Source organism: Weissella minor (assembly GCF_001437425.1).
GTDB classification, from domain to species: domain Bacteria; phylum Bacillota; class Bacilli; order Lactobacillales; family Lactobacillaceae; genus Weissella; species Weissella minor.
The window spans coordinates 59,265-155,342 of record NZ_JQCD01000030.1; the positions used below are offsets into that span (position 1 = coordinate 59,265).

96 protein-coding genes, 6 tRNA genes and 1 riboswitch (1 of these 103 cut by a window edge) are annotated in these 96,078 nt (G+C 40.5%); of the genes, 92 read left to right on the plus strand and 10 right to left on the minus strand.

Annotated features, from left to right (window positions below):
• From recD2 to IV67_RS07205, 36 genes are all read left to right on the plus strand, one after another.
• Positions 1-482 carry the final stretch of an SF1B family DNA helicase RecD2 gene (gene recD2, locus IV67_RS07025; RefSeq protein WP_057788468.1) on the plus strand. Its footprint begins 1,993 nt before the window's first position, so only the last 482 of its 2,475 coding nucleotides appear in the window; its start codon lies off the left edge, out of view; the stop codon is at positions 480-482.
• Positions 483-558: 76 nt separating this feature from the next.
• Positions 559-1,281, plus strand: coding sequence for a YebC/PmpR family DNA-binding transcriptional regulator (locus IV67_RS07030; protein ID WP_057788470.1), 723 nt, complete (start codon positions 559-561; stop codon positions 1,279-1,281).
• Positions 1,282-1,520: 239 nt separating this feature from the next.
• Complete coding sequence (locus IV67_RS07035) at positions 1,521-2,975, plus strand: NCS2 family permease (RefSeq protein ID WP_057788471.1); 1,455 nt, start codon at positions 1,521-1,523, stop codon at positions 2,973-2,975.
• 111 nt (positions 2,976-3,086) lie between these two features.
• Positions 3,087-3,929, plus strand: a complete 843-nt coding sequence (locus IV67_RS07040) for an ATPase, T2SS/T4P/T4SS family (RefSeq protein WP_057788473.1) — start codon at positions 3,087-3,089, stop codon at positions 3,927-3,929.
• A 4-nt stretch (positions 3,930-3,933) separates the two neighbouring features.
• The gene (locus IV67_RS07045; RefSeq protein WP_057788475.1) at positions 3,934-4,899 is read left to right on the plus strand and encodes a type II secretion system F family protein; all 966 of its coding nucleotides are present in this window, start codon (positions 3,934-3,936) and stop codon (positions 4,897-4,899) included.
• Positions 4,896-5,216: a competence type IV pilus major pilin ComGC gene (locus IV67_RS07050; RefSeq protein WP_057788477.1), complete on the plus strand. Its 321-nt coding sequence runs from the start codon at positions 4,896-4,898 to the stop codon at positions 5,214-5,216. Before IV67_RS07045 ends, IV67_RS07050 begins: the two co-directional genes overlap by 4 nt.
• Positions 5,216-5,599 (plus strand): hypothetical protein, encoded by a 384-nt coding sequence (locus IV67_RS07055; RefSeq protein ID WP_057788479.1) that lies wholly within the window; start codon positions 5,216-5,218, stop codon positions 5,597-5,599. The genes IV67_RS07050 and IV67_RS07055 overlap by 1 nt, the downstream gene beginning before the upstream one ends.
• 122 nt (positions 5,600-5,721) lie before the next feature.
• Positions 5,722-6,189: a hypothetical protein gene (locus tag IV67_RS07065; RefSeq protein WP_162261083.1), complete on the plus strand. Its 468-nt coding sequence runs from the start codon at positions 5,722-5,724 to the stop codon at positions 6,187-6,189.
• Positions 6,190-6,232: 43 nt separating this feature from the next.
• Positions 6,233-6,472: a hypothetical protein gene (locus IV67_RS07070; protein ID WP_157050312.1), complete on the plus strand. Its 240-nt coding sequence runs from the start codon at positions 6,233-6,235 to the stop codon at positions 6,470-6,472.
• An 80-nt stretch (positions 6,473-6,552) separates the two neighbouring features.
• Positions 6,553-7,563: a class I SAM-dependent methyltransferase gene (locus tag IV67_RS07075; protein WP_057788486.1), complete on the plus strand. Its 1,011-nt coding sequence runs from the start codon at positions 6,553-6,555 to the stop codon at positions 7,561-7,563.
• Positions 7,564-7,686: 123 nt separating this feature from the next.
• Entirely contained in the window at positions 7,687-10,107 is a 2,421-nt protein-coding gene (priA, locus tag IV67_RS07080; protein WP_057788488.1) for a primosomal protein N', read from the plus strand.
• 56 nt (positions 10,108-10,163) lie between these two features.
• Positions 10,164-11,117: a methionyl-tRNA formyltransferase gene (gene fmt / locus IV67_RS07085; protein ID WP_057788490.1), complete on the plus strand. Its 954-nt coding sequence runs from the start codon at positions 10,164-10,166 to the stop codon at positions 11,115-11,117.
• Positions 11,110-12,483, plus strand: a complete 1,374-nt coding sequence (rsmB, locus tag IV67_RS07090; RefSeq protein WP_057788492.1) for a 16S rRNA (cytosine(967)-C(5))-methyltransferase RsmB — start codon at positions 11,110-11,112, stop codon at positions 12,481-12,483. The genes fmt and rsmB overlap by 8 nt, the downstream gene beginning before the upstream one ends.
• Before the next feature lie 22 nt (positions 12,484-12,505).
• Positions 12,506-13,246 carry a Stp1/IreP family PP2C-type Ser/Thr phosphatase gene (locus tag IV67_RS07095; RefSeq protein WP_057788493.1) on the plus strand — a complete coding sequence of 247 codons (741 nt, stop codon included), beginning with the start codon at positions 12,506-12,508 and terminating at the stop codon, positions 13,244-13,246.
• Positions 13,247-13,248: 2 nt separating this feature from the next.
• A complete protein-coding gene (gene pknB, locus IV67_RS07100; RefSeq protein ID WP_057788495.1) occupies positions 13,249-15,000 on the plus strand; it encodes a Stk1 family PASTA domain-containing Ser/Thr kinase in 1,752 nt (583 codons plus the stop codon).
• Between the two features lie 38 nt (positions 15,001-15,038).
• Entirely contained in the window at positions 15,039-15,953 is a 915-nt protein-coding gene (rsgA, locus tag IV67_RS07105; protein ID WP_057788497.1) for a ribosome small subunit-dependent GTPase A, read from the plus strand.
• 23 nt (positions 15,954-15,976) lie between these two features.
• Positions 15,977-16,636, plus strand: a complete 660-nt coding sequence (rpe, locus tag IV67_RS07110) for a ribulose-phosphate 3-epimerase (protein ID WP_057788499.1) — start codon at positions 15,977-15,979, stop codon at positions 16,634-16,636.
• Complete coding sequence (locus IV67_RS07115; protein ID WP_057788501.1) at positions 16,636-17,298, plus strand: thiamine diphosphokinase; 663 nt, start codon at positions 16,636-16,638, stop codon at positions 17,296-17,298. The genes rpe and IV67_RS07115 overlap by 1 nt, the downstream gene beginning before the upstream one ends.
• A 119-nt stretch (positions 17,299-17,417) precedes the next feature.
• Positions 17,418-17,618, plus strand: a complete 201-nt coding sequence (gene rpmB, locus IV67_RS07120; protein ID WP_057788503.1) for a 50S ribosomal protein L28 — start codon at positions 17,418-17,420, stop codon at positions 17,616-17,618.
• A gap of 138 nt (positions 17,619-17,756) precedes the next feature.
• Positions 17,757-18,119 carry an Asp23/Gls24 family envelope stress response protein gene (locus tag IV67_RS07125; RefSeq protein ID WP_057788505.1) on the plus strand — a complete coding sequence of 121 codons (363 nt, stop codon included), beginning with the start codon at positions 17,757-17,759 and terminating at the stop codon, positions 18,117-18,119.
• Between the two features lie 12 nt (positions 18,120-18,131).
• Positions 18,132-19,802: a DAK2 domain-containing protein gene (locus tag IV67_RS07130; RefSeq protein WP_057788507.1), complete on the plus strand. Its 1,671-nt coding sequence runs from the start codon at positions 18,132-18,134 to the stop codon at positions 19,800-19,802.
• A 73-nt stretch (positions 19,803-19,875) separates the two neighbouring features.
• Positions 19,876-21,915, plus strand: coding sequence for an ATP-dependent DNA helicase RecG (recG, locus tag IV67_RS07135; protein ID WP_057788509.1), 2,040 nt, complete (start codon positions 19,876-19,878; stop codon positions 21,913-21,915).
• 69 nt (positions 21,916-21,984) lie between these two features.
• Positions 21,985-23,025, plus strand: coding sequence for a phosphate acyltransferase PlsX (plsX, locus tag IV67_RS07140; protein ID WP_057788511.1), 1,041 nt, complete (start codon positions 21,985-21,987; stop codon positions 23,023-23,025).
• A gap of 18 nt (positions 23,026-23,043) precedes the next feature.
• Positions 23,044-23,286, plus strand: a complete 243-nt coding sequence (locus IV67_RS07145) for an acyl carrier protein (protein ID WP_057788513.1) — start codon at positions 23,044-23,046, stop codon at positions 23,284-23,286.
• Positions 23,287-23,392: 106 nt separating this feature from the next.
• On the plus strand, positions 23,393-24,094 hold the full coding sequence (gene rnc, locus IV67_RS07150; RefSeq protein WP_057788515.1) for a ribonuclease III: 702 nt from the start codon (positions 23,393-23,395) through the stop codon (positions 24,092-24,094).
• Positions 24,095-24,120: 26 nt separating this feature from the next.
• Positions 24,121-27,666 carry a chromosome segregation protein SMC gene (gene smc / locus IV67_RS07155; RefSeq protein ID WP_057788516.1) on the plus strand — a complete coding sequence of 1,182 codons (3,546 nt, stop codon included), beginning with the start codon at positions 24,121-24,123 and terminating at the stop codon, positions 27,664-27,666.
• Positions 27,666-29,180, plus strand: coding sequence for a signal recognition particle-docking protein FtsY (gene ftsY / locus IV67_RS07160; RefSeq protein WP_057788519.1), 1,515 nt, complete (start codon positions 27,666-27,668; stop codon positions 29,178-29,180). The genes smc and ftsY overlap by 1 nt, the downstream gene beginning before the upstream one ends.
• 3 nt (positions 29,181-29,183) lie before the next feature.
• Positions 29,184-29,525 carry a putative DNA-binding protein gene (locus IV67_RS07165; protein WP_057788521.1) on the plus strand — a complete coding sequence of 114 codons (342 nt, stop codon included), beginning with the start codon at positions 29,184-29,186 and terminating at the stop codon, positions 29,523-29,525.
• 3 nt (positions 29,526-29,528) lie between these two features.
• Positions 29,529-30,980, plus strand: coding sequence for a signal recognition particle protein (ffh, locus tag IV67_RS07170; RefSeq protein WP_057788523.1), 1,452 nt, complete (start codon positions 29,529-29,531; stop codon positions 30,978-30,980).
• A 95-nt stretch (positions 30,981-31,075) separates the two neighbouring features.
• Positions 31,076-31,348, plus strand: coding sequence for a 30S ribosomal protein S16 (rpsP, locus tag IV67_RS07175; protein ID WP_057788524.1), 273 nt, complete (start codon positions 31,076-31,078; stop codon positions 31,346-31,348).
• Between the two features lie 111 nt (positions 31,349-31,459).
• On the plus strand, positions 31,460-31,966 hold the full coding sequence (gene rimM, locus IV67_RS07180; RefSeq protein WP_057788526.1) for a ribosome maturation factor RimM: 507 nt from the start codon (positions 31,460-31,462) through the stop codon (positions 31,964-31,966).
• 1 nt (position 31,967) lies between these two features.
• A complete protein-coding gene (gene trmD / locus IV67_RS07185; RefSeq protein WP_057788529.1) occupies positions 31,968-32,702 on the plus strand; it encodes a tRNA (guanosine(37)-N1)-methyltransferase TrmD in 735 nt (244 codons plus the stop codon).
• A gap of 130 nt (positions 32,703-32,832) precedes the next feature.
• Positions 32,833-33,186: a 50S ribosomal protein L19 gene (rplS, locus tag IV67_RS07190; RefSeq protein ID WP_057788531.1), complete on the plus strand. Its 354-nt coding sequence runs from the start codon at positions 32,833-32,835 to the stop codon at positions 33,184-33,186.
• 149 nt (positions 33,187-33,335) lie between these two features.
• A complete protein-coding gene (locus IV67_RS07195) occupies positions 33,336-33,521 on the plus strand; it encodes a 2-hydroxymuconate tautomerase (RefSeq protein ID WP_057788533.1) in 186 nt (61 codons plus the stop codon).
• 63 nt (positions 33,522-33,584) lie between these two features.
• The gene (glpK, locus tag IV67_RS07200) at positions 33,585-35,102 is read left to right on the plus strand and encodes a glycerol kinase GlpK (RefSeq protein WP_057788536.1); all 1,518 of its coding nucleotides are present in this window, start codon (positions 33,585-33,587) and stop codon (positions 35,100-35,102) included.
• Positions 35,103-35,379: 277 nt separating this feature from the next.
• A complete protein-coding gene (locus IV67_RS07205) occupies positions 35,380-36,483 on the plus strand; it encodes an NlpC/P60 family protein (protein WP_057788538.1) in 1,104 nt (367 codons plus the stop codon).
• A gap of 46 nt (positions 36,484-36,529) precedes the next feature.
• Here IV67_RS07205 and IV67_RS07210 read toward each other — a convergent pair whose 3' ends face one another.
• Both IV67_RS07210 and mscL read right to left on the minus strand, forming a co-directional pair.
• Positions 36,530-37,174, minus strand: a complete 645-nt coding sequence (locus IV67_RS07210) for a deoxynucleoside kinase (protein WP_057788540.1) — start codon at positions 37,172-37,174, stop codon at positions 36,530-36,532.
• Between the two features lie 149 nt (positions 37,175-37,323).
• Positions 37,324-37,761, minus strand: coding sequence for a large conductance mechanosensitive channel protein MscL (gene mscL / locus IV67_RS07215; protein WP_057788542.1), 438 nt, complete (start codon positions 37,759-37,761; stop codon positions 37,324-37,326).
• Positions 37,762-38,024: 263 nt separating this feature from the next.
• Here mscL and IV67_RS09305 point away from each other — a divergent pair, with 263 nt between their 5' ends.
• From IV67_RS09305 to accA, 21 genes are all read left to right on the plus strand, one after another.
• Complete coding sequence (locus IV67_RS09305; protein WP_157050313.1) at positions 38,025-38,192, plus strand: hypothetical protein; 168 nt, start codon at positions 38,025-38,027, stop codon at positions 38,190-38,192.
• On the plus strand, positions 38,176-38,907 hold the full coding sequence (locus tag IV67_RS07220; protein WP_057788544.1) for a CPBP family intramembrane glutamic endopeptidase: 732 nt from the start codon (positions 38,176-38,178) through the stop codon (positions 38,905-38,907). The genes IV67_RS09305 and IV67_RS07220 overlap by 17 nt, the downstream gene beginning before the upstream one ends.
• A 66-nt stretch (positions 38,908-38,973) precedes the next feature.
• Positions 38,974-39,495 (plus strand): antibiotic biosynthesis monooxygenase family protein, encoded by a 522-nt coding sequence (locus IV67_RS07225; protein WP_057788546.1) that lies wholly within the window; start codon positions 38,974-38,976, stop codon positions 39,493-39,495.
• Positions 39,496-39,579: 84 nt separating this feature from the next.
• Positions 39,580-40,311 carry an adaptor protein MecA gene (locus IV67_RS07230; protein ID WP_057788548.1) on the plus strand — a complete coding sequence of 244 codons (732 nt, stop codon included), beginning with the start codon at positions 39,580-39,582 and terminating at the stop codon, positions 40,309-40,311.
• Positions 40,312-40,405: 94 nt separating this feature from the next.
• On the plus strand, positions 40,406-41,308 hold the full coding sequence (locus IV67_RS07235; protein ID WP_057788549.1) for a competence protein CoiA family protein: 903 nt from the start codon (positions 40,406-40,408) through the stop codon (positions 41,306-41,308).
• Between the two features lie 84 nt (positions 41,309-41,392).
• Positions 41,393-43,210 (plus strand): oligoendopeptidase F, encoded by a 1,818-nt coding sequence (gene pepF / locus IV67_RS07240; protein WP_057788551.1) that lies wholly within the window; start codon positions 41,393-41,395, stop codon positions 43,208-43,210.
• A gap of 131 nt (positions 43,211-43,341) precedes the next feature.
• A complete protein-coding gene (locus IV67_RS07245) occupies positions 43,342-43,755 on the plus strand; it encodes a DUF948 domain-containing protein (protein ID WP_057788553.1) in 414 nt (137 codons plus the stop codon).
• A gap of 14 nt (positions 43,756-43,769) precedes the next feature.
• Positions 43,770-44,504 carry a hypothetical protein gene (locus tag IV67_RS07250; RefSeq protein WP_057788555.1) on the plus strand — a complete coding sequence of 245 codons (735 nt, stop codon included), beginning with the start codon at positions 43,770-43,772 and terminating at the stop codon, positions 44,502-44,504.
• A 155-nt stretch (positions 44,505-44,659) separates the two neighbouring features.
• Positions 44,660-45,106, plus strand: coding sequence for a 3-hydroxyacyl-ACP dehydratase FabZ (gene fabZ / locus IV67_RS07255; protein ID WP_057788557.1), 447 nt, complete (start codon positions 44,660-44,662; stop codon positions 45,104-45,106).
• Positions 45,107-45,123: 17 nt separating this feature from the next.
• Complete coding sequence (locus IV67_RS07260; protein WP_057788559.1) at positions 45,124-45,585, plus strand: MarR family winged helix-turn-helix transcriptional regulator; 462 nt, start codon at positions 45,124-45,126, stop codon at positions 45,583-45,585.
• Positions 45,586-45,595: 10 nt separating this feature from the next.
• The gene (locus tag IV67_RS07265) at positions 45,596-46,567 is read left to right on the plus strand and encodes a beta-ketoacyl-ACP synthase III (protein WP_057788561.1); all 972 of its coding nucleotides are present in this window, start codon (positions 45,596-45,598) and stop codon (positions 46,565-46,567) included.
• Between the two features lie 115 nt (positions 46,568-46,682).
• Entirely contained in the window at positions 46,683-46,925 is a 243-nt protein-coding gene (locus tag IV67_RS07270) for an acyl carrier protein (RefSeq protein WP_057788563.1), read from the plus strand.
• A gap of 19 nt (positions 46,926-46,944) precedes the next feature.
• A complete protein-coding gene (locus IV67_RS07275) occupies positions 46,945-47,910 on the plus strand; it encodes a DUF561 domain-containing protein (protein ID WP_057788565.1) in 966 nt (321 codons plus the stop codon).
• Entirely contained in the window at positions 47,910-48,848 is a 939-nt protein-coding gene (locus IV67_RS07280; RefSeq protein ID WP_057788567.1) for an ACP S-malonyltransferase, read from the plus strand. Before IV67_RS07275 ends, IV67_RS07280 begins: the two co-directional genes overlap by 1 nt.
• Entirely contained in the window at positions 48,848-49,570 is a 723-nt protein-coding gene (locus IV67_RS07285; RefSeq protein ID WP_057788569.1) for a 3-oxoacyl-ACP reductase family protein, read from the plus strand. The genes IV67_RS07280 and IV67_RS07285 overlap by 1 nt, the downstream gene beginning before the upstream one ends.
• A gap of 25 nt (positions 49,571-49,595) precedes the next feature.
• On the plus strand, positions 49,596-50,828 hold the full coding sequence (gene fabF / locus IV67_RS07290) for a beta-ketoacyl-ACP synthase II (RefSeq protein WP_057788571.1): 1,233 nt from the start codon (positions 49,596-49,598) through the stop codon (positions 50,826-50,828).
• 1 nt (position 50,829) lies between these two features.
• Positions 50,830-51,291, plus strand: coding sequence for an acetyl-CoA carboxylase biotin carboxyl carrier protein (gene accB, locus IV67_RS07295; protein WP_057788574.1), 462 nt, complete (start codon positions 50,830-50,832; stop codon positions 51,289-51,291).
• A 26-nt stretch (positions 51,292-51,317) separates the two neighbouring features.
• Positions 51,318-51,746 (plus strand): 3-hydroxyacyl-ACP dehydratase FabZ, encoded by a 429-nt coding sequence (fabZ, locus tag IV67_RS07300; protein WP_057788576.1) that lies wholly within the window; start codon positions 51,318-51,320, stop codon positions 51,744-51,746.
• A 2-nt stretch (positions 51,747-51,748) separates the two neighbouring features.
• Positions 51,749-53,146 carry an acetyl-CoA carboxylase biotin carboxylase subunit gene (locus IV67_RS07305; RefSeq protein WP_057788577.1) on the plus strand — a complete coding sequence of 466 codons (1,398 nt, stop codon included), beginning with the start codon at positions 51,749-51,751 and terminating at the stop codon, positions 53,144-53,146.
• Positions 53,124-53,954: an acetyl-CoA carboxylase, carboxyltransferase subunit beta gene (gene accD, locus IV67_RS07310; protein ID WP_057788579.1), complete on the plus strand. Its 831-nt coding sequence runs from the start codon at positions 53,124-53,126 to the stop codon at positions 53,952-53,954. The genes IV67_RS07305 and accD overlap by 23 nt, the downstream gene beginning before the upstream one ends.
• 1 nt (position 53,955) lies before the next feature.
• Positions 53,956-54,738, plus strand: coding sequence for a carboxyltransferase subunit alpha (gene accA / locus IV67_RS07315; RefSeq protein ID WP_057788581.1), 783 nt, complete (start codon positions 53,956-53,958; stop codon positions 54,736-54,738).
• Positions 54,739-54,784: 46 nt separating this feature from the next.
• On the opposite strand, the gene IV67_RS07320 is transcribed toward accA, so the two are convergent.
• Positions 54,785-55,885 carry a M24 family metallopeptidase gene (locus IV67_RS07320; protein WP_057788583.1) on the minus strand — a complete coding sequence of 367 codons (1,101 nt, stop codon included), beginning with the start codon at positions 55,883-55,885 and terminating at the stop codon, positions 54,785-54,787.
• Positions 55,886-56,054: 169 nt separating this feature from the next.
• On the opposite strand from IV67_RS07320, the gene ccpA reads away from it, so the two are divergent.
• Positions 56,055-57,059, plus strand: a complete 1,005-nt coding sequence (gene ccpA / locus IV67_RS07325) for a catabolite control protein A (protein ID WP_057788585.1) — start codon at positions 56,055-56,057, stop codon at positions 57,057-57,059.
• 46 nt (positions 57,060-57,105) lie between these two features.
• Here ccpA and IV67_RS07330 read toward each other — a convergent pair.
• The 5 genes from IV67_RS07330 to IV67_RS07350 form a co-directional block, all read right to left on the minus strand.
• A tRNA-Ser gene (locus IV67_RS07330) sits at positions 57,106-57,194 on the minus strand.
• Between the two features lie 81 nt (positions 57,195-57,275).
• Positions 57,276-57,347: transfer RNA gene (locus IV67_RS07335), tRNA-Glu, on the minus strand.
• A gap of 23 nt (positions 57,348-57,370) precedes the next feature.
• Positions 57,371-57,442: transfer RNA gene (locus tag IV67_RS07340), tRNA-Glu, on the minus strand.
• Positions 57,443-57,465: 23 nt separating this feature from the next.
• A tRNA-Glu gene (locus IV67_RS07345) sits at positions 57,466-57,537 on the minus strand.
• Between the two features lie 23 nt (positions 57,538-57,560).
• Positions 57,561-57,632 (minus strand) — tRNA-Glu (locus IV67_RS07350).
• 155 nt (positions 57,633-57,787) lie between these two features.
• Between IV67_RS07350 and IV67_RS07355 the strand changes: the two genes are divergently transcribed.
• The 25 genes from IV67_RS07355 to IV67_RS07470 all read left to right on the plus strand — a co-directional run bounded on the left by IV67_RS07355 (position 57,788) and on the right by IV67_RS07470 (position 85,332).
• Positions 57,788-59,290 carry a helix-turn-helix domain-containing protein gene (locus tag IV67_RS07355; protein WP_057788586.1) on the plus strand — a complete coding sequence of 501 codons (1,503 nt, stop codon included), beginning with the start codon at positions 57,788-57,790 and terminating at the stop codon, positions 59,288-59,290.
• A gap of 301 nt (positions 59,291-59,591) precedes the next feature.
• Complete coding sequence (gene coaBC / locus IV67_RS07360) at positions 59,592-60,806, plus strand: bifunctional phosphopantothenoylcysteine decarboxylase/phosphopantothenate--cysteine ligase CoaBC (protein ID WP_420031183.1); 1,215 nt, start codon at positions 59,592-59,594, stop codon at positions 60,804-60,806.
• A gap of 4 nt (positions 60,807-60,810) precedes the next feature.
• Positions 60,811-61,974, plus strand: coding sequence for a hydroxymethylglutaryl-CoA synthase (locus IV67_RS07365; RefSeq protein ID WP_057788588.1), 1,164 nt, complete (start codon positions 60,811-60,813; stop codon positions 61,972-61,974).
• 113 nt (positions 61,975-62,087) lie between these two features.
• On the plus strand, positions 62,088-62,531 hold the full coding sequence (locus tag IV67_RS07370; RefSeq protein ID WP_057788590.1) for a nucleoside 2-deoxyribosyltransferase: 444 nt from the start codon (positions 62,088-62,090) through the stop codon (positions 62,529-62,531).
• Positions 62,532-62,625: 94 nt separating this feature from the next.
• The gene (locus IV67_RS07375) at positions 62,626-63,522 is read left to right on the plus strand and encodes an N-acetylmuramoyl-L-alanine amidase family protein (protein WP_236698271.1); all 897 of its coding nucleotides are present in this window, start codon (positions 62,626-62,628) and stop codon (positions 63,520-63,522) included.
• A 304-nt stretch (positions 63,523-63,826) separates the two neighbouring features.
• Positions 63,827-65,128 (plus strand): histidine--tRNA ligase, encoded by a 1,302-nt coding sequence (hisS, locus tag IV67_RS07380; protein WP_057788592.1) that lies wholly within the window; start codon positions 63,827-63,829, stop codon positions 65,126-65,128.
• Between the two features lie 4 nt (positions 65,129-65,132).
• Positions 65,133-66,938 (plus strand): aspartate--tRNA ligase, encoded by a 1,806-nt coding sequence (gene aspS / locus IV67_RS07385; protein WP_057788593.1) that lies wholly within the window; start codon positions 65,133-65,135, stop codon positions 66,936-66,938.
• A 30-nt stretch (positions 66,939-66,968) separates the two neighbouring features.
• Positions 66,969-67,850, plus strand: coding sequence for a YitT family protein (locus IV67_RS07390; RefSeq protein ID WP_057788595.1), 882 nt, complete (start codon positions 66,969-66,971; stop codon positions 67,848-67,850).
• Positions 67,851-67,954: 104 nt separating this feature from the next.
• A complete protein-coding gene (gene rpsU, locus IV67_RS07395) occupies positions 67,955-68,140 on the plus strand; it encodes a 30S ribosomal protein S21 (protein ID WP_042493485.1) in 186 nt (61 codons plus the stop codon).
• 70 nt (positions 68,141-68,210) lie between these two features.
• Positions 68,211-68,654, plus strand: a complete 444-nt coding sequence (locus tag IV67_RS07400) for a GatB/YqeY domain-containing protein (protein WP_057788597.1) — start codon at positions 68,211-68,213, stop codon at positions 68,652-68,654.
• A gap of 88 nt (positions 68,655-68,742) precedes the next feature.
• On the plus strand, positions 68,743-69,717 hold the full coding sequence (locus tag IV67_RS07405; protein ID WP_057788599.1) for a PhoH family protein: 975 nt from the start codon (positions 68,743-68,745) through the stop codon (positions 69,715-69,717).
• A gap of 13 nt (positions 69,718-69,730) precedes the next feature.
• Positions 69,731-70,213: an rRNA maturation RNase YbeY gene (gene ybeY / locus IV67_RS07410; protein ID WP_057788600.1), complete on the plus strand. Its 483-nt coding sequence runs from the start codon at positions 69,731-69,733 to the stop codon at positions 70,211-70,213.
• Positions 70,191-70,595, plus strand: a complete 405-nt coding sequence (locus IV67_RS07415; RefSeq protein ID WP_057788602.1) for a diacylglycerol kinase family protein — start codon at positions 70,191-70,193, stop codon at positions 70,593-70,595. Before ybeY ends, IV67_RS07415 begins: the two co-directional genes overlap by 23 nt.
• A gap of 27 nt (positions 70,596-70,622) precedes the next feature.
• Positions 70,623-71,528, plus strand: coding sequence for a GTPase Era (gene era / locus IV67_RS07420; protein ID WP_057788605.1), 906 nt, complete (start codon positions 70,623-70,625; stop codon positions 71,526-71,528).
• Between the two features lie 81 nt (positions 71,529-71,609).
• On the plus strand, positions 71,610-72,398 hold the full coding sequence (gene recO, locus IV67_RS07425; protein WP_057788607.1) for a DNA repair protein RecO: 789 nt from the start codon (positions 71,610-71,612) through the stop codon (positions 72,396-72,398).
• 261 nt (positions 72,399-72,659) lie between these two features.
• The gene (gene glyQ / locus IV67_RS07430; RefSeq protein ID WP_057788609.1) at positions 72,660-73,586 is read left to right on the plus strand and encodes a glycine--tRNA ligase subunit alpha; all 927 of its coding nucleotides are present in this window, start codon (positions 72,660-72,662) and stop codon (positions 73,584-73,586) included.
• A gap of 1 nt (position 73,587) precedes the next feature.
• Positions 73,588-75,669: a glycine--tRNA ligase subunit beta gene (gene glyS, locus IV67_RS07435; RefSeq protein WP_057788611.1), complete on the plus strand. Its 2,082-nt coding sequence runs from the start codon at positions 73,588-73,590 to the stop codon at positions 75,667-75,669.
• A 222-nt stretch (positions 75,670-75,891) separates the two neighbouring features.
• On the plus strand, positions 75,892-76,041 hold the full coding sequence (locus IV67_RS09310) for a hypothetical protein (protein WP_157050314.1): 150 nt from the start codon (positions 75,892-75,894) through the stop codon (positions 76,039-76,041).
• A gap of 207 nt (positions 76,042-76,248) precedes the next feature.
• Positions 76,249-77,196 carry a TerC family protein gene (locus tag IV67_RS07440; RefSeq protein ID WP_057788654.1) on the plus strand — a complete coding sequence of 316 codons (948 nt, stop codon included), beginning with the start codon at positions 76,249-76,251 and terminating at the stop codon, positions 77,194-77,196.
• A 126-nt stretch (positions 77,197-77,322) separates the two neighbouring features.
• Entirely contained in the window at positions 77,323-78,351 is a 1,029-nt protein-coding gene (locus IV67_RS07445; RefSeq protein ID WP_057788613.1) for a lactonase family protein, read from the plus strand.
• A gap of 20 nt (positions 78,352-78,371) precedes the next feature.
• Positions 78,372-79,565, plus strand: coding sequence for an AI-2E family transporter (locus tag IV67_RS07450; protein WP_057788615.1), 1,194 nt, complete (start codon positions 78,372-78,374; stop codon positions 79,563-79,565).
• A gap of 96 nt (positions 79,566-79,661) precedes the next feature.
• Positions 79,662-80,177 (plus strand): tRNA (cytidine(34)-2'-O)-methyltransferase, encoded by a 516-nt coding sequence (locus IV67_RS07455; RefSeq protein ID WP_057788617.1) that lies wholly within the window; start codon positions 79,662-79,664, stop codon positions 80,175-80,177.
• A 31-nt stretch (positions 80,178-80,208) separates the two neighbouring features.
• Positions 80,209-83,118 (plus strand): FtsK/SpoIIIE family DNA translocase, encoded by a 2,910-nt coding sequence (locus IV67_RS07460; protein ID WP_083486707.1) that lies wholly within the window; start codon positions 80,209-80,211, stop codon positions 83,116-83,118.
• Between the two features lie 80 nt (positions 83,119-83,198).
• Positions 83,199-84,104 (plus strand): ABC transporter ATP-binding protein, encoded by a 906-nt coding sequence (locus tag IV67_RS07465; RefSeq protein WP_057788619.1) that lies wholly within the window; start codon positions 83,199-83,201, stop codon positions 84,102-84,104.
• Positions 84,097-85,332: an ABC transporter permease gene (locus IV67_RS07470; RefSeq protein ID WP_057788621.1), complete on the plus strand. Its 1,236-nt coding sequence runs from the start codon at positions 84,097-84,099 to the stop codon at positions 85,330-85,332. Before IV67_RS07465 ends, IV67_RS07470 begins: the two co-directional genes overlap by 8 nt.
• A 45-nt stretch (positions 85,333-85,377) precedes the next feature.
• Here IV67_RS07470 and IV67_RS09570 read toward each other — a convergent pair whose 3' ends face one another.
• Positions 85,378-85,512 carry a hypothetical protein gene (locus tag IV67_RS09570; protein ID WP_269082769.1) on the minus strand — a complete coding sequence of 45 codons (135 nt, stop codon included), beginning with the start codon at positions 85,510-85,512 and terminating at the stop codon, positions 85,378-85,380.
• A gap of 161 nt (positions 85,513-85,673) precedes the next feature.
• On the opposite strand from IV67_RS09570, the gene uvrC reads away from it, so the two are divergent.
• The 4 genes from uvrC (at position 85,674) to IV67_RS07490 (ending at position 90,314) form a co-directional block, all read left to right on the plus strand.
• Complete coding sequence (uvrC, locus tag IV67_RS07475; RefSeq protein ID WP_057788623.1) at positions 85,674-87,458, plus strand: excinuclease ABC subunit UvrC; 1,785 nt, start codon at positions 85,674-85,676, stop codon at positions 87,456-87,458.
• Between the two features lie 100 nt (positions 87,459-87,558).
• Complete coding sequence (gene obgE / locus IV67_RS07480; protein WP_057788626.1) at positions 87,559-88,869, plus strand: GTPase ObgE; 1,311 nt, start codon at positions 87,559-87,561, stop codon at positions 88,867-88,869.
• Between the two features lie 109 nt (positions 88,870-88,978).
• A complete protein-coding gene (locus IV67_RS07485; RefSeq protein ID WP_057788628.1) occupies positions 88,979-89,653 on the plus strand; it encodes a YigZ family protein in 675 nt (224 codons plus the stop codon).
• 13 nt (positions 89,654-89,666) lie between these two features.
• A complete protein-coding gene (locus IV67_RS07490) occupies positions 89,667-90,314 on the plus strand; it encodes a DUF1361 domain-containing protein (protein ID WP_057788630.1) in 648 nt (215 codons plus the stop codon).
• A gap of 38 nt (positions 90,315-90,352) precedes the next feature.
• On the opposite strand, the gene IV67_RS07495 is transcribed toward IV67_RS07490, so the two are convergent.
• Complete coding sequence (locus IV67_RS07495) at positions 90,353-91,573, minus strand: MFS transporter (protein ID WP_057788632.1); 1,221 nt, start codon at positions 91,571-91,573, stop codon at positions 90,353-90,355.
• Between the two features lie 170 nt (positions 91,574-91,743).
• Positions 91,744-91,842, plus strand: a riboswitch (purine riboswitch).
• A 71-nt stretch (positions 91,843-91,913) separates the two neighbouring features.
• Between IV67_RS07495 and guaB the strand changes: the two genes are divergently transcribed.
• The 5 genes from guaB (at position 91,914) to IV67_RS07520 (ending at position 96,001) form a co-directional block, all read left to right on the plus strand.
• On the plus strand, positions 91,914-93,068 hold the full coding sequence (gene guaB, locus IV67_RS07500) for an IMP dehydrogenase (RefSeq protein WP_057788634.1): 1,155 nt from the start codon (positions 91,914-91,916) through the stop codon (positions 93,066-93,068).
• 109 nt (positions 93,069-93,177) lie between these two features.
• Positions 93,178-93,774 (plus strand): Holliday junction branch migration protein RuvA, encoded by a 597-nt coding sequence (gene ruvA, locus IV67_RS07505; protein WP_057788636.1) that lies wholly within the window; start codon positions 93,178-93,180, stop codon positions 93,772-93,774.
• A gap of 13 nt (positions 93,775-93,787) precedes the next feature.
• Positions 93,788-94,801, plus strand: coding sequence for a Holliday junction branch migration DNA helicase RuvB (gene ruvB / locus IV67_RS07510; protein ID WP_057788638.1), 1,014 nt, complete (start codon positions 93,788-93,790; stop codon positions 94,799-94,801).
• Complete coding sequence (queA, locus tag IV67_RS07515) at positions 94,801-95,853, plus strand: tRNA preQ1(34) S-adenosylmethionine ribosyltransferase-isomerase QueA (RefSeq protein ID WP_057788640.1); 1,053 nt, start codon at positions 94,801-94,803, stop codon at positions 95,851-95,853. The genes ruvB and queA overlap by 1 nt, the downstream gene beginning before the upstream one ends.
• Positions 95,854-95,929: 76 nt before the next feature.
• Positions 95,930-96,001 (plus strand) — tRNA-Gly (locus IV67_RS07520).
• Positions 96,002-96,078 lie beyond the last annotated feature (77 nt).

The window sequence follows — 96,078 nt, forward strand, 5'->3', positions numbered from 1 at the left end:
ATGTTGATTACACCCGCCAAGACCTAAATCAATTAACACTAGCCTATGCAACTACTATTCATAAGGCACAAGGATCAGAATATAAACTGGTGATTATGCCCATGGTCCGGCCATTTTCACGGATGTTACAACGTAATTTATTGTATACCGGATTAACGCGTGCAAGTGAGTCGTTGGTGTTACTTGGCGAAACCAGTGCATTCAACCAAGCGGCACAAACCGAAGGTATTATGCGCCATACGACCTTGCAAGCACGTTTAGCACAGCGTCAGCAGAAACAAGGGCGAAAGCAAGCAACGAAAACGGCCCAAACAAGTGAAACTGTCGCACCAACAACAAACGTCAAGCAGGAACAGATTATTCAAAAAAAGGCGGAATCAACGCCCCAAACGACCATTCTAACGGTTGATTTGATTGATAATCATGTAATCGACCCAAACATTGGGATGGAAGGCTTGACACCAATGGATTTTCAGCGTTAAAATTAATGCACAAATGTGTAATTTGGTATGATTGCCAAAAATTAAATGCATAGATTAATGAAAAGGGGTTTTTGACATGTCAGGACACAGTAAATGGCATAATATTCAAGGGCGTAAGAATGCCCAAGATGCCAAGCGTGGTAAGATTTTCCAAAAGTTGTCACGTGACTTATATACGGTTGCTAAAGAAGGTGGTGCTGATCCAGATTCAAACGCCTCTTTACGTTTAGTAATGGATAAGGCAAAAGCTGCCAACATGCCTAAAGAAAATATCCAACGTGCGCTTGATAAGGCTTCTGGTGCTGATGGTGCCAACTATCAAGAATTAACTTATGAAGGATATGGACCAGCTGGTGTTGCGGTATTGGTTGAAACATTGACTGATAACACAAACCGTACTGCTTCATCTGTTCGTGCAAGCTTTAAGCACTTTGGTGGAGAGCTTGGTACATCAGGTTCAGTGTCATTCCAATTTGACCGTAAGGGTTACTTGGAAATTACACGTGATGAAGATACAGAAATTGATGAAGACCAATTGTTTGAAGACATCATCGAAGCTGGTGCTGATGACATGAAGACTTTTGATGATCAATTTGAAATCTACACGGATCCAAAGATCTTTAAGGATGTCCGTGCTGCATTGGAAGAAAAGGGTTATGACTTTGAAACTGCTGAAGTGACAATGATTGCTCAAAATCCAGTTGCCGTACCAGAAGATAAGCAAGAAACATTGGCTAATTTGGTTGACGAATTAGAAGATAACGATGATGTTTCTGCAGTTTACACAACTGCTGAATAATGAGAAAAATGCGATTTGAATAAATCGCATTTTTTTATTGACCTTTTTGTCTAAAACGTTTAGGCTTGATGAATACATTATATATTTGATGAGTCGTTAACGTGTTTTGCCACAGACTTTATCCGTGCCAAGAAATTCAGTAACGACATAGTTTTTTTCTATGTCGTTTTTTTCTTGCCCATGGGACCGTTTGATGTGAAATACGTAGCTTGCTGGTCACATGGGAGAAGGAAATTTTTATGTTAGAACGTTTTTTTAAGTTGTCGGAAAACAATACGACAGTCAAAACGGAAGTGGTTGCTGGGTTAACAACTTTTGTGGCGATGGCCTATATTATCTTTTTAAATCCGGCTGTGTTGTCATTGACGGGAATGCCAAGCCAAGGTGTGTTCTTAGCCACTATTTTGACGGCTGTAACCGGGACGTTAATTATTGGGCTATTCGCTAATTTACCCTATGCGTTGGCACCCTCAATTGGGATGCAAGCCATGTTTACTTATACAATTGTTTTTGGTCTTGGTTATACGTGGAAACAAGCCTTGGGGATGGTTTTCTTAGTTGGATTAGTTGATGTTGTTATCACCTTGACCAAAGTCCGTTCATTAATTGTTAAGGCGATTCCAGAACAATTGAAGCATGCGATTGCGGCTGGAATTGGTTTGTTCATCGCCTATATTGGGCTTAAAAATGCTGGATTTTTGGATTTTATTATTGATCCTTCAAATATTATTTCAATTAATAATCAACCCTACACACCAGGTGCAGGTGTTAAGTCAATTGAATCAATGATGGCAAATGGCGGTGTGACACCTGCTGTAAGTACTTTTCAATCAGCACCAGTATTGTTGGCGTTGATTGGCTTTATTGTCTTAGTGTTATTGGTTGTTTCTAATGTTCCGGGTGCGTTCTTAATTTCAGTGATTGTGACCACCCTGATTGGAATTCCAATGGGCGTAACAAACACACATATTGACGCATTAGGATCATTTAGTGCAACATTCCATGATTTTGGTGACATCTTTGGTCAAGCACTTGGAAAAGATGGTTTGTGGTCAATGTTTACGACCCCAAAGAGTATTTTAGTTGTGATTCTAACCGTTTTCTCAATGGGCTTGTCTGGTTTGTTTGATGCGATTGGAACCTTTATCGGAACTGGGATGACAACAGGCATCTTCTCAAAAGCTGATCAAAAAGAATTTTATGAAGGTAAGGGATTTAAATCAAAGATGGACCGTGGCTTAGTGGCCGATACATTTGCAACCATGTTTGCTGGTATTTTTGGAACATCAAATACAACGACATTTATCGAATCAACTGCCGGTATTAAAGCTGGTGGACGCACTGGTTTGACTTCCGTCGTGATTGCGGCTGGATTCTTACTATCGATTGTGGCAGCTCCGTTGGTTGGTGTGATTCCATCTGCGGCAACGGCTCCAATTTTGATTATTGTTGGAATTTCAATGATGAATGAATTCAAGGCGATTGATTGGGATGATTTGGAAGTTGCGATACCAGCATTCTTCACTTCTGCTTTCATGGCCTTCTCATATTCAATTTCATATGGAATCGCGGCTGGATTTATTTTCTATGTGCTAATCAAATCAGTTAAGGGCAAGTTTAGTCAAATTAGCCCGATTTTATGGGTAATTACGATTTTGTTCTTGTTGAACTTTATTTCAATTGCCTTGCATTAAACCCTGCTAAATAAACAAAGAACGCTGGATTATCACCAGTCGTTCTTTTTTTTTGTAATTTTTTGAATATCAGTCGTCTTTACTTACGAGCTAAATGAAGGAGGGCATGGTATGCAACATTATTTTGACGGAATTTTGCGAAAGGCGGTGAGAAAACAAGCAACTGATATCTACTTTAAAATATCAGAAACCCATATGACATTGGCAATTATGAGTCCGCTTGGTTATGAGTTAATGGACGCGTTAGATCTTGAATCTGGTGCAGCGCTCATTCGTTATGTTAAATATCAAAGCCATTTAGATTTGGCTGAATCACGGCGACCACAAGCTGGACATTGGTGTGTGACATGCAATAAGCAAATATTACACTTAAGAACATCGACAGTTGGTGATTTTAAAGGCGCTGAATCATTAGTGATCCGAATTATTTATCCTTTAAATGGACTAGAGCGGCACATGCAACAAAATTCGGCGCTTGAGAATTTTGGCCTCGGATTGGTTAATCGGGCGGGCTTGATGATTATTGGTGGTGCCATGGGGGCTGGGAAATCAACAACCATGGCATATCTTATTGATCGCTTTTTAGTCAAACGGTCAATTTTATCTATTGAAGATCCAGTTGAAATTGAACAACCAGCGGTACTACAGCTGCAAGTAAATGTTGCAGCTAATATGACGTATCCAAATCTCTTAAAATTAGCATTGCGGCATCATCCGCAAGTCATTGTTATTGGTGAAATTCGCGACACACAAACTGCAAAGGTGGTGGTGGAAGCGGCATTAAGTGGTCATCTGATTTTGACGACTGTGCATGCATTAGGTTTGGCTGAAATTAAACAGAGACTAGTGAATTTGGGAGTGCGTCCGGATGATTTTGAATTAGGCGTTACAGGCATTGCCTTTCAAGAACGGACAGCGAGTCAGCTATCATTTAGCTATCAATTTTTAAGGTGAATCCATGTGGAAAAAAAGTAGATGGCCGCGCAGACGGCAAGCTGAGTTTTTTAGTCGGCTAGGACGTTTATTGGAGAACGGTTTCGACCTAAAACATGCATTGGATTTGATTGGTCGGAGCATGCCACAATGGCGAACTGATTTAAGTCATGTTTTAACTGCTTTGGAAGCCGGCCAGTCATTGCGGCAAAGCATTGCCCCTTTTGTCCATCCGTCAATTATCGAAGAACTCCTGTTAGTAGAATTACATGGGCAACAAGTCGCATTTTTAAATTTGCTCGGTCAAAGAGAACGACGGCGAATACAGTATTGGAAAAAATTTTGGCAATTAACGAGTTATCCGATTTTTCTCGGATGCCTATTGTTAGTGATGACCCTATACTTCATGCAACAGATTCCGCAGGTCAATCTTCAAGCATGGTATATTGCAGGAATGGGTGGTCTAGCCTTAGGGTTAGGTATTGGGGGCATTTATGTCTGTGCCTACTTGCATAAAATGCATTGGTTGATTCGTTTACCCTATGTCGGCGCGTTATGGCGTTTGAGCATACAGGCGCAATTATGCTTTCAAATGGGCTGCTTATTGCAGGCAGGTTTAAAGATAACGGATATTATTCAATTTTTTAACGTCAATGAATCTAATTTTAAACAACAGTCATATCAATACATTAATCATGCTGTAATCATGGCACTTCGCTTAGGTTTGCCATTACCAGAAGCCTTAAAATTTATGGGAATTCTCCCCAAGGAAGTCCAGACACTTTTTCAAAATGGACAAACTTCAGAAAAGATTGGTTATGAATTAATTATCTTATCAGAAGACCTTGCACAAACGTTAAAGCAAAAACTGCTCGTTTGCTTGCAGTTACTACAGCCAATTTTGTTTATTTTTTTGGCAATCGGAATTGTCATGATTTATTGTGATTTTTTGTTACCGACATATCAAGATTTTGGAGAGGTGACCCCATGAAACAGTTACAAAAACTAAAAAAGAGAGCTGGCTTTACATTGATTGAAGTTATTACAACTATTTTTATTATGAGTCTATTAATGATTTTAATTTTACCTAATATTCATCGGATTCGTGAATTTGCTGAACAAAAACAGAGTCAGGCCTTTTTTCAAAATGTACAAAATCAAGTCGATCTGTTTCGAGGACAATATCCTGAATATGAAGTGACGCTCCCTAATTTATTAGAACATGGGTATATTTCAAAAGCGCAAGCCGAACAAATTAATCGCGAAAAAATTCTGATTCAAGGGAATCAAATTAAGCGAGGCAGCTAATGTTAAAGCGTAGTGGTGGCGTTTTAGTCGAAGTTATGGTGGTTTGTCTGTTATTAGGGGCCTATTTAGCAATAACGCCAGTGGTTTTCAAGCAACGAACTTGGCAAGATGTTTATCAAGAATTTGATCACTATTTATTAGCAGTCCGCCAGTCAAGAATGTTAAACAATAAAAAAATGAATGTGTTGGGTGGGCAAACAAGTATTCTTATTGGTCACGTGCGGATTAAATTGCCGGTGAATTGGCATGTCAAAAAAACAAAAGTGATTCAAATGAGGCCAGGGGCAACGAATGGGGGAACAATTTATTTTGAAAACATTAAAACTAAAGCACGCAAAAAATTGGTCATTCAATTAGGAGGTGGCACGTATGCTTGGCGGTAGAAGGCATGGCTTTTTATTGAGTGAAAGTTTACTTGGTTTGATGTTGTTAACAACATTGCTGTGCCCGCTCGTGCAACAAATTCATTATGAGTGGTGTCAGTTACAGACTGCAACGGCGACATGTGAAAGTGCAAAAAAAAGATGGGTTAGGGCGTATGATGAATGGGCAACCAACTAAGCGTCGAGCCAGTTTATTGGCAGAATTTTTATGTGCAATGGTAATTTTAGAACTTGTTGTAACTTGTGGACATAGTCAAATAAAAAATTTAAACCTGTTACAAGTGTATCAACAGCAAATTCGTCGACGTAGCCAAGGTTTCTGTATGGAACAGACGCTTATGCATGTTTTACAAGGTGGTCAAGTGCATGGTAGAACAGAGTTTGGTTGGATGTTAACAGATTATCTTGGCAAACGGTATTTTATCCAACAACGACAACAAGCGTTGGTTTTAACCAGTTCAATGGGTGGGCATTTTGTCTTGATGCTTAATGTTTATGATGTCGACTTTAAAAAAATAAATGCCTATGCGTTTCAATTAAGGATAAAATTTAATGATAAAAATAAAATCCAGCAGTATATCCAATTATAGATGGCAGCGTAAAGGCTTTTGTATGCCACTGGCTGTGTGTTTTGTGATCATTGGATCACATGCTGGAGTGCGTCTGCAAACGCAATTAGTTGACCAACGACGCTTAGTACAAGAAGAATGCGCGTATTGGCAAAATAAATCCAAGACTTTGGGGTTGATTCAAAAGATGCTGCAAGCCCAACAAACGCATTGGCAAGAGGCTGGTTTTGATATTCATCAAGAAAAGAATGGCTATCGTATTAAAGCTAAAGATGGACAACAATTTTGGATTCATGGACGTTAAGCGTGTGTTATGGACTATTAATTAAGATTGAAAGCAGGTATAATTAAGAATTACCTTATTTATTGGAGGAAAAGTTTAGGATGTATGAAGCAATTGAATTAGCTATAAAAAAAGTCCAATCTGCTCAAGAATTAATTGCGACAGACTTGGACATCCCAGCAATTGAAGCTTTGATTCTGGTTATGGAAGGCTTAAATCATCAAAGTGATGCAAGTTTTGATGAGTTGTCTGCAGATCATCGACGTTTTGTGCGTCAAGCGCTAAAAGAAAGTGCATTTGCGTCATTATCGCTTGAACAAAAGCGTCAAGTTTTGCAATTATTACTTGTTGCAACGATGCAAGAAGATAAATTGCAAGGTAATTATCAAGTGACACCAGATGCAATTGGCATGTGGGTGACTTTTTTTGTTGAAAAGTTTTTAGCATCAAAAGAACAGCATCAACTATTAGATTTAACCCTTGGTTCAGGAAATCTATTGGCAACTGTTAATTTGGCTTTGAATCAACGTGGCGATACAGCTAAATATGTTGGTGTTGAAAATGACGACACCATGATTACTGTTGCCAGCGGAATGGCAGCTCTATTAGACTTGGATTGGCAGTTAATCCATCAAGATGCGGTTTTACCCTTAACAGAGACAACTAATAAAATGGATGTTGTGATTGCTGACTTACCGGTTGGTTATTATCCACAAACAGATATGCCTACCTATGAAACAAAGGCAACAGAAGGGTTAACCTTTGTCCACCATCTATTGATTGAGCAAGCCGTTAAGCAATTACGACCAAATGGGATTGGATTGTTACTTGTGCCAGCTAATTTATTTGATTCAGAACAAGCTACGAGTTTGTTGAAATATTTTCAATCTGAATCAATTCTGTTCCAAGGCTTTATTCAATTTTCAGACAAATTATTTTTGGAAAAACAAGCAAGTAAAGCTTTGCTAATTGTACAGCGACCAGGTGATGAGGCTCAACAAGCTGAACCAGTTATGTTAGCCAAAGCGCCAGATTTGTCACAAAAAGAGAGTAACTTAGATTTTGTACGTCAGATGACAGCATGGATGCAAAGTAATCACATGGTACATTAGTCAGGAAAAGATATGTTTGCAGAGACGTGGCCTGCACATATCTTTTTTTAATGAATTTGAGATTAATGTTAAAAATTTGTTACAATAAAGTGTTACTGCTAAAACAAAAGGAGGTCTTTTAAGATGTATGCGCAAGTGATTGTCGATGTACCAACTATGCAAACTAACCAGCCATATACTTATTTGATTCCTGAGCATTTGGCAGATGTGATTGAACCAGGGATGCGCGTGATTGTACCGTTTGGAAATGGTAAGCGCCGCGTGCAAGGTTTCGTGATTGAAACGATAAGCGCATATACAGGATCAAATGAACTCAAAGCAATTGATGATGTGGTAGATTTAGCGCCGGTCTTAAATACGGAGATGTTAGCATTAGCTGATTGGCTTGCGCGTAAAAATTTTGCATTTAAAATCAGTGTTTTGCAAGCGATGTTACCGAATGTGATGCGAGCTAAATATGTTAAGACGGTTCAATTATTGGATGAAACAGCAATCCTGGATTCGCAATTGTTAACAAATTTCTTTGCGGACCGACATGAAGTGCCTTTAGATGCAGAGCATGTTGATGTAGACGTTTTACAAGATTTAAATCGAATGCAGCGAAAAAACCAAGTTGCCATCAATTATTACGTAGGGAATCGCGCTAAAATCAAAATGGTTTCAGCATTTAAACCACAATTAACTGCGACTGAGTATGATAAATTACGACACGATTTGCGTAAATCGGCCAAGCAGCAAGCGCGCTTTTTAACCTATTTGATGCACGCACCACAGCAATGGACGGCCCAAAAAGAGGTCATTGATGAAATTGGTGTTGATTATGCGACACTGAAAAAGGCTGAGGCGCAGGGGTGGATTGAACGTTCAGAAATTGAACAATATCGTTTACCGCAATTAACCTCTCCAGTCGAAGCAACACAACCGCTCACATTAACAGCTGAGCAAAATCAAGTTTATCAAACATTAATTGAAAACTTACAAGCCCACCAAGCCCAGACCTTCTTATTAGAAGGCGTGACGGGTTCTGGGAAAACTGAAGTCTATCTGCAAGCAATGGCGCAAGCATTGGCACAAAATCAAACAGCGCTAATGTTAGTGCCTGAAATTACATTGACGCCACAAATGGTACGACGTGTTAAGAGTCGTTTTGGTGAAACTGTAGCTGTCTTACACAGTGCGCTTTCAGATGGTGAACGTTATGATGAATGGCGCCGAATTGAACGAGGAGAAGCTAAAATTGTGGTTGGTGCTCGTTCAGCTATTTTTGCACCACTAAACAATGTGGGCTTAATCATCTTAGATGAAGAACATGATGCGTCATATAAGCAAGAAGATAATCCACGCTACCATGCCCGTGAAGTGGCCCAGTGGCGTTCGGACTATCATCAAGCGACCTTACTATTGGGTTCAGCAACACCTGCATTAGAAAGTCGTGCCCATGCCCAACAAGGCCAATATACATTGTTGCGTTTACCGCATCGTGTGCAAGAACAACAATTGCCAGCTGTGAATATTATCGACATGCGTGAAACGATTAAAGCGGGTGGCGATGAGCTGTTTTCAGAAGATATTTTAACAGCGATTAAACAACGTCTGGACCGCGGTGAACAAAGCGTCTTAATGCTAAACCGTCGTGGTTTTGCGAATTATGTCAATTGTCGTGATTGTGGCTATACGCCAACATGTGTTAACTGTGATTTAGCACTAACCATGCATAAAGTGACAAATAGTTTAGTTTGTCATTATTGTGGGTATCACGAACCACTGCCTGTACAATGTCCACAGTGTGGGTCAAAACGTATTCGACCTTTCGGTGCCGGGACGCAAAAAGTTGAGACCGAATTGCAAAAGTATTTTCCACAAGCACGTGTCTTAAGAATGGATTTAGATACAACCCGAAAAAAAGGGGCAACGGATAAAATGTTGGAAGCTTTTGGTCAGCATGAAGCAGACATTCTGCTAGGGACACAGATGATTGCTAAAGGGTTAGACTTTCCTGATGTGACGCTAGTTGGTGTATTAAATGCCGATACAACATTGGCCTTGCCAGACTATCGTGCAGCTGAGCGAACTTTTCAACTGTTAACGCAGGTATCTGGTCGTGCTGGTCGCGCAGACAAGGCGGGCGAGGTTTTTGTGCAAACCTATAATCCAGAACATTATGCTGTCCGCTTTGCGCAAAAGCATGATTATGAAGGATTTTATAAATATGAAATGCAATTGAGAAGAGACTGGCAATATTCACCTTATTTTTATACAATTCAGTTAAAAATATTGCACGAGGCTCAGAATGAAGCCGCCAAGGTTGCCTTTGAGATTGCCGATTGGCTGAAGCCGTTTTTAGATGAAAAAACGGTGATGTTAGGGCCTTCAATGGGGTCGGTTGCACGATTAAACAATAAATATGTTTACCGTATCGTGATTAAATATCGGCAAGGTGAGCGTTTGTTTGCAGCTTTAGATGAATTAATGCAGGCAGGGCAACGTTTACAACGCCAAAAAGTCACTTTAGTGATTGATCGCGACCCGGTTAATTTCGTTTAAGCCATTACTCGGTGTAATGGTGCACCATACATAATGATAAAAAAGAGGAAAAGCGCATGACAGAGAAAATTATTTTTATGGGAACACCTGATTTTTCAGTTCCTATTTTACAAGCAATAGCAGCAAACGACGCTTATGAAATTATTGGTGTTGTGACGCAACCTGACCGACCGGTTGGGCGTAAGCATATTATGACACCTACGCCGGTAAAAGCTGCAGCGGTAGAACTTGGTTTGACCGTTTATCAACCAGCAAAATTGGGCGGTTCAGATGAATTAGCAGCATTGATTGCGATGGAACCAGATTTAATTATTACGGCTGCCTATGGACAATTCCTACCAACAAAGTTTTTAAATGCAGCTAAAATCGCTGCCATCAATGTCCATGCGTCATTACTGCCTAAATACCGGGGTGGGGCGCCCATTCATTACGCTGTGATGAATGGTGATGCACAGACTGGTGTGACCATTATGTATATGGTTAAGGCAATGGATGCAGGTGATATTATTGCGCAATCAACGTTGCCGATTGAACCGAATGCGACAACAGGTGATATGTTTGAAGCACTTAGTGTTTTAGGCCGAGACTTATTATTGGAGACGTTACCTAGTTTGGTAGCTGGGACAAACGAACGTTTACCTCAAGATGAAGCATTAGTGACTTTTTCACCAAATATCACGCCAGAACAAGAAATATTGGACTTTCACCAGTCTGCAACACAAGTACATAATCATGTGCGCGGGCTTAATCCATTTCCAACAGCGCATACGACTGTAAATGGTGTGCGAACAAAAATTCAAAAGACCCATGTTGTTAATGAAACAACAGCGTTACCTGCGGGTGCTGTTGTCAAAAAGACAAAAAAGGAACTTTGGATTGCAGCTGGAAATCAGACTGTCTTAGCAATTGATGAACTACAACCAGCTGGAAAGCCAAAAATGGCAGTTACCGACTATTTGAACGGACATGCAAAATTTGAAGAAGGCGAGCAAATAATTAGCTATGAGTAAAAAACAACAACCAATTGCAAATTGGGAAAAAACAAACCCACGTGCGATGGCCGTTCGAACATTAGAACGCGTTAAATCAGGTGCCTATTCAAATCTTGAATTGAATGCCATGATTAAACAAGCCGATTTAAGTGAACGTGATATTCATTTCATGACAACAATCGTTTATGGTGTGATTCAGCATCGTTTAACTTTAGAATATTGGCTAGAACCATTTGTCAAGAATCCAAATAAATTAGATCCGTGGGTGCGTGAGTTGTTTATGACGGCACTTTTCCAGTGGCAATATTTGGATAAAGTTCCAAAGCGAGCAGTTTTTGATGAAACAATTAATATTGCTAAAAAGCGTGGACATGATGGTATTCGCCGTATGGTTACGGGAACATTGCATGCAATGGACCGCAACGGGTTGCCTGAAATCGCAACGATTAGCGACGATGTTAAACGCCTCTCAATTCAAGAATCGTTACCAGAATGGATTATTAATACATTAATCCAAGATTATGGGATGACCCGAACGGTCGCAATTGCTGAGAGTTTGAACTCAGCACCAGCCCAATCTGCACGTGTAAATACAGTTGTCACAACTGTTTCTGAAGTGATGGCTGAGTTAGAAGACGATGGGTTTACAGTCGTCCCTTCACAAGTAGATCCACTTGGCTTACGTGTGTCAAATGGACATGTTGCTAGTTCTCAAGCTTTTAAAGATGGTAAAATTACTTTGCAAGACGAGTCAGCAATGTTGATGGCACCAAGCTTGTTAATTGAACCAGATATGAAAGTATTGGATGCAGCCGCCGCACCAGGTGGTAAGACGACCCAGATTGCAACGTACTTAGATCCGGCACAAAATGGTGTTGTTGAGGCTTTGGATATCCATGAACATAAAGTGCGTTTAATTGCAGATAATGCTTACCGTTTGCATGTGGCAGATCGTGTGAATGCACGCGTGTTGGATGCACGTAAAGTGGACGAAGTCTTTGCTGATGAAACTTTTGATCGTATTTTAGTTGATGCACCTTGTTCAGGATTAGGGTTACTACGTCGTAAGCCAGAAATTCGCTATGAAAAATCATTGGCTGATAGTCAACAATTACAAAAAATTCAGTTGGATATTTTAAATGCTGTTGCGCAGAAGCTTAAAGTCGGGGGCCGTTTAGTTTACGGAACATGTACGTTTTTGAAGCTTGAAAATGATGACGTCATTGCACAATTCTTGGCCACACATTCGAATTTCCGAATTACGAAGAGCATGATAGAATTTGATTTACCAGTTGTTGATGATAACCAACTCGTGCATATTATGCCTGATCAGTTTGGATCAGATGGTTTCTTCATCGCAACCCTTGAACGAATTACAGAATAACTAGGTAAAAATGGAGGAAGCTATGAAAGTAGCATACGCAACTGATACAGGTAGAGTAAGGTCGAATAATCAGGACTATGTGGGTGCCTTTAAAAATGAAATGGGTGTCCAACTCGCGATTGTGGCTGATGGTGTTGGTGGTGAACAAGCGGGTGACGTTGCGTCAAATATGGCGGTGTCACACCTTGGGAATCAATGGCAACAAACGCAAATTCAAACGCTGGACGAAGCAAAGTCTTGGATCCAAACGAACTTGGAAGCTGAAAATGAGAAAATTCTCCAAACATCACATCGCTACCGGACTTTGGAAGGGATGGCAACAACGATTGTTTTAGCTGTGATTTTTCCCGATCAAATTTGTATTGCAAATTTAGGCGATTCTCGAGCGTATATGCATCGTAATGGTCAATTCTACCAAGTAACTGAAGATCATAATTTAGCAGAAGAACTTGTCCGAGCCGGTTCGATTAAACCAGAGGAAGCGGCCACGAATTCTGGACGGCACATGTTAACACGCCAACTTGGAGTGGATGACGCAGTTGACGCAGATTTGTTTGATTTTGCGTTACAAGCGCATGATGAAGTGATGCTAACGACTGATGGTTTAGTCAAACATTTGAATGATAAGCAGATTGCAGATGTTTTAAATCAGGAACTGTCAAGTACTGAAACAATTACACAGTTAATTGACCAAGCAAATCAAGCTGGTGGAACTGATAATATTACGGTGTTATTAGGTTATCAAGAAAACGAGGAGAGATAAGCATGCAGGCTGATCAAGTAATTGGCGGTCGGTATCGTATTGTTGCACCTATCGGTGAAGGTGGTATGGCCAATGTCTATAAGGTACAAGATATTATTTTAGATCGAATTGTGGCCTTAAAGATTATGCGGCTGGACATGCGAGACGATCCAATCGTCCAAAAACGTTTTGAAAATGAAATCCGAGCATCAACTGAGCTTGTTCATCCGAATATTACCCAGGTTTACGATTATGGGGATGAAGATGGCAATCAATATTTGGTGACTGAATATATTTCCGGGCCGGATTTAAAACATTATGAAAAGGATAATTTCCCACTTCCTTTGACTAAAGTCGTGAATATTTTGACGCAGGTATTGAGTGGGATTCAAGAAGCACATAATCACGATATTATTCATCGTGATTTGAAGCCACAAAATATTCTAATGACTGATGACGGCACAGCTAAAATTACTGATTTTGGTATTGCACGTGCCCAGTCTTCATATGGGATGACCCAAACGAATACAGCGATTGGGTCCGTTCACTATATGGCACCAGAACAAGTTCGTGGTGAGGTTGCAACACCGCAAAGCGACTTGTATTCATTGGGGATTATGCTCTATGAATTGTTAACGGGTAAAGTCCCGTATGATGGGGAAACCTCAGTTGCAGTCGCTGTTAAGCATACAACTGAGCCGATGCCGCTGGTTAGAGATAGTGACCCACGTATCCCACAAGCGCTTGAAAATGTTATTTTAAAGGCGACAGCAAAGAATCCAAGTGAACGCTATCTCTCTGCTGATGAGATGCGGGAAGACTTAGCAACTGTGCTTTCACCAGATCGTATGAATGAAGCACGTTGGGAAAGTCCAAGTGCGGGTGAAAATGAAACTGCAACGAAAGTTATTAGTACAGTGGATAATGCACTACAAGAGCCTGCAAATCAAAAGACTGCCACAATGATGACGGCTACGAATAGTACAGCCCAACGTGGCGCTAAAGCTAAAGAAGAGCTTCCAGCAGAAGCACCTAAAAATAAAAGTAAGAAGAAACGTAGTAAAAAGCGTTGGTTAGTCGTGTTATCGTTGCTGGTTGTTGCGATTATTACCGGTATTGTTGTGTATGGTCAAGCGCCAACGCAGGCAACGGTTCCTGATATCAACGGATCGACACTGGATGAAGCTAAAAAAGAATTAGATGACGCACACTTAAAACTAGGTGAAGTGACCCGTAAAAATTCAGATGCCGTTAAATCTGGAAAGATTATGTCAGTCAAACCACATGTGGGTGAGCAGGTAAATCGTGATTCGAAGGTTGATTTAGTCGTGTCTTCTGGAGCTCGCAAAATTCGCTTCGGGGATTATCGTAATGAAGCATTTGATTCTGTTTCAGAACAACTTAAAGCGAAAGGATACACCATCACAACGACCCAACAAAGTAGTGATACTGTACCTGCTGGCTATATTATTGAACAGGATATTGAACCTGATAAAAAGGTTGTCCCAAGCAAAACAACGGTTAACTTTGTGATTTCAAGTGGTGTTGACCAAACACAAGTACCAACTACACCAGCGCCACAATCTTCACGTCAATCAAGTCGTCAGGAGCCATCAAAGGGTTCAGAAGAGGCGTCATCTAAACAAGAGAGTGAAGCCTCAAGTTCAGAGTCATCTATTCAGGAGAGTGAAGCTTCAAGTTCAGAGCCTAAGCAAGAATCAAAGGCGCCAGAACATTCTTCTGAAGCGAATAAGAACGATGACGATAATGATTAATCCATCCCGGCAACTTTAATTTATGAGGAGAAAGTAAAATGACAGAATATCATGGACAGATTCACCTGTCATTGGCTGGCTTTTATGACATAAAAACAGCAGATGGCGATTTATTCCGAGCTCGGGCTCGTGGAAATTTTCGAAAAAAAGATGTGAAACCTTTAGTAGGGGATTTTGTGACTTTTTCAGCGACCAAAGCTGATGATGGTTATATTTTAAGTATCGATGAACGAAAAAACGAGTTGGTTCGTCCACCGGTCGCGAACGTAGACCAAGCAATTGTTGTAACATCAGTTGAAATTCCAGAATATTCAAGTAATTTATTGGATCGTCAATTAGTGGCATTGGAAGAAAAGCAAATTGAGCCAATCATTTATTTCTCTAAGACGGATTTGGTTTCGGATGATGCGCGTGATGAATTACGAATGATTGCAAAAGGTTATGAGCAGGCAGGGTACCATGTTATTTTCCCAGATGTGTCATTTGATGACGCAAGTTTAGATCAATTACGTGCCTTGTTACCAAATCAGTTAACGGTCTTTATGGGCCAGACTGGAGCGGGTAAGAGCACGCTATTAAATCATCTTGTGCCACAGTTGGAATTAGAGACCGGCGAGGTTTCAGAGACTTTAATGCGAGGAAAGCATACAACGCGTCAAGTTGGTCTGATTGAGATGTTCGATGGACTTGTGGCTGATACACCGGGATTCTCGGCATTTGAAGTGTTTGATATGGATGCGGTTGATTTAACGCATTACTTCCGTGAATTTAACCGATACAGTCCAAATTGTAAGTATCGCGGCTGTGTGCATCTCAAAGAACCTGGATGCGCTGTAAAGCCTGCGGTAGAGTCAGGCGAGATTATGGCATCGCGCTATGAGAACTATGAATTGTTTTATGATTTGATTGAAGGCCGTCGTCCGGTTTATAATAAACATGATAAGAAACATTAAAAAGGAAACTATGAGGTTATATTATGTCAATTAAAGTTGCACCATCAGTTTTAGCTGCAGATTACATGAATTTACAACGTGATGTTGAATTAGCAGAACAAGCTGGAGCAGATTTGTTCCACGTTGATATCATGGATGGAATGTTTGTACCATCAATTGCTTATGGTCCAGGTTGGGTTAAGGGCTTGAATGAAATTACAGATGTGCCATTGGATGTTCACTTGATGGTTGAACAACCAGAGCGTTTCGTTGAAGAATTTGCTGATGCGGGTGCTGATATTATTGGTGTTCAATATGAAGCAACACAACACATTCACCGTGCCTTGCAAATGATTAAGAACAAGGGTGTTAAAGCGGAAGTTGTGATTAACCCAGGTACAGCTGTTGAATTAATTGAACCTGTTTTGGATATGGTTGACCAAGTGTTGATTATGACTGTTAACCCAGGTTTCGGTGGTCAAAAATTCTTGCCATCAACATTAAAGAAGATTGAACAATTAGCTGCAATTAAGCGTGAACAAGGCTATGACTTTGATATCGAAATTGATGGTGGTGCTAATGATGAAACAACTAAGTTAGCCTTTGATGCAGGTGCAACTGTTGCAGTAGCCGGTTCATATGTGTTCGATAAGGTTGACCCAGCAGCCAAAATTGCACGTTTGAAGGAAGTTACAGCTGATTAATGGGTGCGATATTCCAAGTTTTAGTAGGAGGGCCGACGCATAATTGGCCGCATGCGTTACGGACAGGTAAACTGGATGGACGATGGGCAGCCGCTGATCGTGGCGCCTTAAGATTATTACAACTGGGATATCATCCAGAATTAGTCGTTGGTGATTTTGATTCAATGACCCTGGCCGAGCAAGAATCAGTATTTGAGGTTATTCCTAAGATTGTCGAAAAACCAGACCAAATGCAGACGGATTTGCAACTCTTACTAACAACCCTTGATGAAAATTATGATATTGAGCGGATTGACGTTTATGGCGCAACGGGTGGTCGTCTAGATCAGTTGTTTTCTAATGTTTGGATTTTAGCTGAAGAAAAGTTTACTGCATTACGAACAAAGGTTAGATTGATTGATCGTGATAATGTTGTGACTTTTTTTAATCCGGGGACCCATACGATTACCAAAATCCCAGAGATGAAATATCTTGGATTTATGCCATTAACACCAGTAACAGAGTTGAACTTACTTGATGAAAAGTATCCATTAGCAGCCTGGTCTGGTAATCCGGTCTCTTGGTCATCAAATGAATTTAATGGATCAATTAATCATTTTAGTTTTGAAACAGGGATTGTAGCAGTGATTCAAAGCCGAGATTCAGATGAAAATGATGCCTGAATTGTGTAAAGTAAAAATACTTTACACAAAACACTTGCACAACCCTGTGTGTTTTGGTATTATTATTCAAGTAAATAAAAGCACTAAATATAGAGAGCTTAAGATTGGAGGGGTAACTTATGGCAGTTGATGCAGTCAACGGAAAGCGCACTCGCTTTGGTAACCAACGTTCACACGCCCTTAACTCAAGTCGTCGTAGCTGGAAGCCAAACTTGCAAAAAGTGACGGTTAAGATTAACGGTTCAGCACCTAAGAAGGTGTACCTATCAGCACGTACTTTGAAGGCTGGTTTGAAGAACGGTACAATTGAGCGTGTATAATTAAAAAGCTGCCAGTTTTGGTAGCTTTTTTCTTTTAGCACGAAACCTGTTAAAATAGGAATTATGAATATAGTGTGGTAGATCTATTTTATCTTGCTGTTATTAAGTTAGCAGCGGTCTAAGCGGAGGTTGAACAATATGGCAGTTAAGATTCAAATTAATCAAGGCTCTATCGAAATTGAAAATGATGTGATCGCAACCATTGTTGGTGGTGCAGCGACTGATAATTATGGTGTCGTTGGTATGGCTAGTCAAACACCGGTACGTGATGGTGTGAATCAAATCTTAAATGGTGATAATTTCTCTCGTGGCGTGATTGTGCGTCAAGCTGAAAATGGTGTCATTGTAGATGTATATATCATTGTCGGTTATGGCATGAAAATTTCTGAAATTTCAAAAAGTGTCCAAGCCCGTGTTAAAAATGATTTGAACGTTATGTTAGGCATCGTTGCACAAGAAGTTAATGTTACTGTGCAAGGTGTCCGTATGCTTGAAGACTAAGGAGTTGAGATTGTGGAAGTTGTAACTGAGATTACCAATATTGAATTTGGTAAGATGATAAATTCTGCAGCGAGCGCGTTGCAAGAAAATGCCGATAAAATTAATAAACTAAATGTCTTTCCAGTTCCTGATGGTGATACTGGGACAAATATGACTTTGTCAATGGCGAGCGGTGCTGAATATGAACGCGCAGAAGAAGATACGAGTTTGAGTAGTCTTGCTAAGGCAACATCAAAAGGACTTTTAATGGGAGCTCGTGGAAATTCAGGTGTGATTCTATCACAAATTTTCCGTGGATTCGCAAGTTCAGTTGAAGGCAAGCAAACATTAACAGCACGTGACTTTGCTGATGCCTTAATGGGTGGTGCAGAAACAGCCTATAAAGCTGTTATGAAACCAACAGAGGGAACAATCTTAACCGTTATCCGTGAAGCTGCTGCTGCTGCGAATCGTTCTGCTAAACAAACGGACGATGTTGTTGAAGTGATGCAGGCAACACTTGAAGCCGCTGAAAAGGCTTTGGCAACAACACCTGATTTACTACCTGCTTTGAAAGAAGTCGGAGTTGTCGACTCAGGTGGACAAGGACTTGTCATTGTCTTCCAAGCATTCTATGGTGCCTTGTCAGGTGAAGAAGTGACTTCTGGAAATGTTGATAATGCTGGCTTAGAAGCGATGATTCAATCGATGCATAATGCCGGTGTCCAAGGTGACTTGGATCCAAATGATATTAAGTTCAGTTACTGTACTGAAATCATGGTTGATATTGCGCAAGGAACAACATATGAACGTGAGTTTGATTATGATACATTCTATAATTATCTTGCTGATATGGGTGATTCTTTGTTGGTCATCAATGATGATGAAGTTGTTAAGGTGCACGTACACACTGAAAACCCCGGTGCAGTTATTAGTTGGGGAACTGAATTTGGTGCACTGCGCAAGGTGAAGGTTGATAACATGCGTGATCAACAAGCTGAAGCAGCAGCTAAAGCCGATGCGCAACGTAAGAGCGAGAAAATTAAAGATGTTGCCGTTGTCACAATTGCAACGGGTGCCGGTATGCATGATTTGTTTGAAGGTGCAGGTGTAACAACAGTACTAGACGGTGAACAAGCACCTTCAACGGCTGATTTAGTTGCGGCGGCAAATGGAACTGGTGCCAAAAGTGTTATTATCATTCCAAACGACAGTAATATCTTTATGGCTGCAGACCAGGCTGTTGATTTGACAGACATGCCAACACAAGTTGTTCGCACACGTACACAGCAACAAGGTTTGACAGCAATGTTATTGGGTTACAATCCTGAAGGTGAAGTCGATACTGTCGCAAGTGCCATGACTTCAGCTATTAGTGATATTAAGTCAGGGTCAGTAACGACGTCTGTCCGTGATACAAATATCAATGGTTTGGAAATTCATGATGGTGATGGTATTGGTATCTTTGATGGTGAGATTGTTGTTGCAGAACCAGCGGCAGATATTTTAGCAGCAAGTAAAGCTTTGTTAGCCAAAATGTTGGATGAAGATGCTGAATTGGTTACCATTTATTATGGTCAAGATGCTTCAAGTGATGTAGCCGATGCGATTGCTGAATATGGTGCTGAGTTGGATGATGAATTAGAATTTGAAATTCATGATGGTGGACAACCACTTTATCCAATTTTGATGTCGGTTGAATAAGTGCAATGCTTTAATTGAAAATTTTAGGAGTTAGCGCACGCTAGCTCTTTTTTTGAAGGGAGGTGTGCCAAGCATGGTACAAAGTTTAATGGATTCAATTGATGTGTTAACCGGTGTTGGTCCAAAGCGTGAACAAGCCTTAAATAATTTGGATATCTACACAATTGAAGATTTATTAATGTACTATCCGACCCGTTATGAAGACTTGGCAGTTAAAAAACCTTCTGAAACGGCTGATGGCGAAAAAGTGACCTTTAAAGGCGTTGCTGCATCTGAACCGGTTATGCGTCGTTTTGGACGTAAAAAAGTTATGGTGACCTTTCGTTTAACGGTTGAGCATGAGACAATCCAGGTTAGTTTTTTTAATCAGCCGTGGATTGCGCAAAAAATTGTGAGTAATGCCGAACTGGCTGTTTACGGAAATTATGATAAAAAAAGGCAACGTTTGACCGGTATGAAATTGATGCTGAATGATGATGAAGCAGAAATGCAAGCCATTTACCCCGCTTCAAAAGAAATTAAGCAAGCAACAATTAAAGAATTAGTTTTTCAAGCGTTACATAAATATGCAGATTTATTAGATGCACAAATCGTCCCAAAACAGATTCGCGAGCGTTATCAATTAATGGGGCATGGAGATGTTATTCGTAATATGCATCAACCGAGTGATGATTTTACAGCTCAGGCTGCACGTCGCACCGCTTCGTTTGAAGAATTTTATATTTTCCAAATGCGCCTACAATTGATTAAGCAAATGGACCGTCAAAACCAAGGACGCGCGATTAAGTTTGACAATGACGATATGAAACGGTTCATCGCAACCTTGCCTTTTGAATTAACAGATGCGCAAAAACGGGTTGTGAATGAAATTTTACGTGATATGCGGCGACCACAACACATGAATCGTTTACTGCAAGGCGATGTTGGGTCCGGAAAAACAGTTGTTTCAGCATTAGCAATGTATGGCGCAATTACAGCAAATATGCAGGCGACAATCATGGCGCCAACTGAAATCTTAGCGCAACAGCATGCACGAACGCTGGGAAACTTCTTTAATCCAGACGAAGTTCGAGTTGAACTCTTAACAGGCTCGACGAAATCGGCCGCAAGACGTCAGATTTTAGAAGATTTGGTCGCAGGTGATATCGACATCTTAGTTGGTACGCACGCGTTAATTCAGCCAGATGTGCAATTTCATAATTTAGGGTTGGCAGTGATTGATGAACAACATCGTTTTGGTGTTAAACAACGTGCTAAGTTACGTGAAATTGGGATGAACCCAGATATCTTAACGATGACAGCAACCCCAATTCCGCGAACTTTAGCCATTACGGCATACGGCGAAATGGATGTATCAATTATTGATCAATTACCAGCGGGGCGTAAGCAAATTAAGACGGAATGGGTCCGCCAAAGTGGCTATGAGAAAGTGTTAGACTTTATAAAAACAGAGTTAGCAAAAGGGGCGCAGGCCTATGTGGTGACACCGTTGATTGAAGAGTCTGAGACGTTAGATATTCAAAATGCACAGGCGGTGCATCAAGAGCTTACAGAAATATTTGGACCAACTTATCAAGTTGGTTTGCTACATGGACGTTTGGCCAATCAAGAAAAAGAACAAATTATGGCTGATTTTAAAGCTAATGCTTTTCAAGTTTTAGTCTCGACAACTGTGATCGAAGTTGGTGTGGATGTGCCAAATGCCAGTGTCATGTTAATTTTAGACGCAGATCGTTTTGGCTTATCACAATTACATCAATTAAGAGGTCGTGTGGGACGAGGTGAACGTCAATCATATACATTCTTAGTCAGCGATCCAAAGACGCAATATGGGATTGATCGAATGGAAGCCATGACCGAAACGACGGATGGCTTTGTCTTAGCGCAAAAAGATTTGGAATTACGTGGGGCGGGAGATATTTTAGGTCAGCGTCAGTCAGGCGTTCCTGAATTTAAAGTTGGCGATCCCGTTCGTGATTTGAAGATGATGACAATTGCGCAGGAAGAAGCCATCGAAACTGTTGATACGCCAGAATGGGATCAAAATCCGGAAATTGCGACATTAGTCGAGCTCTTAGATGAGACAATGTCACGCTACCGAAACTTTGACTAATGGGTGGTATTAATTTTATAATGGTCAGTGCTGGTTTCAGATAAATTAAAAGGGTAGAGGAAAGATAACATGTTTAAAATTGCAATCGACGCAATGGGTGGCGACAATGCACCTGAAGCGATTATCGCTGGTGTTGAAAAGGCCCGTAATGAAATGCCTGATGTTGAATTTCAACTTTATGGTTCAGTTGAACGGATGCAAAAGTTAGTTGAAAAAGATGAACGCATTTCATTGATTCAAGCAGATGAAATGATTGAAATGGGTGAAGAACCGGTTAAAGCGATGCGAAAAAAGAAACAGAGTTCATTGGTCTTGGCAGCACAAGCTGTTAAGGCTGGGGATGCGGATGCTTTGTTCTCTGCTGGAAACACAGGCGCGTTGTTAGCTGTTGGTATTTTCATTGTTGGGCGTATGAAGGGTGTTGATCGTCCAGCTTTGATGACGGCATTACCTGCGTTAAAGGGACCACACACATCATTTACGATGATGGATGTCGGTGCTAATGCTGAAAATAAGGCCGTACATTTATATCAATATGGTATTTTGGGTTCTTTTTATGCGAAAGAAGTGCTTGGATTTGACAATCCACGCGTTGGACTGTTGAATAACGGTGGTGAAGCTGACAAAGGTGATCCAGTCCATAAAGAAGCGCATCAATTGTTGCAAAACGGTAGCGATGCTGGTTACATGAACTTTGTGGGAAATGTTGAATCACGTGATTTGCTACAAGGACCTGCTGACGTTGTGGTTTCAGACGGTTTCACAGGGAATGCAACCCTAAAAGCCATTGAAGGAACTGCCAAGACAATTTTATCAGTCATGAAGCATGCCATTGTTGATGGTAATACACGCAGTAAGATGGGTGGTTTAATGCTTAAGCCCGCTTTGTCAGGTGTTGCTGAGAAATTGGATTACTCACAGTATGGTGGCGCAGTTGTGATTGGAACCAATGCACCAGTGGTTAAAACCCATGGTTCTGCGACTGCCGGTGAAGTTGCCAATACTTTGCAACAAATTGAAACCATTTTGAAGGCCGATTTAACTGGAAAAGTGGCTGAGTTCGTGGCAGCGCACCCTGATGAACTTTCTGGAAAGTCAGTTGACGCATAGAAATAAGGATATAAGGTTATGGAACGACAAGAATTAACAGATAAGATTATTAATTTGGTTGCCGAACGATTTGAATTAGATCCTGCAACCTTAAATGGACAAACTGATTTGACAGTTGATATTGATGCAGATTCAATTGATTTCGTTGAATTACTATTAGAAATGGAAGATGAATTTGACGCTGAAATTTCTGATGAAAATGCTGAAAAATTACATACAATTGATAATATTGTTGATTTTATTTTAGCGCATCAAAACTAAACAAAAAGATGGTAATAGCGGGTGCTATTGCCATCTTTTTGTTTCTGCTTGAATTTAGAAAAGCATGCTATAATAAAGGTTACGCAAGAATTCAAAAGGAGAAATTATGATGAATGAATTAGAGCAAGCATTAGTTGAAAAATATGACATCCATTTTGAAGATGAACATTTATTATTGGAAGCCTTAACGCAAGCCAATTATTTAAATGAACATCCTGAAGAAAAGGGCGATGATTATCAACGTTTAGAATTTTTAGGGGACGCTGTGATGCAACAATCAACAGCGGTCTACCTATTCAAGCGTTATCCAGATTGGGATGAAGGTCGATTGACAGAGTTGCGAATTTCAATGGTCCAGACACGTTCTTTTGCAGCTTTGTCACGTGAGTTACATCTCGATCGCTACATTCGTTTAGGGCGTGGGGAAGAATTGTCGGGAGCGCGTCAACGTGATTCATTGCTTGAAGATATTTGGGAAGCTTTTATTGGCGCCTTATTTTTGGATCAAGGTCAAGCCGTGGTCATGGATTTCTTAGATAAAATTTTATTTGCAAAAATTGACGAGGGCTTTTTTGATCAATTCGTTGACTATAAATCAAAATTGCAAGAATACTTGCAACAAGATGGACCAGTAGTTATTAAATATGACAAATTGGATGAAAAAACGCTTGCGAATAACGATCAAATATTTACCGTTGAAGTAGCTGTTAATGACGAAAAATTGGCGATTGGAAAAGGGAAGTCAACCAAGTCAGCTGAAAAAGATGCCGCACGTACAGCATACCAACAGTTGGTGCAAACAAAATAACAAACTGCGAAACTAGGAATTAGAATATGAAACTCAAAGCTTTATCAATGCATGGGTTCAAGTCATTTTCTGACAGCACTCAAATTGATTTTATGCCTGGTATAACAGGTATCGTGGGACCAAATGGTTCGGGAAAGTCTAATATTATTGAAGCCATCCATTGGGTAATGGGCGAACAGTCTGCCAAAGGTTTACGTGGGGATAAGATGGCTGATGTGATTTTTGGTGGGACCAAAACACGGGCACCGCTAAATCGAGCCGAAGTTGGAATCGTTTTTGATAATCGGGACCATTATCTCAAGTCAGATTTTGATGAAATTGAAATTAAACGTATTTTATACCGAAATGGGGATTCTAAATATTTATTGAATGGTAAACAGGTACGTTTACGTGATATTCAAGAATTGTTTATGGATTCAGGCTTAGGTCATGAAAGTTTTTCAATCATTTCACAAGGCCGGGTGGAATACATATTTAGTGCGAAGCCTGAGGATCGACGTTCGATTATTGAAGATGTTGCTGGCGTGTATAAATATAAGCAAAATAAGACGCAGGCTGGCAAGAAATTAACGAATGTTCAAGACAATTTAGACCGTGTGACGGATATTTTGTATGAATTAGAACAACGGTTAGAACCTTTAGCCAAGCAAAGTGCTAAGGCCAAAGATTATCAACAACAAAAAGCCGCTTATGATGAATTAGATTATCAACGGTTACAAAATGAATTAACATTGTGGCAGCAACAGCTGTCAACTATTTTGAACCAAATGCAGCAAGCACAAAATAAAGCAGACGTGCAAAATGATCAGCTAAAACAACAGCAGCAACAATTGGAAACTGCTAGACAATCATTAGCTGAACAACGTGAAACGCAACAACAACAGCAACATTTATTGCTTGAAATTTCAACATCGGTTGAAAATTTAGCGGGTGAATTGAAATTACAAGCAGAGCGCGCGCATAATCAAGCACAATTGGTGGAAACGACGCAAGCCACTTTGGATGAGCGTCGCAAAGGTTATACCAATTTAATGCAACAAATTAAACATGCCCAAAGTGAAGTCACACAGACGCAAGTTGAGTTGCGCGCATTGGCGGAACAAACGGCAACCCTTACGCGTGAAGCAGACCATCAACAGCTCAAAGCTCTTGAAGGTAATCGGGAGACATTGCGCAATGAAGTGGTTGATGCGCTCGAACAGCTTACAACGGCTAAGAATAATCAGCGTTTTGCGCAGCAAGAAGATCAACGGGCAGATGCGCAAGCAAATCGTTATCGACAGCGGCAAAGTGAGTTAGCGCAACAGTTAACGCAGGCACAGTCTGATTTAGAGCGGGCGCAACATGTGCATCAATCTGCGCAAAGTGAGTTAACACAAGCCCAAACAGATTTGACACAACAGCAACAAGTGGGACAAGAGCTTGAAAAAGCCTATCAACAACAACGACAAGCTTGGTATGATCAGCTACAAAAGCAACAGCAAGTTCAAGCGCGAGTTCAGTCCTTACAGCGGTTAAACGAGCAATATGATGGCTATTATCAAGGTGTTAAAAATTTGATGAAGCAGCACACCAAATTTCCAGGGATTAAAGGTGTCGTGGCCGAATTGATTCAAGTTGATGCTAAATATCAATTGGCAATTGAAACAGCACTGGGGGCTGCGTTGCAACAAGTTGTTGTTGATGAACCAGCAACTGCTAAACAAGCGATTCAGTATTTAAGTCAAAACCATCTTGGACGTGTCACATTCTTGCCATTAGCAACGATTAAAGCGCGTCATTTGCAGAGTGATTTATTAGCAAGCGCGCAAGCAACGCCAGGTTACTTAGGAACAGCTGCAGAATTGGTGGATTTGGCCCCAGAATTTCAGATGCTTAAACAGCACCTGCTAGCGACGACGGTCATTGCGGAGAATTTGGAACAAGCAACGCCAATGGCAGCACGGCTTAAGCAGCGGGTACGCATTGTAACTCTTGATGGCCAAGTAATTAACGCCGGTGGTTCAATGACAGGTGGTGCAAGTCGTAACCAACAGCAAGGCTTATTAACACAAAAAAATGAATTAGCAGACTTGTCAGCGCAATTGGGTACGCTAAATCAAGAAGTTGCAGCATTAGAGCAACAAGTGCAAGCAAAGCAAGCAGCATTACAACCGTTAACTGAAAATTTTAAAAATCAACAAGATACGGTCATGCATTTATCAGAAGTTGAACAACAAAAACAAGCTGATGTGCAAGTTGCAAAACAAACCGTGACACAGTTAGAACAAGCACAGACTGCGTTAACGTATGATATGCAGGTGGCTGGTGTCACAACGGGTGCAACTGCGACACAAGCACAAGTTGATTTAAAAACAGCACAGGCAAATTACGATGATGCGACTCAGCGCTTAGACGACATGCAATTAGAGATTGAAACATTACGAACAAGTTTAGCAGAGTCAGATGAGCGTTTGCTGGATAAGCAAATGCATCAAAAAACGGTTGAAGCGACATATACACATATGCAAGCCAATGTGGCACGTTTAAATGAACAAGCAAGCGCTAACGAACAGGCTCAGCAGCAACTAACACAGCAGTTAAAGGATTTGCAGTCAAACCAGCAAGATGTAACAGCGCGGTTGGAAGCTGAGTATGCTAGTAAACAAGCAAAACAGCAGACTGTTGAACAGCAGGTGCAAGCATTAGTGCAACAGATTGGGTCAGCACAAGTTGAACTAGAACAACTGGAACGTCAAATGACAACTGTGCAAAGCCAACAACAAAGTCAAATGCAAGTGATTAACCAACTGACCAATCAAAAAAGTCGTCTGCAAACACAAATTGAGCAAGCTGAAGTCCAGTTATCAGAAATGTATGATGCGGAATATGAACCGCAAGCTCAAGTTGACGAAGCTGATTTAGCCGATTTAAAAAAGCGTTTGTTACTTTTGAAACGTGGCCTTGATGATATTGGGACTGTTAATTTAGATGCCATTGAAGAATACGCACAAGTGCAAGAACGCTATGATTTTCTTAAAAAACAAAAACAAGATTTGTTAGATGCCCATGCTGATTTAACGGAAACCATGTCTGAGATGGACGAAGAAGTGAAAACGCGTTTTAAAACAACATTTGATGCGGTTAATGAACATTTTGAACGAATATTTGTTAAAATGTTTGGTGGTGGGCAAGCAAAATTGTATCTCAATCAGCCCGATGATTTATTACGGACGGGAATTGATATCAAAGCACAGCCACCGGGTAAAAAGTTTCAGCAAATGAGTCTCTTATCTGGAGGCGAGAAGGCACTAACGGCAATTAGTTTATTATTTGCAATTTTAGCAGTACGACCAGTGCCTTTTGTTGTTTTGGATGAGACTGAAGCAGCATTAGATGAAGCCAATGTTGATCGATTTGCAAATTATTTACAAGATGCAAATGAACAAACTCAGTTTATTGTGATTACGCATCGTCAGGGGACGATGGCGGCCTGTGATGTGCTTTATGGCGTCACAATGCAAGAACCAGGGGTTTCAACAATGGTATCTGTGAACTTAAATCAATCAGTAAATGAAAGAGGAGAAGCATAATGGGATTATTTGACTTTTTTAGGCGCAAGCCAGAAGTTAAGGTAGAAGTTTTACAACCAACACCAGGCCAAGCAATTGATATTAAGCTACCAACGCCAGCGCCGAATAAGGTTGAAGCGAGTGAGATTGTCATTACGGTACCTGAAGAGACGAGCAGTGAAGCGATGGTCGAGCTTGTGGCATCGGATGCACAAACCGTTGAGACGGTGCGTTCAAATGCGAGCGTGACTGAAAACAGTGATGTAGCTGTAGACGAGGCTAACGCTGAGTCCCACGCTGCTCATCAAGCGGCAGAAAATTCAATGTCTAAGGCAACGATTGCATCAGCAAGTGTGTCTGAATCAATTGCGCAATCAAAGTTAGCCTCTGTTGCTGATTCAGAATCAGCAAGTGTGTCTGAATCTGAGTCAGTCAGCCTTTCTGAAGTCGCATCAGAATCAGAATCAGTTAGCGTATCGGAATCAACGAGTCTTTCAGAATCAGAGTCAGTTAGTGTATCAGAATCAACGAGCCTTTCGGAATCAGAGTCAGTTAGCGCATCAGAATCAACAAGTCTTTCTGAATTAGAAGCAGAAACTGATGCCAATGACTTAGACAAGGGTCTAACGAAAACACGCCGGACTTGGTCTGATCGTTGGAATAGCTTTATGTCTAATTTCCGTACGGTTGATGAAGATTTCTTTGATGACTTGGAAGAAACGTTGATTAGTGCAGATGTAGGGGCTCAAACGGCCGTGACATTGACTGATGAATTGCGTGATGAAGTGAAACTTCAGAATGCAAAAAATCAACAAGATGTTTCTAAAGTTATTATTGAAAAATTAATTGATTTGTACGAACGTCAAGGTATTAACGAAGATACATCAATGCACTTGAATGAAGACGGCTTAACGGTCATTCTATTTGTTGGCGTGAACGGTGTTGGTAAGACCACGACGATTGGTAAAATGTCTGAACGCTACAAGCGTGAAGGTAAGCAAGTCTTACTTGCTGCGGCTGATACTTTCCGTGCCGGTGCGACTGAACAATTAGTTGAATGGGGAAATCGCAATGATATTCCGGTAGTAACTGGTAAGCCAAATGTGGACCCTGCTTCAGTGGTTTATGACGGTGTAAAAACTGCACAAGAAACCGGCGCTGATGTTTTGTTTGTTGATACGGCGGGACGTTTGCAGAATAATGTTAACTTGATGCAAGAATTAGCTAAGATGAAGCGCATTATCCAACGTGAAATTCCTGACGCACCGCAAGAAGTCTTATTAGTCTTGGATGCAACAACTGGGCAAAATGCCTTGCAGCAAGCCCGTTTGTTCAAGGATTCAACAGATGTTACGGGAATTGTGCTAACTAAATTGGATGGAACTGCTAAGGGTGGTATTATTTTACCAATTCGAAATGAATTGCATTTGCCTGTGAAATGGATTGGGATTGGTGAAAAGGTCACTGACTTACAACCATTTGATGCTGATGAATTTGTTAAGGGATTATTTGGACGTTTGTTGGAGGATCAATAATCCATGGAATTAGCAAAAACAACGCGCTTAAATGCGTTATTTGATTTTTATCAACCTTTGTTGACGAAAAAACAAAATGATTATTTGGAATTATACTACGCCGATGATTTATCATTAGGTGAAGTGGCCGAAGAATGTGACGTTTCACGCCAGGCCGTTTATGATAATCTAAAACGAAGCACGCAATTATTGGAAGCCTACGAAAGTAAATTGCACTTATATGCTGATTTTCAAAAACGGCAGGCTGCCGCTGATAATATGCAAAGCTATATTGAGGCGACCTATCCGCATGATGTGGCCCTACAGGACTTAGCGGATCATCTTGTAACGCTAGAAGAGGAGTAAAACATGGCTTTTGAAGGTTTAACTGAAAGATTACAGGGTGCAATCTCAGGGTTGCGCCGTAAAGGAAAAGTGACAGATGCCGATTTGCGCGACACCATGCGCGAAATTCGGATGGCGTTGTTAGACGCCGACGTTAATTACACAGTTGTTAAAGAATTTGTGCGCAATGTTCGTGAAAAAGCTTCTGGTGCAAATGTGCTAGAAGGTCTGAACCCTGCACAACAAATCGTCTCAATTGTGAATGATGAATTAGTTGAAATGATGGGGGACGAAGCCACACCATTAAACAAGTCACCTAAGATTCCAACGGTGATTATGATGGTTGGGTTGCAAGGTGCTGGTAAAACGACGACAGCCGGAAAACTAGCTAATAAATTAAAGCGTGAACAAAATGCGCGCCCATTTATGATTGCAGCCGACGTTTATCGTCCTGCGGCTATTCAACAATTGCAAACCATTGGTGAGCAAATCGATGTCCCTGTTTTTGAATTAGGGACAGATGTTGATCCACGTGACATTGTCCGTCAAGGATTAGATGCAGCACGTGAAGCAAAGGCTGATTACGTCTTTATTGATGCGGCTGGACGTTTGCAAATTGACGAAGCCTTGATGCAAGAATTGGCTGATATTAAGGATATTGCCCAACCAGATGAAATTATGTTGGTTGTTGATGCCATGACCGGTCAAAATGCGACTGAGACAGCTGAAGGATTTAATGAACGCCTTGGTATTACTGGCGTTGCGTTAACGAAGTTAGATGGTGATACGCGTGGTGGTGCGGCACTATCAATTCGTGCCGTTACGGGTAAGCCAATTAAGTTTGTCGGTCAAGGTGAAAAGATGGATGACTTAGATGTCTTCTATCCTGATCGTATGGCAAGTCGTATTTTGGGTATGGGTGATATGATGACCCTAATCGAAAAAGCCCAAAAGGATTACGACGAAAAGCAAGCTGAAGAAACAATGGAAAAGATGAAATCAAGTACCTTTGATTTCAACGATTTCTTAGATCAAATGGAACAAGTCCAAAATATGGGACCGATGGAAGATTTGATTAAGATGATTCCAGGAATGGCGAATAATCCAGCACTTAAGAATGTGCAAATGGACCCAAAGGATATGGAACACATTAAAGCCATTGTGTATTCAATGACACCGGCTGAACGTGAGAATCCTGATTTATTGAATCCATCACGACGTCGTCGTTTAGCTGCAGGTTCTGGTCGTCCAATTGTTGAAGTGAATCGCATGATTAAGCAATTCAATGAGATGAAGAAGATGATGGGCCAAGTGTTGAACGGTAACACACAAGGTATGGAACAAATGATGGGGGCCTTAGGCATGGGCGGCAATGGTGCCGGTGTTGGTGGCGGCTTGCAAGGTAAAATGGCCAATGTTGCCATGAAACAAATGGCTCGTCGCGTTAAGAAAAATAAGAAAAAGCGTCGTAAATAAAATTTTTTTGGCTGTGTAAAGGAAAAACACTTTACACGGTCTTGAGAAGCTGGTATATTATTACCTGTAGAAAAATTACTGGAGGAATACAGAACATGGCTACTAAGATTCGCATGAAGCGTATGGGTTCAAAGAAGCGCCCATTCTATCGTATTGTTGTTGCTGACTCACGTGCACCACGTGATGGTCGTTTTATTGAAACAGTTGGACTTTACAACCCATTGGTTGAAGAGAACCAAGTGCGTTTGGAAGAGGACGTTATCTTGGACTGGTTGAACAAGGGTGCTCAACCTTCAGATACTGTTAAAAACTTGTTGTCAGATGCTGGCATCATGCAAAAGTATCACGAAGCAAAGTACAGCAAGTAATTTGTTTGTGATTAAAAAGAGTGACCGTTGTGGTTACTCTTTTTTTGTGGCCGAATGCCAAAACAAACATGCTATACTAATAGCAAAAAGAAATGTGAGAAAGAGGTTAGCATGAGCTTATTTAAAGTGGGAACAATCGTTAATACACACGGCATTCGTGGTGAAGTACGCGTGGTGCCAATTACTGATTTCCCAGAAGAACGCTTCCAAGTGGGCGAACAATTAGTCATTGATGGTAAAACGCCAACGACCGTCGTGATCAAGACGGCCCGTGCCCATAAGCAATTTATTTTGTTGTCATTTGAAGATTTGCAAGATATTAATTTAATTGAACAATATAAAGGTCGTGATTTATTAGTTGATGAGTCTGATTTAAATGAATTAGCCTCAGATGATGAATATTATTATCATCAGATTATTGGTCTAACGGTTATCGATCAAGCAACCCAACAAACGCTAGGTAAGGTGTCAGAAATTTTGGAATTACCAGCTAATGATGTGTGGGTGGTTAAGCAAAAGGGTGCCGATGATCTATTGTTGCCAAATATTAAACAAGTCATTGAACAAGTTGATTTAGAGCAAGGACAAGTGTTCGTCAATCAATTAGAGGAAATTTAGGATGCGAATTGATGTATTAAGTTTGTTCCCTGGTATGTTTGCGCTAATGCGCGAATCAATTATCGGTAAGACCATTGATAAAGGTTTGGTTGATTTTAATGTGGTTGATTTTCGTGATTATACGACAAATAAACATAATAAAGTGGATGATGAAATTTACGGTGGCGGACAAGGTATGCTCTTAATGCCACAACCAATCTTTGACGCCATCGAGGCGGTGGAAACTGACGCGGGTAGTCGTGGACGTGTTATTTTGATGGACCCAGCTGGTGAACGATTTACGCAAGCAAAAGCCGAAGAATTTGCCAAAGAAGAGCACTTAACTTTTATTGCAGGGCATTATGAAGGTTACGACGAGCGTATTCGTGAATTGGTGACGGATGAAGTCTCGATTGGTGATTTTGTGTTGACTGGTGGTGAACTGGGCGCAATGACTGTCATTGATGCAACCGTACGTTTGTTGGAAGATGCATTGGGCGATGATATGTCAGCGGTCGATGATTCATTTTCAACAGGCTTATTGGAATATCCCCAGTACACACGCCCAGCTGAATTCAGAGGTTTAAAGGTACCAGAAGTCCTAACTTCAGGTAACCACGCTAAAATCGCCGAATGGAAGCAAAAAGAAGCCTTACGTCGGACCTACCAACGGCGACCAGATTTATTAGATACTTATGAATTTACGCCAGAAGCGCAGCGTTTATTACGTGAAGTGAAGGCTGAGGAAAACAATTAAGTTTAAATCTTGTTTAAGACTTGAAAGTCTAAGATGAGTATGCTATATTACTTATTGGTGTTTTCACCAAAATAAAACCCGATAATCCGCTGGCCGAATGGTGCATGATTGTTGATGAGGAGATAAGATTATGCGTCAAAATGCATTGTTAGAAAAGCTTACTGCCGATCAACTACGTACGGACATTCCTGAATTCCGTGCTGGTGATACTGTTCGTGTTTACGCACGAATTGTTGAAGGATCACGCGAACGTGTCCAATTGTTTGAAGGTGTGGTTGTAAAGCGCCGCGGAACTGGAATTCAAGCAACATATACTGTTCGTAAGATTTCAAGTGGTGTTGGTGTGGAACGTACATTCCCATTGCACTCACCACGTGTTGACAAGATCGAAGTAGTTCGTCATGGTCGCGTTCGTCGTGCCAAGTTGTACTACTTGCGTGCATTGCAAGGTAAGGCTGCTCGTATTCCTGAAGCACGTCGTTAATTTACCTGGCTTATGCCGATTAAAAAAGACTGATTGCCTTGTGCGATCAGTCTTTTTTTGTATTGTGATGCGAATGTAACCGCTTGAATTTATGGGCAGTAAATGATAAATTTAGAGTATAAATAAAAGTGAGAAATGAGGACTGAAGAATGCCATTTGTACACGTTGAATTAGTTGAAGGCCGTACATCAGAACAATTGAAAGCGATGATGTCGGATATTACAGATGCTGTCGAAAAGAATACAGGAGCACCACGTTCAGCCATTAAAGTGATTGTTGATGAAATGCGTGCTGATCGTTTTATGGATGGTGGAACATTACGTTCTGAAAAGTAAAGATATGTCAAAAAGAAGGTGAAAGCCTTTTTTTTTATCAAATGTAGAACAAAGGAAATCATAATGGTGGAGCAATATATTTTATCAATTGATCAAGGGACAACGAGTACACGTACGATTTTATTTGATCAAGATGGGCACGCTGTGGCCCATGCTAAAAAAGAAGTGCCACAGATTTTTCGTAAACCAGGTTGGGTTGAGCATGATGCGGCTGGTATTTGGAACGATACGAAACAGCTTTTGAATGAAGTAATTTTAAAAGCCAACATTGAACCTTATAAAGTTGCTGGAATTGGGATTACGAATCAACGTGAAACAACGGTTCTATGGGACCGTATTACGGGTGAGCCCATTGCACCTGCGATTGTTTGGCAATCTAAACAGACCGATGATATTGCTGAAAAATTAAAGGATGAACACGAAGCCCTCATTTATGAGAAAACGGGACTTTGGGTCGATGCTTATTTTTCCGCGACTAAGATTATGTGGTTACTAGATACTGTTCCTGGAGCACGTCAAAAGGCTGAACAAGGGGACTTGCTATTTGGAACCATTGATAGCTGGCTATTATATAAGCTGACAGATGGGGCAGTCCATGCGACAGATTATAGTAATGCTTCACGAACGATGTTGTTTAATATCCATACCTTGGACTGGGATGACGATTTGTTAGCGCTCTTCAATATTCCACGGGCAATGTTACCAAATGTCGAAGATTCGGCCCATGTTTTTGGCTATACGGCTAATTATGTTTTCTTTGGACTACAGGTACCTATTTCTGGAATTGCAGGGGATCAACAGGCTGCCTTATTTGGACATCAAGCCTTTAAGGTGGGGGATGTTAAAAATACCTACGGAACTGGTTCATTCATCGTTATGAATACGGGGGACAAGGTTGCCGAATCAGAGAATGGCTTATTATCAACAATTGCCTATAGCTTGGATGGACATGTAACCTATGCTTTAGAAGGTTCAGTCTTTATTGCTGGCGCCGCGATTCAATGGTTACGTGACGGGTTAGAATTAATTAGCAATGCAAGTGAAACGTCTGATTTAGCGAAGCAATCGCGGATTCAACATCCTGAATTCATTTATATGGTGCCATCTTTTACTGGATTGGGCGCACCTTATTGGGATCAGCAGACACGTGGTGCCATGTTTGGCTTGACACGTTCGTCAACCAAAGCGGATGTTGTTCGCGCAACGGTCGAATCATTGGCGTACCAAACACGTGATGTGATGACAGCGATGATGCATGACACGAATTTAGAAATGGATTCATTTGTTGTAGATGGTGGTGCAGCGGTTAATGATTACTTACAGCAATTCCAAGCTGATTTACTTCAGATGCCAGTGCAAAGACCAGAACAGTTAGAGACAACAGCACTCGGGGTTGCTTTCTTGGCCGGACTTGGTGTTGGCTATTGGTCAGGTATCGATGCGTTGCCTGAGTTGGATGAAAATCATATTAAGATGCCTGATTTAGCCTTAGCTGAGGAAATGGATGCCACGTATCGTCGTTGGCAAAAGGCAGTTAGAGCTGCGCAAACGTTCCCTTTGCAGGATGAATTCAAATCCTAATATTAAATTTGTGTTACGAAAGCTTAAAAATAAAGTTAAACTTAATTATTTAAAGATGAAGTAATCAAAAGTGCGTGTGACACATTTTTGATTACTTTTTTTGTGCATTAGCACAAGCTTTATTCTGCATGTGACACATTTTTGTCTAAATGCTCGTCTTAAAATGCGTTGGTTTAAACTTAATTATGCTGGATTTTGACTAAAAATGGTCCGCAAAAGTAGGCCAATTTACGGTATTATGGTACTAATAAATGTGTGAATTAGAGGGGATAGTGAAATGGGAAATAAAACTAATAAATTGGTTGTTAGTGGAATGGTTGGGGCCTTTGGTGTCATTGGGGTGACACAAGTCCCTGCTGTGCAAGCTGCAATGACGCATTATGAACAAGCCGAAAAGGCAACCAGCCAACAAGCAATTGATGCTGACCCAGTTCATCAAGCAGTTCATGAAAATTTGAAGTCATTAACTGGTCAAACCGTTGCTAAGCAAGCGCAACCAAGTACGCCTAAACCTGATAAAGTTAAGAAAGCACCAATATCGGATCAAACGAAGACCCGTCGTGCCGTAGAAAATAAAACTGAACAGACTAATCAAACGCAAGCAAAGGCTGCGTCGGCAGCACAATCAGCAAGTCTTCAAGAACAAGAGCGTCTAGAAAAGATTAATGCCTCACAGTCAATGGCTGAAAGTATTGCTGTGAGCGAACAACAAACAGCTGAATCAGCAGCACAAGCGGAATCAGAAGCAGCCATGCAAGCAGCATTAGAAGAACAATCTGCTCAGGCTGAGCAGCAAGCACAAGCAGAGGCAGAAGCAGAAGCAGCGGCTGCTCAACAAGCGCAAGCAGAAGATGATGCAGCACAAGCAGCACCGGCTGAAAGTGAAGCAGTTGAGATTATCCCGGCATCAACGACGACTTCAACTGCAGATTCAGCATCTGAAGTTGCAAGTACCAGTGTTGCTGATTTGGACACATGGCAAAGTATTGCCGATGAACAAGATGAGCAGTCAAAGTCTGAAGACGTTCAGTTAAATGAGCAAAATGATATGACACAGGCAGCTAATAAAGTTGTACAAGCTGGTACAGCGGAAACATCTGGTCAACTTGTTGCGCAATCATATGAACATGCAACTGGTCAATCATTACCAACAAATACAACTGAACAAGAAAGTTATCTAGAAACAACCGATCTAGATGGCTCAGATGTTCAGGATGTGGCTAACGCTGGAGATGTCGTTTTCTGGGGTGATCATGGCACATCATATCAATCTGGTATTTACATTGGTGAAAATCAAGTGGTGACTGTTCCTGATAACGATGGGACAGCTCAAGTTCAAACAATCGATCAGAATCCAGCTTTTGTTGGAACGTTCGTTTAAATTAAAAAACACCGTTTTGTACTTAAGTACAAGACGGTGTTTTTATTTAAGCTTGTTCAGCATCTAATTGCGCTAAGCGATCATCAATTTGTTGTAAAACAATTGCTTGATTAGCAGGATCTTCCAAGTTATATGTTTGTAAATCAACCATCATTTTTGGTGAAGCATCATATTCTTCGTACCATGTTTGATAGGCTGACCACATTTTAAAGTAGTAGTCACGTAATTCTTGATTATCGTCAAATTGTTCGTAGTCACGACCACGTTTCTTGATACGGTATAAAATCGTATCAAAATCAGCATTTGAAAAAACCATCAAATCGGGGCGTTTTTTGGGCATTGACTGTAATTCAGACATCATATTATCGAGTAATTGCATATATACGGTTAATTCAGCATCCGAAATATTACCTTCTCGATGATTTTCTTGAGTGAAGAGGGCATCTTCGTAAATTGAACGATCTAAGACATTGTTATCATCTGCCAATGCCTGCTTAATCATGGCGAAACGCTTATTCAAAAAATAAATTTGAAGTAAGAAACCGTATTGCTTTGGATCTGCATAATAAAGTGGTAAGACAGGATTTTCTCCAACTGGTTCGAAAAAAGCTTGTGTCCCCAAATGTTTTGCAATTAAATCTGTTAATGTTGTTTTACCAACGCCAATCATACCTGCTGTGATAATCACCATGATTGTCCTTCTTCCTTTAGGATTTCGTTAGTCGATACCTAACGTGCCGATAACTATCTTAGCTAATTAATTCTTTGAATGCAATTCTTGACAAATTTAAAAAAGACGCGTGCAAAACAAAAACGCCCAATTTTGGGCGTTTAGGAACTTTATTTTTCTAAATTCTGTTGGCTAGTTATTTGCTTGTTTGAAGTTGGCGTATTTTGTTGTTCAAGTTGTTCCAAAATTGATTGCAAAACTTCCAATTCAGTTGGATCTGCTTCTTCATCTTCAGGATTTTTACCTGTTGCAAGTTGACGCGCTTTGTTCATTGACTTAATCATTAAGAAAATAACAAAGGCCGTTAATAAGAATGTAATGGTGCTTGAAATAAAGCTTCCCATTTTAATTTGAGCCGGTCCAATATGAAAAACAAACTCAGTAAATGAAATTGAGCCAGTAAAAATACCAATAATTGGCATAAAGATATCATCAACTAAAGCAGTTAACAAAGTTTGGAACGCGCCCCCCATGATGAACGCAATGGCCATATCCATGATGTTACCATCTGCAACAAAATCACGGAATTCCTTAAAAAATGATTTCATAATACTCTCCTAAAAAAATTTTTAACAAACACACTTTATCATAAATGGTCATTTAAATTGGAACTAACGCGATGGATGCTAGAAAATTTTAATAATCTGATACCAATGTTAAAGCTGCTGATTCTAGTCTAAATCACTATCACATTGGCGCAAAGTTGTGTAAAATGTGAAGGAAAGAGTTTGCAGAAAGTGGGTTAGTGATGCGGGGATTAATATTTGCGTTATTTTGCGGAATAACGATTATGTTTTTTGTGGGGTTATCAATGTTAAGCCAGCTATACGCCTGGCCATTGTGGCTCTCAATTGTGGCTTTTATTTTAGCTGTGATTATTTTTACTTACTTAATGGCACGATTAACTTTAAAAATGAATCGATCTAAGCAAGCAAAGCAACAACAAAAGGAGCATACAGACGATGGAAACGAAGCGTAGTACATGGACCAATGCCTTTCAGGGTTTGATTTGGATCGTGGTGGGGATTATTTTAGACTTTATGATTCAAATTTTCGGAATTTCAGGTAGTCAAGGCTTAGCCATGAGTTTTGGACAACCAACAGAAGGCGTCTTTGCGATCTGTATGATGATTTTGATTGTTGCCGTACTTGGTGTAATGACCTACTGGACTTTAATGTATGCGATTCATCAGATTAGTCCCAAAGTCGGACTCCATCCTTATAACCGAGAGAAGGCTAAATGGATTTGGTATGGTTATGGTTTGATTATTTTGAGTAGCATGGCGGTCGGAATGCTACGTGTTTTCATTACCGGTGATGCTAGCCAAGCTGAAAATCAACGTATGCTAGAAGAGTTAGCCAGCCGTGGTTCATTTGGCTTAATCTTTATTATTGTACTGGCAGTTGGTGTGGCACCTATTATTGAAGAATTGATTTTTAGAGGGGTTGTCTTAAATTATTTCTTTAAAAATAGTTGGTGGTGGACTAATGTGATTTTGTCAGCCGTCTTATTCGGTTATTTCCACGTTTATTCAGCATTTAATTTCTTTGACTTTTTACAGTATAGTTTAATGGGACTTGTTTTAGCATTCGTTTACAAACGGACACGCCAGATTCAGTATGCGATGGCCTTACATTTTGTTAATAATGCGGTTTCGATGATTGTCTTGAGTCTGTCATTATTCTTAAGTTAAACAAGAATGTTATTTTTTCCAAAACTAGCTTATAATAGTATAAGAAATAGATGGAGGGTATTAATAATGACAAATTATTTACACACAACTTTTGGCAGTCAAAAAGTGCTACAAACAATTATTGAACAACATCCGCACAATGAATTGCTACTGACGGTTGATGATCAGGATCAAACAAATTTTCAACTCTTAGAGCAACTGCCATCAGAAACGTCTGTTTTTGAAACGCCAGTCAGCTACCAAGTTTTAGCAGCCGATGGTGCCAAAGAGGGTATTCGTGGCTGGTTGCATTTTACATTTTTGACTTTACCAAGTGAAGAGCAACAAGCATTTATTAAGCAATGGTCGAATTATCAAAACCAAAAACTAGCCTCAGTTGAGGGGTTAATTACGAGTGAATTATTGCAACGCACAGATGAACGGAATCAGTTTGCAATTATGACCACATGGACTGTTCGGGATTACTACACCATTTGGGATACAGCTAGTCAGGGACCGTTGAAAAAGTATACGGATCTTGCCTCACGCTACAATGTCCGTAAGCGAAGCTACTCACCAGCAGCGTTTACGAAACAGCAATTACGTTAAAAAGCTGGGCTGGCTGTTCTTTTATTCGTAAACTTGCTATAATGTTTAGTTATAAATAACGAGAAGGGAGCCCGAAATAGACTGATGGAATTTGAACGTATAAATGAAGATACAATTCGCGTAGTGGTATCAAATGATGATTTACATGATCGTGGCGTATCGATTACCGATTTGTTGGGCAACCAGGAAGAAATTGAACACTTTTTTTATGGTTTATTAGAAGAAGCAGATATTGACTATGCCTTTTTAAATAAGAATGACGGTGAAATATCATTTCAAGTGTTGCCTAATCGCAATGGGATGGAAGTGTACATTTCAAATCAAATGCCCGACCAAGAATTAATGGAAGGGATTGTGAAATCCGCCATTGAAAATCGAGATCCAGAGCAAAACGGTGCAAATGATGATGTATCAGCAGATTTGTTGAAGCGTTTGATTGGCACTGATGATACAGATGAAGAAACGGATAATCCGCTACCTGCATCAACGCCAGTTATGGATGATGATGCGCGACGGACAATGCTTGAAGATATGCCAAGCAGTGCGTTTATCAAAATAGAAGAATTTGAAGACGTTTTACGTTTAGCAAATGTTGTCGGTAGTGGCTTACGTGATTCTCAACTGTATGAAGATCAACATGCTTACTTTTTTGACTTACAATTTGAGGAGGCGCTGACATTAGTAGATCGTCAAAATATCCTAAGTATTGCGCTAGAATATGGAAAAGTAAGTCCAATTGCAGAAGATGTGATTGCTGAGCATGGACATACCATCTTCGCAACACGTGCGATTGAACAATTGAATCAATATTTTTAAAACTCGAAAATGTTTAGATGCCCTTGGTTATCTAAACATTTTTTATTTTAGCCAAAAATAGCGTCTCTTTTTTATAAGAGAAGGAGCAAGTGCTATGCAAAAACATCGGGCTGAGCCAAATCAGCAACAATTATCGCAATGTCGTTGGTGTCATCAATCCATCTACTGTCGGCGCAAACCTGAGGGGCAATCGATTTATTGTCATCAAGCACAACGCACAAATCGTCCAGGTGAAAGTGGCAGTCATTTGCAAGGGAAACGATTCTTAAAACAGTTTTTTCAAAAGCAAGGGGCTCATGTTGAAAATGAGGTCTACTACTCGGATTTGCAGCAAAGACCGGATGTTTGGGTGCTGTGGCCAAATCAGGTTATTTGGGCGATTGAATATCAATGTGCCTATTTAACCTATGCGCAGTTCTTAAAACGAACGCAAGCCTATCAAAGTGTTAATTTACCTGTCTTTTGGATTTTGGGTGCAAACTATGTTGGCAAAATACCCTATGCAGTTTTACATCTGGAGGCGCAGGGACTTGGTGCTGATTATAGTGATGGCGGGCAACTTAAAAGAATTCATTTTAATGGACAACAGGCTTGTGTGCGACAACAGCAATGTATTTATCCACAGCGTCTTTTGCAAAAGATTAGACAAGGGGTTCAAAAACAGCGTGCCCCTTATCAGCAATTACAGCAAAGGATATATTTGCGTGGTGGAAATTTACTGCAAATGCCAGCGGTTTGCTTGCCGACCACTTACTTGCCAGTGGGCCCACGTTTACCACATTGGTTTATATACTATGAACTATGGCTTTTATTACATGAACAAGCACGATCATATTCGGAACTTTTAGCATGTGTTGTTGAAACACCTTGGCATCAGAGTGTTTATATTTGTGAGCGTAAGTGGCAAGCATTTGTGTTGACAAAAATGCTACAGGCTTGGTTTAGTGCTGGCATTATTATCGCTGTAGCAGATCAGATTTGTTTAGTTGAAAAATAAGTTTATGAGAAAATTATCATTTTCCAACAACTAATGTTACAATATATGAAAGTTTAATTTCAATTTCTAAAGGAGTACAACATTATGGCAAAAGAACTACCAACAAGAAGTGAAGTCCCAGTCAGTCAAACATGGGATTTAAGTACAATTTTTAAGACAGACGACGCTTGGCAGGAAGTTTTTGACGATGTTTTGGAACGTGTTGATAGTTCAGCATATTTTGCTGAACATGTGGCCGATTCAGGGGATGCCTTGTTAGGGGCGCTTGAGTATGGTCTTAGCTTGATGCGTGACCTAGAGAACTTATATGTTTATGCTTCAATGAAAAATGATCAGGATACGACCAATAATTACTATCAAGGTCTTTTTGATCAAGTACAAGCTTTAGCTGCACGTGTTTCAAGTGCAATTGCCTTCTTTGATCCTGCTATCTTGGACTTAACAGATGAACAATGGCATGATTTCAAAGCAACTACACCAGCATTAAATAATTATCAACATTATTTTGATGCCATTTTGACTCAAAAAGGACATGTGCTTTCAGCTGATAAAGAAGCTTTGCTTGCGGCTGCAGGGGATGTTTTTGGTGCTTCAGAAAAAACATTTAGTATTTTGGATAATGCGGATATTACATTTGGAACGGTCGAAAATGCAGAAGGTGAAACTGAACAACTCTCAAATGGTGTGTATGCGCGTTTGCTAGAGTCAACTGATCCAGAAGTTAGAAAGAATACTTTCCAAACATTTTATAAGTCATATATCGACTTAGAGAATACTTTTGCGTCAACTTTATCAAGTCATGTCAAAGGGCATAATTTCTTGGCACAAGCACATAATTATTCAAGTGCTCGTGAAGCTTCATTGGCACATAATCAAGTGCCGGAGGTTGTTTACGATACTTTGGTAGAAGAAGTTAATAACGCATTGCCACTTTTGCAACGTTATGTCAGCTTGCGTAAGCAATTACTTGGATTAGATGAATTACATTCTTATGACTTGTATACACCGATTTTAGGTGAACCAGATTACAGTATCGATTATGAGTCAGCAAAAGCGGAAGCGTTAGAAGCATTGGCCCCATTAGGTGAAGATTACTTGGCACATGTGAATGAAGCCTTTGATTCACGTTGGATTGATGTGATTGAAAATAAGGGTAAGCGTTCAGGTGCTTATTCTGGTGGTGCGTATGACACGAACCCATTTATGTTATTGAATTGGGTTGATAATCTAAACAATTTGTATACGTTGGTTCACGAAATGGGCCACAGTGTGCATAGTTATTTGACGCGTCATAATCAACCTTATCAATATGGAGATTATCCAATTTTCTTAGCTGAAATTGCCTCAACCACAAATGAAAACCTATTAACAGATTATTTGTTGAAGCATGTTGAATCAAAACCATTACGTGCTTATATTTTGAACCAATATTTGGATGGTGTTAAGGGAACGGTCTTCCGTCAAACACAATTTGCAGAGTTTGAACAATGGATGCATCAACAAGATGCAGCTGGCGTACCGTTGACCGCTGAAGTGTTGGATACGGCCTATGCTGAATTAAACCAACGTTATTATGGTGATGCCTTGACGGCTGACCCTGAAATTGCCCATGAGTGGGAGCGTATTCCACATTTCTATTACAATTTCTATGTATTCCAATATAGTACTGGTTTTGCGGCTGCAACAGCGATGTCAGATCAAATTTTGACTGAAGGGCAACCGGCCGTTGATCGTTATAAGACATTCTTAAAGGCTGGATCATCTGCTTATCCAATTGATGTGATGAAGCAAGCCGGGGTCGATATGACCCAAGCAGATTATTTGCGTGAAACATTTAACACATTTGAAGCGCGTCTTGAGGAATTCGAGCAATTAGTCACGGAACTGGCTCAAGCAGATTAATTTATGGTGATTGTTAAACCGATCCGTTTGCAAATGGAATCCCGTAAAAAGATATTGTTTTTGAATTGAAAGCCCTGTCCTAAACAGGTACAATGTAGAAGCATAAGAAAAAAGTTTACTGGAGGTTTAATATGTCATTAGGTGGTTTAGCTTGGCTAATTGTGGCCATTGCCATTTTGATTTTGTTTGGCTCAATTGCGTTACTTGTGTATCGTATCACCAAGCCATTAAAAAATGTTTTAGTGGATGCGGATATTATTGCCCGTGAAGCTGATGAATTGATGGCAAATGCTAATACATTATTGGTTGATGTAAATGGTAAGGTAAGTACGCTTGATCCTGCCGTTAAGGCAGTTGCTGATTTAGGTGTTTCAGTTTCTGATTTGAATTCAGCAACTAAAAACCTAACTGGTAAGGCGCGTTCATCAAACGCATCAAAAGGGGCTTCAGCCTTTTCAACCATGAATAACATGCGCAAGAATCATAAGTCAAAAGCTAAGAGCAGTTCAACTGCTACAGAAGCAGCGACAGAAGTCACAGAATAAGCGAGGTGCTAAAAATGGGCAAGAATTTATTTAAAACAGTTTTGGTCGGTGGTGCAATTGCAGCAACTGGGTATGTTGTTTATAAGCGCCTTGACCAAAAGCAACAAACTGAAATTCAAAATGGTTTCGATAAGTTAAGTGATGATGCAAAAGGCTATCTTGAAGATGCGCAATACGCCGTGAATGATTTAGTGAATAAGGCCGGCTTGGACGAACAAGTGGCCCAATTGACTGATTCAGCCAGTGCAGCTAGTGAAAATGTGCAAAAGCACACAAAGAACTGGTGGCATAAGGCGCAAAAGTCGCTTGAAGAGGCGCGTCAAACAGCGGAAGCTAAAAAAGATGATGTTGAAGAAACAATTGTTGTAAGCTTAGACAATTTAGATGAAATTGAAGCTGAAGCAAAGGCACAAGTTGACGATATCGATGCTGATCAAGCTGCTAAAGCTGTATCAGATAAGGTAAAGGAAGTTGCGCCTGACGCGAGCGATATTCAACATGTTGCTGACAAGGCCAAGGAAGTTGCACCAGCTGATAAGGTCCAAGCAGTTGCTGACAAAGCAAAAGATTTGGATACGGATCAATTGGCACAAAGTGCAGCTGCTAAGACAAAGACAGCAGCTGACCGTGTTCAAGCAGCAGCAGATCGTGAAAATGGTTTAGCCGAATCTGGTAAAGCCGCACTTTCAAATAGCAAGAAAAATGGATTGGCTGATTCTGGTAAAACAGGACTTGCTGATACAAAATAATAAATTTTTAAAAAGGCGTTAGGCGTTGATCTAACGCCTTTTTTTTGTGCTTTTGAATAAAAAAAGTTAAAAACTAATTGACAAAACACGTAATTGTTCATATCATTTGATTATCGAATGTTTCGATGTTCGAAATAAAAAACAAGGAGTTTTATATGGTTGCATTAAGTACGACTGAAGTGATGGATTTAATTCCAAATCGTTATCCCATTTTATACATTGACTATGTTGATGAGATGACCCCAGATGAATCATTGATTGCGACTAAGAATGTGACAATCAATGAACCATATTTTCAAGGGCATTTTCCGAATAATCCAGTTATGCCAGGTGTCTTAACAATTGAAACAATGGCCCAGGCAGCATCAATTTTGATTCTGTCATCACCAAAGTTTGTGGGCAAGACGGCATATATGACTGGCGTTGACAAAGCGAAGTTTAAGCGGATGATTAAACCGGGTGACACATTGAAAGTACATGTGCAATTTGGTAATTTACGTGAGAACATGGGAACGGTTAAAGTTCAGACCTATGTCGATGAACAATTAGCGACAAGTGCTGAATTGATGTTCATTGTTTCAGATGATGAGCAAGCAAAATAAAAGATGGAGAAATAGCAATGGTTGCAAGTGAGGATACTTTTGAAGAAATCAATGATGCACTTGTAGACGTGTTTAATAATGTGGGTTGGATTGAAGAAGCTTCGTTGCATAATTCTGATTTTAAAGACATATCATTAAAAGAGATGCATATTATTGCGGCCATTTCGATGTACAAAGAACCAAGTGCATCTGAAGTAGCCAAGATTGTTCATCTAACACCGAGTTCAATGACGACGGCGGTTGATAAGTTAGTAAAAAAAGGCTATGTTGAACGACGGCGTTCGCAATCAGATCGTCGCATGGTGCGTTTGGGATTGACCCATCGAGGTCGCGTTGTCTATCGTGCTCATCAGGCTTTCCATCGTCATTTAACACATTATTTAGTTGATTCACTTGATGTATCTGATATGCGGGTGGTTGAAGATGCCATTTTACATCTTCAAGAATATTTGCATAACTTAAATCATTCTATTAATTAAAGATAATCCGATGGAAAAATTTTCAATTTTAGCAACGGCCTTATCAACTCCCAGTAAAGTTGTGACAAATGATGATCTATCAGCAATGATGGATACTTCTGATGATTGGATTAGCAGTCGTACAGGAATTCATCAACGTCATGTAACGACGGGGCAAACCACGACGGATTTAGCCGTGGATGTCGCCCAACAATTACTTCAAACGGCTGGGATGTCAGCAGACCAACTTGATTTTATTTTGGTGGCAACGATGTCACCAGATGCACTCGCACCAACTGTGGCAACGCAAGTTCAAAGTCAAATTGGTGCGACACATGCATTTGGATTAGATATTAATGCCGCATGTGCAGGTTTTGTGCATGCTATGAGTGTCGCAAGTAAGTTGTTGATGGGATCCTATCAAACTGGTTTGGTGATTGGCGCGGAGACGCTCAGTCGCTTAGTTGATTGGGATGATCGTTCAACGGCTGTATTGTTTGGGGATGGTGCTGGTGGTGTGTTGCTAACACAAACCAATGAACCAACCGGTTTATTAAGTGAAGGTTTGCATGCCTATGGCGCGCAAGGTGAGGCGTTAACAGCCGGACAACTAAGTCAACAGACACCTTTTAACCCCAGCGATGTATCAACGTTATTACCCTTTAAGATGAATGGACAAGCTGTTTATCAGTTTGCAACACGTCGCGTACCTGAGCTCATTAATGAGGTGGTACAAGCGGCAGACCTCACAATTGAGGATGTTGATTTATTTATCTTACATCAAGCGAATGCACGAATCGTTAAAAGTATTGCGAATCGTTTGCAACAACCGCTTGAAAAATTCCCAATGAATGTTGCCGATTATGGTAATACCAGTGCTGCAAGTATTCCAATTCTGTTAGCTGAATTGCAAGCAGCTGGAAAAGTGAAACCAGGTCAAAAAATTATGTTGGCAGGTTTTGGTGCAGGTCTTTCAACTGGTGGGACACTGATTCAAATTTAAGTTATAATAGAGATTATGCTTAACGGCATAATATGATTTTAGAAGAATTAGTTAACGTCGTTAACTAATTTAACGACACAAACATTTACTAGACAAATAAGAGGAGTTTTTTAACATGACTAACGAAGAGATTTTTAACAAGGTACAAGCAATTTTGATGGACCAATTTGATTTGGAAAGCAATGAAGTGCAATTGACAACAAACTTTGAAAACGACATGGAAGTTGATTCATTGGACTTGTTTGAAGTATTAAACAAGGTTGAAGAAGAATTCGATATTGAATTGGAAGTTGCTGAAGATATTGCATCTGTTCAAGACCTAGTTAACAAGATTCAAGAACAATTAAGCGCAAAGTAATTCACATTAAGGAGTAAACATGAACGTACAGTTAAATAACCCTATTTTTGAAAAGTTGGGGATGACTTATCCAATCATTCAAGGTGGTATGGCTTGGGCTGGAACGGGTCACTTAGCTGGTTCTGTTTCTGAAGCCGGTGGCCTTGGTATTATTGGAATTGGTTATTGGCATGCGGACCAAGTTCGTACTGAAATTCGACGTGCACGTGAAGTGACTGACCGTCCCTTTGGGGTCAACGTGATGTTGATGTCACGTCATATTCGCGAAGTTTTTGATGTCATTATTGAAGAAGGCATTAAGGTCGTTGCAACTGGGGCTGGTGATCCGTCACCATTCCTAGAAGAATTACATGAACATGGGATTATTGTGATGCCAGTTGTGCCATCCGTTGCCCTTGCTAAGATGATGGAAAAGAAAGGTGTCGATGCGGTTGTCGCTGAAGGTGCCGAATCCGGTGGACATATCGGTTCACTATCAACGATGGCGTTGGTCCCACAAGTTGTTGATGCCGTGAATATCCCGGTTATTGCAGCTGGTGGTATTGGGGATGGACGTGGTACTGCTGCTGCTGTGATGCTTGGTGCTAGTGGGGTTCAAATGGGAACGCGTTTCCTTGCTTCTGAGGAATCTGAAATTCATGAGAACTTTAAAAACGCCGTTGTTAAAGCACGCGATATTGATACAGTTGTCACAGGTGAATTATTAGGTAACCGTGCGCGTGTCTTGAAAACCAAAATGTCTAAGCAATACATTAAAAATGAACGTCTCGAAGTGACGAAGCCAAAGCCAGACGCTGATGCGATGGAAAAGCTTGAAAATGGTACTTTGAAAAACGCCGTGATTGATGGTGATAAAAATACTGGTGCGTTCATGGCTGGTGAGATTGCAGGATTGATTAAGGAAGTGGAACCCGTTTCTCAAATTTTGGAGCAGACGTGGAGCCAAGCATCTGAATTATTGACGCAATCTTGGGGGACTCATTAATGCGAATTGGATTGTTATTAAGTGGCCAAGGTGCACAAAAAGCCGGCATGGGGCGTGATCTATTTGATAGTAACGCAGACTATCGTGCTGTTGTTGAACGCGCTAGCGAGTTAATGGGATGTGATTTTCAAAAGGATATTTTGGAGGATGACGCCAAGTTAGCTCAGACACAATATGCGCAAGTTGCCATTTATACAATGTCAATGGGAATTTATGCTGCGTTAGATGATGCGATTAAAGAGCAAGTTGTTGGGACCCTAGGCCTTAGTTTAGGTGAATATACAGCTTTAACCATTGCAGGGAGTCTCACTTTTGATCAAGCATTTAATATTTTGAAAGATCGCGGTCGCTTTATGCAAGCTGCAAGTGAAGAAGTTTCTAGTAAAATGATTGTTGTATTAAGCGAACAACAAGCAGAAATTTTGAAATTAATGCAACAAGCACAAAGCGAAGGCGCAACGCTATATCCTGCTAATTTTAATACACCAAAGCAGTTGGTCATTGCCGGACTTGGTTCTGATATTGACAGTTTTACCAATACACTAACAGCTAAAGATATCCGTGTGGTACCGCTAGCTGTTAGTGGGGCTTTTCATACACCCTTTATGGCGAGTGCGGGGACCAAATTAGTGGAACGTTTAGCAACCGAATCATTTGGGGCTTTAACGATGCCAGTTTATTCAAACACAACTGGTCGTGTCTTTGAGGATATTCAGGCAACCCTAAACGAGCAAATTGTTAAGCCAACGCATTTTTCAGATGCAATGTTGGCAATGGCAGATGCCGGTTTGGATGCAACGATTGAATTAGGACCAGATAAAACATTAACAAAATTTGCTAAGCAAATGCTTGATAAGGATGTTGCGCGTTATAGTATTAATGACTTAGCATCTTTGGAGAGTGTGACGCTAAAATTAGCTGAAGGCGAGGAAATCTGATGGATTTAAAGGATAAGAATGTCTTAATTACTGGATCAACGCGTGGAATTGGTTTGTCAATTGCTAAGCGTTTCAGTGCACAAGGGGCAAATGTTATTTTGCATGGTCGTTCAGAACCAAAGCCTGAGGTTTTAGCTGCTTTTCCAGAAGGAACTAAATTTATTACGGGCGACATTTCAGATGCACAAGCAATGAAGGATGTATTAACGGCGTTGATTGCGGATGTTGATCACATTGATGTGTTAGTTAATAATGCTGGAATTGTGAAGGATACATTGACAATTCGGATGTCAACAGATGCTTTTGCGGATGTGGTGAATACGAATTTGAATGGCACTTTTAATGTGACACAACCTATTTTCAAGCATATGCTTAAGCAACGTACTGGTGTGATTTTAAATATGTCTTCAATTGTTGGGTTGCATGGAAATATTGGCCAAGCGAATTATTCTGCATCTAAGGCAGGTTTAATTGGTCTAACCAAGTCACTTGCTAAGGAAGGTGCCATGCGTGGTGTTCGCGTTAATGCGATTGCCCCAGGGATGATTGCATCAGATATGACGAGTCAATTGAGCGAAAAAATGCAAACAACAATTAAAGAGTCAATTCCATTGAAACGTTTCGGTGAAGTTGATGAAATTGCACAAACAGCACAATTCTTAGTGGAAAACGAATACTTGACCGGACAAACAATCACGGTTGATGGTGGGCTTTCACTTTAATTTGAAATAGTTGAGGTAAACAAAAATGACAAGAGTTGTAATAACTGGGTTAGGTGCGGTTACACCACTTGGTAATTCAGCCACGACTTATTTAGATAATCTAATGGCTGGAAAAATTGGGATTACAGAAATCACAAAGTTTGATCCATCAGAAACTGGTATCTCAGTAGCAGGTGAAGTAAAAGACTTTGATCCAGCAGAACGTGTTGGAAAACGTGAAGCCCGTAAAATGGATTTGTTTTCACAATATGGGGTTCATGCAGCAGGTGAAGCTCTTGAGCAAGCGGGTATTGATGAAGAAAATACGGATCCAGCTCGGATGGGGGTCATTTTGGGTAATGGAATTGGTGGCTTGATTACGATTCAGCAACAAGTTATCAAGATGCACGACAAAGGACCTCGTCGCGTGAGCCCAATGTTCGTCCCAATGGCAATTCCTAACATGTTGTCTGGAAACGTTTCAATGCGCTACGGTGCCAAAAATGTGAATTATGTGCTTTCAACAGCCTGTGCTTCAGCAACAAATGCAATTGGAGAAGCGTATATGCGCATTCAAAATGGCATGGCTGATGTCATGATTACCGGTGGGTCAGAAGCAACCATTGAAGAAATGGGTATTTCTGGTTTTGCGGCGTTGACGGCCCTATCAAAAAATACAGACCCTGAACATGCATCACTGCCATTTGATGAAGATCGTAATGGCTTTGTGATGGGTGAAGGATCTGGAATTGTCATCATTGAGTCTTTGGAACACGCACAAGCGCGTGGTGCTGAAATCTTAGGTGAAGTTGTTGGATATGGTGCCAATTCAGATGCTTATCATTTGACGGCGCCAACACCTGATGGTTCAGGACCTGCTGGTGCGATGGAATTGGCCTTAGAAAATGCGCACTTAGAACCAAGTCAAATTGACTACCTAAATGCACATGGAACGGCGACACCAACTAATGATGCTGCCGAAGCCAATGCAATCACACGTGTATTCGGTGATCGTGGTGTTGATGTCTCATCAACTAAGGGAATGACTGGACACTTACTTGGTGCAGCTGGTGCCGTTGAAGCGATTGCTGCCATCGGTGCAACTTTACGCGATGAAATGCCAGCAAACATTGGTGTAACACATCAAGATGAAGCGACAAAGGGTGTTAAGTTAGTTGAATTAGGCCAGCAGAAGAAACCAGTTCATTATGCAATGTCTGCTAACTATGGTTTTGGTGGACATAATGCAGCTTTGATCTTTAAGGATTGGAGTGAATAAGATGGAATTAACATTAGATGAATTAAAAGATTTAATCCAAACCATTAATGATAGTGAATTACGTGAATTTTCAATTAATGAAGGTGATTATGCGCTTCATTTAAGTAAAAATGATGCCCCAACAATGGTTCAGCCAGCTGTGGTACCTGAAGTCATGAGTGACGGGGCAGGATCTGTCACAAGTACTGAAACACAAAATGATGCCCAACCAGCTGAAGTGCTGGGGAGTTTTATTACCGCACCATTAGTTGGAACAGCCTACTTGCGTCCAAATCCAGATGCTAAGCCATTTGTTAATGTTGGGGATCATGTCGCTGTTGGTGACCAAGTTGCCTTGATTGAAGCCATGAAATTGATGACACCGATTAAGAGTGATGTCGCGGGTACCGTGAAACGAATTCTGGTATCAGATGAAGATATGGTTGATTACGATATGAATTTGATTGAAATTCTACCTGATTAGCAGAATGTAAAATGAGGGGTTTTTAAATGGATTTAAATACACAAGAAGTTCAAGAAATTTTGCCACATCGCTATCCCATGTTGTTAGTTGATCGTGTGGAAGATTTGATTCCAGGTGAAACAGCAACAGGGATTAAAAATGTATCGATGAACGAAGAAGTTTTCCAAGGTCATTTTCCTGGAAACCCAACTTTTCCTGGGGTATTAATGGTTGAAGCATTGGCCCAAACGGGGGCGATTGCCATTCTGTCATTACCTGAATATAAAGGGAAGACTGTTTATTTGGCTAGCATTCCAAAGGCACGTTTCCGTAAGAAGGTTGAACCTGGGGATCAATTAAAGTTGACCGTCGAGCTTGAACGCTTCCGTGGACGAATGGGTGTTGGTAAAGGAACTGCTTATGTTAATGGTAAGCGTGTGACAACAGCTGAGTTAACATTTGCGATTGGAGATTAACCATGTTCAAAAAAGTTTTAGTTGCCAATCGTGGTGAAATTGCGGTTAGAATTATCCGTACATTACGCGAAATGGGGATCCAATCCGTTGCTGTTTATTCAACAGCAGATAAAGATAGTCTTCATGTAAAATTGGCAGATGAGGCTGTTGCGATTGGTGGTCCTCGCGCTCAAGATAGTTATTTAGATATGAATAACATTTTAAGCGCAGCCTTATTGACCGGTGCTGATGCAATTCACCCGGGTTATGGCTTTCTTTCTGAAAATGAAATGTTTGCGGAAATGGTTACGGCCGTGGGCATTAAATGGATTGGTCCGAGTGCGGATGTGATTGCCTTGATGGGGAATAAAGCACAAGCACGAGAAGCCATGCGTAAAGCTGGCGTTCCAGTGATTCCGGGTTCTGAAGGTTTTGTTCGTGATGTGAAAGCAGTTGAGCAGATTGCTGACAAGATTGGTTATCCAATTTTGTTGAAAGCGGCTGCTGGTGGCGGTGGTAAAGGGATGCGTTTTGTGTATCATGCAGATGAATTACAAACGCAATTTACTGATGCGCAACATGAAGCGCGGGCCGCTTTTGGGGATGATCACTTATATGTTGAAAAAGTGATGACGGATGTACGCCATATTGAAATGCAAATTATGCGTGATCAATTTGGCCACTATGTTTATTTTCCTGAACGTAATTGTTCGCTACAGCGAAAGAATCAAAAGTTGATTGAAGAAACACCTGCAGTGGGTGTTTCGGAGGAGCAACGTGCCGATTTGGGAGCAATTGCCAAATTAGCCGTTGAGTCCATTGATTATGAAAATACAGGGACGATTGAATTTTTGGAAGATGCGCAAGGAAATTTTTATTTCATGGAAATGAACACGCGTATTCAAGTTGAACATCCCGTAACAGAAATGTTAGTGAATGTGGACTTAGTCCGTCTTCAAGTCCTTGTGGCAGCAGGTGAAGCATTGCCAATGGAACAAGCTGATATTCACATGCAAGGTCATGTGATTGAAGCGCGCATTAATGCTGAAGTTCCTGAAAAAGGATTTCTACCAAGTACTGGTTTAATTTCTGATTTATTTTGGCCAAATGGTGGTTTAGGTGCGCGTATTGATACGGGTATTTATAATCAAGACCGGGTACAACCCTATTATGATGCCATGATTGGGAAAGTGATTGCCAAAGATGATGACCGTACACTTGCCTTACAAAAGTTACGGCGTTTGCTATCAGAAGTACACATTGGTGGTATTCAAACAAATCGTGCTTTTCAGTTAGATTTATTATCGGATGCACATTTTGTTTCCGGTGATTTTAATACAACTTATATAGAGGATTATTTCTTGCCAGCTTGGCAAGAAACAGTGAAGGAGGATAGCAATGGGAGCGGTACATCAATTTAAAAATGAACCTTCTGATGCAGCAAAAAAAGTGCCGGATGGTCTTTTTGTTGACTGCCCTTACTGTCATACTCACTTTTATGAAAAGCAACTTGGTGCCTATAAAGAATGTCCTGAGTGTGGTTATGCTTTCCGTTTGACGGCGCAAGAACGCATTGATCAATTAGTCGATGCGGATACTTTTGTCGAAATGGATGCGCATTTGTCATTGCAAAACCCAAGTTTTCCTGGATATTCTGAAAAATTGCATAAAGCGCAGCGGGCAACGCAGATGCGCGATGCAGTCATGACAGGCTTGGCTGAAGTACAGGGCCAAAAAATTGCGCTAGGTGTGATGGATAGCCATTTTGTGATGGGATCTTTGGGAACCATCGTTGGTGAAAAAATTACGCGTTTATTTGAAAAAGCGTTGCAGGAGCACTTGCCAGTTGTCTTGTTTACGGCCTCAGGTGGGGCACGTATGCAAGAAGGGATTCAATCCTTAATGCAGATGGCAAAAATTTCAGGCGCATTAGCCCGTTTTCAACAAGCTGGTTTATTTTATCTGGTTGTGCTTACTGATCCAACGACAGGTGGTGTGACCGCCTCGTTTGCGATGGATGGGGATGTGACTTTAGCTGAATCACATGCGTTAATTGGTTTTGCCGGACGCCGTGTGATTGAACAAACATTACATGAAAAATTACCAGATGATTTCCAACGCGCTGAATCATTGCAGAAACAAGGTTTTGTGGATGCCATTATTAAGCGACCTGATTTAGCAGATACTATCGCTAAGCTAGTACGAATGCATCAAAGAAAAGAGGTCTAACATGAATTTATTTAAACGTGAGTTAGACCCAGCAGAAATTGTTGCAAAATCTCGTGAAGATCGTTATCCAGCAAATTATATTATTCAATCATTATTTTCGGACTTTTTTGAAATGCACGGTGATCGCTTAAATGGTGATGATCCAAGCATTATTGCTGGTGTTGCGATGCTGAATGAGCAACCTGTGACAGTTATTGCCATTGATAAAGGTGTTACCTTAGATGAAAAGGTCGCTAAACGAAACGGGTCGCCAACACCTAATGGTTACCGTAAAGCGCAACGAATGATGGAACAAGCAGAAAAGTTTCGTCGTCCCATTATTACGCTGATTAATACACCTGGAGCTTATCCGGGAAAAGAAGCAGAAGAAAATGGTCAAGGTGAAGCAATTGCTCAATCTATTTTAAAGAGCATGCAATTAACGGTGCCAATTATTGCGATTATTTACGGTGAAGGTGGTTCAGGTGGGGCGCTAGCATTAGCGACCGCCGATGAAGTTTGGATGCTCGAAAATGCGACTTATTCGGTGTTATCACCTGAAGGTTTTGCTTCTATTCTATGGAAAGATGGTAAACGTTCTGATGAAGCAGCCCGCATTATGGGCTTAACGGCTAATGAATTGTTTGATCAAGGGGTGATTGATTATGTTATCCCTGAAGGTTGGACAAAACGTCGTTTAATGCGCTTGATTCAATTACGTTTAGAGCAATCGATTGAACGGCTCATGAAGTATGATCCGAATGAATTGGTTGCGCGCCGACAACAACGATTTAGAAAATTTTAAAATGATAACAAAAAAGCAGTTACTTAAATTTAAGTAACTGCTTTTTTTAGTCAATAATTTGTAATTCTTTTGAAGAGTGGGTGAAAGAATCAGCACCATTCTCAGTTAGGACAATTGAATCTTCAATTCGAATTCCCAAATCACCGGGGATGTAAATACCAGGTTCAATTGAGAAGGCCATGCCAGGTTCCAAAACCAATTCGTTGTTTTCAGCAATTTGAATTGATTCATGCACAGAACTACCAAGTCCATGCCCAAGGCGATGCACGAAATATTCACCATAACCAGCCTTAGTGATAACGTCACGGGCAATCCCATCAAGTTCACCAGCAGTCATACCAGGTTTAACGGCGTCTTGAGCCGCTAGCTGCGCTTCAAGCACAACATTGTAGATATCGCGTTGGTGGTCAGAAACTTGCTTAAAGGCGACTGTACGCGTGCTGTCTGAGACGTAGCCATCATAAACGGTTCCTAAGTCAAACAGCGCTAAATCACCATTTTGGAGCTTCGTCTGTCCGGTTGAACCATGTGGGTTAGCAGCATGCTGACCAAACTGAACAAGGGTTTCAAATGACATGGCAGGTACACCAGATGCTTTAATGTGATATTCCAAAGCTGCCATTACTTCAAGTTCGCTTTTTCCTTCAGCAAGGGCATCAAATCCAAATTGGAAGGCACGATCGGCATCATCACCCGCGTGATGCATTTTTTCAATTTCACTTGCTGTTTTAATTAAACGCATCCGCTCAATTAGAGGTGTGATATCTCCATTAAACTGGGCATCCGGCACAGCTTGTTGAATGCGCTTGGCACGGTCTAGGGTCAAGGTACCTTGTTCAACGGCCCAATTCTTTGTTTGGTGTGTAAGTGCCTTAATATGGTCACCAATTAACGCAAACGGATTTTGTGAGTCTTGATAACCATAAACAGGATAAGGCCATCCTGCTTCTTTGACTGCTTCAACTTCTAAAGCAGGAGCAAAAATAAATGGATCAGCTTGTGGGAAGAGGACAAGCGCCAAAATACGTTCAATCGGGTCTGATTCAAAACCAGTTAGGTATGAAATTGCATGATAGTCGGAAATGTAGCCAACATCATGACCTGTCTCATTGAGCCAGTTTTGAAGTTCTTTAATATTTTGATACATTAGCAATGCTCCTTTTTCTTAAATTACTCTCATTGTACACGTTTTCAGAAATCAATGTGTTATTTTTGAAAAAATTATGCTAAAATGAGTTCTTGCGAAATGAAAAAGATATGAAAGCGTGTTAAAATAACAATGGTAGCGCTTACAATAAAAACGAAGGAGTTTATTTATGGATAAACAAACAATCACCATCTATGACGTGGCCCGTGAAGCCAAAGTATCAATGGCAACCGTGTCACGTGTTGTGAATGGTAACGCAAATGTTAAGCCTGCAACAAAGGAAAAAGTTGAAAAGGTCATCGCTGACTTAGGATACCGTCCTAATGCAGTAGCGCGTGGTTTAGCATCACGCAAAACCACGACCGTGGGCCTAATTATTCCGGATTTAACTGACCAATATTTTGCTGAACTAGCACGTGGTATTGAAGATGTGGCTCGGATGTATGATTATCAAATTATTTTATCAAGTTCAAATGGGACTGATATGAAAACTGATTTGATTGATAATTTATTGGGTAAGCAGGTTGACGGGATGATTTACATGGGAAATCAAATCGCACCTGACTTCGAGGAACGTTTGATTGAGATTGACTTACCTGTTGTTTTGACAGGAACACTTGATGTTGATAAAAAATTAGCGAGTGTTAATATTGATTATTTCCGTGCCTTTAGCGCTGCCACAAAACGTTTGATTGAGCATGGGCATAAAGAAATTGCCTTTGTTTCAGTTCCGATTACGAAACATACAAAACAAGATTATAAGCTAAAGGGTTACCAAGATGCATTAGTACAGGCTGGCTTAGGGCTTAGTGATAAGCTTGTCTTTGAAGCAGATGCTACTTATGAAGCAGGGTATGCTGCGGCTAAGTCAATTGCTGATTCAGATGCGACTGCTGCAATGGTGGCCACTGATGAAATGGCAGCTGGTGTATTGAATGGTTTGACTGATCTAGGTGTTAAGATACCAGAAGACTTTGAACTGATTTCAAGTAATAATTCCCAATTAACGCAAATTACACGTCCAACGATGGCATCAATTACGCAACCAATTTATGACATGGGAGCGGTAGCGATGCGTATGTTAACAAAGCTCATGCAGCATGAAGCTTTAGATGAAACACAAATTGAATTGAATTATGGTTTTGCTGAACGTGGTTCAATGCGTAAATCATAAAAAAAACACCATTTCAAACGAAATGGTGTTTTTTAGTTTAACAATAAGGAGACAACGGGATTTGAACCCGTGCGCCGGCTCTACACCGGTTCGGCGGATTTCGAGTCCGCTGCATTACCACTCTGCCATATCTCCAAGTACAGTCAATAATTATAAAGCTAATCATCGAAAGATTCAAGAAAACCACCAATTATATAATTGGTGGTTTTCTTAGGATAGCTCATCAGGGAATTGAACCCTGGATGCCGGTGTGAAAAACCGGAGTCTTAACCACTTGACCAATGAGCCATAAAATTAAAAAAATGAAACAATAGCTCATCAGGGAGTCGAACCCTGGATGCCGGTGTGAAAAACCGGAGTCTTAACCGCTTGACCAATGAGCCATAAAATTAAAAAAATGAAGCAATAGCTCATCAGGGAATTGAACCCTGGATGCCGGTGTGAAAAACCGGAGTCTTAACCACTTGACCAATGAGCCATAAAATTAAAAAAATGAAGCAATAGCTCATCAGGGAATTGAACCCTGGATGCCGGTGTGAAAAACCGGAGTCTTAACCACTTGACCAATGAGCCATAAATTGAATTAACAACAAGAGATAATATACCAGATACATCAGAGACATGCAACTAAATTAACTGATTTTTTTTATTTTTTATTTGAAAACTTGTCACCGAAGGGGCGAATGGCTTAAGATGGGAAGCATATTAGAAACACGGGGAGCGGGACAGTGGATAAGTTAAGATGGGTTTTAGATCGTCAGGAACAAGATATTGTACGGTTAAATGATTATTTGTTATCACGCCTTGATGATATTGTGCCAATTACAACGGTTATGCACGATTTAGAATGGTCTCGTTATCGCGTGCTTTCAACATTAGATTCATTAGTGAATGATTTGACGTTTTTGCAAAAAGGAATGAATGAGGATGATAAATACCAACTTTTTGCAAAGGTCATTAAAATTGACCATAGTGTGCAAATCAACACATTGGCATTAGAATACGAATATCGACAACGGTCCATTGCGTGGTTAATGCTCCTGGAAATGTTAACGGAACAAGTTGATTCTTATGAAACATTCGCTGAACGCCATAATGTTTCTGTCGCGGTTGTCCGGGCTGCGAAGCAAAAAATTCAAGATGCCTTTGCCAATCAAGACATTGAAGTCAGTAAAAATAATCGGATTGTCGGAAACGAAGTGATTGTCCGATCATTCTTTATGCAACTGATGCGTTATTACCATGCACAAATTGAAACATCGCTGATTCAATCGACGCGTGAAGAGGCCCTTTTAACTGAGAGCTTAATTGAGGAACTGCTTAAAATTTATGATTTACCACAAGATGTGACCAGCCATAGTGTGATTTCTTTGCAAGTATTAATTTGGTTGGTACGTGTTCAAAACGGCCATCAATTGCATGAATATGATTTGCCAAAATTATTGAAACCACAAACGGAATGGCCACAAGCCTACCAAGAGTTGGCCAAAAAATTGGTGGCAATTATGAAGCAAGTATCGGATCTACCTGATCATGTGTTACGAACAGAAGCGGATTTTGCCGTTCTAGCATTGTTCACCAGTGGATTAGTGACGGATTTCCCGCAATCGATGCTGACAACTGAAGCGCAAAAGCATATTAGTTCGTTTAAACATATTTTAGAACAAACGTATCAACAATTTTTCCATCAGACGATTGATCCAACGATTGAAGAACAATTATATCAAGCCACGTTGAGCAGTAATCTACGCACAATGTATTTTATGAAAGATTTAGTTCAAAGCTCAGTTGATATTGGTGTGTTGGAAAGTAACTTCCCAATTCATGCGCGTTTTGTGGGAAAATTGATGAAAAATATTGCTGAACAATGGACTCCCGATGAACAGCGCAAATTTATGCGGGTGCAATTTGAAGATTATTTCAATTCAGCAATTATGTATTTGCCACCGAAATTGATTGTGCCACCTGTTCGTGTCGCAATTGGCTTTATTTACCATCCTATGATGCGACAACTTATCTGTGAGCAACTTGCCCATAGTCGTAATATCAATTTTGAATTTGTAGAAATTGGGACAGAAGCAGATTTGTACATTTCTGATATTCCTTTAGAAGGTAATGTCACCGTCCCCGGTTATATTTGGAATATTTATCCGGATAATCATACACTTGATCAGTTCATGCAAGATGCTTTGCAGGTAGCGGTTAAACATTTTAAAAATTCTGAATACTAAAAGACTTGTCTAATTCCAAGTCTCCCAAATTTTTTGCGTGTTTTTTACAAAATAAAAAAAAAATAACATGGCATTTTACACGATTATTAGCTATTCTATTGAGTATAGTAGTGAGGTTGCTTTATGAGGGGATGTGCAAGCACATTTTAAGCACCCTTAGCTACATTTAGCTTTGGGGAAAGTTAAGAGAGTATACCTTTATGGGGGAAAGAAGAGAGTCAGGTAACTGACTCTCTTTTATTTTGCAAAAAAAGTGAAGTTTAGTGTTAAAATAGACTTTTAAATTAAGAAAAGGATTGTGATGAGCATGATAGCTGGGAAAAAAATTGTGTTGGTTGTGACAGGGGGCATTGCAGCCTATAAAACACTCATATTGGCGCGATTATTAATTAAGGCGCACGCCGAGGTTCGCGTTGTAATGACGCATGCAGCCACAGAGTTTGTAACGCCAAAAACATTCAGCGTCTTAACACAGCATGATGTGTTAACAGATTTATTTAGCGACCAAACGCAAGCCGATATTTCACATATTGAGCTGGCAGACTGGGCTGATTATATGTTGGTCGTGCCAGCGACGGCGAATTTTATGGCCAAAATGGTTCAAGGCATTGCTGACGATGCTGCTTCTAGCGTGGTGATTGCGCGCCATACACCAATTGCGATTGCACCAGCTATGAATTTAAACATGTATCAAAATCCGGCCGTTGTTCGTAATTTAGAACAATTAAAAGCAGATGGTGTGCATATTATTGAACCGGTGGTGGGTGATTTAGCTGAAGGTTACCAAGGTAAAGGGCGCTTACCCGAACCAGAGGATCTCTATGCCCAAATTGAAGTGTTAATGGAACGTGACTTGGGGACGCCAGTATTGACTGGTAAACGCGTCTTGATTTCTGCAGGTGGCACGAAAGAAGCCATTGATCCAGTGCGGTATATTGCGAATCGGTCATCTGGAAAAATGGGTTATGCTTTAGCGCAAGCAGCAGTTCAAGCCGGTGCACAAGTTGATTTAGTGTCAACGGTTCAACTACCGGCACCAATGTTTACGAATGTGATTGCCGTCGAAACGGCAGATCAAATGTTAGCCGCTATGCAGGCTCACTTTGAACAAGCGGATATTGTGATTATGGCGGCCGCAGTGGCGGACTATCGTGTCGCAAATCCAGCTAATCAAAAAATCAAAAAAGACCCCGACCAAAAGGGGTTAACGTTGAATTTAGTTGAAAATCCTGATATTTTGGCGCAGTTAGGGGCTAAAAAGACGCATCAATATTTAGTGGGGTTTGCAGCTGAAACACAAAATCTTTTGGAACATGCGCAAGCAAAGTTAATCAAAAAGCAAGCAGATTTGTTAATTGCAAATGATGTATCCAATCATGACATTGCATTTGGGTCTGATAATAATGAAGTCACGCTATTATCAAAAAATGATGCGCCTAAACATTTACCGTTAACGGATAAATTAACTTTGTCACATCAAATTCTAGAAATTATCGCTGCGCAAATGGAGGAATAGTAACATGCAAGTAGGAATCGATAAGATGAGTTTTTTTGCGCCAAATTATTATCTTGATATGGTTGATTTAGCGCATGCACGTGGTGAAGATCCTGACAAATATTTAATTGGGATTGGACAGTCGGAACAAGCCGTGTTGCCACCAACCCAAGATGTGGTGACAATGGGGGCAAATGCAGCCGACCAAATGTTAACAGATGCTGATCGTGCAGACATTCAAGAAATTATTTTTGCAACTGAGTCAGGTATTGATCAATCAAAATCTGGGGCAGTCTATGTCCAAAAGTTACTCGGATTGAATCGGTATGCGCGGACGATTGAGCTTAAACAAGCATGCTATTCAGGAACTTATGGCTTAATGCAGGCGCGCGATTATGTGACATTACATCCAGAAGCTAAAGTATTAGTGATTGCTTCTGATGTTGCGCGTTATGGTTTAGAAACGGGAGGCGAGGTCACACAAGGTGCTGGCGCTGTGGCCATGTTAGTGACTGCTAATCCCCGTATTGCCACGTTGAATCAAGATAATGTGTTTATGTCTGATGACATTATGGATTTTTGGCGTCCTAATTATTCAACAACAGCAGTGGTGGATGGAAAATTTTCATCCAATGTTTATCGTGATTTCTTCAAGGAATTATGGGAACGCTATCAAGAACAGAACCAAAAGACACTGGTCGATTTTGAAGCCTTCGTTTTCCATTTGCCATTTACAAAAATGGGCTTAAAAGCTTTACGTGATGTTTTGCCGGAAGTTTCAGAGTCAAAACAAACGGCGTTAATGGACGCGTTTGAGGCAAGTCGGGTTTATAATAAAAAAATTGGTAATCTGTATACAGGTTCAGCTTATTTGAGCTTATTATCATTATTGCAAAATGACGCATCGTTACAGGCGGGGGATGATATCGCCTTGTTTTCATATGGTTCTGGGGCTGAAGGTGAAATTTTCTCATTAACCCTACAACCAAACTATCAAGATGTGTTATTAACTCAGCAATTACCTGACCTGTTTAAACAACGGGAAAAATTGTCAATTGCAGCGTATGAAGAAATGTTTAATGCTGGATTGACAAGTGGTCAGGATCGACAATTAGATATGACGCATGACTCAGCCAAATTTGTTTTGACTGGTTTGCAGGCGCAACAACGCCAATATCGCAAACAATAAATTTGAAACAAATGAAAATATTCGCTTTTGATTAGAAAGTCGATGTTTAGGATGCTGGTCCGTTCGTTTTTATGGTAAGATAAGAGCATCATATGTTGAGGAGAGAAACACGAATGACGAAAGTTTACTTGGCAGGACCTTTTTTTGATGCAGAACAAATCGAACGAATTGAGCGAATGGAACATGCATTGACTACCAATGACACAGTTACGAGCTTTTTCAGCCCACGTTCTGAAACAAATGACCAATTTGAAATGGGGACACCTGAATGGGCAGCAGCGACTTTTGAAGTCGATCGTAAAAATATCGATGCTGCTGATGTTGTCGTTGCTGTGATTGACTATGTTGATGAACATGTTGATCCTGGAACTGCCTGGGAAATTGGTTATGCAAATGCGAATCACAAGCCAGTGATTCTTGTTAAAGAAAAACCTAATGGTAGTGTTAACCTCATGATGGGAATTCCAGCCCATGCTGTGTTGCTGCACGTGTCAGATGTTGCAGCTTATGATTTTGATGACATGCCAACTTCTGAATGGACTGGCGATATGTTCTAAGCTTCCTTAAAACACCTTGATTGGTGTTTTTTTATTAGCTTTTTATAAAAATTAAGGTAATATAGAAGTATTAGGAATTGAGAAGGAATAGATTATGATGTTATTACGTAAAATCGGTCGGATTATCCAAATCTGGCTGACTAAATTTTGGATACCCTTGTCAATTACGGTGGTCCTTTTGACGATGGCGATTACCACAACCACCGTATTATTACATCGGGAACAGGTCACTGTGAAAATTAGTAATATTCCTGTCCATACAAAACGCGGAGTTAGTGCGCCTTCTGCCGGTGTGTTAAATCGGGGTGAGCATTTACAGATTTTAAAACGTGATAATGGTTGGTATCAAATTCGACGAGAAGATGAGTCTGAGGTATGGGTTGCTGGCTGGTTAGTTGAACGGACACAACCGTTGGATAAAATTACGCCGTTGTCAGAAGCAACCGTTGTCTTGGATCCGGGACATGGTGGTTCTGACGTTGGTGCCATTTCAAATGGTGGCGACTACGAAAAAAAGTACACATTAGAGCTTGGTCAGGCCGTACGCAAGGAACTTGAAAAACAAGGGACCCGGGTGATTATGACGCGTTCAACGGATAAATTAGTTGAATTAGCTGATATTCCGACTGTGGCTGAAAAGAATCAAGCTGATATGTTTATTTCATTCCACTTTGACTCATCCCCACAATCAAACTCTGCATCTGGTTTTACCACGTATTACTACCATGAAAATAATGGTTCTTTGGACTTAGCACGTGATGTAAACAAAGCGATTGCACCAAATATGCCAAAAGACATGCCAAATAAAGGGGAAGAATTTGGTGATTTCTTAGTAATTCGTGAAAATAGCGTACCAGCGATTTTGATGGAGAATGGTTATATTAATTCAAATAAGGATTTGAAACACATGAAATCAGAGGACTTCACGCAGCAGATAGCTCGTGATATTCCAGATGGGTTGCAAAGCTATTTGGCGCGCCAAAAGCAATAGTTGCGATTCAAGGATGTGACTTGACGCGTGGCGAGTTCTAAGCGATAATAAGAAAGAAATATTTGAACCGATGAGAAAGTTAATTTAAGCATTGAAACTAAAGCGAGCAGATGATGGTGTAAGATCTGTGTTTTGACTTAGAGGGACACTTTTTAGGTCACATGATGTGCGTGATTACCGCGTTAAGGTGAGAATTAGAACCAAACCAAGGTGGTACCGTGCATGAAATGCGCCCTTGATGACAGGATAAAACTGTTATCAAGGGTGCTTTTTTTTCGGTTCAGTCAAATTGAGAGGAATTATAATGGCCAAACAAACATTTCAAAAGCCAAAAGGCACAGCAGATTTATTACCAGGAGAATCACATAAATGGCATTTTGTAGAAGAAACTGCCCGTTTATTGTTCTCAGATTATCAATACCAAGAAATTCGGACGCCAATTTTTGAAAACTTTGATGTATTTGCCCGTTCAGCCGGTGATACATCAGATGTTGTGACAAAAGAGATGTATGATTTCCATGATAAAGGGGATCGTCATATTGCACTTCGTCCAGAAGGAACGGCAGGAGTTGTCCGTTCTTTCGTTGAAAATAAATTATTTGGGCCAGAATTCAGTAAGCCATACAAGGCATTTTATATTGGACCCATGTTCCGCTATGAGCGACCACAAGCTGGTCGTATGCGCCAATTCCATCAAATTGGGGTTGAGGCGATTGGTTCAGAATCACCAGCTCTAGATGCTGAAACAATTGCCATGGCGGTTGATTTCTTCCAAACCTTGGGGGTAGCAGACTTAAAGGTCACGATTAATTCTTTGGGTGATCAAGAATCACGCGAAAACTATCGTCAAGCATTGATTGATTATTTGACACCGTTTAAGGCTGAATTATCAGCAGATTCACAAGCGCGACTTGAAGCAAATCCATTACGTGTACTTGATTCAAAAGATGCCAAAGATCAAGAGTTTGTGGCTAATGCACCATCAATTTTGGATTTCTTAACACCAAGCGCTCAAACACATTGGGAAAAAGTGCAAGCTTATTTGGATGCCTTAGGGATTGATTATGAAATTGATGCCAACACGGTTCGTGGTTTGGATTATTATAACCACACCATTTTTGAAATTATGACCCAAAGCAAAGTGTTAGGTTCAGGTTGGACGACCATTGCTGGTGGAGGCCGTTACGGTGGTTTAGTTGAAGAATTTGGTGGTCCAGAATTACCAGGTGTTGGGTTTGGAATCGGCTTGGAACGTTTGATGTTGCTTTTGGGTGAAGCGGATGCGGTTTTGCCAGACGCACCTGCATTAGATATCTATGTTGCCAATCAAGGAGACGGAACTGATGTTGCAGCAATGCAAATGTTGCAAGCAGTCCGTTCATTTGGTTACAGCGCTGACCGTGATTACCAAGAACGTAAGTTAAAAGGGCAGTTTAAGGCGGCTGATCGTGAACAAGCTCATTACATGATTTTGATTGGTGAACGTGAATTAGAAGCGCAAACAGCAACGCTAAAGAACTTAGAAACTGGAAAAGAGCAACAAGTTAAGTTAACTGACTTATATACAGCATTACCAGATTATTTAGAATTTGAAGGCGAGGAATAAATAGATGAAACGTACAAATTATGCAGGTTTGATTGATGAGAGTTATGAAGGACAAACAGTTACCTTGGATGGTTGGGTGCAAAAGCGCCGTGATTTAGGTGGTTTGATTTTCATTGATTTGCGTGACCGTGAAGGGATTGTGCAACTAGCATTTTCAGACGAAATCTCAAAAGAAGCGTTAACTGTTGCCGAATCAATTCGTTCAGAATATGTGATTGAAGTGCAAGGTGTTGTTAAAGCCCGTACTGCTGGTGCTGAAAACGAAAATTTGCATTCAGGAAAGATTGAAGTGCAAGTAACACAAGTTGAAGTGCTGGCTGAAGCAAAAACGACGCCATTCTTAATTGAAGATGGTGTGGATGCTTCCGATGAAACGCGTTTGAAGTATCGTTATCTTGACTTGCGTCGCCCTGAAATGCAAGAAAACTTACGTGTTCGTTCAAAGATTACAGCAGCCACGCATGAGTTCTTAGATCAAGCAGGTTTCATCGATATTGAAACACCATATTTGGCTAAGTCAACGCCAGAAGGGGCTCGTGATTATTTGGTGCCTTCACGAATTTATCCAGGATCGTTCTATGCGTTACCACAATCACCACAATTGTTTAAGCAATTGTTAATGGGTGCCGGTTTTGATCGTTATTATCAAGTTGCGCGTGCTTTCCGTGATGAAGATTTGCGTGGTGATCGTCAACCTGAATTTACACAACTTGATATTGAAACATCATTCATGAATCAAGATGAAATTCGTGAATTAGTTGGTGAATGGGTCAAGGCCATTATGCAAAAAACGGTTAACTATGACTTGGATCCAACGACAATTCCGGTTTTGACATGGGAAGAATCAATGCGTCGTTTTGGAACGGATAAGCCTGACATGCGCTTTGATATGGAATTGCAAGACCTCTCAGATATGATGGCTGATTCAGCCTTTGGCGTCTTTTCAAATGCCATTGCAAATGGTGGCATGGTTAAAGCAATCGTTGTTCCAGGTGGTGCTGAAAAGTATTCACGTAAAGAGATTGATAAGTTAGGTAAGTATGTGGAGCGCTTTGGGGCTAAGGGCTTAGCTTGGTTGAAGATTACCGATGAAGGCATCACCGGACCAATTGCTAAATTCTTAACAGAACAAGCTGATGCATTGCTTGAAACGACAAAAGCACAAGCTGGAGATTTGATTTTGTTCGCGGCTGATCAAGCTAATGTCGTTAACCCAACCCTTGATGCATTGCGTCGTATGACCGCACAAACAATGGATTTGATTGATGATCAAAAGTGGGCATTTGCTTGGATTATTGATTGGCCACTCTTTGAATACCAACCAGAAGAAGATCGTTGGATTGCGGCCCACCATCCATTCACGATGCCAAATGAAGCTGATTTGCCTTTGATGGCAACAACTGAGGGTGCACATCAAGCACATGCACAATCATATGATTTGGTTTTGAATGGTTATGAATTAGGTTCAGGGTCAATTCGTATTCACCGTATGGATATTCAACAACAAATGTTGTCTGCCCTTGGTTTCACCCCTGAATCAGCGCAAGAAGCCTTTGGTTTCTTGCTTGAAGGTATGGAATATGGCTTCCCACCAATGGGTGGTATTGCCTTAGGTTTGGATCGTTTGGCCATGATTCTAGCAGGGCGTGACAATATTCGTGATGTGATTGCGTTCCCTAAGAATTCAAAGGCAACAGAACCAATGACGGATGCTCCAACCCTTGTATCAAAGGCACAAATTGAAACTGATTTGGGCCTAACAGCACCTGAATATGCGGATACTGATGCGCCAAATATGGCTGAAGAATAATTAATCAGGCATGAGGATAGGTAAAATAATATGACGCAGATAATGCTCTATTTTGATCGACATGAATTTGCAGCGCGCATCGTGGCAGCTGTGATTTATGCCCTAACTTCGGCAATTGCGATTAATTTCTTTTGGACGCCTGGTCACATTTATTCTTCAGGCTTTACTGGCTTGGCACAAATTGTGAATACGGTGGGGACACGCTTCTTTAATGTGGATTTACCAATTGGCTTGTTATTGATTATCTTAAATATTCCGATTCTGCTATTAGGCTATAAAAAGTTAGGTTATCGTTTTACAATGTTTACCGCTTTGGCGCTTATTTTAGCCGCATTAGCGATTCGGTTTGTCCCAGATCCACCAGCTAATTGGAGTAATGATTCATTACTTTTGGCAATTTTTGGTGGTGGGATTAACGGATTTGGAACCGGATTTGCGCTTAGAACCGGATTATCAACAGGTGGTTTAGATATTATTGGTATTGTCGTGCGTAAGAAGTTTGGTTTACGGATGGGTGCCGTTAATTTAACGTTTAACTTCTTTATTTTAATGGCCGCTGGTTACTTATTTGGACCTCAGTTTGCACTTTACACGGGGATTTCGTTAATTGTGAACGCCTTTATGATTGATAATGTGTATACGCGTCAACAAAAGTTACAAGTGATGATTGTGACAGAAAATCCTGATAAAGTGATTGATATGTTGCAACAAAATATTCGACGCGGGATTACGATTGTGCATGATGCTGAGGGTGGTTACAATCACCATCAAAAAGAAATCTTATTTACGGTTATCTCAGCTTATGAACGATATGACTTCCGTGATGCGTTAGAATTAGCAGATCCAAAAGCCTGGTCATCAACTTGGCGGATTGAACATACAATGGGTCGCTTCTACGAACCAAAACTTTAAAAAATATTGATTGACTTGTATCTTCATTCTGGTAGAATATATTTGAACAAAAGTGTGCGACATTAAAAGTTGAATTCTTCACACGGGAAGGGAGGGTAAACATTATGGCAAAGACTGTTGTTCGTAAGAATGAGTCTCTAGATGATGCTCTCCGTCGCTTTAAGCGTGGTGTATCAAAGGACGGTACTCTACAAGAATACCGTAAGCGTGAGTATTACATCAAGCCATCAGTACAACGTAAGTTGAAGGCTGAGGCTGCTCGTAAGCGTAAGAACAAGAAGGGACGTTAATTCGTTCTGGCCGGGCTACCTTTGGGTGGTCCGGCTTTTGTTATCTATAAAGGAAAAAGAGGGTAGGAACATGAGTTTAGTTGAACAATTAAATGCAGATATGAAAGCAGCCATGAAGGCAAAGGACAAGGAAACATTAAGTGTGATTCGAATGCTTAAAGCTGATTTGTCAAATGAACAAATTAAAGCGGGGCATGATCTGTCAGCGGATGAAGAATTGTCAGTTGTTTCACGCGAAATGAAGCAACACGTTGAAGAACGTGACTCATATGCCGATGCTGATCGTGAAGATTTGGTAGCTGATTTACAAGCACAAATTGAAGTTTTGAAGCGCTACATGCCAGAACAACTTTCAGAAGAAGAAGTCCGCGCCATCGTTCAAGAAACGATTCAAGCAGTTGGTGCTTCAAGTAAGGCTGATATGGGTAAAGTCATGGGTGCTTTGATGCCTAAGGTTAAAGGTAAGGCTGATGGTAAGATGATCAACCAACTAGTTCAAAGTGAATTAGCATAAGTTAGTTCATTTTTACGGGGATTTCATTCCCGATACATAGTTAAGTAAGGTATAATAAGTAATATAGATAAAAAAGAGGTTTAGATATTTGACAAAGTCGATTGAAAAACAGTATCAATTTGAGAATCCAGAACAAGAAATTGGTTTGGTCGGTCCCCAGGATGCGAACATTAAATTGCTTGAAGAAGGCATGCATGTCGTGATTAAGGGGATGGGTGAGCAATTATTGATTAGTGGTGATGAACAAGCGGTCGCGCAAACGCTTGCAGTCATTGATGAACTGTGTTTTTTAATTAAAAAGGGTGTGCGAATTGCACCAGCTGACGTGGTATCTGCCATGAATATGGTACAACGGGGCACTTTAGAATATTTTGCGGATATGTATACTGAAACCGTGATTCGCGATGCTAAAGGACGCTCAATCCGCGTTAAAAACTATAGCCAACGGGAATACGTAAATGCCATCAAACATCAAGATGTTGTGTTTGGGATTGGCCCAGCTGGAACTGGTAAAACTTACTTAGCGGTTGCAATGGCGGTGGCAGCGTTGAAGCGCGGCGATGTTGAACGCTTAGTCATTACCCGTCCTGCTGTTGAAGCTGGTGAAAGTTTAGGCTTTTTACCAGGTGATTTAAAAGAGAAGGTGGACCCCTATCTACGCCCAATTTATGATGCACTATTTGCCATTTTGGGTAAGGAACACACCAAACGCTTAATTGATCGTGAAGTGATTGAAATTGCGCCATTGGCTTACATGCGTGGTCGGACATTGGATAATGCGTTTATTATTTTGGATGAAGCGCAAAATACGACAACCCAGCAAATGAAAATGTTTTTAACGCGTTTAGGATTTGGTTCAAAAATGGTTGTGAATGGTGACCCATCACAAATTGATTTACCACCACGAGTTCGGTCGGGGCTTTTACAAGCACAGGATGTCTTGGCCGCTGTGAACCATATTGGCATGGTGACATTTAATGCCGGTGACGTTGTCCGTCATCCGGTTGTGGCCTCAATTGTTGCGGCGTATGATGCATTTGATGCTGAAAAAACAGAGAAGTAATGAGGGAAAAGAAATGGATTTAGCTTTAATTGATGAATCAAAGCCAGGGATGTCAGAGGAACATTTGACACTTGTAAAAAAGGTCCTTGATTATGCAGGGCAAGCATTAGGTTTACCTGATGATACAGAGATGTCAGTAACCTTCGTTAATAATGACGAAATTCAACGTTATAATCGTGAATATCGTGGTTTAGATAAACCAACCGATGTTATTTCATTTGCCATCGAAGATGATGACGATGATTTGCCACTTGTTATGGATGAGGAAATGGCGGAAGAAATTCCTAAGAATATTGGTGATTTGATTGTTTCAGTCGATAAAATCGGTGAACAAGCTGAATATCTTGAACATTCATGGGAACGCGAATTAGGCTTTTTGGTTGTTCATGGTTTCTTACACCTAAATGGTTATGACCATATGCGCAGTGAAGCCGATGAAAAAGAAATGTTTGATTTACAACGTCAAATTTTAGATGATTATGGACTCACAAGATAAGCGGCGAGATGACCAGCATCAGGTCACTAAAAATAGTCATTTCTTACAAGCTTTACACCATGCTTTAGATGGAATTGGTGAGGTATTAGTTCGCGAACGTAATATGCGCTTTCACATTTTTGCGGCAGTGCTGGTATTATTATTCGGTTTATACCTAGGCATTGGTCGTTCTGATTGGATTTGGATCACGATTGCTGTGGCCATGGTCATTATGTCTGAATTTGTGAATACAATGGTTGAAGCAATTGTGGATTTAATTGTGGCCGATACGTACCACCCCTTAGCTAAAGTTGCCAAAGACGTTGCGGCTGGTGGTGTGTTAGTTGCGGTTGGGACGGCAGTTGTTATTGGTGGATTGATTTTTTATCCCTATATTTTTTAAACGCACGAGAGAAGAGGAAAGTAAAGTATGTCTGAAGACTTTAAGTCAGGATTTGTTGCGATTGTTGGGCGTCCCAATGTTGGGAAGTCAACGTTGTTAAACAAAATGATTGGTGAAAAAATTGCGATTATGTCACCAAAAGCACAAACAACGCGTAACAAAATTCAAGGAATTTATACCACGGATGATGGGCAAATTGTGTTTATTGACACACCTGGAATTCACAAGCCTCAAAATGGTTTGGGTGATTTCATGATGAAAACTGCAACATCAGCTTTGCAAGAATCAGATATCATTTGGTTCGTTGTGAATGCCGATGAGCCACGTGGTGGTGGGGATGATTTTATTATTAATCGTCTAAAAGATGTTAAGACACCGGTTTACTTGGTGATTAACAAAGTTGATTTGATTCAACCTGAAGAAGTATTGCCAATGATTGCTGATTATCAAGCGCAATTAGACTTCGCTGAAATTTTCCCGATTTCAGCACGAACGGGTGAAAACGTGCAAGACTTGATTGATAACACGATGGACCAATTAGAAGCTGGCCCACAGTATTATCCTGAAGATCAAATTACAGATCATCCAGAACGCTTTATTATGGGTGAATTAATTCGTGAAAAAGTCCTACAATTGACGCGTCAAGAAGTACCACATTCAGTCGCTGTGGTCATTGATAATATTGCGCGTGAAGCGAATGAAAAATTGCATGTTCAAGCAACGATTGTTGTGGAACGTCCGAGCCAAAAGAATATCATTATTGGTAAGGGTGGTAGCATGATTAAAGAAATCGGAACGCGAGCACGTAAAGATATCGAACGCCTATTGGGAAACAAGGTCTATCTTGAGCTTTGGGTTAAGGTTGAAGAGCGCTGGCGTGATAAGCCACAAGCCTTACAATCATACGGCTATCAAGAAGATGTTGATGTTTAATTAACAAGCTGAAAATGGTGAGAGAAATCGTTGCATTTTAAGACGGTTTCTTTTTCTTTATCGTTAAGTAGGAGGAGTGATATGCCAAATATTTTTCACGGAATTGTGATGTATCAACGTCCGCATAAAGAGCAAGACTTAATGGTTAAAATATTGACTAAAGAATTTGGTAAGCGTATGTTTTATATTCGCCATGGAAAATCGAAACGCTATCAATACGCCGCTGAGATGCAACCACTAACCATGGCAACCTATGAGGGGACCATTAATCGAAGCGGACTAAGTTTTATTAATGATGTTAAAAAAAGTGAACTGCCACGCCTTTTTTTAGCAGATGTGGAAGCCAATGCTTATATGACTTATATCTTAGGTTTGATTGATGCCGCTTATGTGGATAATCAACCGTTGGAAAAATGGTTTGACACAGCTGAATTGGCTGAGCAAAAAATGCGCGATGGTTTTGATGCGCAAGTATTAGCAAATTATTTTGAAATTCATCTTTTACCAGATTTTGGTATTCATATGGAATGGCAGCAATGTGTCGTTTGTGGTAATGACCAAGGTCCAATGGACTTTTCAGAACATTATCAAGGTGTCTTATGTCAAAAGCATTGGCATGAAGATGAATATCGTATGCACTTAGACCCAAAAGCGCTCTTTATTCTACAAAAACTGGATCGGGTAGATTTAACGCAAATCAAAACCTTAACAATTAAATCAGAAACAAAGCAAGAGTTGAAACGTGTCTTGGATCGAATCTATCAAGAACAAGTCGGGGTCCAATTACGTGCAAAATCATTCATTCAAGAATTACATCAATGGGACCAGCGATTGCAACAACGGGGACAGAAAAGTGATGGAAGCGATTGACCTTTAAACTAGGTACGAGTAAAATAACAGATATGATATTGATGACAGAATAGTTATAAATGGCTGACCAGCAAGTTATCGTTGATGGAAGGATAACCAGTACATTTATAAGGGGCGCTGTCGGAATCACTAACAATTAAAATGAAGCTGCCAAGGGTTGCCTTGGAAGTAGGGTGGAACCGCGATTCTATCGTCCCTACATCAATTGTCAAACGATTGGTGTAGGCTTTTTTTATGCACAAAAACAGAAAGGAATCAGGCATGACTGAAAAGTTAAGTGTACAAGACATTATTTTGACGTTACAAAAATTTTGGGCGGATCAAGGCGCAATGTTAATGGAGGCGTATGATACAGAAAAAGGGGCCGGAACAATGAGCCCTTATACTTTCTTACGTGCGAATGGTCCAGAACCTTGGCATGCGGCATATGTGGAACCTTCACGTCGTCCAGCTGATGGACGTTATGGGGACAATCCAAACCGTCTTTATCAACACCATCAATTCCAAGTGGTGATGAAGCCATCTCCTGATAACATTCAAGAGCTTTATTTGGCTTCATTGGAAGCCTTAGGGATTAATCCACTTGAGCATGATATTCGTTTCGTTGAAGATAACTGGGAAAACCCTTCAATGGGTGCCGCTGGAATTGGTTGGGAAATTTGGCTTGATGGAATGGAAGTGACACAATTTACCTACTTCCAACAAGTTGGAGGTATCCCCGTTGATGCGGTAACTTCTGAAATTACTTATGGTCTAGAACGTTTGGCATCATACATTCAAGATGTCCCAACGGTTTATGATTTGGAATGGGGAAATGGTGTGCTTTACGGAGACATCTTCAAAGAACCTGAATTTGAACACTCAACGTATTCATTTGATGAATCAGATTCTGAGATGTTATTACGTCACTTTGGTGAATATGAAGCCGAAGCTAAACGTGCCTTGGCTGCAAATTTGGTACACCCAGCCTATGACTACATTTTAAAGTCATCACATACCTTTAATTTGCTAGATGCACGTGGCGTTGTTTCTGTTACAGAACGTGCGAAGTATCTAAGCCGAATTCGTAAGATGGCACATCAAGTGGCACAAGAGTTTGTGGACGAGCGTAAGAAGCTTGGTTTCCCTTTGTTAAAGGATGAAGCTTTACGCGAAGCCTACTTACCTGCAGATAAGGAGGAAAACTAACATGGCAAATTATTTACTTGAAATTGGCTTAGAAGAAATGCCAGCGCATTTGGTTACGCCAGCAATTAACCAATTGGTTGAACGTGTGGAGACTTTCTTAAATGAACAACATTTAACACATGGTGCTCTCAAGCCATTTTCAACGCCACGTCGTTTGGCCGTCTTGGTTGAAGATATTGCACAAAAAGCAGATGACTTGGAAGAAGAAGTCAAAGGTCCAGCTAAAAAGGCAGCCTTAGATGCTGATGGTAACTATACGAAAGCGGCGCAAGGATTTGTGCGTGGACAAGGTTTAACCACAGATGACATCACTTTTAAAGAATCTAAGGGTAACGAGTATATCTTTGTGACCAAGTTTGAAGCTGGTAAGCCAGCTGCTGAAGTGTTGACAGCAATGAATAGTGTTGTTGAAAGCATGACTTTCCCAACAACAATGCGTTGGGGTCGTCATAATTTCGAATATGTGCGCCCAATTCGTTGGATGGTATCATTACTTGATAGTGAGATCGTGCCATTTAATGTGTTAGATGTTGCAACTGGTCGCACATCACGTGGACACCGTTTCTTGGGACATGATGTTGAAATCATGGATGCAACAGACTATGCGACAACTTTACAAAGTGTTTATGTACAAGCCGACGCACAAGCCCGTAAGGAAGCCATTGAATCACAAATTGCAAAAATTGCCGCTCAAAATGATTGGCAAGTGGCACCAGACGCAGATTTGCTTGAAGAAGTGAATAACCTTGTTGAATACCCAACTGCCTTTGCTGGAAATTATGACGAAAAGTATTTGTCATTGCCAGATGAAGTGTTGATTACCTCAATGAAGGAACATCAACGTTTCTTCCACGTAACGGATGCAAATGGGGCTTTGTTGCCACACTTCATTTCAGTACGTAATGGAAATGATCAACATTTGGATAATGTGATTGCGGGAAATGAAAAAGTTTTGGTCGCGCGCCTAGAAGATGCGCTATTCTTCTATGAAGAAGATCAAAAGCATGATATTGATTTTTACAATGATAAGTTGAAGCTTGTGTCATTCCATGCCAAGTTGGGGTCAGTTTATGACCATACCCGTCGTGCGAAGGCGCTCGCACATTTGATTGCCAATGAGTTGGCTTTGAATGAGCAAGACCAAACATTACTTGACCGTGCGGGATCAATTTATAAGTTCGACTTGATGACTGGCATGGTTGGTGAATTTGATGAATTGCAAGGTATCATGGGTGAAAAGTATGCGCTAATCTTCGGTGAAGATGCTGCGGTTGCACAAGCCATCCGTGAACACTACATGCCAATTAATGCGGGTGGTGAGTTACCAGCTAGCGAACTAGGTAAGATTCTTGCTTTGGCAGATAAGTTGGATACAATTTTGTCATTCTTTGCAGGCGACATGGTCCCTTCAGGGTCAAATGATCCGTATGCATTACGTCGTGCGGCCTCAGGAATTGTGAATATTTTAGTTGCCAATAATTGGAACTTGAATATTGATGCGCTTTTGAATCGATTCATTGCTGATATGGCCGAGCAAAAGGATGCTTTGGGCTTGCCAGAAGCGGTTGCTGCAAAGCTAACAGCCAGTGTATCTGATGTTGTTGCCTTTTTGACTGACCGTGTTGTCAAAGAAATGAGCGACGAACATATGCGTCATGATGTGATTGAAGCGGTAACTCAAAATCATTTCACAAGTGCTGTGCAAATGTTTGTGTCAGCCCATGCGGTATTAGCTCACATGGACGACGCTGATTTCCGTAATGGTGTTGAAGGTTTGACCCGTATCGAGCGTTTGACTAAGAAGAATGCAACTGATGCGCAAGTTGACGCAAGCTTGTTCGAAAATGATGCTGAAAAAGCATTGTATGAGGCAGTTGGACCACTTTCTGAGTTAACAACAACTGAAGATGAATTGGTTGCGTTGCTCGCATTGGCGCCAAAGATTGATGCTTACTTTGATCAAACAATGGTTATGGTTGATGATGATGCTGTTAAACAAAACCGTTTGGCAACACTACATGCAGTTGCCAAAGAGGCTGCGCATGTGGCAAACTTCATGAAACTTGATGTTAAAAGCCGTTAAAATATAAATCTGTAAGAAAACTGTTTCCAAGTCTGGAGACAGTTTTTTTATTTCACATTCTGATGATATTTGTTTAAAATCCCTCTTGAAATAGTTGAATAAACCAGTTAAAATGTTTCTTATGTTATCTAACTGTTACACAATAGTAATAATTAATAACAAATTAGCAGTGTTGTGGTCAGTGTGGATAACAAAATAATTTATATTTGGGAGATATTGATTATGAAATTTGATGCAGGGCAGACAGGACCCGGTAATTTGCACTATAATTTTAATAAATTAAAAGAAAATGGTTTACAGGTGATGACATCTTCGTTTGAGAAAATGCAAGACCAATCACTTACGGGAAAAGCCATTGAAGGAAATGCATAAATTTAAAAACTACTGGTATTTATTTTAAATATGAGTAGTTTTTTTAGTCTCATGAATGTCAAATTTTAAGGGTAAAGAAAAAATTATCCTGAATGGCCTAAAAATCGCCAAATATGATTTGTTAATTAAAGTATTATCTGTATAATAATCTTGTTAGGAATAATTGTGGAGATTCCTTGTGCCATTTGTAGAAAGATGAGTTTTAAATTGGAAGTAAGTATTGGTTATTGGATTGGCTTTTTCGTGTTCGTTATGATCATGTTGGCCTTAGACTTGGGTGTGTTTCATAAGGACAATGAGGAACCAAGCGTTAAATCTTCATTGCTATGGAGTGCCTTTTGGATTGCATTAGCGTTTATTTTTGCTGGTGGGGTTTGGTACTTTGGTGGGCGTGCCCATGCGGTTGACTTTATAACTGCATACCTATTAGAAAAGTCGTTAAGTATTGATAATTTGTTTATTTTTATTTTGGTGTTCAGTTACTTTAAAATTGCACCAAAATATCAACATCGCATTTTATTTTGGGGTGTCTTCGGGGCGCTGGTGATGCGTGTTATCTTCATTTTTGGTGGGGCTGCTTTGCTGCATCAATTCGAATGGTTGATGTACCTATTTGGTGCCTTCCTTGTTTACACAGGCGTTAAGATGCTCTTTGAAAAGGAAGAAGACAACGATCTAAATGATAGTGCGATTATCAAGTTGTTCCGAAAAGTGTTGCCGTTGAAAGAAGATGTTGAAGAACCCCATTTTGTGGTTCGTGAAAATGGGAAGCGCTATGCGACACAATTTTTACTAGCGCTTTTGTTCATCGAAGCCTCAGACTTATTGTTTGCGGTTGATTCAATCCCAGCTGTTTTGGCGGTGACGCAGGATACATTTATTGTGGTCACATCAAATATCTTTGCCATTATGGGATTGCGTTCACTTTACTTCGCATTGGCAAGTATTTTGCCAATGTTTAGATACATTAAATACGCTTTGGCTGGTATTTTGGCCTTTATCGGGGCAAAAATGATTATCAATGAAGGTAGCAAGATGCTTGGCGGCTCATTTGAAATTTCAAATATGGTTTCATTGAGTGTGATTGTTGGATTATTGACAATTTCAATTGTGGCATCGGTAATTGTTTCACGTCGCGAACAAAAACAAATTTAATGCTGAAAGCACTCACATGTTGTGGGTGCTTTTTGTTATACACATCACATAATCTGATGTGTGGGGACGACTTTATGCTATAATAGAGCCTGTATACACGAGAAAAAAGAAATGAGGACAAAGCGAATGTTGAAGAAAATGTTATTTGGAACATATACAAAACGCACATCAAAAGGAATTTATCAGGCTGATTTTGACACTGAAACTGGTGCCATTTCAGACGTTGAATTATTAGCTGAAGTTGGTTCACCAACTTACCTAGCACTTAGTGATGCCAATGTCCTCTATGCTGTTGATAAGCAAGATGGACAAGGGGGCATTGCCGTTTATGATTACGACGGAAATCAAGCAACATTGAAGCAAGAAGTGATTGCTGATGGTGCTTCTCCCGCTTATGTTGCCGTTGATGAGGCGCGCCAATTGCTTTACACAGCTAATTATCATAAAGGAACGGTTGAAGTTTACAGCATTGCTGCCGATGGCACATTGACACAAACTGATGCCTTCCAAGCTGAAGGATCAGGACCACGTCCAGAACAAGATGGCCCACATATGCACTTTGCTAATTTGACACCAGATAACCGCTTGGTTGCGGTCGACCTTGGTAGTGATAAAGTTTATACGTTTGATGTTTCTGAAGCAGGCAAATTAAGTGAAGCAGCTGTCTTTGAAACAGAAGTTGGTTTTGGCCCACGTCATATCCGCTTCAGTAATGACGGTAAGGTTGCCTATTTGCTCGGTGAATTGTCATCACAATTGTCAGTGCTTGATTATGATGCGACGACTGGTCGCTTTAGCCTTCGCGAAACTGTATCAACTAAGCCTGAAGATTGGACTGAACACAACGGAGCAGCTGCAATTTATCTATCAAACGATGGTCGTTTTGTTTACACATCAAATCGTGGACACAATTCATTGGCCGTCTTTAAGTTGGCAGATGACGGTTCAATTGCCGAACGCGTTCAATTAATTTCAACTGAGGGTGATTTCCCACGTGACTTTGCTTTGTCACCAGATGAAAACTTTGTGATTGCAACGAATCAAAACACTGACAATGCAACGGTATACCAACGTGATGCACAAACAGGTTTGTTGACTTTGCAAACAAAGGATATTGCAGTTTCAGAACCTGTTCGTCTTACTTTTGTAAAATAAAAAATTTAGGAGCTTTTTAAATGGATGTCAAACATGACCAGAATAAATCATGGTTTTATCGCTGGTTTTTAAATAATAAAACAGTGACCACGCTCCTGGTTATCTTACTGCTCTTATTAATTGTCTTTATGGTGTCAAAGGTAAGCTTTATTTTTGCACCGTTTAAGGTCATTTTTTCAGCGGTTGGGGCACCATTAATGATTGCGGGTGTGTTTTATTACTTTTTAAATCCAGTTGTTGACCTGATTGAACGTAAATTAAATGTGAAAAGAACCATCATTATTCTATGTTTCTTTTTAGCATTATTAGCGCTATTGATTTGGGGCTTAGCTGTATTTATCCCTTGGTTTGGGGAACAAATCCGGAGTTTTGTGAGCCATGTACCTGGTTACTGGCATAGTTTTACCCAAATCTCGGACGAATTACTTAAGGATAATAAATATCCACAGGTAAACGCTTTTGTCACTGAATTAAATGATAGTTTGGGTAATTGGTTCTCAACATCTTCTAGTGAATATGCAAAGCAAAGTATTAATAGTGTTTCAAGTATCCTCGGCTCAATTACCAAGATTGGGATTAGCCTTGTAACATTTCCGGTGATGTTGTTTTATATGCTAAAGGATGGTCATCGTCTGCCAGTATATCTCACAAGCTTTTTACCTAAAAAGGCACAACCTTCATTCCGCGAAACGTTAACTGACATTAATCGTCAAATTGCAAATTACATTCGTGGACAACTTTCAGTGGCTTTCGCCGTTATGATTATGTTTGGTATTGGCTTTACGATTATTGGCTTACCATATGGTTTATTCTTAGCTGTGCTGGCGGGATTGTTTAATTTGATTCCTTACATTGGGTCATTTTTGGCGATGCTACCTGCTTTAGCGGTGGCCTTATCAGTATCACCGGTCTTATTCGTGCAAGCTGTGTTGGTTTTCGCAGTCGAACAGGTGCTAGAAGGACATGTGATTTCACCAAAGTTGTTGGGGGATTCATTGGAAATTTATCCAGTAACCGTACTGGTTGTTTTGTTGTCAGCTGGAAATTTGTTTGGTTTGCCAGGTGTGATTTTAGGAATTCCAGGTTATGCGGTCATGAAGGTCTTACTTACAAAGTTGTATCAATGGTGGCGTAAGGTTTCAGGTCTCTATGAAGAGGATGAAATTAGAGCCGTTGAATTACAACCGCAAGTGGATCAAACATCAACCGAATAGGTTAAAGGGTTTAATAAGATTTTAAATTATAGCACGGACAGGTTTCTGTTCGTGCTATAATTTTTTGATTACAGTCTAAAATAGGAGAACTGAAACATGTCTACGAATTATATTGTTTTATTTGAACCGTTAATGCCGTCTAATACCGGAAATATTGCCCGCACAGCAACTGGAACGAACACGAAGTTGCATTTAATTGAACCATTGGGCTTTGAATTGGATGACAAGCATGTTAAACGTGCCGGATTAGATTATTGGGATACAGTTGATTTAGAAATCCATCCGAATTTACCAGCATTTATGGATTCATTAACTGAAACAGATGAATTGTTCTTAATTTCTAAGTTTGCGCCACGGGCTTATCATCAAGCCGATTATACAAATCCAGATCATGATTATTATTTCCTTTTTGGAAAAGAAACAACTGGTTTACCGGAACCCTTTATGCGTAAGCATGAGCAGGCAGCGTTACGTATTCCGCAAAATGATGACCACATTCGCTCGCTAAATTTGGCGAATACGGCTGCAATTGTGGTTTATGAGGCTTTGAGACAACAAAGTTTTAAAGGTCTCGACTTAACGTTTGATTATGATTATGATAAATTGAAATAAATGTCGTTAAAAGAAGTTAGTAGGAGGCAGTATGGCTGAGATAAAAAAGGGCCGGCCGACAACAACAGCAAAAAAACAAACAAGCAAAACACCAACAGCAAAAAAGCCAACAAGCAAAACAACTACCACTAACAAAAAGGGCCCTGCTAAAAAAGGACCTGCTAAAAAGAAGGGCACGTCATGGTGGCAACAACATTGGCCACAATTATTGGCGCTCGTTTTCTTGGTACTGAGTGTACTGGCTATTTTCAGAATTGGTTTATTAGGCGTCTACTTTGCCAATGCCGTTAGATGGTTGATTGGTGGTAGTTATCAACTCTTTTTAGTTTGTTTCTTATTGATGCTCTTAGTTGTCGTCGCATATAATCAATGGCCTAAAAAAATAAAAACAAATCATTATATCGGATTTACTTTGCTTTATATGGGGATTGCATTGGCTGGATCAATTGTGTTGTTTTCAAAAATGAATGCCCATTCAAATTTGATGGGCATGGTCAGTCAGTATATTGCGCAAGATGTGAATAATCGCGCAGTCTCAACACCAGTTGGTGGGGGGATGATTGGTGCCATTCTTTATCAAGGCATTTATGTCTTAATGGGAAACTTTGGCGCTTGGCTGATCGATGTCTTACTTATTGCAGGTGGACTCGTCATGCTCTTGAATATTTCATTAAAAGAAGTTTTTGATAACTTCTTTCATTTGGCTGAAGGCACTGGTGACTATGTCCAAGACAAAGCCACTGAAGTTCATGAAAATGTCACAGAAAAAGTCTCTGACTTTAAAGTAAGACAAAGAAAACCAATGTCAGATGTCTTTCGGGATGATCCATTTGGGGCACCGACCGCGGAAGAGCAAAAGCAACAGTTGCCAGATGCATCGGCAACTGAAGCAATCAATTTAGCGCAAGCAGCGGTTAACGCGGACCCATTACAGGCAAGTAGTACTGAGTTTAAAATGCCTGAAATTGTGGCACCAACTGCCCGCCATGCGCAAGATACGGCAAGTAGTGCGGTCGCACCAAATACAGTGATTGATGAGAAAACCACAGCGAGTGTAACCCAAGCACCAAACGCAAAGCTTAACGATCAAACAGCGGCAAGTGTGACTCAAACACCAAAGCATCATGATCAAACAAGGGCAAGCGTGGTTCAAGCACCGGATATTCCATTGCCAACGGATGATGATGCCCCAATAGAAGCGTATGTCTCTGATCCTGATTTTGATGCTGATCGCATTGTGCAACAAGCAGACGCACAAATTGCGCCAGTTACTTTTGGTGAAGAGTTGCCTGAAGAGGATTTCTCAGATGCACCTTTGACTCATGCGGATGTGATTGGACATAATGATGCGGCAACAAATCCTAAGACAACGCCACATCAAAATAATGTTGGACATGTTGAGCCGTCGACAAAATCAGAACCAACCGCTGATGTTGATGCGAGTGGTTTGGGGACCGTGATTGATGATGCCCATTATCAACTTCCTTCAACTGATTTGTTGACTGAAATTGGTTCAACCGACCAAACGGCGGAACGTGATGCTTTGAATGAAAAAGCCTTAATTTTGCATGAAACGCTGAAAAGTTTTCATATTAACGCAACCGTTGAAAAGGTTGTCTTAGGACCGACGGTGACGCAATATGAAATTAAACCCGCTGTTGGGGTGAAGGTTTCAAAAATTCAAAACTTGGCCGATGATTTGGCCCTATCACTTTCAGCTAAATCGTTACGTATTGAAGCGCCAATTCCGGGTAAGAATGTTGTCGGAATTGAAGTGGCCAATGATCAACAAGCAACGGTTGGCTTTAAAGACATGGTCGAAGAAGCTGAAATTGATACGGAACATCCTTTGACTGTGCCAATTGGTCGTGGTGTGACAAGTGGCGTTGTGAAGATGGACTTAACGAAGATGCCACATTTGTTGATTGCTGGATCAACTGGTTCAGGTAAATCTGTGGCGATTAATGGTATTCTGGCCTCGATTCTCTTGCAAGCAAAGCCAAGTCAAGTGCGTTTGATGTTAGTTGATCCAAAGAAGGTGGAATTGTCAGTTTATAACGATATTCCACATTTGATTACGCCAGTTGTGTCAGACCCTAAGAAGGCATCACTTGGTTTGAAAAAAGTGGTTGCAGAAATGGACCGTCGTTTCAAACTGCTTGCCGATGAAGGTGTACGTAATATGGAAGGGTATAACCGTTATGTTGAAAAGCAAAACGCGAAGGACCCTTCAACGCAATTGCAAAAGATGCCATATCTAGTTGTAATTATTGATGAATTGGCTGATTTGATGATGACTTCATCTGTTTCAGGTGATGTTGAAAATTCAATTGTGCGAATTGCGCAATTGGGTCGTGCGGCGGGAATTCATATGATTGTTGCCACACAACGTCCTTCTGTTGATATTATTACAGGATTGATTAAAGCCAATGTGCCTTCTCGAATGGCCTTTGCCGTGTCATCTGGAGTGGATTCACGTACAATTTTGGACCAAAACGGGGCCGAAAAGCTCTTAGGTCGTGGTGATATGTTGTTTGCACCAATTGGTTCAAATGGACCGCAACGTGTGCAAGGTGCCTTTATTTCTGATGAAGATGTTGAAAATTTGACAGATTTCATTAAGGAACAAAGTGAGGCACAATATGATGAGAGTATGACGGTTTCCGATGCTGAAGTGCAATCACTTGATCAAAATGGTGGTGCGGATGAATTGGATGAACTTTGGGATGAGGTCTTAGAATTTGTCTTACGGGCAAATGGGGCCTCAACCTCTTCTATTCAACGTCATTTCAAGATTGGTTATAATCGTGCCGGTCGTATGATTGATGATATGTCGGATCGTGGTTTGATTGGACCACAGAATGGTTCTAAACCGCGTGAAATTAATTTTACAGCAGACATGTTACCATCATTGAAACGATCAACGCCAAATCAAAATTAACTCAGACGGACGTCATGCCCTTTGCGCATGACGTCCGTTTTGTTATAATTTGGGTACTATGAAGAATCGAGAAAATACTGATGATTGAAATTACAGAGTTAACCAAACAATTTGGGACCAAGACAGCTGTAAATCATTTAAATATGACCATTAAGCCTGGTGAAGTGATGGGCTTAATTGGGCAAAATGGTGCTGGAAAAACGACGACTTTTCGGATGATTCTAGATTTTATTGAAGCGACGAGTGGTACCGTGACTTGGGATGGCGCCAAAATTGACGATGTGAAACGTCAAAAACTAGGTTTTTTACCAGAAGAGCGTGGATTATATCAAAAAGCCAGCATTGAGAATCAAATTCTATATTTTGCCGAATTACATGGTATGAAAAAAGCAGATGCTAAAATTGCCTTACGGGACTGGATGAAACGTTTGAATGTTGTGGGAAAGCCAGAAGATAAAGTCCAAAGTCTATCAAAGGGAAATGCACAAAAAATTCAATTAATCGCAACGGTTATTTTTGAACCGGAATTTTTGATTTTAGATGAACCTTTTTCGGGCTTAGACCCAGTGAATACAGAATTGATGATGCAAGAAATATTAAATTTGAAGGCGCAAGGTGCCATGATTATTTTTAGCTCACATGATATGGCTGGTGTTGAAAAATTATCGGATAAGTTAACCATGCTACGACACGGCAATGTTGTACTACAGGGAGAACCGAATGCATTGCGTGAGCAATTTGGCCGGACTGAGATTTATTTGGAAGCGCCGATTAGTGATACGGAATTGTTACAAATTCCTGGGATTGCACAGCTGGAACATGCCGGCAATGGACGTAAGTTACATTTGAGTGACCCAGCAGTTGGAAAAGATGTCTTTAATTTGGTGACGCAAACGGGATATATTCCGGTATTTGCGCAAGAACCGCCAACTTTGGATACCATTTTTAGACGAGAAGTCGCGGCGGGGGAGCAAAACCATGCGTAAAAAACAATTATTCACGGTTATCAAACAAACATTTAAAACACGCATTAAAACAGTTGGCTATTGGATGTTGGTCTTGACGCCCATTTTGTTACTAGGTGCCATGGGTGGGATTGGATGGCTAGTCCAGGCGACGCAAAGTCAAGCTCAGCCTGAAATTGGAATTGTTCAAAATCAAACACTGAGCCAACACTTAAAAGGTGATCAAGCATTGGATGCGATTATAAAAGATTATCCAACTGATCAGGCCGCCAAAAAAGATTTAAGTGCTGAAAAATTGGATGCCGTACTGGTTGAAAAGGATCAAAAATTCACATTGACCAAAAGAGCGGATGGACAAAATATCGATGATAATAGTTTAACGGCCAGTCTAACGCAATTTAATACTGCCCAGCGGGCGCAACAATTACAAGTCGATTCGAAGACATTAGACCAATTGTTAGCACCGCCAAAAATTGATACCCATGTGCAGAGTCAAAAGGGTGTGAATGCGAATGGCGATAATGTGAACGGCGCGAACTATGGGGTGACGATCGTCTTAGGAATTTTAATTTTCACATTCTTAAGTTCGTATGTGGGGATGATTGCCCAAGAAATTGCGAATGAAAAATCATCACGTATCATGGAAATTCTATTGGCTGCAACATCCCCAGGGGTTCAATTCTTTGGGAAAATTGGTGGCATTGGCCTTTTGGCTTTGCTGCATGGCGCACTATACCTCCTTTGTGGGCTTGTAGGCGCAATTTGGCTCCCTAAAATTCCACAAGTCAAAACGGTTTTGGATACCTTACAGGGTGTTGATTGGACCTTTGCGGGCATTACGGTGGCAATTGTCTTAGTCTCTATTTTGTTATATATGGTACTGACGGCTATTGTAGCGGCGATGGTGAATGACCTGAGTCAAGTGCAACAAGCTGTGGCACCAGTGACATATTTGTCAATTATTGGATATGCATTAACCTTTTTGGTTAATGGACAGTCACATAATATGTTCTTAAATATCATGTCGTATGTGCCATTCTTTTCACAGACATTAATGCCAGCACGTTTGGGATTACAATACGCAACCATGGGTGATGCTTGGATTGCTCTAGGTCTTGAACTCGTGGCACTTGTGTTGTTAGGCACATTTGGTTTAAATGTTTATAAGCAAAATGTATTAACGTATCGTGAAGGGAATATCACGAAATCTGCGATTTTAAGTTTAAAAAATCTATTTAAACGCCATTAAAAAAAGCGACCAGTGCTCAAATGAACTGGTCGCTTTTTAAATTGCTTATTTCGCGTTGTTATCTTTATTTTTCTTAGTCAAAAAGGTCTTGGCGCTGTTATCATCATCTAAATCAGGAATTTGGAAAGTCTCTTCCATGTTTTTGCCAAGTTCATCTTGACGGCGTGTTAGTAGTCCCATAATGTTATGACTTCCTTTCTAAAAATAGGATTGCCTATAGTTTAGCACTTTTTGCGCTAAAGTAAATGGATGATATTTAGTTAAACCGAATTTTTGACGTGAAAAATGCTAAAGTGGTGTATAATAGATGCTATTGAATCAAACATGAAAGGAGGCTAAACATGGCTTCGCAACATATTGAACAAAAATTGGCACTCCTACCTGATTTACCAGGTTCATATCAAATGAAAGACATTAATGGGAAAATCATTTATGTCGGAAAAGCCAAAAATTTAAAAAATCGTGTCCGGTCGTATTTTAAAAGTGAGCACACCGGAAAAACGGCGGAACTTGTTAAAAATATTGCAGATTTCGATTATATTGTGACAAGTTCAGAAAAAGAATCACTGCTTTTAGAAGTGACGTTGATTCAAAAATACCAACCTTACTACAATATTCGTCTTAAGCGTGGTACCGGCTATCCGTATATTAAAATCACGAATGAACGTGATCCGCAAATCATGTTGGCCAGTGATGTTAAAAAGGATGGCGCTCATTATTTTGGGCCATATCCCAACGTGTATGCTGCCGAAGAAACCGTCCATTTTTTACAAAAAGTGTATCCTTTACGCCGGTGTAATGGTTATCAAGGCCGGCCATGTCTGTATGCCAACATGGGACAATGTTTAGGTGCTTGTTATCGGGAAGTACCTGAAGCTGAATATGCGGATCAAATTAAACATATTCAATCATTTTTAAATGGGGATACGAAAGCGGTTGTTAAACAACTGCAGGAGCGGATGACGACCGCATCGGAGAATTTAGAATTTGAGCGTGCAGCTGATTTACGAGATCAATTGAAGTTTATTCGCGCAACCGTTGAAAAGCAGAAAATTATTTCTAATGATGGAACGCCACGCGATTTAATTAATTTCTATTTGGATAAAGGTTGGTTATCTGTACAAGTATTCTTTATCCGACAATCACGTTTGATGAAGCGCGAAAAACGTGTCTTTGCCATTGTTGATGATGTCGGCGAAGAGTTAACCACCTTTATTTTGCAGTTCTACAATCGAAAAAATGCCATTTTGCCTAAAGAATTGTTGGTTCCGGCTAATGTCGATAAAAAGATGATTGCGGAGGTGTTAGGCATAGCGGTCAAGACACCGCAACGTGGTGAGAAAAAAGCGCTCATGGATCTTGCCGAAAAGAACGCCAAGATTGAATTGGATGAAAAATTCCGTTTGATGGAAATGAATGAGCAAAAGACGAGTGGTGCCATGCAAGAGATTGCTGATGCCTTAGGTATTCCAGAAATTCATCGGATTGAAGCCTTTGATCATTCCCATACCAGTGGTGAAGAGATGGTTTCCGCGATGGTTGTGTTCGAAGATGGTGTGCCAAATAAGAAACTCTACCGTAAATATAAAACAAAGTCGGTTGCTCATGCGGATGAACGGGCTGAGACGATGGAAGTGATTCGACGTCGATATACGCGTTTGTTGAAAGAAAATGCTGAATTACCGGATTTGGTGTTGATGGACGGTGGTGAAATTCAATTGAACGCCGCTAAAGAAGTGATTGAAGATGAACTAGGTTTAGATTTGCCGGTTGCGGCCATGGTTAAAAACGATCATCACAAGACGGCGGACCTGCTAAAAGAAGAGGGGAGTCCGCATGTTCATTTAGATCCGAAGTCACAAGGATTTTTCTTGTTACAACGTATTCAAGATGAAGTGCATCGCTTTGCCATCACTTTTCATCGTCAGTTACGTTCTAAGAATTCACTGGCTTCAAAACTTGATGAAATCTCAGGAGTTGGGCCAAAGACGCGCCAAAAACTGTTGACCAAGTATGGGTCATTAAAGAAAATTGGGAATGCGCCCGACGATGAACTAAAAGCACTCGGCCTTTCGGAAAAAGTGATTCAAAATATCAAAATTTCATTACAAGCCCGGCAAGACTAAGCGAACTTTGCTGAGTTAGTGGAAATTAAAACGAATATAATTTATACTGAAGATTACGGATTATTGCAGTTTTGAAAAAAAGAAAGTGAGGTCATAAACGATGGCGTTTGTCGACCAAGTAAAAATTAATGTAAAAGCAGGAAAGGGTGGCGATGGTGTCGTCTCTTTCCGTCATGAAAAGTATATTGACCGTGGGGGCCCATTTGGTGGTGACGGTGGTCGTGGTGGTTCTGTTATCTTAAAAGTTGATTCAGGATTACGCACCTTGATGGATTTCCGTTATAAGCGTCACTTTAAGGCGACTCCAGGACAAAATGGAGCTACTAAGGGGATGACGGGTCGTTCATCAGATGACCTTGTCATTAGTGTGCCTGAAGGAACAACGGTCACAAATACGGAAACCGGTCAAATTATCGGTGATTTGACTGAACCGGGTGAAGAATTAGTTGTGGCCAAGGGTGGTCGCGGTGGTCGTGGAAATATTCATTTTGCGACATCACGTAACCCAGCCCCTGAAATTGCTGAAAATGGTGAACCAGGTCAAGAATTTGGTTTGCAATTAGAATTGCGTGTGTTAGCTGATGTTGGATTAGTTGGTTTCCCATCTGTTGGGAAGTCAACCTTACTTTCAGTGGTTACAGCTGCGAAGCCAAAGGTTGCTGAATATCACTTTACAACGTTGGTCCCTAATCTAGGAATGGTGCAATTAGATGATGGTCGTGACTTTGTTATGGCTGACTTGCCTGGATTGATTGAAGGTGCTTCTGATGGTGTTGGTTTGGGAATTCAATTCCTACGACATGTTGAACGTACGCGTGTTATTTTGCATATGATTGACATGTCTGGGATTGATCCTGAAAATGATCCTTATGAAGCTTATCAAGCGATTAATCGTGAGTTAGAATCATATGATCCAGCCCTATTGGAACGTCCACAAATTATTGTACCAACTAAGATGGATATGCCTGATGCCGAAACGGCTTTGGAAATGTTCAAAGAACAGTTGGCAGCAGATCCTGATGTCGCTGACAATGTTGAAATTATGCCAATCTCATCATTGAATCGCGATGGCGTACAAGAATTGATGCGTCGTACAGCTGACTTATTGGATGTGACACCACAATTTATTGCCAAGGACATGGTGCCAGATGAAGATTCTGTCACTTATGAATTTGAAGCAAATAAAAAGCCAGCCTTCGAAATTGAAGAAGAAGAACCTGGTTTGTGGGTTGTTTATGGTGATGAAGTTGAAGATTTGATGCGTCGTACGAATACAGCCTTTACAGAATCAATTATGCGTTTTGCGCGTGTGATTCGTAAGATGGGTGTTGATGATGCCTTGCGTAAAGCCGGCGCAAAGAATGGTGATACCGTTCAAATTCTCGATTTCCAATTTGAGTACGAAGAATAATTAATAAACCGTTGTTGTAAAGGAATCCACTTTTACGGCAACGGTTTTTGTGTGGTTTAAGGTTGGGTCATGTATAATAGATAGACGTATAAAAAGGTAGGAGGCTCGTATGAGTGATACGTTAAATTTAACGATTGCAGAAAAGCAAGCCGTTTATGAACAAGAAATCAAAAAGTCACGCTTTATTTTAAATATTGCGCGAATTGAAAATGAAGACGACGCACAAGCGTTTTTGGAAAAAATTAGAAAACAAGAACGTAAAGCGACGCACAATGTCTGGGCATACGTCTTAGGGGAAACCGATTCTGTACAACGTTATTCAGATGATGGGGAGCCAGCTGGAACAGCCGGTGTTCCGATGTTAGAAGTGATTAAAAATAATCAACTGCATAATGTGGCTGCTGTCGTCACCCGTTATTTTGGTGGTATCAAACTAGGAGCGGGTGGATTAATTCGCGCTTATGCTGGTACCGTGGCGGATGGTGTTGCGGATATTGGACGTGTTGAATTAGTTGTACAACATGAAGTGCTGATTGAGGTCGCTTATAGTCAGTTTGAAAGTTTGAAGTATTGGTTGGAACAAAACAGTTATCAGATTCTTGATACGGAATATGGGTCAACGGTAACGCTAACGGTCGGCGTTGAAGCGACAAACATTGAGCAATTTGAAAATGGTGTGACGAATGAGACCGCTGGTCAGGCGAGTTTGATTGTCGGAGATGAACGTATTGTTGAAGTGCCTTACGAGCGTGATGTAACAGCGAAAACATCTTCACTAAAATAGAGAGGTGATCCCCATGCAAGCGCAAGGATTGCGAATGAAGTTTTATAATTTAATTGGGTTAAATGTCAGTGCCATCATTTTGATGGTGTGGGTAGCAAGTGTCGCAACACCAAATAAATTTTTAATTTGGAATTTGTTTTTGGCGTTGATTCCACTTAATCTAAGTTATTTGTTTGTTTTCTTAAAGCAAAAACAAGCACCCGTGCTTTTGTTAGGCGTGGTTGGTTTAATTTGGCTTTTCTTTTATCCCAACACGATATACATGATTACTGATTATTTGCATCTTGTGGCAACTGGTGTTGATTTAGTTGCTGGTGTGCAGGTTATCAACTATGTCTTATTATCAGCAGGAATTTTTCTAGGTGTTCTTTTTGGATTAGAGAGTGCTTATCAAATGCAGCAAGCGATGTTGGGCAATACGCCAAAATTACTATCGATTGGTTATTATGGTGGGTTAGCGGTGTTAACATCGTTTGGTATTTATTTAGGCCGTTATCTTCGGTTAAATTCATGGCATATATTCACAGAACCAGTGCGGGTGTTAAGAGCAGTGGAATATTCAGTGATGAACGATGTTCATTTCACGGTGATGTTTATGATTTGGTTCACGGCCCTGCAATTGATTCTGTTTGCAGTTTATTATTGTTTAAAACGTGGATAAAGAAATAGGATTCCAGTATTGAACTGGAATCCTATTTTTTATTGGCGTAAACTTTTTGAAAGATTTAAGAACCAAATGGCATTTAAAGCAACTAAAATGGCACTGGCAACAAAGACCCCGCGATAGCCGAATTGGGTTGCGACGACTGACCCGAGCAATGGGCCAAACACAGCTCCCATCGATTGAAACGATTGGTTATATGAAAATATCCGACTTGTAATTTGGCGTGGCGTTGTACGCGTCAACAAGGTTTGCACCGCAGGCATCATCGTTGAATTTGAAATTCCCATAATGAACCGTAAGAAAATCAATTGCCAGATGGTTGTCACCCACGCGATTGGTAAGAGTGAAATAAAGCCAATTCCAAAGCCAACTAAAATCATTTTATCGGTTCCAAATCGATCGCCCAAGACACCAAATTTTTGAGCTGCAAATAAGGTGGCGATTCCAGGCATGGCTGTGACAACACCGGCCAAAAATGTGGTTGAAAGGCTTGTTGTATTAAGCTCACGTACAAACAGAGCGATGAATGGCGAAATTGAGAAGTTGGCCATTTGAATAATTAAAGTGGTTGTAAACAAACCAAATGTTAACTTTGGGTCATCAAGTTCACTGATAACCGTTTTGAGTGATGGTGCTTGATCCCGTTCGACCGGGACAAAATCTTCTTGAACCATGAACCAAGTTAACAAAAAGACAAGCATAAAAATAATAGCAGTGATGAAAAAGGCAAGGCGATATGAAAATAGGGATGCCAAAGTACCACCAATAAAGGGACCGAGAAGTTGACCGGCTGTTGTTCCGGTTACCAACAGTCCCATGGCATAGCCGGCGCGATTCTTTGGAGTTTGAGTGGCAATCATCGCATTTGCATTAGAAATGAAACCACCTAATAAACCTTGAATTGCACGCAGTGCGACTAATTGCCACACATTTGTGACAATGCCCATTAAGGCAAAGACAATTGCCATTCCAAAAGCGGCACGTAGTAACATCAACTTACGACCTTTGGCATCGGCTAAACGCCCCCAGAAAGGTGACGCAATCGCTGTCGCTAGGTATGAAATAGAAAAGGTTAGTGAACTATAGAATGATAATTGGCTTGCTGTAAATTTTCCTAAAGTATCAACATATAGTGACATGAAAGGAAGAACTTCGCTAAAGCCAATGCCCATCATAAATACACCAAACCAGAGTACATACAAATTACGCTGCCAGATAGGTAAGTCAGCTAATTTATTTTGAATTTTTTGAAGCATTAAAATTCCCCCTTTAGTGCATTGAGGTCATTGTGGAGATGGCCATTTCGCTGATTAGATGTACTGTATTATAGAACTTTACGCCCCTGAAAGCGAATTAACTTTTGCAAAAAACACTTGCAAAAAATATAAGACAGTGTATTATATTCAAAAAGACAACTAATTTATAACTAAATAATAAGTAATTTGCAGATTTAATTGTTAGAAAATGGCTAACAAGTTTCTACCGCCTTCCTAAAATGGCGACAATCCGCAAATGCATTTTTTGTGCATTTGTGGATATTTGTATCCGCAGGTGCACTTTTTTATTTGGTTATAGACACATTTATTGGAGGAAAAGATGACATTTTCAAGCACAAATAAGGTAACTAAACTCGGCTTAACATTCGATGACGTATTATTGGTCCCAGCAGAATCCCACGTGTTACCAAATGACGTTGATTTGGCGGTGTCATTAACTCCAACGCTAAAATTAAATATTCCAATTTTGTCAGCTGCAATGGATACCGTTACTGAATCACGTTTGGCCGTTCGCATGGCACAATTAGGTGGTTTAGGGGTTGTGCATAAAAATATGCTTATTGAACAACAAGCAGCTGAAGTTGCCAAGGTTAAAAATGCTGACGTAGATTATGGGAACTTCCCTAATGCCGCAACTGATGTGAAGGGACATTTAATTGTTGCTGGAGCAGTCGGTGTAACATCAGACTCACTTAAGCGTGTAGAAGCGCTTGTTGCTGAAGGTGTTGATGCGATTGTCCTCGATTCAGCCCATGGGCATTCAGATGGTATTTTACGTAAAGTTGCTGAAATTCGCGAAGCCTTTCCTAACTTAAATATTATTGCTGGAAATATTGCAACTTCAGCCGGAGCAGCCGCCCTTTATGATGCGGGTGTTGACGTTGTTAAAGTTGGAATTGGTCCTGGTTCAATTTGTACGACACGTGTTGTTGCCGGTGTCGGTGTACCACAATTAACGGCAGTTATGGATGCAGCTGAAGTTGCGGCACAATATGGTAAAACCATTATTGCTGACGGTGGTTTGAAGTATTCTGGTGACATTGTTAAAGCGATTGCGGCCGGTGGAAATGCAGTAATGCTTGGATCAATGTTAGCTGGAACGCAAGAAGCGCCAGGTGAAGTCATGACAGATGAACAAACTGGATTAAAGTTTAAGACATATCGTGGCATGGGTTCAATTGCGGCAATGGAAAATGGCTCAAAGGATCGTTACTTCCAAGGCGAAGTGAATGAAGCAAATAAGATGGTTCCTGAAGGAATTGAAGGCCGTACAACTTATAAGGGTGTGTTAGATGATGTCATCTTCCAAATCCTAGGTGGTCTTCGTTCAGGAATGGGATACACTGGTGCCGGTTCAATTGAAGAGTTGATTGAAAAAGGCCAATTCGTTCAAATCACAAATGCTGGTTTGATTGAAAGTCATCCCCATGATGTGCAAATTTCAAAGGCTGCACCAAATTACGGTAAGGCATAATCAAATGTCCCTAACATCAGTTAGGGGCTTTTTTTGATTTGCAACTTCGCTTTAACTTAATATCTGATATAATAAATAACTAGAAACGAAATGAGTGAGGTGCAAGAACATGTTTGAATATTTAAAAGGGATGATTACAAATGTCATGCCTGGTTATATTGTGGTTGATGTCGCCGGTGTTGGCTACCGCGTCGTCACTGCAAATCCATTTGCCTTCACAAATCAGCAAACAGCAACAGTTTATGTGGAACAAATTGTTCGAGACAATGAGCAAACTTTATACGGATTTTTAACGTTAGATGAAAAAGTGCTTTTTCAAAAGTTGTTAGCTGTTTCAGGAATTGGACCTAAGTCAGCTTTGGCGATTTTGGCAAGTAGCGATCATTCTGGACTCGTGCAAGCGATTGTTAATAATGATGTGAGTTTTTTGACAAAATTTCCTGGCATTGGTAAAAAAACAGCCCAGCAGATTATTTTGGACTTACAAAATAAAGTTGACGAACTACCATTCCAGACCAACTCAGATACTTTTGAATTAGAATTGCCAAAAATGGCTGAGCCAGATAATTTGGCTGAAGCTTTGCAAGCGTTAGAAGCATTGGGCTATGCCAAAAAGGACTTAAAGCGAATCGAAAAGCAATTACAGGCAGAAACGTTATCAGATACAGCTGCTTATGTGAGTGCTGGATTGAAATTATTACAATAGAAAGAAGTAATCAATGACTGAAGATTTATTACATGATGCTTCGGCTGAAGAATTGGAACAAACGTTAGAATTGTCATTACGTCCAAGTACTCTAAAGCAGTATATTGGACAGGCGACATTAAAGGAACGGTTATCCGTCTATATTCAAGCTGCCAAGCAACGCGAAGAATCCTTAGACCATGTGTTATTGTATGGGCCACCAGGCCTTGGTAAAACAACATTGGCAATGGTTATCGCCAATGAAATGGAAGTGGGGATTCGAACAACGAGTGGCCCTGCGATTGAAAAATCAGGTGATTTATTAGCTTTGTTAAATGAGTTGAGTCCAGGGGATGTCTTATTTATTGATGAAATTCACCGGTTACCAAAGCCAGTTGAAGAAATGCTTTATTCGGCGATGGAAGACTTTTATGTGGATATTATTGTTGGGGAAGGGCCTACCGCCCATCCGGTCCATTTTCCATTACCACCATTTACTTTAATTGGTGCAACGACACGAGCAGGGATGCTATCACAACCCTTACGTGATCGTTTTGGCATTGTGGAACATATGGCGTATTATAATTCAAATGAATTGGCAACGATTATTAAACGTTCAGCTGATGTTTTTAATACAACAATTTCTGATCAAGGGGCGTTTGAATTGGCACGACGCTCACGCGGAACCCCGAGAATTGCAAATCGTTTGTTAAAACGCGTGCGTGATTTTGCGATGGTTGATCATCAAGATGAAATTACAGATGAGACTGTTGATTATGCCTTAGCCTTGTTAAAGGTTGATAATATGGGATTAGACCAGATTGACCATAAAATTTTGCATACGATGATTGATTTCTACCACGGCGGACCTGTTGGTGTAAATACAATTGCGGCTAATATTGGTGAAGAAGTTGAGACAATTGAATCAATGTATGAACCTTACTTATTGCAGATTGGCTTTCTTCAGCGAACACCGCGTGGACGACAGGTTTCACCACTAGCTTATGAACATTTACATATTCCGTATTCAGACAAGGAGCAGAAATAATGACAGATGATGTGAAAAATTATACTTTAGATGATTTTGATTATGATTTACCTGAGGAACTGATTGCACAAACGCCACTTAAAGAGCGTGATACATCACGTTTACTGGTTTTAGATGCGAATACTGGTGCAACAGATGATCAACATTTCTACGATATTATTAATTATTTAAACCCAGGTGATGCGTTGGTTATGAATAACTCACGTGTTTTACCTGCGCGTCTATATGGTGTACGTCCTGATACTGGGGGGCATGTTGAAGTCCTACTATTGCGTCAAGACCATGATGATGTTTGGGAAACGTTGATTAAGCCAGCCCGTAAGTATCGTGTTGGTCAAACGATTTCATTTGGGGATGGTTTATTAGAAGGTGTGGTTACAGAAGAATTAGAACATGGTGGACGCATGGTTGAATTCCACTATGATGGTATTTTCTTGGAAATTCTAGAACAATTAGGTGAAATGCCATTGCCACCTTATATCAAAGAAAAATTAGATGACAAAGAACGTTATCAAACGGTTTACTCTAAGGTAAATGGTTCTGCTGCAGCACCAACAGCTGGTCTGCATTGGACGCCTGAATTGTTGGAGAAGGTCGCAGCTAAAGGCGTTAAGATTGTTGAGTTAACTTTGCATGTTGGCTTGGGGACATTCCGCCCGGTTGAAGAAGAGAATTTAGATGATCATAAAATGCATTCCGAGTTCTACCAACTTTCACAAGAAGCGGCTGATACATTGAATGAAGTTCATGCCAATGGGGGGCGCATTATTGCGACTGGAACAACATCTATTCGTACACTTGAGACAATTGGATCAAAGTTTGATGGTCAATTAGAGGCGGATTCAGGTTGGACCGATATCTTCATTCGTCCTGGTTATAAGTGGACTGTGGTAGATGCCTTTATTACGAATTTCCACTTGCCTAAGTCAACGTTGGTCATGTTAGTGGCTTCATTTACGGGACGTGAAAACATCTTAAATGCGTATCAACATGCGATTGAAGAGCACTATCGTTTCTTCTCATTTGGGGATGCAATGTACGTTCATAAATAAATTTAGGTATTTTTGTTGACAGTATCGTTTAATTGCGGTATATTATTATTTGTTGTTCGGCAACAGATAATAATTTGCGGATGTAGTACAATGGCTAGTGCTCCAGCCTTCCAAGCTGGGAATGCGGGTTCGATTCCCGTCATCCGCTTTGACTTTTAAATAAGTCAAGGTAGATCATTGAAAACTGAATATCGTTTCGATATAAACAAATGTGTAGGGTCACCA

Bases quoted from the DNA above. Each gene is read 5' to 3' on its own strand.
- IV67_RS07030 (WP_057788470.1), top strand. From the start codon at position 559: ATGTCAGGACACAGTAAATGGCATAATATTCAAGGGCGTAAGAATGCC.
- IV67_RS07035 (WP_057788471.1), top strand. From the start codon at position 1,521: ATGTTAGAACGTTTTTTTAAGTTGTCGGAAAACAATACGACAGTCAAA.
- IV67_RS07040 (WP_057788473.1), top strand. From the start codon at position 3,087: ATGCAACATTATTTTGACGGAATTTTGCGAAAGGCGGTGAGAAAACAA.
- IV67_RS07045 (WP_057788475.1), top strand. From the start codon at position 3,934: ATGTGGAAAAAAAGTAGATGGCCGCGCAGACGGCAAGCTGAGTTTTTT.
- IV67_RS07050 (WP_057788477.1), top strand. From the start codon at position 4,896: ATGAAACAGTTACAAAAACTAAAAAAGAGAGCTGGCTTTACATTGATT.
- IV67_RS07055 (WP_057788479.1), top strand. From the start codon at position 5,216: ATGTTAAAGCGTAGTGGTGGCGTTTTAGTCGAAGTTATGGTGGTTTGT.
- IV67_RS07075 (WP_057788486.1), top strand. From the start codon at position 6,553: ATGTATGAAGCAATTGAATTAGCTATAAAAAAAGTCCAATCTGCTCAA.
- priA (WP_057788488.1), top strand. From the start codon at position 7,687: ATGTATGCGCAAGTGATTGTCGATGTACCAACTATGCAAACTAACCAG.
- fmt (WP_057788490.1), top strand. From the start codon at position 10,164: ATGACAGAGAAAATTATTTTTATGGGAACACCTGATTTTTCAGTTCCT.
- rsmB (WP_057788492.1), top strand. From the start codon at position 11,110: ATGAGTAAAAAACAACAACCAATTGCAAATTGGGAAAAAACAAACCCA.
- IV67_RS07095 (WP_057788493.1), top strand. From the start codon at position 12,506: ATGAAAGTAGCATACGCAACTGATACAGGTAGAGTAAGGTCGAATAAT.
- pknB (WP_057788495.1), top strand. From the start codon at position 13,249: ATGCAGGCTGATCAAGTAATTGGCGGTCGGTATCGTATTGTTGCACCT.
- rsgA (WP_057788497.1), top strand. From the start codon at position 15,039: ATGACAGAATATCATGGACAGATTCACCTGTCATTGGCTGGCTTTTAT.
- rpe (WP_057788499.1), top strand. From the start codon at position 15,977: ATGTCAATTAAAGTTGCACCATCAGTTTTAGCTGCAGATTACATGAAT.
- IV67_RS07115 (WP_057788501.1), top strand. From the start codon at position 16,636: ATGGGTGCGATATTCCAAGTTTTAGTAGGAGGGCCGACGCATAATTGG.
- rpmB (WP_057788503.1), top strand. From the start codon at position 17,418: ATGGCAGTTGATGCAGTCAACGGAAAGCGCACTCGCTTTGGTAACCAA.
- IV67_RS07125 (WP_057788505.1), top strand. From the start codon at position 17,757: ATGGCAGTTAAGATTCAAATTAATCAAGGCTCTATCGAAATTGAAAAT.
- recG (WP_057788509.1), top strand. From the start codon at position 19,876: ATGGTACAAAGTTTAATGGATTCAATTGATGTGTTAACCGGTGTTGGT.
- plsX (WP_057788511.1), top strand. From the start codon at position 21,985: ATGTTTAAAATTGCAATCGACGCAATGGGTGGCGACAATGCACCTGAA.
- IV67_RS07145 (WP_057788513.1), top strand. From the start codon at position 23,044: ATGGAACGACAAGAATTAACAGATAAGATTATTAATTTGGTTGCCGAA.
- rnc (WP_057788515.1), top strand. From the start codon at position 23,393: ATGATGAATGAATTAGAGCAAGCATTAGTTGAAAAATATGACATCCAT.
- smc (WP_057788516.1), top strand. From the start codon at position 24,121: ATGAAACTCAAAGCTTTATCAATGCATGGGTTCAAGTCATTTTCTGAC.
- ftsY (WP_057788519.1), top strand. From the start codon at position 27,666: ATGGGATTATTTGACTTTTTTAGGCGCAAGCCAGAAGTTAAGGTAGAA.
- IV67_RS07165 (WP_057788521.1), top strand. From the start codon at position 29,184: ATGGAATTAGCAAAAACAACGCGCTTAAATGCGTTATTTGATTTTTAT.
- ffh (WP_057788523.1), top strand. From the start codon at position 29,529: ATGGCTTTTGAAGGTTTAACTGAAAGATTACAGGGTGCAATCTCAGGG.
- rpsP (WP_057788524.1), top strand. From the start codon at position 31,076: ATGGCTACTAAGATTCGCATGAAGCGTATGGGTTCAAAGAAGCGCCCA.
- rimM (WP_057788526.1), top strand. From the start codon at position 31,460: ATGAGCTTATTTAAAGTGGGAACAATCGTTAATACACACGGCATTCGT.
- trmD (WP_057788529.1), top strand. From the start codon at position 31,968: ATGCGAATTGATGTATTAAGTTTGTTCCCTGGTATGTTTGCGCTAATG.
- rplS (WP_057788531.1), top strand. From the start codon at position 32,833: ATGCGTCAAAATGCATTGTTAGAAAAGCTTACTGCCGATCAACTACGT.
- IV67_RS07195 (WP_057788533.1), top strand. From the start codon at position 33,336: ATGCCATTTGTACACGTTGAATTAGTTGAAGGCCGTACATCAGAACAA.
- glpK (WP_057788536.1), top strand. From the start codon at position 33,585: ATGGTGGAGCAATATATTTTATCAATTGATCAAGGGACAACGAGTACA.
- IV67_RS07205 (WP_057788538.1), top strand. From the start codon at position 35,380: ATGGGAAATAAAACTAATAAATTGGTTGTTAGTGGAATGGTTGGGGCC.
- IV67_RS07210 (WP_057788540.1), bottom strand. From the start codon at position 37,174: ATGGTGATTATCACAGCAGGTATGATTGGCGTTGGTAAAACAACATTA.
- mscL (WP_057788542.1), bottom strand. From the start codon at position 37,761: ATGAAATCATTTTTTAAGGAATTCCGTGATTTTGTTGCAGATGGTAAC.
- IV67_RS09305 (WP_157050313.1), top strand. From the start codon at position 38,025: ATGTTAAGCCAGCTATACGCCTGGCCATTGTGGCTCTCAATTGTGGCT.
- IV67_RS07220 (WP_057788544.1), top strand. From the start codon at position 38,176: ATGGAAACGAAGCGTAGTACATGGACCAATGCCTTTCAGGGTTTGATT.
- IV67_RS07225 (WP_057788546.1), top strand. From the start codon at position 38,974: ATGACAAATTATTTACACACAACTTTTGGCAGTCAAAAAGTGCTACAA.
- IV67_RS07230 (WP_057788548.1), top strand. From the start codon at position 39,580: ATGGAATTTGAACGTATAAATGAAGATACAATTCGCGTAGTGGTATCA.
- IV67_RS07235 (WP_057788549.1), top strand. From the start codon at position 40,406: ATGCAAAAACATCGGGCTGAGCCAAATCAGCAACAATTATCGCAATGT.
- pepF (WP_057788551.1), top strand. From the start codon at position 41,393: ATGGCAAAAGAACTACCAACAAGAAGTGAAGTCCCAGTCAGTCAAACA.
- IV67_RS07245 (WP_057788553.1), top strand. From the start codon at position 43,342: ATGTCATTAGGTGGTTTAGCTTGGCTAATTGTGGCCATTGCCATTTTG.
- IV67_RS07250 (WP_057788555.1), top strand. From the start codon at position 43,770: ATGGGCAAGAATTTATTTAAAACAGTTTTGGTCGGTGGTGCAATTGCA.
- fabZ (WP_057788557.1), top strand. From the start codon at position 44,660: ATGGTTGCATTAAGTACGACTGAAGTGATGGATTTAATTCCAAATCGT.
- IV67_RS07260 (WP_057788559.1), top strand. From the start codon at position 45,124: ATGGTTGCAAGTGAGGATACTTTTGAAGAAATCAATGATGCACTTGTA.
- IV67_RS07265 (WP_057788561.1), top strand. From the start codon at position 45,596: ATGGAAAAATTTTCAATTTTAGCAACGGCCTTATCAACTCCCAGTAAA.
- IV67_RS07270 (WP_057788563.1), top strand. From the start codon at position 46,683: ATGACTAACGAAGAGATTTTTAACAAGGTACAAGCAATTTTGATGGAC.
- IV67_RS07275 (WP_057788565.1), top strand. From the start codon at position 46,945: ATGAACGTACAGTTAAATAACCCTATTTTTGAAAAGTTGGGGATGACT.
- IV67_RS07280 (WP_057788567.1), top strand. From the start codon at position 47,910: ATGCGAATTGGATTGTTATTAAGTGGCCAAGGTGCACAAAAAGCCGGC.
- IV67_RS07285 (WP_057788569.1), top strand. From the start codon at position 48,848: ATGGATTTAAAGGATAAGAATGTCTTAATTACTGGATCAACGCGTGGA.
- fabF (WP_057788571.1), top strand. From the start codon at position 49,596: ATGACAAGAGTTGTAATAACTGGGTTAGGTGCGGTTACACCACTTGGT.
- accB (WP_057788574.1), top strand. From the start codon at position 50,830: ATGGAATTAACATTAGATGAATTAAAAGATTTAATCCAAACCATTAAT.
- fabZ (WP_057788576.1), top strand. From the start codon at position 51,318: ATGGATTTAAATACACAAGAAGTTCAAGAAATTTTGCCACATCGCTAT.
- IV67_RS07305 (WP_057788577.1), top strand. From the start codon at position 51,749: ATGTTCAAAAAAGTTTTAGTTGCCAATCGTGGTGAAATTGCGGTTAGA.
- accD (WP_057788579.1), top strand. From the start codon at position 53,124: ATGGGAGCGGTACATCAATTTAAAAATGAACCTTCTGATGCAGCAAAA.
- accA (WP_057788581.1), top strand. From the start codon at position 53,956: ATGAATTTATTTAAACGTGAGTTAGACCCAGCAGAAATTGTTGCAAAA.
- IV67_RS07320 (WP_057788583.1), bottom strand. From the start codon at position 55,885: ATGTATCAAAATATTAAAGAACTTCAAAACTGGCTCAATGAGACAGGT.
- ccpA (WP_057788585.1), top strand. From the start codon at position 56,055: ATGGATAAACAAACAATCACCATCTATGACGTGGCCCGTGAAGCCAAA.
- coaBC (WP_420031183.1), top strand. From the start codon at position 59,592: ATGAGCATGATAGCTGGGAAAAAAATTGTGTTGGTTGTGACAGGGGGC.
- IV67_RS07365 (WP_057788588.1), top strand. From the start codon at position 60,811: ATGCAAGTAGGAATCGATAAGATGAGTTTTTTTGCGCCAAATTATTAT.
- IV67_RS07370 (WP_057788590.1), top strand. From the start codon at position 62,088: ATGACGAAAGTTTACTTGGCAGGACCTTTTTTTGATGCAGAACAAATC.
- IV67_RS07375 (WP_236698271.1), top strand. From the start codon at position 62,626: ATGATGTTATTACGTAAAATCGGTCGGATTATCCAAATCTGGCTGACT.
- hisS (WP_057788592.1), top strand. From the start codon at position 63,827: ATGGCCAAACAAACATTTCAAAAGCCAAAAGGCACAGCAGATTTATTA.
- aspS (WP_057788593.1), top strand. From the start codon at position 65,133: ATGAAACGTACAAATTATGCAGGTTTGATTGATGAGAGTTATGAAGGA.
- IV67_RS07390 (WP_057788595.1), top strand. From the start codon at position 66,969: ATGACGCAGATAATGCTCTATTTTGATCGACATGAATTTGCAGCGCGC.
- rpsU (WP_042493485.1), top strand. From the start codon at position 67,955: ATGGCAAAGACTGTTGTTCGTAAGAATGAGTCTCTAGATGATGCTCTC.
- IV67_RS07400 (WP_057788597.1), top strand. From the start codon at position 68,211: ATGAGTTTAGTTGAACAATTAAATGCAGATATGAAAGCAGCCATGAAG.
- ybeY (WP_057788600.1), top strand. From the start codon at position 69,731: ATGGATTTAGCTTTAATTGATGAATCAAAGCCAGGGATGTCAGAGGAA.
- IV67_RS07415 (WP_057788602.1), top strand. From the start codon at position 70,191: ATGATTATGGACTCACAAGATAAGCGGCGAGATGACCAGCATCAGGTC.
- era (WP_057788605.1), top strand. From the start codon at position 70,623: ATGTCTGAAGACTTTAAGTCAGGATTTGTTGCGATTGTTGGGCGTCCC.
- recO (WP_057788607.1), top strand. From the start codon at position 71,610: ATGCCAAATATTTTTCACGGAATTGTGATGTATCAACGTCCGCATAAA.
- glyQ (WP_057788609.1), top strand. From the start codon at position 72,660: ATGACTGAAAAGTTAAGTGTACAAGACATTATTTTGACGTTACAAAAA.
- glyS (WP_057788611.1), top strand. From the start codon at position 73,588: ATGGCAAATTATTTACTTGAAATTGGCTTAGAAGAAATGCCAGCGCAT.
- IV67_RS09310 (WP_157050314.1), top strand. From the start codon at position 75,892: ATGAAATTTGATGCAGGGCAGACAGGACCCGGTAATTTGCACTATAAT.
- IV67_RS07445 (WP_057788613.1), top strand. From the start codon at position 77,323: ATGTTGAAGAAAATGTTATTTGGAACATATACAAAACGCACATCAAAA.
- IV67_RS07450 (WP_057788615.1), top strand. From the start codon at position 78,372: ATGGATGTCAAACATGACCAGAATAAATCATGGTTTTATCGCTGGTTT.
- IV67_RS07455 (WP_057788617.1), top strand. From the start codon at position 79,662: ATGTCTACGAATTATATTGTTTTATTTGAACCGTTAATGCCGTCTAAT.
- IV67_RS07460 (WP_083486707.1), top strand. From the start codon at position 80,209: ATGGCTGAGATAAAAAAGGGCCGGCCGACAACAACAGCAAAAAAACAA.
- IV67_RS07465 (WP_057788619.1), top strand. From the start codon at position 83,199: ATGATTGAAATTACAGAGTTAACCAAACAATTTGGGACCAAGACAGCT.
- IV67_RS07470 (WP_057788621.1), top strand. From the start codon at position 84,097: ATGCGTAAAAAACAATTATTCACGGTTATCAAACAAACATTTAAAACA.
- IV67_RS09570 (WP_269082769.1), bottom strand. From the start codon at position 85,512: ATGGGACTACTAACACGCCGTCAAGATGAACTTGGCAAAAACATGGAA.
- uvrC (WP_057788623.1), top strand. From the start codon at position 85,674: ATGGCTTCGCAACATATTGAACAAAAATTGGCACTCCTACCTGATTTA.
- obgE (WP_057788626.1), top strand. From the start codon at position 87,559: ATGGCGTTTGTCGACCAAGTAAAAATTAATGTAAAAGCAGGAAAGGGT.
- IV67_RS07485 (WP_057788628.1), top strand. From the start codon at position 88,979: ATGAGTGATACGTTAAATTTAACGATTGCAGAAAAGCAAGCCGTTTAT.
- IV67_RS07490 (WP_057788630.1), top strand. From the start codon at position 89,667: ATGCAAGCGCAAGGATTGCGAATGAAGTTTTATAATTTAATTGGGTTA.
- IV67_RS07495 (WP_057788632.1), bottom strand. From the start codon at position 91,573: ATGCTTCAAAAAATTCAAAATAAATTAGCTGACTTACCTATCTGGCAG.
- guaB (WP_057788634.1), top strand. From the start codon at position 91,914: ATGACATTTTCAAGCACAAATAAGGTAACTAAACTCGGCTTAACATTC.
- ruvA (WP_057788636.1), top strand. From the start codon at position 93,178: ATGTTTGAATATTTAAAAGGGATGATTACAAATGTCATGCCTGGTTAT.
- ruvB (WP_057788638.1), top strand. From the start codon at position 93,788: ATGACTGAAGATTTATTACATGATGCTTCGGCTGAAGAATTGGAACAA.
- queA (WP_057788640.1), top strand. From the start codon at position 94,801: ATGACAGATGATGTGAAAAATTATACTTTAGATGATTTTGATTATGAT.